Consider the following 110,211-nt stretch of genomic DNA (forward strand, 5'->3'; position numbering starts at 1 on the left):
GATGCGGTGCTCGCTGCCGTCGCGGCGGTCCTTGTAGAGCAGGGCGTTGACCTTGCCGCTTCCATCGGCCGCGGTGCCGGTGATCTCGGTGGTCTGCGCCATCACGTGGATGCTCACGTTGGGCAGGCTCCTGAGCTTGGCCGCCAGCACGGCGTCGGCGCGCAGCGTGTCGCCGAACTCCAGCAGCGTGACGTGGCCGACGAGGCCGGCCAGGTCAATGGCCGCCTCGACACCCGAGTTGCCGCCGCCGATGACGGCCACGCGCTTGCCCTTGAAGAGCGGGCCGTCGCAGTGCGGGCAATAGGCCACGCCCTTGTTGCGGTAGAGCTGCTCGCCGGGCACACCCAGCTCGCGCCAGCGGGCACCGGTGGCCAGGATGACGGTCTTGCCCGAGAGCTCGGCGCCGCTTTCCAGCTGCACCTTCACCAGGCCGCCGGGGTGCTCGGCCGGCACCAGCCGGGCCGCGCGCTGCATGCGCGTGATGTCCACGCCGTACTGGGCGGCGTGGGCTTCGAGAGCGGCGGCGAACTGGGGGCCCTGCGTCTCGAGCACGCTGATGTAGTTCTCGATGCCGAGGGTGTCGAGCGTCTGGCCGCCGAAACGCTCGGCCACCACGCCGGTGCGGATGCCCTTGCGCGCGGCGTACACGGCCGCGGCCGCGCCGGCGGGGCCGCCGCCCACGATGAGCACGTCATAGGGTTCCTTCTTCGACAGCCCGGCGGCCGCTCGCTGCGCCGCGCCGGTGTCGACCTTGGCCAGGATCTCGGCCAGCTCCAGGCGGCCCGACGAGAACACCTCGCCGTTGAGGAACACCAGCGGCACGGCCAGGATCTGCCGCTGCTCGACCTCCTGCTGGAACACACCGCCGTCGATGGCGGTGTGGCGGATGCGGGGGTTGAGCACCGCCATCAGGTTGAGGGCCTGCACGACGTCGGGGCAGTTGTGGCAGGTCAGGCTCATCCAGGTCTCGAAGACCAGGTCCTGACCGGGTTCGAGCGCCTTCACCTGGTCAAGCAGCGCCTGCTCGACCTTGGGCGGGTGGCCGCCGGCCTGCAGCAGGGCCAGCACGAGCGAGGTGAACTCGTGGCCCATCGGCAGGGCCGCGAACGAAATGCCCATGTCGGCGCCGCGGCGGGTGATCTGGAACGAGGGCTTGCGCGCGGCCTGGCCGTCGAAGCGCGCCGACACCATCGTCGGGTGCAGCGCGGCAACCTCGCTGATCAGCGCGCGCATGTCGGCGGCCGTCTCGCTGTCGTCGAGCGAGCCGATCAGGTCGATCGGCTGCTGCAGGCGCTGCAGGTAGGCGGCGAGCTGGGTCTTGATGGCGTCGTCGAGCATGGTCGTTCCCTGGAGAGGTGGTGATCCGTTGGGGCTGGGTCCGCGAAGAGGGCTTCGACAGGCTCAGCCCGAACGGCTCGGAAGCTGCCGTTCGCCCTGAGCTTGTCGAAGGGCCCTGTCGGGCTTCGGCAGGCTCAGCCCAAACGGCTCGGAAAGTGCCGTTCGCCCTAAGCCTGTCGAAGGGCCCTTTCGGGCGTCGGCAGGCTCAGGTGGGGTGTCGTCAGATCTTGCCGACGAGGTCGAGCGACGGCGTCAGCGTCTTGGCGCCTTCGTTCCACTTGGCCGGGCAAACCTGGCCGGGGTTCTTGGCGGTGTACTGGGCGGCCTTGAGCTTGCGCACGGTTTCCTTCACGTCACGGGCGATCTCGTTGCTGTGGATCTCGGCCGTCTTGATGACGCCGTCCGGGTTGACGATGAAGGTGCCGCGCAGCGCCAGGCCTTCTTCGGGGATGTGCACGCCGAAGGCGTTGGTCAGCGTGTGCGTGGGGTCGCCCACCAGCGGGAACTTGGCCTTGCCGACGGCCGCGCTGGTCTCGTGCCACACCTTGTGCGAGAAGTGCGTGTCGGTGGTGACGATGTAGACCTCGGCCTCGAGCTTCTGGAACTCGGCGTAGTGCTCGGCCGCGTCCTCGATCTCGGTCGGGCAGTTGAAGGTGAAGGCGGCCGGCATGAAGATCAGCACGGACCACTTGCCCTTCAGCGTGGCGTCGCTGACCTCGATGAACTCGCCCTTGACGCCGCGGTTGACAAAAGCGGTGGTCTTGAAGGCGGGGACGGTGCTGTTGATGAGGGACATGGAAACTCCTATGGAGAAGAACGGATTGATAGACGAGTTGAATGCTAGCGGAACCGAAGCAGCACGCGATAGGTTTCTCCGATGCCGCCCTTTGGTGCCGGCTATTGAGATGGGAGATGGCGCCGCCTCTGCCTGACGGGCACCGGCCCCGCGGGCCACGACTCATGGGCCTGACGATGTCTGGCCGAGGTCACCCGGTGCCGCGCTCTCGCGCAACTGCTCGCGCAGGCCCGCGAACAGCCATGAACGCTGCGCCAGCACGAGCGTGATGGCACGCCGCTCGTGCGTCGGCAGCTTCTGGTCGGCCAAGTGCTGCTGGGCGAAGTCATGCGCCAGGCGCTGCATCCGTTCCTCGAACAGCTGAACCTGGGCCGGCGCCAGCTGCCCGTGCACCAGCGCCAGCATCTCGCCCGGACCGCCGAAGCTGCCGGCGAAGTAGTCAGCCATGGCACGCTCGCGAAAGAAGCGCATCACCGGCCCGTCGGGCCGCCAGCGAAACGTCTTGTCGATCTTCAGCCGATAGCGCAGCGCCGTGCCCGGACCGCGGCGCAGCTCGATGATGCCCAGGCCGTGCAGCGCCAGCAGGCAGGCGGTGGCCTGCGCGCGGCTGAGCGTGTAGGTGGCCACCATCTGCTCCACGCTCCACTGGCTCAGCGCGCACAGGGCAGTGAGCAGCAGCTTGGGGTCGCGAACCACGGCTTCCTCTTGTGCCTCGGTGAGCTCGCGGCGCGGTGGCGTGGCCTGCGCCACCTGGCGGGCCAGCTCCGCGAAGTCCAGGCGCAGCACGGCCAGCACCTCGTCGATGCGCGCCAGCGTCATGTCGCCCCGGGCAAAGATGCGCTTGACGCTGCTCTCGGCCAGGCCCAGCTCACGCGCCAGTTCGGCATAGGTGATGCCGGCGCGGCGCAACTCGGCCTTCAGTGCGGTGACAAGGGCCTGGCTGCTGCGCATGGGGCAAGAGTGAAGAAAGTATCGATTAAGGATACTACAGGACTCAATCAACAGTTCGCTATTCAGGGCGATGGATACTTTTGTAGGAGGTAGGCAGGATGCGGACCGTGTTCAACCCTGGTGCCGTCACAACGGCCGCGTCCATGCGAACCGAGCCCGTCCATTTCGCCGTCCGCCACGACACCCGCGCCTGGAAGCTGCAGGTCTGGGTCAGCTTCGGCATCGCCATCGCCTTGGCCGGCATCGGCCTGGCCTGGCTGCCCGGCGAGGACCTCGACCGCGCCTTCATGTTCATGGGCTACCTGTTCACGCTGTCCAGCGCCTTCGTGCTGGCCAAGCACGTGCGCGACAACGAGCACCGTCGCGTCGATGCGCCGATGTGGAACCTGGTCGTCTGGAGCGGCTTCGCGCTGGCCATGGCGCTCACCGCCTGGGGCCTGTGGCGCATGGGCATCAACCCCACCTACAAGGCCTTCCTGGGCGTGTGCTGGCTGTTCCTCGTGAGCGCCGCCTTCACGCTGGCCAAGACGCTGCGCGATGCGCACGAGGCCGACCTCGCTGACGACGCTGCCCAGCACGAGCAGCACGAATGAGCACGATCCACCACCCCAGGAGCTCCGCCATGCTCAAGCGATTTCTCACGGCTGTGGTTTGTGCCGCGCTCTGCGCTGGCACGGTTGCCACCCCGGCCCGGGCCCATGGCGGCCCCTCGGACGCCAGCGCGCTGTCGATGCTGCCGCTGGCGGTGTCGCTGGCCGCGCCGGCCCTGGTGCTGTCGGCCGGCGTCGGGCTTACCGTTGTGGCGGTGGAGGCCAGCGGCAACGCCACTGTCTGGGTCCTGGAGCGCGCCTCCGACGGTGCCCGCGCCAGCGTCACCGTGAGTGGCGCGGTGGTGGGCGGCGCTTCGCTGCTGGTGGGCACCACGGTCACCGTGACGGCGCTGTCGGCCGGGTGGTTGCTCTCGGCCGCCGGCAAGGTGATCGCCTTCGTGCCCAACGAGATCGGCAAGGCCCTGCTGCACAACGAAAGGCTCACGCGATGAAGGCCCCGCTTGCTGCGTTGGCGCTGGCCGCGTGGACCACGCTGGTCCAGGCCGGCCGACCCTGTGAGCCCTTGCAGCCGAGCGTGCCCGACATCGTGCAGGGACTCGAACTCGCCCAGCGCACCGCTGCGGCGCTGGATGCCAGTGGTGCCCAGGTGGTGGTGATCGCCCGCGCGGGCCAGGACCTTTCGCGCTGGCGGTTGCGCTACAGCCATCTGGGTTGGGCGCACAAGACGCCACAGGGCTGGCGCATCGTGCACAAGCTCAACCACTGCGGCAGCGCGCGGGCCGACTTGTATCGGCAGGGCCTGGCCGAGTTCCTGACGGACGACCTGCACGACCCCGTTGCCGCCTTCGCCGTGCCCAGCCCCACTGCGCAGGCTGCGCTGGGCCCGCTGCTGGCCGACACCTGGCGCGTGCGGCGCCTGCATGAGCCCGCCTACAACATGGTCGCCTACCCCTGGGCGCACCGCTACCAGCAGAGCAACCAGTGGGCCATCGAAACGCTGGCCTGGGCGCTGGAGCCCACAGCCGACAGCCGCGAGCGTGCCCAAGCCTGGCTGCGCTTCAAGGGCTATGAGCCCACGGTGCTGCGCGTCCCCGCCTTTACGCGGCTGGGTGCGCGGGTGGGCAGCGCGAACATCGCTTTCGACGACCACCCGAACGCGCTGCGCTACGCCGACCACATCGAGACTGTCACGGTGGACTCGGTGTTCGCCTGGCTCGAACGCGCCCAGCTCGCAGGCCGCGTGCAGACGGTGCGGTGAAGGAACGATGAAGCGCCGCCATCTGCTGCTGGGCTGCTGCGCCGCGATGGGCGCCGGGCTGTTCACCGGGCTGGGCCTGCGCGCCGCGGGGCCGCTGACCAACCCCTGCCGCGGTGCGCCGCCGCCCGATCTGGCCGACCACGAACTCGTGCGCGCCGCGTTCGAGGGTCTGGACACCACACGCCTCGTCGACACCCACGCCCACCTGCTGGGCACGGGCGACAGCGGCAGCGGCTGCAGCGTGCACCCCAGCCTGCACGAGTGGTGGCAGCCGCGCGAGGTGCTGCGCCGCAAGGGCATCCTCAACGCCGCCTGCATCGCCGAGGACGCGGTGGAGGGCATCGACGTCGCCTACGTGGAGCGGCTGCACACCCTGGCAGCGGGCTTCCCCGCCGGCGCACGCTGGTGGCTGTTCGCCTTCGACCGCGCGCACGACGACGCTGGCCGCCCCGCCCCCGACTGGAGCACCTTCCACGTGCCCGACGCCTACACCGCCGAGGTGGCACGGGCCAGCGGTGGCCGCTTCGCCTGGGTGGCATCCATCCACCCCTACCGCGACGACGCTCTGCCCGCGCTGGAAGCCGCGCTGACGGCTGGCGCGGTGGCCGTGAAGTGGCTGCCGAGCTCCATGAACATCGACCTGCGCGACCCGCGCTGCCGCCCCTTCGGCGAGCGACTGGCGCGCGTCGGCGTACCGCTGGTGGTGCATTGCGGCGAGGAAAAGGCTGCGCCGGGTGCCCACCGCGACGATTTCAACAACCCGCTGCACCTGCGCGCGCTGCTGGCGCTGGGCGTGCCGGTGATCGTGGCGCACGGTGCGTCCTTGGGCCACGCCATCGACGAGGACAAGCGCTCCAGGCCCTCGGTGCCGGCCTTCGAGCTTTTCGCGCGGCTGATGGATGACAAGGCCCTCGAGGGCCGGCTGTTCGGCGACATCTCCGCCGTGTTCCAGCGCAACCGCACCGACGCCGTCTGGCACGCGATCCTGCGCCGCGCCGCCTGGCACGCCCGACTGCTTCACGGCTCCGACCACCCGCTGCCGGGCGTGATGCCGCTGGTGAGCCTGCGGCGCTTCGTGCGCGCCGGCCTGCTGGCCGAGGCGCACGCGGCGCCGCTGCAGCGCCTGCGCGAGCACAACCCGCTGCTGGCCGACCTCGTCATCAAGCGTACGCTGGCCAGCGGCGGCGCGCGGTTGCCGGCCGCGGTGTTCGAGGGCCGCGCACTGCACACGCTGGCTTCCTTCCGCAAAGAGGCTGCATGAACCACGCCAACCAGTTCTCCCTGCTCGGCCAGCGGCGCTTCGCCCCGTTCTTCTGGGTGCAGTTCCTGGGCGCCGGCAACGACAACGTCTTCAAGTTCGCGTTCACGGTGATGGTCACCTACCAGCTCCAGGTGAGCTGGCTTCCGCCGTCGCAGGCCGGCCTCGTCATCGGCGCGCTGTTCATCCTGCCCTTCCTCCTGTTCAGCGCCACCAGCGGGCAGCTCGCGGACAAGTTCCCCAAGGAGGCGCTGATCCGCTTCGTCAAGACGCTCGAGATCGCCATCATGGCCGTGGCGGCCTGGGGCTTCGTGCAGGAGAACGTGCCGCTGCTGCTGGCCTGCGTGTTCCTGATGGGCCTGCACAGCACGCTGTTCGGCCCGGTGAAGTTCGCCTACCTGCCGCAGCACCTGAACGAGCGCGAGCTCACCGGCGGCAACGGCATGGTGGAGATGGGCACCTTTGTGGCCATCCTGCTGGGCAACGTGGCCGGCGGCCTGCTCATTGCGCTGCCGCAGGTGGGGCCGCAGTACGTAGCCGCAGCCTGCTTGCTGCTGGCCGTGCTGGGCCGCGCCACGGCGCAGGCGATCCCCGCCTCGCCGGCCACCGACCCCGGCCTGGCCATCAACTGGAACCCCTTCACCGAGACCTGGCGCAACCTCAGGCTCGCGCACGGCAACGTGGTGGTGTTCCGGTCCCTTCTGGGCATCAGCTGGATGTGGTTCTTCGGCGCGGTGTTCCTGAGCCAGTTCCCGGTGTTCGCGCGAGAGGTCCTGCACGGCAACGAGCAGGTGGCTTCGCTGCTGCTGGTGGTGTTCTCGGTGGGCGTGGGCACGGGCGCGCTGCTGTGCGAGATGCTGAGCCGGCGCCACGTGGAGATCGGCCTCGTGCCGCTGGGCGCGATCGGCATGACGGTGTTCAGCGTGGACCTGTACTTCGCGTCGCGCGCGCTGCCGCCGGCCGAGGCGCTGGGCTTGAGCGCCTTCCTCGCGCAGCCGGCCCACTGGCGCGTGCTGGCTGACCTGTTCATGCTGAGCTTGTTCGCCGGCATCTATAGCGTGCCGATGTACGCGCTGATACAGCTGCGCAGCCAGCCCACGCACCGCGCGCGCATCATTGCCGCAAACAACATCCTCAACGCGCTTTTCATGATCGTCAGCTCGCTGATGGTGGGCGCGCTGCTGGCGGCCGGGCTCACGGTGCCCGAGGTGTTCCTGGTGGTGGGCCTGCTCAACGCGGTGGTGGCGGGCTACATCTTCCTGCTCGTGCCCGAGTACCTGCTGCGCTTCCTGGCCTGGCTGCTGACGCGCGGCGTCTACCGCTTCAAGGTGCGCGGCGAGGAGCACATTCCTACAGAAGGCGCGGCGGTGCTGGTGTGCAACCACGTGAGCTATGTCGACGCCGTGCTGCTGATGGCGGCCAGCCCGAGGCCCATCCGCTTCATCATGGACCACCGCATCTTCGCCACGCCGGTGCTCGGCGCGCTGTTCCGGCTGGGCAAGGCGATCCCGATCGCGCCGCAGAGGGACGATCCCGCGGCCTACGAACGTGCCTTCGAGGAGGCCCGTCATGTGCTCGACGAGGGCGACTTGCTGGCCATCTTCCCCGAGGGCGGGATCACGCGCGACGGACAGCTCGCCGAGTTCAAGGGCGGCCTCATGAAGGTTCTGCAGACGCACCCGGTCCCGGTGGTGCCGATGGCACTGGGCAATCTGTGGGGCAGCTTCTTCTCGCGCGTGGAAGGCGGCGCGGCCATGCGCCGGCCGTTCCGCCGCGGCCTCTTCAGCCCCGTGACGCTGGACGTGGGCGCACCGCTGCCGGCGGCCGAGGTGTCGCCGGCCGGGCTGCGCGGGCGCGTGGCGGCGATGCTGGGCTGACGCCTCCCGGTGGCGCCGCCGCGGCCGCCGCCTCAGGCGCCGGGCGCCTGCCAGTGCGCGCGGTGGTCCTCGGCGTAGCGCTCGAAGGTGATCGGGGCGCGGCCGGTGATCGCCGGCACCGCATCGGTGACCCGCTCGGCATAGCCGGCCTTGAAGGTGCCCAGGATGGTGACCAGGAACTCGGCATAGGGCCGCGGCAGCCCGGCGCCCAGCAGGCCGGCGAGCATGGCCTCGGGCGGGATGTCCTGGTAGCGGATGGTGTGGCCTGCGGCACGCGAGAGGATGGCGGCAGCCTCGTCGTGGTCGAGCGCACGCGCGCCGGTGAGGTCAAACGCCGCGCCGTCGTGGGCGTGGCCGCCCAGCAGCGCGGCGGCCACGGCGGCGATGTCGCGCGCGTCGATAAAGCTGCCCCGGGCCGTGCCGGTGGGCAGGAAGATCGTGCCGTGCTCGCGGATGCCGGCCAGCCAGAAGGTGTGGAAGTTCTGCATGAACCAGTTCGGCCGGATCACGTTGAACGGCCGGTCGCTGGCCTCGAGCTGCAGCTCGGCGCGGCGCAGCGGCGCCGTGGCGTCGGCGTCGGCGCCCATGGCCGTCATCAGCACCAGCTTGTCCAGGCGCTGCGTGCGCGCGTGCTCGATCAGCGGGCCCAGCAATTCGTGCTGGTTGGTGTGGCCGGGCGGGCTCAGCAGGAAGGCGCGGTCCACGCCCTCGAAGGCTTGCGCCAGGCCCTCGTGCGTGACGAGGTCCAGGCGCACCTGGTCGGGGGCGGTGGGGGTGCGGCTGGTGGCGCGGCGCACGGTGTGGCCGGCGGTGGCGAGCAGGCGGGCGAGTTCGCTGCCGACGGTGCCGCTGGCACCGACGATGAGGGTGGTGGTCATGGAGGAGATCCTCGGGTGGGTTGGAATGGGGGGAATGTTCGGTCTTCCGAATCGTACGGAAAATGGCTTCAGGTCCGAGTTTGCTGTCCAAGAGTACAAAATGTGCGGGGTCATGCCACAATCCCGGCATGGATCTGCTCAGCGATGTTCTCCAGCAGTCCGGCCTGCAGCGCCGGCTGCTCGATCTGCGCCACCTGCCCGCGGCCACGGCGCTGCGTTTCCCTTGCGAGCGCAGCATGGGCTTCCACGTCGTCACCGCCGGCCGCGCGTGGGTGCACGCGCCAGGGCTGGCCGAGCCGCTGGCGCTGGCTGCCGGCGACATCGCCTTCATGGCGCGCGGCTGCGTGCACGTGCTGGCCACCGAGCCGCGGCTGGCCGGGCTCGAGCCGCAGCCCATCGCCGGCACCTGGGGCGTGGCGGCGGCGCCCGCGGCCGGCGCCGGGCAGGCCTCGGTGATCAGCGGCGCCTACCAGCTGTGGCACACGCCGCTGCACCCGCTGTTTGCCGAGCTGCCGGCGTGGTTCGTGCTGCCGGCGACGCAGATGCCGCGGCTTGGGCCGCTGGGCCTGGCGATGGCGCTGCTGGTGCAGGAGTCCGAGGCCGCCGGCCGCGCCGCGGCCGAGCCCACCGCGGCGCTGGGCAGCGACGTGCTGGTGCACGGCCTGTTTGACGTGATGTTCGTGCAGCTGCTGCGCGAAATCGTCGCGCAGCGCGGCCTGGCCGGCAGCGGCTGGAGCCAGGCCGTGCGCGACGCCGCCGTGCACCGCGCGGTGGCGCTGATGCAGGCCGACCTCGCCCGGCCCTGGTCGCTGGAGCTGCTGGCGCAGGGGGCGGGCCTGTCGCGCACCACGCTGGCCGAGCGCTTCCGCACCGCGATGGGCGACACGCCGCTGTCGCACCTGCGCACGCTGCGGCTGCAGAAGGCGATGCAGCTGCTGGGCGAGCCGCGGCGCAAGCTCGACGACGTGGCCCAGGCCGTGGGCTACCAGGACGCGTTCAGCTTCTCCAAGGCCTTCAAGCGCGCGCTGGGTGTGTCGCCCGGCGAGTTCCGCCGGCGCGACGCTGCCGAGCGTGCCTCGCCCTGGCGCTGGGGCGCGGCCGACACCGGCACCTGATCACGCGGCCCCGGCTTGCGGGGAATACTGGATAAACATACAGTTGTCTGGTGAACCCACCGGACCTGCAAGCCGATCTCTTTGCCGAGCCGCCGCCCCGCCCCGGGGGCGCGGGCGGCGCGGCCGGCATGGGCGAACGCCCGGCGCTGCACCCCGCCGTCTGGCGCGCCCACGAGCTGGCGCGTCCGGTGGTCACCGACGGCCGCTGCGCCATCGCCAGCGGCCACCGCGCGCTCGATGCGCAACTGCCGGGCGGCGGCTGGCCGCTGGGCTCGCTCACCGAGCTGCTGCTGCCGCACGAGGGCCTGGGCGAGCTGCGCCTGCTGGCCCCGGCGCTGGCCGCGGTGCAGCGGCGCGCCACGGCCAGCCGCGGCCTGATGTGGTTCGACCCGCCGGCCGAGCCTTGCGCCTGGGTGCTGGCGGCGCTGGACATCGACCTGCGCCAGCTCGTCGTCGTGCGCGCCCGGCCGGTGTGGCCGGGGCGGCCCGATCGATCCGCCCACTCGCGCCGCCCGGCGCGCACACGGCTGCCGGCCGCTGACGTGCTCTGGGCGCTGGAGCAGGCGCTCAAGAGCGGCGAGGTCGGCGCCATCGTGGCCTGGCTGCCGGCGCGGCTGCCGGCCGACGCGCTGCGCCGGCTGCAGCTGGCCGCACAGGCGCACGAGGGCCCGGTGTTCCTGCTGCGCCCGGCGGCCGAGGCGCGCCAGCCCAGCGCCGCGCCGCTGCGCCTGTTGCTCGCCAGCGCCGGGCCCGACCGGCTGTGCCTGCAGCTGCTCAAGCGCCGCGGCCCGCCGTGCGCCGAGCCGGTGGTGCTGTGGCTGCCGCCGGTGCTGCCCGAGCTGCCGCTGCCCGAGCTGGTGCCGCCGCCCGGGCCGCTGGCGCTGCCGGGCGGGCGCGACCCCGGCCTGCAGGCGGCGTGAACGACGGCGGCCGCCGCTGCGTCGCTGCCCCGTGGCCTTTGGTGCCGCCGCCTTCGCCATCCCCGCTCCCGCCCGCGTGTCTCCATGCTCTGGATCGCCGTCCACCTGCCCCTGCTGCCGCTGGAGGCCTTCTGCGCCACCTTGCCGCAGGCCGAGGGCGACGCCCTGGCCAGCGCCGACGCGCGCCCGGTGGCCCTGGTGGCCGAGCACCGGGTGGTGCAGCTCAATGCCGCGGCGGCGGCCCGCGGCATTCGTGCCGGCTGCCAGCGTGCCACCGCGCAGGCGCTGGCGGCCGACGTGCTGCTGGCCGAATCCGACCCCGCCCGCGAGGCCGCCGCGCTGTGCGCGGTGGCGCACGCGGCGCTGGCTTTCACCCCCCACGTCGCCGAGCCCCATCCCGCCGAGCCCGCCACCGTGCTGCTGGAGGTGCAGGCCAGCCTGCGCCTCTTTGGCGGCCCGGTGGCGTTGCCGCGGCGGCTGGCGGCGGTGCTGGCGCCGCTGGGTCACCGCCTGCAACTCGCCGCGGCGCCCACGGCCGCTGGCGCGGCGCTGCTGGCGCGCTGGGCGCCGCGCGGCGTGGATGCGCTGCACGGCCCGCACGCCAGCGACCGCGCCGCGCTGGCCGCGCTGCTCGGGCGCGCCCCGGTGACCCTGCTGCCGGCGCCGCGCGCGGCCGTCGCCGCCGAGATGACGGCCCGCATGACGGCCATGGGCCTGCACCGCCTGGCCGATCTGCGCGCCCAGCCGCGCAGCGGCCTGGCGCGCCGCTTCGGCGAGGGCCTGCTGGACACGCTGGACCACGCCTACGGCGACGCCCCCGACACCCGCTGCTGGGCGACGCTGCCGCCGGTGTTCGAGGCCCGCCTGGAGCTGGCCGCGCGCGCCGAGCATGCCGAGCAGGTGCTGCACGGCGCCGGCGTGCTGCTGGCGCGGCTGGTGGCCTGGGCCCAGGGCCGCCAGGTGCGCGTCGCCCGCTTCGTGCTGCGCTGCCTGCACGAGCGTGCGCGCCAGGCCGCGGTGCCGCCCACCGAGCTGGCCGTGACGCTGGCCGAGCCGGCCGTCGACGCCGCCCACCTGCAGGCCCTGCTGAAAGAGCGCCTGGGCCGCCTCGAGCTGCCCGCGCCCACGCTCGACCTGCTGCTGCGCTGCCAGGACGTGGTGGCCGCGCCACCGCCCAACGGCGAGCTGTTCCCCACGCGCGCCAGCCGCGCCGAGGGCCTGCTGCGCCTGGTGGAGCGGCTGCGCGCCCGGCTGGGCGACGCGCAGGTGCAGCGCCTGGTGGCCGTCTCCGACCACCGCCCCGAGTGCGGCAGCCGCGCGCTGCCGCTGCAGGGCGAGGGCGCGCAGCCCGCGCTGCCGGCGCTGCCGCCGGGCCTGGCGCTGCTCGACCCGGCCCTGCCGCTGCACCGCCCGGCCTGGCTGCTGCCCGAGCCGCAGCCGCTGGCCGAGGCCGCCGACGGCACGCCGTGCGTGCGCGGCCGGCCGCTGCGCGTGCTGGCCGGCCCCGAGCGCATCGAGACCGGCTGGTGGGACGCACACCCCGTGCAGCGCGATTACTTCATCGCCGAGGCGCACGGCGGGGCTCTGGTGTGGGTGTTCCGCCACCGCCTGCCGCAGCCGCCGGGCGAGCCGGTCTGGTTCTTGCAAGGCCTGTTCGGCTGATCGGCCCGCACGCGCCAGTGCCCGCAGGCGGCGTGCGATAGTCCGCGCCCGATGAAGAAGACCGCCGCCGACGAACCCGTCGTCGATCCGAAGGTGCTGCGCGCCATCGACCGCAGCGTGCCCGACTTCCCGCGCCCGCCCTGGCGCCGAAGGCTGCTGAGAGCGCTGCTGGCCGTGGGCATGGGCTGGCTGGTGGTGGACACCCTGCTCGACCCGCCCGGCAACATCCAGCGCAACCCGCCGCCGCGTGTGGACGCACCCGCCTGCGGGCCCGGCCAGACACGCGGCTGCGTGGGCGGCACGGCCACGGTCATCCTCGCGCCGGCGCCGGCGGCGGCGGCGGCGTCGCGCTAGGAGCGTGGGGCACCCGCGCCGAAGCCCGGCCGGCCCTCAGGCGCCGGGCTGCAGGTCGATGCGGAAGCGCAGCCCCGGGCTGTGGCCGTAGACCGCGCCCTTGTCGAAGGCGCCCAGCGGCACGCCGCCGTTGGCCAGGATCACCTTCTGCGAAGGCTCGTTGTCGGGGTCGGTGGTCAGCTCGACGTGGCCCAGGCCCAGTTCGCGCGCCAGCGGCAGCAGCAGCGCCAGTGCGCGCGTGCCGTGGCCGCGGCGGCGCTGCCAGGGCACGAGGCTGTAGCCGACGTGGCCCAGCACGTGCGGCGGCAGCGGCGCGTGGCCGTGGTTCCAGCGCAGGTTGATCAGGCCGACGAAGCCGGCCGGGCCCGCGTCGGCGGCGTCCCAGATCCAGCGCTGCAAGCTGGGCAGCCGCGCCGCCTGCGAGCCGTCGGCCAGGGTCACCGGCGGCCCGCCGCCGGCGCGGTTGTCGGTGAGCGCGACAAAGCCTTCGGGGTCGTCGGCGATGCCGGCGAGCGACTCGCGGTTGGCCGCCAGCCCGCGCACGTTGTCGGGTGTCCAGCCGCGCTCGAGCGCGGCGGTGTAGGCCGGCAGCAGCGCCAGCGCGGGCACGCGCAGCGCCGTGGCCGGAGGCGGCGCGGTCGTCAGGGCGCGGCCTTGCCGGGGTGCAGGTTGAGCAGGGTGCCGCCGCCTTCGGCCAGCAGCTTCAGCGCGCCGCCTTCGATGCGCCAGCCGCGAACGCCGGCCAGCGCCGCGAGGAAGCGGTCTTCGGCGCCGTCGTCGTCCAGGCAGGCGCGGCGTGTGCCGACGATGTTCTCGAAGCGCAGCCGCGGGCCCTCGAGCACGATGCGTCCCATGATGCGGTTGCAGCCGCTATTGCCCGCAAAGTGCGGCTCGCGTTCGTCGAGCCGGATGATCGCGGCGCGCGGGCCGTCGGCGCCGAGTTGCCAGCTGGTGCCACGCAGGGAAAGGGCCTCTCCACCACCCCTGCTGGCGGGGGCGGCGCAGGCGGTCAGCGCGGCCAGGAGAGCGGGCAGGGCGAGCCAGCGGCCCGGTTGGAGCAGTCGGTGGTTCATGTCCGCGACCTTAACGCACCTGGCGCCATCGGCGCCGCTGCCGTCCGGCAGCGCACCGGCCGGCGTCGGCCGCAGCCAGGGTTTCAGGCCAGCACCTGCCGCAACCAGGCCTCGAGGTCGCGCACCTCTTCCAGGCACACGGAGTGTTCCATCGGGTACTCGTGCCACTGCACGGGCTGGCCCAGGGCCAACAGAGCGTCGCGGCTGGCGCGGCCGCGCGCCGGCATCACCACGCCGTCGCGGCTGCCGTGGGCACCGAACACCGGTGTCGCCGCATTGTCCGCCTGGCGCTCGGCCGCCGTGTGCCCGGCCAGCGGCAGGTAGCCCGACAGCCCGGCCAGCCCTGCGAGGCGCTGCCCGTAGCGCAGCCCCGCCCCCAGCGTGATGGCGCAGCCCTGCGAGAAACCCGCCAGCACGATGCGTTGTGCCGGAACACCACGCGCCACTTCGCGGTCGAGCAGCGCGTGCACACCGGCGAAGCTGTCGCGCAGGCCGGCCTCGTCTTCCTGGCGGCTGAAGGGGTCGGCCGGGCCGGTGCCGGGGTAGATGTCGTACCAGGCGCGCATCGCGTGGCCGCCGTTGATCGTCACTGCCCGCACCGGCGCGCGCGGGAACACCCAGCGCACAGGGCCGATGGCCTCCAGGCGCATTTCGTCGGCCAGCGAGAGGAAGTCGGTGCCGTCGGCGCCCAGGCCGTGCAACACCACGATGCTGGCGCGTGGCGCGGCGGCGGGGTGCAGTTCGATGGTTTGCAGGGGCGTGGTCATGGCGGAGCCCGGGTCAGTAGTTCAAGCCCATGGCCGAGCGCACGTCCTTCATGGTCTGGCGTGCCACGGTGCGCGCGCGCTCGGTGCCCATCTCGACGATCCAGTGCACCTGCTTGGGGTTGGCGAGATACGCCTCGGCGCGCTCGCGCCAGGGTTGCTGTTCCCTGAGGATGGCGTCGATCACGGGTTGCTTGCAATCCAGGCAGCCGATGCCCGCCGTGGTGCAGCCCTGCTGCACCCACTGGTGCGTGGCCTCGTCGGTGTAGACCTTGTGGAACTGCCACACCGGGCACCTGGCGGGGTCGCCGGGGTCGGTGCGGCGGGCGCGCGCGGGGTCGGTGGCCATGGCGCGCACCTTCTTTGTCACCTCGGCCGGCTCCTCGCGCATCAGGATGGCGTTGCCGTAGCTCTTGCTCATCTTGGTGCCGTCGGTCCCGGGCAGGCGCAGCACCTCGGTGTGCAGCGCCTGCGGCTCGGTGAGCACGCTCTTGCCGCTGCCCTTGAGGTGGCCCAGCAGCAGCTCGCCGTCGTCGGTAGTCCAGCCGCTGATGGCCACGGACTTCTTCACGATGCCCTCGCCGCGGCCCCAGGCCTCGGCGCTGCCGGTCTCGCCGAAGGCCTTGCGCTGCTTCTCGAAGTAGCGCTGGTCGTCCTTGGGCAGCTTGGCCAGCGCAGCCGCCACCTGCGCGTCGAAGTCCTTGCTGCGGCCGTAGAGGTTGTTGAAGCGGCGCGCCACCTCGCGCGTGAGCTCGACGTGGCTGCTCTGATCCTCGCCCACCGGCACGTGGTCGGCCTTGTAGATCAGGATGTCGGCCGCCTGCAGCAGCGGGTAGCCGAGGAAGCCGTAGGTGGCGAGGTCGCGGTCCTTGAGCTTCTCGATCTGGTCCTTGTAGGTCGGCACGCGCTCGAGCCAGCCCAGCGGCGTGCCCATGGCCAGCAGCGTGAACAGCTCAGCGTGCTCCGGCAGGCGGCTCTGGATGAAGATGGTGCAGCGGTCGGGATCCAGGCCGGCGGCGATCCAGTCGATCACCATCTCGTAGACGTAGCGCTCCATGACGTCGCGCTCTTCGTAGTGCGTCGTCAGCGCGTGCCAGTCGGCCACGAAGAAGAAGCATTCGTGCTCGCGCTGCAGGCGCACCCAGTTCTTGAGCGCGCCGTGGTAGTGGCCAAGGTGCATGGCGCCGGTGGGGCGCATGCCGGAGAGGACGCGGGATCGCATGGTCGCGGGGTGGGTAGCTGCTGAGGCGGCGAGGATTGTGTCAGGCGACGCGGCCGCGACAATGCCGCCCATGACGCAGCGCATCGCCATCCTGATCTCCGGCCGCGGCTCCAACATGGAGGCCATCGTGCGCGCCTGCGTCGCCGAGGGCTGGCCGGCGCAGGTGGTGGCGGTGCTGGCCAACCGGCCTGACGCCGCCGGCCTGGCCTTTGCCGCCGAGCAAGGCATCGCGACCGCGGTGGTGGACCACAAGGCCCACGCCCGCCGCGAGGCCTTCGACGCCGCGCTGGCCGACACCCTCGACGGCTTCGCGCCGGACCTGGTGGTGCTGGCCGGCTTCATGCGCATCCTGGGCGGAGCCTTCGTGCGGCGCTACGAGGGGCGGCTGCTGAACATCCACCCGTCGCTGCTGCCGGCCTTCCCGGGGCTGCACACGCACCGGCGAGCGCTGGAGGCGGGCTGCAAGCTGGCGGGCGCCACGGTGCACTTCGTGACGCCCGAGCTCGACCACGGGCCAATCGTGATGCAGAGCGCGGTGCCGGTGCTGCCGGGCGACGATGAGCACGCGCTGGCTGCGCGCGTGCTGGCCACCGAGCATGTGATTTACCCGAAGAGCGTGCGCTGGTTCGTAGAAGGGCGGTTGGTGTTCGACGGTGGCATGGTGCGACTGCGGGGTGGCGAGCCGCAGCTGTTGCTGGCTTAGGAGCGTGGGCGGCTGAGCTTCAGTCACCGATGCGCTCGAAGCGCGCCCGCGTGACGCCGTCGATCGTCACCGTCTCGAAAAACATCGCGTGCGGCCGGACCCAGTCGCCGCGGTCGCTGTACAGCGGCCGGTACAGCACCAGTGGCTCCAGCGTCTCGGAGTGGCGCACGACGCCGAGCAGGCGGTATTCGCCACCCTTGTGGTGGCGGTAGCGGCCCGGCGGGGCCGGGGGCAGTGCGGGCAGGTCGTCGTCGTGCATGGCCGGGAGTATCCGGGGGCGCCGGGATAATCCCCGAGGATGCATCCCAACGCCCTCCTGGACCTCGCCACCGAGCTGGTGCGCTCGGTGCTGAAGTTCGACGCACCGGCCGATGGCCTGGTGTCGATGTTCTTCCGCAAGCACGCCAAGCTCGGCGCGCGCGAGCGCCACACGCTGGCCGAGACCGTCTACACGCTGCTGCGCCAGCGCCTCCTGCTGCAGCACCTGGCGCAGAGTGGCCACGGCCCGCTCGAGCGCCGCCTGGCCATCCTGGCCTGGCAGGGCAACACCGGCTTCCTGCGCGGCGCGCTCACGCCGCCCGAGCAGGCCTGGCTGGAGCAGGTGAGCGCCATCGACCGCGCCACCCTGCCCGAGAAGCTGCGCCACAACCTGCCGGACTGGCTGGCCAACCCGCTGAAGGAGGCGCTCGGCAGCGAGTTCTGGCCGCTGGTCGACGAGCTTGCGCGTCCGGCGCCGCTGGACCTGCGCGTCAATGTGCTCAAGGCCCGGCGCGAGGACGTGCAGCGGGCCCTCGCCGAGGCCGGCATCGAGGCCGAGCCCACGCCGCACTCGCCATGGGGCCTGCGCACAGCCGGCAAGCCTGCGTTGAACAAGTTGCCGCTCTTCACCGACGGCCTCGTGGAGGTGCAGGACGAGGGCAGCCAGCTGCTGGCCCTGCTGCTCGACCCCAAGCGCGGCGAGATGGTGGTCGACTTCTGCGCCGGTGCCGGCGGCAAGACGCTGGCGCTGGGTGCATCCATGCGCAACACCGGGCGGCTGTATGCCTTCGACGTGTCCGGCCACCGGCTCGAGAACCTGAAGCCGCGGCTGGCGCGCAGCGGCCTGTCGAACGTGCACCCGGCCCAGCTCGCGCACGAGCGCGACGACCGCGTCAAGCGGCTGGCCGGCAAGATCGACCGCGTGCTGGTCGACGCGCCCTGCTCGGGCCTGGGCACCCTGCGCCGCAATCCCGACCTGAGATGGCGCCACAGCCCGCAGGCCCTGGTCGAACTCCAGGCCAAGCAGATGGCCATCTTGGCCGCGGCGGCGCGGCTGCTCAAGGAGGGCGGGCGCCTGGTCTACGCCACCTGCAGCCTGCTGCCGGCCGAGAACGAGGCTGTGGCCGAGGCTTTCTCGGCAACCGAGGGCGCCCGTTTCGAGCGGCTGCCCGTTCATGAGTTGCTGCAGGGCGCGCATGTGGCCCGCGCCGAGGCCCTGGTGTCGGGACCCTACCTTCGCCTGTGGCCGCACCGCCACCACACCGATGGCTTTTTCGCTGCAGCCTGGCGTCGGCGTTGAAGAGCGCGCTTCCGTCGCCATCTGCGCACAAGCTGCGCCCGTGACGCAAGTCAAGCGCAGGGCGGTCCCGGTCTGCGCAGGCCCTGGCGACGATTGCCCGACAGGGGGTGAGGCCTACAATCGCCCCGCCGGCATTTCGGCAAGACATTTCGGCAAGAGAAAGACGGTTCCATGGATTCCTTCTGGCTGGCCCACGACGCCCTGGTGCAATGGCTCTCCCACGGGCTCGCCGAGGCCAGCTGGTGGCAGGTGCTCGTTTTCGCCCTCGTCACCACGCACATCACCATCGTGTCGGTGACGCTGTTCCTGCACCGCTCGCAGGCCCACCGCGCGCTGGATCTGCACCCCGCGGTGCAGCACTTCTTCCGCTTCTGGCTCTGGATCGGCACCGGCATGGTCACCCGCGAGTGGGTGGCCATCCACCGCAAGCACCACGCCAAGTGCGAGACGGCCGATGACCCGCACAGCCCCGTCACCCACGGCATCGGCAAGGTGCTGCGCGAAGGCGCCGAGCTCTACCGCGCCGAGAGCAAGGTGCAGGCCACGATCGACAAGTACAGCCATGGTGTGCCCGATGACTGGGTCGAGCGCCACGTCTACAGCCGCTACACCTGGCAGGGCGTGGGGCTGCTGCTGATCCTCGACCTGCTGCTGTTCGGCGCGATCGGCGCCGCCGTGTGGGCAGTGCAGATGGCCTGGATCCCGGTCACCGCGGCCGGCATCATCAACGGCCTGGGCCACCACAGCGGCTATCGCAACTTCGAGGCACCCGACGCCAGCACCAACGTGCTCCCGATCGGCATCCTCATTGGTGGCGAAGAACTGCACAACAACCACCACACTTACCCGACCTCGGCCAAGTTCTCGGTCAAGCCCTTCGAGTTCGACATCGGCTGGGGCTACATCCGCGCGCTGGAGATGTTGGGCCTGGCCAAGGCCAAGAAGGTACCGCCCAGGCTCACGCTCGGCGTGCTGCCCACGGTGGCCGACAACCACACGCTGCAGGCCATCATTGCCAACCGCTACGAGGTCATGGCGCGCTACGCGGCCGAGCTCAAGCGCGCCGCCGGTTTTGAGGTCGAGCGCCTCAAGGCTCAGGGCCCGGCTGCCGCCGCGCGCCTTCGGCAGATGCGCGTCGCGCAGGCCTGGCTGCACCGCGACGACGACAAGATCCCCCAGGGCGTCAAGTCCACGCTCGTCGCCGCCATGGGCGAGAGTCCGCAGCTCGCCAAGCTCGTGGCCATGCGCGAGGAATTGCGGGCCCTGTGGACGCGCACCGGCGTCAGCGCCGAGCAGCTGGTGACCGAGCTGCAGGCCTGGTGCCGCAAGGCCGAGGAAAGCGGCATCGCGGCGTTGCAGGATTTCTCGCTGAAGCTGCGCGCCGCCCAGCCCGCCTGACCCTAAGGCGGGCACGCAGGATGACGCCCGCCTTGGCGGGCTTCATCGTCTTCAGCCGATGTCGGCCACGTGGATGCCGAATCGCCCCGCGCGGCGGTCTTCGAAGTACAGCTCCAGCGTGCGCCTCACGGTGCGGAAGGCCAGTTCGTCCCAGGGCACCTCGTCTTCGCGGAACAGGCGTGCCTCCAGCGTCTCGGGTCCGGGCGCGAGGTGCTCACTCAGCATGCGCGCGCGGTAGAACAGGTGCACCTGGCCCACGCGCACCACGTTCAGCAGAGTGAACAGGCCTTCGAGCTCCACCTGCGCGCCGGCCTCCTCGTCGGTTTCGCGCAGCGCGCCGTCGGCCACCGTCTCGCCCAGCTCCATGAAGCCGGCCGGCAGCGTCCAGAAGCCGTGGCGCGGCTCGATGGCACGGCGGCACAGCAGCACGCGTTCGCCCCATACCGGCACGGTGCCGACGACGTTCAGCGGGTTCTCGTAGTGGATCTCGCCGCAGACCGTGCAGACGGCACGCTCGCGGTTGTCGTCGGCCGGCACGCGGTACTCGGTGCGGCCGCCGCAGACCCGGCAATGCTGGATGCGGCGGGTCGGCAGGAGCATGCGATCGAGTGTAGCGGCGGCCGGTGGCATCATCACCTGCCGTCCCCAACCAGACCCCACCTGCCATGAGCTTCGTCGTCACGCCTCCCGCCCCTGTTGCCGTGCCCGTGGTGGGCGGTGGTGAGTTCCCGGTGCGCCGCGTCTACTGTGTCGGTCGCAACTACGCCGAGCACGCGCAGGAGATGGGCTACACCGGCCGAGAACCGCCGTTCTTCTTCCTGAAGCCTGCTGACACGATGGTGGTCGTGGCCGAAGGCGAGACGGGCGCCATCGACTACCCGACGCTGACGAGCAACCTCCACCACGAGATCGAGCTCGTTGTGGCCATCGGGACCGGTGGCCGCGGCATCAAGGCCGCGGACGCCCAGGCCCATGTCTACGGCTACGCCGTGGGCCTGGACATGACGCGGAGGGACTTGCAGAGCGAGATGAAGAAGCAGGGCCGCCCCTGGGAGATCGGCAAGGCCTTCGACCAGAGCGCGCCCATCGGCCCCATCGTGCCGGCCTCGAAGGCCGGTGCGTTGAACAGCGGTGCCATCACGCTGCACGTCAACGGCCAACTGCGCCAGGGCAGCGACGTCAAGGAGCTGATCTGGAACGTTGTCGAGATCATCGAGCACCTGAGTGCGGCCTGGGAACTGCAGCCCGGCGACCTCATCTACACCGGCACGCCGGCTGGCGTGGCCGCTGTGGTGAAGGGCGACGTGATGGAAGGCCGCGTCGCCGGCCTGCCGCTGCTGAGCGTGGCCGTGCGCTGAAGCCACGGAGGGCGCCGCGATGGATCTGTTCAACTACTACCGCTCGTCGGCCTCGTACCGCGTGCGCATCGCGCTGGCGCTGAAGGGCCTGGAGTACGACTACCGCCCCGTGCACCTGGCGAAGAACGAGCAGTTGACCGAGTCGTACGCCGCGGTGTCGGCGGCGCGTCTCGTGCCGCTGCTGCGCGACGGCGAGCATTCGTTGACGCAGTCGCTGGCGATCATCGAGTACCTCGACGAGACGCACCCCACGCCACCCCTGCTGCCCGGCACGCCGGCCGAACGGGCCCGCGTGCGCGCGCTGGCGATGGACATCGCCTGCGAGATCCACCCGCTGAACAACCTGCGCGTGCTGCGTTACCTGGTGCGCGACCTCAAGGTGGCCGAGGACGACAAGAATCGCTGGTACCGCCATTGGGTCGAAACCGGGCTGGAGGTGGTGGAACGCCAGCTTGTGGCGCGGCCGTCCGCCTACTGCCACGGTGACGCACCGACGCTGGCCGACTGCTGCCTGGTGCCGCAGATCTTCAACGCGCGGCGCTTCGACTGCCGGCTCGACCACGTGCCGAACGTGGTGCGCGTGTTCGAGGCCTGCATGGCCCTGCCGGCGTTCGAGGCCACGCGGCCCGAGAATTGCCCGGATGCCGAGTGACGCGGCCAACGCCGCCGTGCCGCTGATCGAGCCCGCCTGGCCAGGCGGCGCGCCGGCCGGCGTGGGTGCGGCGATGAGCACGCGGCACGGTGGCGTCAGCACCGCACCCTGGCACTCGCTGAACCTGGGCGTGGCCGTGGGCGACGAGGCCGCGGCGGTGGCCCGAAATCGCGCACGCTGGGTGGAGGCGCTGGGCGCACGGCCGGTGTGGCTGCGACAGGTGCACGGCGTGCAGGTGCTGCGGCTCGACGCCACCACGCCCGACCACCCGGCCGAGCCCGCCGACGCCGCCTGGACCACCGAGCCCGGCATCGCCTGCACGGTGCAGGTGGCCGACTGCCTGCCGGTGCTGCTGGCCACGCGCGATGGCTGCGCGGTGGGCGCCGCCCATGCCGGTTGGCGCGGTCTGGCAGCGGGCGTGCTCGAAGCCACCGTGGCGGCCCTGCAGGCCGGCGCGGCGGTGCCCGCTGCGGAACTTCGGGCCTGGCTGGGGCCGTGCATCGGGCCGCGGGTCTTCGAGGTGGGGCCGGAGGTGCTGCAAGGCTTCGGGCGCGCGCCGCTGACCGCGGATCAGCCGGGTTTTCGATGGTCGCCCCGGGCGGATGGCAGCCCCCGCTGGCACGCCGACCTGCCGGCGCTGGCGCGCGAGCGCCTGGCCGCGGTGGGTGTCACGGCCGTGGCCGTGCACGGCGGCTGCACGGTGGCTGGCGGCTCAGACTTCTTTTCGTTCCGACGCGACGGTGTCACCGGCCGCCTGGCCGCCGCCGTGTGGCGCCGCCGTGCGTGAAGCGTCGGCCGTGGCCTCCGCGGCCTCGGCCGCCAGCCGTGCGCGGCGCCGCGCTGGCGTGCCCATGATGTACATCACCACCAGCAGGGGCAGCACGCCGTAAAACACGAAGGTAATCACCGCCCCCAGCACACTGCCTTGGCTGGACAAGGCCTCGGCCACGGCCATCATCAGCACCACGTACAGCCAGCCGATCGCCACCAGGTACATGCCACGGCCCCAGCCCGTTGAAGTGGAAGAAATTCTGTCATGCCATCGTCAGCCCTTCCTCGTACAAACCCGAGGCGCCGCCGCCCGAGCACGGCCACCGGAGACCCCCCTGTGAACCGAAAGTCCCGCGCGGCCGCAGCCGCTGCCGAACCGGCCGCCGCCCCGGCGGCATCCTCACCACCGCCCGTGGCCGAGGCCTTCGGTTCCGCCGTCGGCGATGCGCTCAAGGCCTTCGGTGGCCTGGCCCTGCCGATGGAACGCCTGGCCCGCATCCAGGGCGACTACCTCAAGAACGCCACCGAGATGTGGAACCAGGCTCTGCACCGCCTGCAGGGCGACGCTCAAGGCCAGAATGCGGCCGCGCAGCCCTTGCCCGACCGCCGCTTCGCCGGCAGCGAGTGGGCGGCCAACCCGGTGGCGGCCACGATGGCACAGCTGTACCTGCTGAATGCCCGCACGCTCATGACGCTGGCCGACAGCGTGGAGGGCGACGCCAAGACGAAGGCGCGCATCCGCTTCGCCGTGCAGCAGTGGGTCGACGCCACGAGCCCCAGCAACTATCTGGCGCTCAACCCCGAGGCGCTGAACAAGGCGCTCCAGACGCAGGGTGAGAGCATCGGCAAGGGCCTGCAGCACCTGCTCGACGACGTGCGCAAGGGCCATGTTTCGCAGACCGACGAGAGCGTCTTCGAGGTTGGCCGCAACGTCGCCACCACCGCGGGCAGCGTGGTGTTCGAGAACGAGCTGTTCCAGCTCATCGAGTACCGCCCGCTCACGGCCAAAGTGCACGGGCGGCCGATGCTCTTTGTGCCGCCGTGCATCAACAAGTACTACATCCTCGATCTGCAGCCCGACAACTCCGTCATCCGCTACACCGTCGAACAAGGCCACCGCACCTTCGTCGTGAGCTGGCGCAACCCGGACGAGTCGCTCAAGGGCAAAACTTGGGACGACTACATCGAGCACGGCCCCATCGCGGCCATCCACACGGTGCAGGCCATCACAGGTGCCGAGACGATCAACACCCTGGGCTTCTGCGTCGGCGGCACCATCCTGGCCACGGCGCTGGCGGTGCTGGCGGCGCGTGGCGAGCAGCCGGCCGAGAGCGTGACGCTCCTGACCACGCTGCTGGATTTCGCCGACACCGGCATCCTCGACATCTTCGTCGACGAGGCCAGCGTGCAGCTGCGCGAGATGACCATCGGCGAGCAGGCGCCCGCCGGGCCCGGCCTGCTCAAGGGCCAGGAGCTGGCCACCACCTTCAGCTTCCTGCGGCCCAACGACCTGGTCTGGAACTACGTCGTCGGCAACTACCTCAAGGGCGAGACGCCGCCGCCCTTCGACCTGCTCTACTGGAACGGCGACAGCACCAACCTGCCGGGCCCCATGTACTGCTGGTACCTGCGCCACCTGTATCTGCAGAACGAGCTCAAGAAGCCCGGGGCACTCACCGTCTGCGGCGAGAAGGTCAACCTCGGTGCCATCGAGGCACCGTTCTTCGTCTACGGCAGCCGCGAGGACCACATCGTGCCCTGGCAGGCGGCCTACGCGTCGATCCCGCTGATCCGCGGCGACAAGACCTTCGTGCTGGGCGCCAGCGGCCACATCGCCGGGGTCATCAACCCGCCGGCCAAGGGCAAGCGCAGCCACTGGACAAGCACGCGCCTGCCAGCCAGGGCTGACGACTGGCTGAAGACGGCCACCGAGCAGCCGGGCAGCTGGTGGCCGGCCTGGGCCGGCTGGCTCAAGGGCCATGCCGGCAAGCTCGTCAACGCCCCCAAGACGCCGGGGTCGACACGTTTCAAGCCCATCGAACCGGCCCCGGGCCGCTACGTCAAGGCCAAGGCCTAGACTTCGAATTCAGGAGACATCAACCATGGCACAACAGGACATCGTCATCGTTGCCGCCGCCCGCACCGCGGTGGGCAAGTTCGGCGGCTCGCTCGCCAAGGTGGCCGCGCCCGAGCTTGGCGCCACCGTGCTGAAGGCGCTGCTGGCACGCTCTGGCCTGGCCAGTGAGCAGATCGGCGAGGTCATCCTCGGCCAGGTGCTCACCGCCGGCAGCGGGCAGAACGCGGCGCGCCAGGCCGTCATCAAGGCCGGCTTCAGCCCATCCGTGCCGGCCATGACGATCAACAAGGTCTGCGGCTCGGGGCTGAAAGCGGTGATGCTGGCGGCCCAGGCCATCCGCGACGGCGACAGCGAGATCGTCATCGCCGGGGGGCAGGAGACCATGAGCGCTGCGCCACACGTGCTGCTGGGCAGCCGCGACGGCCAGCGCATGGGCGACTGGAAGATGACCGACTCGATGATCGTCGACGGCCTGTGGGACGTCTACAACCAGTACCACATGGGCATCACGGCCGAGAACGTGGCCCGCAAGTACGGGATCACGCGCGAAGCCCAGGACGCGCTGGCGCTGGCCAGCCAGCAGAAAGCGGCCGCGGCGCAGGAGGCCGGGCGCTTCAAGGACGAGATCGTGCCGGTGCTGATCCCGCAGAAGAAGGGCGATCCGCTGGTGTTCGACGCCGATGAGTTCATCAACAAGAAGACCAGCGCCGAGGCCCTGGCCGGCCTGCGCCCGGCCTTCGACAAGGCCGGCTCGGTGACGGCCGGCAACGCCAGCGGCATCAATGACGGTGCCGCCGCGGTGATGGTCATGACGGCCGCCAAGGCCGCGGCGCTGGGCCTGAAGCCGCTGGCGCGCATCGCCAGTTACGCCTCAGCCGGCCTCGACCCCGCCATCATGGGCATGGGCCCGGTGCCGGCGGCGAAGAAAGCCCTGGAGCGCGCCGGCTGGACGGCCGCCGACCTGGACCTGCTCGAGATCAACGAGGCCTTCGCGGCCCAGGCCTGCGCCGTGCACCAGGAGATGGGCTGGGACACGGCCAAGGTCAACGTCAATGGCGGCGCCATCGCCATCGGCCACCCCATCGGTGCCAGCGGCTGCCGCATCCTGGTGACGCTGCTGCACGAGATGATCCGGCGCGACGCGAAGAAGGGCATCGCGTCCTTGTGCATCGGCGGCGGCATGGGCGTGGCCCTGACCGTCGAGCGCTGAACATCCACACCACCCACACCACCCGCATCGGGTCAAGGAGCGAGACATGTCTGATCAGAAGGTAGCCTACGTCACCGGCGGCATGGGCGGCATCGGCACCGCGATCTGCCAGCGCCTGCACAAGGAAGGCTTCAAGGTCATCGCCGGCTGTGGCCCCAGCCGCGACCACGTGAAGTGGATCGACGAGCAGAAGGCCCTGGGCTACACCTTCTACGCCAGCGTCGGCAACGTGGCCGACTGGGACAGCACCGTGGCCGCCTTCGGCAAGGCCGTGGCCGAGCACGGCCCGATCGAGGTGCTGGTCAACAACGCCGGCATCACCCGCGACCGCATGTTCCTGAAGATGACGCCTGAGGACTGGAAGGCGGTCATCGACACCAACCTGAACAGCATGTTCAACGTCACCAAGCAGGTGGTGCCGGGCATGGTGGAGAAGGGCTGGGGCCGCATCATCCAGATCAGCTCGGTCAACGGCGAGAAGGGCCAGGCCGGCCAGACCAACTACTCGGCCGCCAAGGCCGGCATGCACGGCTTCACGATGGCGCTGGCGCAGGAGCTGGCGGCCAAGGGCGTGACGGTGAACACCGTGAGCCCAGGCTACATCGGCACCGACATGGTCAAGGCCATCAAGCCCGAGATCCTGGAGAAGATCGTCGCCACGATCCCGGTCAAGCGACTGGGCACCCCCGAGGAGATCGGTTCTGTGGTGGCCTGGCTGGCAGGCCCGGACTCGGGCTTCACGACGGGCGCCGACTTCAGCTGCAACGGCGGCCTGCACATGGGATAAGCGCCTGCGGCGCTTGTCCCTGCGGGAGTCCATCCGGCTCCCCCGAGCCCCCTCCGGGAGGGGGCTCCAGCCAGGTGGTCGAAGGCCGGCCTTCGGGCCGGCTGCTTTCCGGTGGCCGGCGTGCGCGCGCTACTCCACGCCCATGATCCACTTGATCACAGCCTTGGCCGCGAAGCCGATGAGGCCCACGCCCAGCGTCAGGAAGAGCACGAAGGTGCCGAACTTGCCAGCCTTCGACTCGCGGGCCAGCTGGAAAATGATGAACACCATGTAGAGCATGAACGCGCCGACCCCGAAGGTCAGCCCGAACTGCGCGACCTGCTCCTCGGTGAAGCCGCCCATGTCCGCTCAGCGCCCCGGCCCGGCGGGCCGCCTGGGGCCCACCAGCTCGCGGTAAGCGTGCCAGCTGGCGTGGGCCAGCCAGGGCACCGCGACCACCAGGCCCAGCATGGCCGTGGCCATGCCCAGCAGCGTGAACAGCAGGATCAGGCTCGCCCACAAGGCCATGGGCAGCGGGTTGACCAGCGCCGCGCGCACGCTCACCAGCACGGCCGGGCGCACGGCGATGTCGCGGTCCATCAGCAGCGGGATGGCGACCACGCTGCTGGCGAAGATGGGTGCCACCAGCGCCGCGCCCAGGATGAGCCAGACCTCGAAGAGCCCGACAAGGCCCGCGTCCGATCCCAGCATCACCACGCGCACGAAGTCGACCGGCGTGTCGACCGGTGCGGCTGCAAAGCGCGTGATCAAGGCCGCCGAGGTCAGCACCCAGCCCGTGCCCGCCAGCGCCAGCAACAGGCCGAAGACGACGAGCCGGTGATCGCGCGGCCGCCAGGCCGCCAGGGCCGTGGCCAGCGTGGCGCGGCGACCGGCCTCCAGTTCGCGGCTCACGGCGTACAGACCCGTGGCCACCACCGGCGCCACGAGCAGGAAGCCGCTGAACGCGCCCGCCAGCAGCCAGAAGCGATCGCGCGCCAGCGCCACGAGCAGCGCGCCAAAGCCCGCCATGGCCAGGCCATGCAGCAGGCCGGGCAGGGGGCAGCTCATGAGATCGGCCCAGCCCAGCGCCAGCCAGCGCATCGGGCCGTTGGGGCCGACCTGCCTCACCGGGTGGGCGCGGATCTCGCGGCCCAGCTCGTAGGGCAGGCGCCAGGGGTCTTCGGGGGACTGGGGCATCGGGGCGGTGACGGAACGACGTGGCCGCGACTGTAGGCCGGTAGATCGTCACGCCGGTTGACATGGCGCAGCCCCCTGGCGCTGCCTATCAGCCCGTGCCCGTCGACTCGATCAGTCGCCGAGCCGTGGCCTCCAGCGTGGCCGGTGCGGCGTCGGCCAGCTCCAGCGTCGCGCCTTCTTCGAAGCCGGCGAAATGCTTGCGCATGGACTTCAGGTAGACCGGGTCGTAGTGCTGCTCGAGCAGCTCGCGCACCGGCGTGGCGGCATCCCGGGCCCGCGCCAGGCCCTGCCAGCGTTCGATGGTGGCGGCGCCGCGAAGTTCGCGCAGTGCCTCCAGCCGGGTGCAGAAAGCCTCGGTGTCGACCACGAAGTGCGCGTAGTCGTCGAGCAGGAAGTCGACCCGCGCATCCATCGCCATGTTGACCCGCCACACCCGGGCGGCGCGCAGCGCCAGAAGCAGCGCCTCGGGCACGCGCAGCCGCCCGATGGTGCGGCTCTCGCCCTCGGCGAACACGGGGCGCGTCGGGTCCAGCGTTGCCAGCACCTGCCAGAGCGCTGTCTCAAAAGCCTTCTGGGACGGCTGCCGCTGCCCGGGGACGAGGCCCAGCACGCTGCCTCGGTGGCAGGCCAGGGCCTCGAGGTCGAGCACCTGCGCGCCCTGGGCGGCCAGCGCCTGCAGCAAGCGGCTCTTGGCGCTGCCGGTGCGGCCGGCCAGCACCTGAAAGCCCAAGCGCTGCGGTCGCGTCTCAAGATCGGCCAGCACGGCCCGGCGAAATGCCCGGTAGCCGCCTTCGAGGACGGTGACTGCGAAGCCGATCTCCGACAGCACCAGGGCCAGCGAAGCGCTGCGCTGACCCCCACGCCAGCAGTACACCAACGGGCGCCAGCCCTTGGGCAGCGCTTGAACGTGCTGCTGCAAGTGGCGGGCGATGTTTGCCGCAGCCAGGGCCGCGCCGCGCTTTCTCGCGTCGAAGGCCGAGACTTGCTTGTACTCGGTGCCCACCGAAGCGCGCTCGACGTCATTGAGCACCGGCCAGTTCGCGGCACCGGGCAGGTGGTCTTCGGCGAATTCGCTCTCGCTGCGTGCATCGACGACGGCGTCGAAGGTGGCGTTGCCGTGAAGCAGTTCCTCGACAGCAACCCGCTTGAGCCCCATGAGCAGCCGACGCTCAGGCCGGCGACGCCATGGCGTCCAGCAGTTCGCTCTCGATGCGCAGTTGCGCCTTGGGCTTTTGCAGCTCGGGGCCGTCGACGAGGAAGGTGTCCTCCACGCGCTCGCCCAGCGTGGTGATCTTGGCCAGCTGCAGGTTGACGCCGTTCTTCGCCAGCACCCTGGCGATGGCGTACAGCAGGCCGGTGCGGTCGGAGGCGCTCACCGTGAGCAGCCAGCGCTGTGCGCGCTCGTCGGGTGTCAGCGACACGCGCGGCGTCACCGGGAAGCTCTTGACACGGCGCGACACGCGGCCGTTGCGGGGTTCGGGCAGCGCCGTCGTGGCGTCGAGTGCGGCTGCAAGCTGGGTCTCCACCAGGGAGATCAGGTCACGGTAGCCGCCGGGCGAGTCCGGCGTGAGGCCGTTGGTGCCGATCACCTGGAAGGTGTCCAGTGCGTAGCCCGCCCGTGTCGTGTGGATGCGCGCGTCCTGGATGCTGAAACTCGTGGCCTCGAAGTAGCCGCAGATGCGGGCGAAGAGGTCGGGCCGGTCCGGCGCGTACACCAGCACCTGCAGGCCGTCGCCCACCGACGAGGTGCGCGCCTTGACCACGGGCGAGGGCGCGGCCACGTGGCGCCACAGGCTGCGCGCGTGCCAGGCGATCTCGGCCGCATCGTGGCGCGCGAAGTAGCTCACGTCGAGCGTGCGCCACAGCGGCTCCTCGGTGCCGGGCAGGGCGCTGTGCAGGGCCAGGTCCTGGCGCGCCTCGGCCTTGCGCGCCTCGATCTCGGTGTCGAGCTGGGACTGCGCGCCGCCCAGAGAGCGCAGCGAAAGGCGGTAGAGGTCCTCCAGCAGCTTGCCTTTCCAGGCGTTCCAGACCTTGGGGCTGGTGCCGCGGATGTCGGCGACGGTCAGCAGGTATAGCGCCTGCAGCCGCCGTGGTGTGCCCACGCGCGCCGCGAAGGCGCGGATGACGGCGGCATCCGACAGGTCCTCCTTCTGCGCGATGCGGCTCATCGTCAGGTGATGATCGACGAGGAACTCGATCAGCGCGGTGTCGTCGGCGTGGATGCCGTGGTCGCGGCAGAAGCGGCGTGCCTCCACGCGGCCAAGGTCGGAGTGGTCGCCGCCGCGGCCCTTGGCGATGTCGTGGAACAGCGCCGCCACGTACAGCACCCAGGGCTTGTCGAACTGCGCCGCGAGCTGGCTGCAGAACGGGTACTCGTGCGCGTGCTCGGGGATGAAGAAGCGGCGCATGTTGCGCACCACCATCAGGATGTGCTGATCGACCGTGTAGACGTGGAACAGGTCGTGCTGCATGCGCCCCACGATGCGGCGGAACACCCACAGGTAGCGCCCGAGCACGCTGGTGGCGTTCATCAGGCGAAGCGCGTGCGTGATGCCTTGTGGCTGGCGCAGGATCTCCATGAACAGCTCGCGGTTGATGGGGTCGCGGCGGAAGCCGGCGTCCATCACGTTGCGGGCGTTGTACAGCGCGCGCAGGGTGCGGGCCGACAGGCCCTGCAGCCCCGGGGTCTGCGCGAACACGAGGAAGGTCTCGAGGATGGCGTGCGGGTTGTCGACATAGAGGTCGTCGCGCACCACATCGAGCATGCCCGCGCGCTCGGCAAAGCGCGCCGTCACGGGGCGGCTCGGCGCGTGCTCGTGGCCGGCCAAGCGCTCCTCGATGTTGAGCATGAGGATCTGGTTGAGCTGGGTCACCGCCTTGGCTGCCCAGTAGTAGCGGTGCATCAGCGCCTCGCTGCTGCGCTGGCCCTGGCTGGGCTTGATGCCGAAGCTGTCTGCCACGGCGGTCTGCAGGTCGAAGACCAGCCGGTCCTCGCGCCGGCCGGCGACCGCGTGCAACCGCGCACGGATGAGCTTGAGCGTGCCCTCGTGCTTGACGAGCTGGGTAGCCTCGAAGGGCGTGATCAGGCCCCTTGTGGCCAACTCGGTCCAGGTGCTGCCGAAGCCGGCCGCGCGGGCCGCCCAGATCACGACCTGCAGGTCGCGCAGGCCGCCCGGGCTCTCCTTGCAGTTGGGCTCCAGCGCATAGGGCGTTCCCTCGTACTTGACGTGGCGCTGCTGCATCTCCAGCGTCTTGCCGCGCAGGAAGGCGGCCGGATCCATGGCTGCGGCCAGCGTGCGCACGAGCTGGTTGAAGACACGCCGGCCGCCACAGACGTGGCGTGACTCCAGCATCGCCGTCTGCACCGTCAGGTCGCGCCCGGACTCGGCCACGCACTCGGCCACCGTGCGCACCGAGGAGCCGATCTCCAGGCCGATGTCCCAGCACAAGGTGACGAAGCGCTCCAGCGCCTCTCGGCGCGCAGCTTCGGCTTCGGGGGACACGGGCGCGTCGGGCAGCAGCACCAGCACGTCCACGTCGGAATGCGGGAACAGCTCGCCGCGCCCGTAGCCGCCGACGGCCACCAGCGCGGCCTGCGACGCGGCGCGGTCGAGGCCGGCCTCGATCCAGGCGGCGCCGAGCACGACGTCGACATGACGCGCCAGCGCCTTCAGCAGCCGCGTCGCCGACGGTGCCGTGGCGCGGCCCGCGGCGAATTGGCGCAGCAAATCGGCCTTGCCCTCGCGGCAGGCCATCCGCAGCGCGGCAAGGCCCTGCGGCGCGCGCGGCGATGCCGGCACGCTCATCGTCGGGCGGTCAGCCCAGGGCCAGGGCCGGTGTGGCCTGGCCGTAGCCCAGCGGTGCGAAGGCCGGCGGCGTCGGACTGCCGGCGCTGACCGTGAGCACCTCGTAGCCCGTCTCGGTGACGAGCACCGTATGCTCCCACTGGGCGCTCAAGGAGCGGTCGCGCGTGACGATCGTCCAGCCGTCGTAGGGGCGGTTGCCCTTGCGGTCTTCCTTGATGTCGCGCTTGCCGGCGTTGATCATGGGCTCGATCGTGAAGATCATGCCCGGCATCAGCTCCTCCAGCGTGCCCGGGCGGCCGTAGTGCAGCACCTGCGGCTCCTCGTGGAAACGGGCACCGACGCCGTGGCCGCAGAACTCGCGCACGACGCTGAAGCCGGCGTTTTCGGCAAAGGTCTGGATGGCATGACCGATGTCGCCCAGGCGCGCGCCAGGCCTGACTTTGACGATGCCTTTCCACATGGCATCGAACGTGACCTGGCAAAGGCGTTTAGCGGCGATGGTGCCATTGCCCACCACGAACATGCGCGAGTTGTCGCCGTGCCAACCGTCCTTGATGACGGTGACGTCGATGTTGACGATGTCGCCGTCCTTCAGCGGCCGGCGGTCGGGGATGCCGTGGCAGACGACGTCGTTCAGGCTGCTGCAAAGGCTGGCCGGGTAGGGCGGGTAGCCCGGCGGCGCGTAGCCCAGCGTGGCCGGGATGCCCTTCTGCACGTTCACGATGTGATCGTGCGCGATGCGGTCGAGCTCCAGCGTCGTGACGCCAGGCCGGACGTGCGGTGTGAGCAGGTCCAGCACCTCGCTGGCCAGGCGGCCGGCAACGCGCATGCCGTCGATGTCCGCGGCGGATTTGATGGTGATGGCCATGGCTCGATTATCCCACCCGACCGCTAAGATCCCGGGTTTCCCCGAGCGCCCCTGCGATGAGCACCCACGCCCTCCACCTGATGCACTTCGAGGGCGGCAGCGCCCTGTCGGCGTTCCGCGCCCAGGCTCTGCTGGCGCGGCTGCAGGCGGTGGTGCCGCGGATCCACGGCGTTTCCGCGCGCTTTGTGCATTGGGTGGCCTTCGATGCCGAGCCGTCGCGCGCACAAGCCGACACGCTGGCGGCGCTGCTCACCTACGGCGAGCCTGCCGAGCCGGCCGCCGCAAGCGAGTGTGTGGTGGTGATGCCACGGCTGGGTACCGTCTCCCCCTGGGCCAGCAAGGCCACCGACATCGCGCGGAACTGCGGCATCGGCACCCAAGGTGCTGCAGGCCGACCGCGCTTGCACCGTCTCGAGCGGGTGGTCGAGTACTCGCTGGTGCTCAAGTCCGGCCTGTTGAGCGCCGCCAGGCCGCTGAACGCCGATGAGCGCGCCGCCGTGGCCGGGCTGCTGCACGACCGCATGACGGAAAGCGTGGCCTTCGAGCGCGAAGCGGGCCGCCGACTGTTCGACGTCCGCGAGGCCGAGCCCCTGGCGCACGTCGATGTGCTGGGCGCCGGCCCGGATGGTGGCAGGTCGGCACTGGAGCGCGCCAACACCGATTTCGGCCTGGCCCTCTCGGCCGACGAGATCGACTACCTCGTCGACGCCTTCAAGGCGCTCGGTCGCAACCCCAGCGATGTCGAGCTGATGATGTTCGCGCAGGCCAACTCCGAGCACTGCAGGCACAAGATCTTCAACGCGCGCTTCACGGTGGATGGCATCGAGCAGCCGCACTCGCTGTTCCAGATGATCCGCCACACCGAGCAGCGCTCGCCGCAGCACACGGTGGTGGCCTACGACGACAACGCCGCGGTGATGGAAGGCCACGCCGTGCGGCGCTGGCTGCCGCAGGGCTTTGCCCACGCGCCGGTGTACGGCGTGCGCGACGACGTGGCCCATGTGCTGATGAAGGTGGAGACGCACAACCACCCCACCGCGATCAGCCCGTTCCCGGGCGCCAGCACCGGTGCCGGTGGCGAGATCCGCGATGAAGGTGCTACCGGCCGCGGCGCACGCCCCAAGGCCGGCGTCACTGGCTTCAGCGTGAGCCACCTGCACCTGCCCGGCCTGGCCGAGCCCTGGGAGGCCGGCAGCGTGGGCAAGCCCGGGCACATCGCCAGTGCGCGGCAGATCATGACCGAGGGCCCGCTGGGCGGCGCGGCCTTCAACAACGAGTTCGGCCGGCCCAACCTGGGCGGCTACTTCCGCGTCTTCGAGCAGACCGTGGCGGGTGTGCGCCGCGGGTACCACAAGCCCATCATGATCGCTGGCGGCCTGGGCGCCATCAGTGCGGGCCAGGTCAAGAAGCAGCGCTTCGGCGCCGGCACGCTGCTGGTGCAACTGGGCGGCCCGGGCATGCGCATCGGCATGGGCGGTGGTGCGGCCAGTTCCATGGCCGCCGGCAGCAACGCCGCGGCGCTGGACTTCGACAGCGTGCAGCGTGGCAACCCCGAAATCCAGCGACGCGCGCAGGAGGTCGTCAACCATTGCTGGGCGTTGGGGGAGGCGAACCCGATCCTGGCGATCCACGATGTCGGCGCCGGGGGCATCAGCAACGCCTTCCCCGAGCTGGTGGACGGCGCCGGCCTGGGCGCCACCTTCGACCTGCGCCGGGTGCCGCTGGAGGAGAGCGGCCTCGCGCCCAGGGAGATCTGGTGCAACGAGAGCCAGGAGCGCTACGTCCTGGCCGTGAACCCGGACCTGATGCCGCTCTTCGAGCAGATGTGCGCGCGCGAGCGCTGCCCCTATGCCGTGGTGGGCGTGGCGCGCGAGCAGCGCACGCTGGTGCTCGAAGACGGTCCCGGTGGCAAGCGCGTCATCGACATGCCGATGGATGTGCTGCTGGGCAAGCCGCCCAAGATGCACCGCGTGGTGGAACGTGTGGCGCGCGACGATGCGCCGCTGAACCTGACCGGCGTGAAGCTCGACGACGTGGCCCTGGCCGTGCTGCGCCACGCCACGGTGGCCAGCAAGCGCTTCCTCGTCACCATCGGCGACCGCACGGTGGGTGGCCTGAGCCACCGCGACCCGATGGTCGGCCCCTGGCAGGTGCCGGTGGCCGACTGCGCCGTCACCTTGGCCGACTTTTCGGGCTGCGCGGGCGAGGCCATGGCCATGGGCGAGCGCACGCCGCTGGCCAGCCTGCACGCCCCGGCCAGCGGCCGGATGGCCGTCACCGAGGCCATCCTCAACCTGCTGGCCGCGCCCATCGAGCTGAGCCGTGTGAAGCTCAGCGCCAACTGGATGGCAGCCTGCGGCGAACCCGGCGAGGACGCGGCCCTGTTCGACACCGTCAAGGCCGTGGGCCTGGAGCTGTGCCCGGCCCTGGGCGTGGGCATCCCGGTGGGCAAGGACTCGCTGTCGATGCGCACGAAGTGGAGCGACGCCTCGGGCGCCCACCAGGTGACCGCGCCGGTGTCGCTGATCGTCACCGCGTTTGCCTCGCTGCCCGATGTGCGCGGCACGCTGACGCCGCAGCTGCAGCCGGGTGACACGACGCTGATCCACGTCGACCTCGGCCAGGGCCGGAAGCGCCTGGCCGGCAGCATGCTCGCCCAGGTGCTCGGCCGCTTCGGCAGCCTGGCAGCCGACGGTGTGCCCGACCTCGACGACCCCGCGCTGCTGAGAAACGCCGTCGCAGCCGTCAACGCGCTGCGTGCGCAGGGCCGGCTGCTGGCCTACCACGACGTCAGCGACGGCGGCCTTTGGGCCACGGTGTGCGAGATGGCCTTCGCCGGCCGCCTGGGCGTGAGCCTCAACGTCGACATCCTCGTGACCGAAGGCGACGGCATCGCCGACAGCCGGGCCGAATACGGCGATTCCAAGAACTGGGCCACGCAGGTGAGCGAACGCCGCAACACGCTCACGCTGAAGGCGCTGTTCGCCGAGGAGCCCGGCTTCGTGATCCAGGTGCCCACGGCGGTGCGCAACGAGGTCATCGCCACGCTGCGCGAGCACGGCCTGAGCCGCCATGCGCATTTCATCGGCAAGCCCAACGAACACGGCGTGCTGGAGGTCTGGCGCGACGCCAAGTGCCAATGGAAGGTGGAACTGGCCACGCTGCTGGACCACTGGGACCAGGTCTCGTGGCGCATCGCGCGCGAGCGTGACAACCCCGCCAGCGCCGATGCCGAGCACGCTGCGGCGTCCGATGCGCTGGCTCCGGGCCTGCACCGCCACCTCACGTTCGACGAGGCCGAGGACGTGGCCGCTCCGTTCATCGCCACCGGCGCGCGCCCCAAGGTCGCCATCTTGCGCGAGCAGGGCGTCAACTCGCATGTCGAGATGGCCTGGTGCTTTGCCGAGGCCGGCTTCGACGCACACGACGTGCACATGTCTGATCTGCAGTCCGGCGGCGCGCGGCTGGAGCAGTTCCAGGGCCTGGTCGCCTGCGGCGGCTTCAGCTATGGCGACACGCTCGGTGCGGGCGAAGGCTGGGCGCGCAGCATCCTCTTCAACACCCAGCTCGCCGAGCAGTTCGAGGCCTTCTTCAACCGTGGCTCGAGCTTTGGCCTGGGCGTGTGCAACGGCTGCCAGATGTTCGCGGCGCTGGCGGCGCTGATCCCCGGCGCCGGGGCCTGGCCGCGCTTCACGCGCAACAAGAGCGAGCAGTTCGAGGCGCGCCTGTCGATGGTGGAGGTGCTGGACTCTCCCAGTCTGTTTTTCACCGGCATGGCCGGCAGCCGTGTGCCCATCGCGGTGGCGCACGGCGAGGGCTTTGCCGACTTCTCGCAGCGCGGCGACGCCCAGCGCGTGCTGGGCGCGATGCGTTTCGTCGACGGCAGCGGCGCACCCACCGAGACCTATCCCGCCAACCCCAACGGCAGCCCCGGCGGCCTCACGGCCGTCACCACGGCCGACGGTCGCTTCACGGCGCTGATGCCGCACCCTGAGCGTGTGTTCCGCAACCTGCAGATGAGCTTCGCGGCCGGCGGCGAAGTGTCGGCCGCCAGCCCGTGGCTGCGGATGTTCCGCAACGTGCGGCGCTGGGTGGCTTGAGCCCGAAAAGAAACTGCAGTTACCCGGGTGCCGAGAGCACCGGCGGTGGGGTTGGCAGGCCGATCTGACCGACGATGCGCTGGCAGATGTAGGCCAGCAGCGCCCGCCGGCGGTCGAGCCTTGGCAACTGCTCCGCAGCAGCCTTGACGTGCTGGATGGCTGCATGGACGTTGGCCATCATCGACTTGATCAAGCCGGCTTCAGCGTGCATCGGCGTGAGGTAGAGCGTCGTCTGGTTGCCGCTGCTGGCGGTGCGGCCCACGGCTGCCAGCAGCAGTGGCCGACTCGTCAACGCCTCGCGTCGGGCCTGCGGGTTGGCCGCGCGCACGTACCAGCTCCACCAGTTGTAGACCAGTGCCACGGCCCGCGCGGTGACACGGTGTACTCCCAGACCTGCGCGTGTCCTGCACCTCGTCGTGCGGCAACGCCAGCACGAGCTGCTCGCTGGCTTCGTGCTGGCCGCGCTTCTGGCTCGTCAGCGCGATGTCGTGCTTGATGCGTCGGCGCAGCACCACCACGCGACGCGCCTTGCTCCACCCACTCAGGCGCAACTCGTCTTCGATGGCCTGCCAGCCCTGGCTGGCCTCGGTGGCGTGGGTCCAGTCCTCGCGTCTGAACAGCCGCTCGATCAGCCGCTTGACGTTGGCCGTCTTGCGCAGGCGCAGCAGGTAGCGCAGGCCTCGCTGCTCGCACACGTCGATGATGTCCTCATTGCCGTAGCCGCAGTCACCGCGCACCAGCGCCGGTGCCTTGTCGCCCAGCTCATCGAGCAGCCTCGCCATCGCGGCCTTGGCGTGGCCCGACGTGTGCTGCTTGCCCGAACTGAGCACGGCGTCGAGCACCAGGCGCAGGTTGCCGACCCAGAAGGTGTGCAGTACATGGCTGGGGCGCCCCGGCTTGTGCGGGTTGTAGCCAATCTCCGCCCCTTCCTGGCGGCCGTACAGCGGCTTGATCGTGGCGTCCACGTCCAGCACCCACGGCCGCTCCAAGGCCTCGCGCACGCTGGCCGCACGCTGGCCATCAGCACGCTGCGCATCCACGGTTCGCTGGCCGCTGGCACCATCGCCGCCAAGGCCCGGCGCACCGAGTCTTCGCTCACCATGCCGCGCAGGCCCAGGGCCTTGGCCGCCACCGCATCGCCGCGGACCCCGGCGATGTGCGCGTAGCGCTTGCTGCCGGCCAGGATCCCCAGCATCAGCGTGCCCAGCACGTCGCGTGGTCGCGACGTGTTGGGGCTGCTGTAGCGCAACGGGCACTCCTGCACCCAGCGCTCGAATACGCCGGCAGTGGCCAGGAACTCGGCGAAGAACACGATCTGTCCGTGCGGCGTGGCTCGGGCCGTCTCGTCCCAGCGCACGTGCACACGGCCGCCCATCGTGTCGACGACCATCGCGTCCTCGCTGGCCTGCGCCAGCATCGTCCTCTTCGGTTCGTTGGCTTCACCCATCGGGTGAGTGTGCCAAACAGCCCCAACCCCGCGCCAGCGTTGAAGAAAACCGCCGTGGCCCACGCTCCTAGCTCGACCGGCGTGCGGACGCTGGGCACGCGCGCCACCATGACCATGCGATCAATGTCGTCCCACACCGTCTCGACCAGGCGCTATGCTCCGCTGGTCCACCTGGGACGCGCTGCGCAACGGCACGCCCCCAACCCCAAGCTCGCCCCGACCATCATGGAGCGTGCCTGGTCGTCCGCCATATGGGTCGAACCCGCAGCCTGAGCTTTGGAGATGATGGTGGCCAAGAAACTTCGTGAACTGGCGCGGTATGGAATCCCAGCGGTGGCCGTGGGCGCGCTTGTCGCCGGCACGGCGCTCAGCGCGCAGTCCGGCGGCGGGAAGAAGGCCGAAGCGGCAGCGACAACGCCGGCGTCATCAGCTCGGACGGCGGCTCCGTCGGCGTCGGGCCGGCTCCCGGGACATGATCCGGATCGCAACGCCTATTTCGGCGATCTGCACGTGCACACGCACCTGTCGTTCGACGCCTATATCTTCAACGTCCGCAAGACGCCGGACGACGCCTATCGGTTCGCCAAGGGCGAGGCGATCGGCCATGCCGGCGGGTTTGACATAAGGCTGGCGGGCGGTCCGCTCGACTTCACCGCGGTGACCGACCACGCTGAGTTCATGGGGGCCATCCGCGAGGCCAACGACACCAAGAGCCCGCTGTCGAAGCTGCCGGTCACCGAGGGCCTGTTTTCGAGCGATCCGGCGGCGATCGGTCGCGCCTTCCGCCGCATCGTCATCGGCTTCCGGGACGGCACCTTGCCGCCGGAGTTCAGCGACCGGGAGATCGTCTCCCGGGCCTGGCGCGAGGTCCAGGAGGCGGCCGCCCGTCACAATGAGCCGGGGCGCTTCACCACCTTTGTCGGCTATGAGTACACCTCGGGGCCCGATGGACGGAACCTGCACCGCAATGTGATCTATCGGGACGGCCGGGTCTCGGAGCTGCCGTTCGACGCCAACATGTCGCGCGATCCGGAAGACCTCTGGAAGGCCATGGACGGATGGCGGGCCAAGGGCGTCGAAGCGATGGCCATTCCGCACAACTCCAACGGCTCTGACGGGCTGATGTTCGACAGCGTCAGGCTCAACGGGCAGTCCATAGACAAGGCCTATGCCGAAGCTCGGATGCGCAACGAGCCGATTGTCGAGACGACCCAGATCAAGGGCACGTCGGACACCCATCCCTCGCTTTCGCCCAATGACGAATGGGCTAACTTCGAGATCATGGAGAGCTATATCGGCCAGCCCAAGGCCATCACCAAGTTCGGGGGCGGCTATGTGCGCCGCGCGCTTCAGGACGGGATCATCATCCGTGAGAAGGTCGGCGCGAACCCGTTCAAGTTCGGACTCATCGGCGGCTCGGACACGCATAATGCGGCGCCGGGCAGTGTTGAGGAGCCGAACTACTTCTCAAAGACCGGACGCCCTGATTCACGCCCCGAACTGCGCGGCTCGACCCCGCCCCTGGGCGCCCTGGACTGGCACGGGACCGACCCGGCCGCGGCCGGCGGCCGCTATCAGGCCTGGGGCGCCTCGGGCCTTGCGGGCGTCTGGGCGGAGGAAAACAGCCGCGAGGCGATCTATGCGGCGATGCGCCGGAAGGAGACGTTCGCGACGTCGGGTCCGCGCATCAAGGTGCGGTTCTTCGCCAGCCACGACTTTCCGGCGGATCTGCTGAGCCGCGCCGATACGGTGCGTCAGGCCTATGCCCGGGGCGTGCCCATGGGTGGGGATCTGCTGGCGACGCGGGGCAAGGCGCCCAAGTTCCTGGTCTGGGCGGTGCGCGATCCGCGGGCCGGCTACCTGCAGCGCGCTCAGGTGGTGAAGGGCTGGATCGAGAACGGCGAGGCTAAGGAGAAGGTGTTCGATGTCGCCTGCTCGGACGGGCTGAAGGTGGATCCGGCGACCAACCGCTGCCCCGGCAACGGGGCCGCCGTTGACCTCTCCACCTGCACGCCGGACCGCTTCAAGGGCGACGTCGAGTTGCGCACGGTCTGGTCGGACCCGGGCTATAACCCCAAGCAGCGGGCCTTCTACTACGTCCGGGTGCTGGAGAACCCCTCCTGCCGCTGGTCCACCTGGGACGCGCTGCGCAACGGCACGCCCCCCAACCCCAAGCTCGCCCCGACCATCATGGAGCGCGCCTGGTCCTCGCCCATCTGGGTCGAACCCACGGCGTGAGCCAGGAGACAATGCCCGAGAGTCGGCCGCCGGCGGTCCGGAAGGTGATGCGCGACCTGTTGCGCGAGCCCTTCGTCCATTTTCTGGTGCTGGGCGCTTTGTTGTTCGGCGCCATCGCCTTCGCCGGCGGTCTGCAGCGGCCGGTCGTGCGGATCGAAGCGGCGGAGATCGAGCAGATCGCCGCCTATTGGGAACTGCAATCCCAGCGTCCGCCGACCCGCGACGAGCTGGCCGCCCTGATCCAGGAGCGGGTCGACGAGGAACTGCTGTCGCGCGAGGCGATCCGGCTTGGTCTCGACCAGAACGACATGATCGTGCGTCGCCGGCTGGCCCAGAAGATGGCCTTCGCCAGCGAGGACGTGGCCGAAATCCCCGAGCCCGACGACACGACGTTGCAGGCCTATCATGACCGCCACAAGGCCCGTTACGCCACGCCGGGACGGGTCGCGATGCGGCATCTGTTCTTCAACCAGGACCGGACCGGCGAAACGCCGGACGCGGCGGCGCGTGAGGCGTTGAGCCAACTGTCCGCCGGCGGCTCGCCAATGAGCGACCCATCCCTCCTGCCGCTGACCTATGCCGACATCACCGACGCGGATCTCGCCCGCGACTATGGCCCGGAGTTCGCCGCGGCCGTGCGCAAGGCGCCGGTCGGGGCCTGGACGGGGCCGGTCGTCTCAGCATTCGGCGTCCATCTGGTGCGGGTGGAGGCGCGACGCCCGCAAGAGCAGCCGCCGTGGTCCGAGGTTCGCGACGTCGTCCTCGGGGCCTGGATGGCGGAACGGCGCCAGGAGGCCAATCGGGCGTTCCGCGCCAGCCTGCGCAAGCGCTACAAGGTGGAGATCGCGGGCTTGCCGCAATGAGGCGGTGGTTCGGACTTGCCTGCGCGGTGCTGTTCGCCTGGATCGCCGCGGCCGGCGCAGTCTGGGCGCACGAGGTGCGCCCGGCGCTGGTGCGGATCAAGGAGACTGGGCCGGCGGCCTACGAGATCACCTGGAAGCGCCCCGTAGTCGGCGAGATGGCGCTCCGGCTCGTGCCACACCTCTCCGGAGGGGCGCTCAAGGCTGAGCCCGTCAGCGAACAGTTTGCGCCGACCTATGTGACCCAGACCTGGCGGATTTCCGGCGGCCCGCCGCTGGACGGCCAGACGCTGGAGATCGAGGGGCTGGCCCAGAGCGTCACCGATGTGCTGGTGCGGATTACGCTGAAGGACGGCACGGGCCTCGGCTACGTGATCCGTCCGTCCGAACCGCGTCTGGTGCTCGATCTGACTCCGGCCCAGGGCATCGCGGTTCCGGGTTACCTGCGGCTCGGCGTCGAGCACATACTGGCCGGGATCGACCACCTGCTGTTCGTGTCGGCACTGCTGTTGCTGATCGGTCCGAACGGGCGGCTGGTGAAGGCGGTGACGGCGTTCACTGCGGCCCACAGCATCACGCTGGCCTTGGCGGCGCTGGGCTACATCACCTTCCCTTCGGCGGCGATCGAGGCGCTGGTGGCGCTCAGCATCCTGTTCGTGGCGCTGGAGCTGATGCCGAAGGCGCGCACACGACCGACCCTGGCCCAGCGGCGGCCGTGGGTGATCGCATTCCTGTTCGGCCTGTTGCACGGCATGGCCTTCGCAGGCGTGCTCGCTGACATCGGCCTGCCGCCTGGCGAGGCGCCGCAGGCGCTGCTGTTGTTCAACGTCGGTGTGGAGATCGGCCAGTTGATCTTCATCGGCGGGGTGCTGGCGCTGATGTGGGCCTGGCATCTCGCGGCGACGCGCTTCACCTGGCGCCCCCCCGCCTGGAGCGCCCTCGCGCCCGCCTACGTGATCGGAACCCTGTCGGCTTACTGGTTGATCGAGCGCACGTTCGCCGCGATCTGAGTCTGCTCCGGACCACCGCCGTAGAGCAGCGACCGGGGCTCGACCGGCAGGCCCTGGATGTAACCCGAGACCAGGGCCTTGAGTTCGCCCGGCGTCGCGCGGTCGGTGCGGTTCAGCGATCCCCAAGTGGGCTGAGGCATGGTGGCGGCCCAGGCCAGCCAGTCGGCCCTGATCTGGGTCAGCCGCGCGGGCTCGGCGGCGGCCAGATCGCGCCCTGGGGCCCGCCGCGCCAAAAGAGGCGGCGCGCGGGGGCGGGGCGGGTCTGACCGGAGAGGATCGGCGGCCGGTCCAGCGCAGCAGGGTCGGAACGCGGATGCCGCCCTCCAGCATCAGCGCCTTCACCCCGTTCAACGGGCCGTTGGATGACGTGGTCTGCCAGGTGGGACCGCCGTTGTCGCTGGTGAAGACGATCAAGGTGTCGCGGGCCAGACCGGCGCTGTCGACCGCGCCCATGATGCGGCCGACCGCATCGTCCAGTGCGGCCAGCATGGCCAGGTAGGTGCGCCGCTGGGGATCCTTCACAGGGGCGAACCCGGCGAGGTAGGGACCGGTGGTCTGAAGCGGCGCGTGAACGGCGGTGTGGGCCGCGCAGAGGAAGAGCGGCCGATCCCGGTTGTCCTGAATGAAATCGACCGCTTCGTCCGTGAACGCCTCGGTGGTGTGGGCCGGCATGGGGGCCGGCTCGGTTCCGCGCAGGATGTCCTTGCGGCCCGAGCGGGCGTCGGCAGGTGAAGGCCATGGCCCCGTCAAGGAAGCCGTAGAAGCGGTCGAAACCGCGCGCCGTCGGCAGGTTTTCGGGCATGAAGCCGATGTGCCACTTGCCGCCCACGCTCCTAGCGCCCGAAGGCGTTCCGGCAGGATTCCGACATCGCGCGGGAGTCCCACCGTCGGCGAGGACTGCTGAGCCGGGCCCGGATTGTTCTCGAAACCGAAGCGATGCTGATGGCGCCCGGTCATCAGGGCGGCCCGACTCGGCGCGCAGCTGGCATGGTTGGCATAGGCGTCCGTCATGCGGACGCCCTGGGCCGCCAGCCGATCCAGGTTGGGGGTTTTCGCGTCGCGGCCGCCCTGGACGCCCAGGTCGCCATAACCCAGGTCGTCGGCGACGATCAGAATGATGTTGCGCCTGCGCGGCGTCTGGGCGTCGGCCGAGCCCGCTGCGACCAACATCAGGGCGGCAAGTTTTTCACCGGCATGGCCGGCAGCCGTGTGCCCATCGCGGTGACGCACAGCGAGGGCTTTGCCGACTTCTCGCAGCGCGGCGACGCCCAGCGCGTGCTGGGCGCGATGCGTTTCGTCGACGGCAGCGGCGCACCCACCGAGACCTATCCCGCCAACCCCAACGGCAGCCCCGGCGGCCACACGGCCGTCACCACGGCCGACGGTCGCTTCACGGCGCTGATGCCGCACCCTGAGCGTGTGTTCCGCAACCTGCAGATGAGCTTCGCGGCCGGCGGCGAAGAGTCGGCCGCCAGCCCGTGGCTTCGGATGTTCCGCAACCTGCGGCGCTGGGTGGCTTGAGTCGCGGCCGTTGCTGACTCTGTGCTCTGCGCTGCGGCTGCCGAACCGCCGAGCGTTCACAATCACAGGCCGAACCAACCGAAGCGGATCCGCCCTTGGACCTGAAAGTCCCCATCGCCATCGCCTTCGAGACCACCGAAGATGTGATCGACGCGCGTGCCATGCTGAACCTCGCCAGCGGCGAGATAGAAGGTCTGGCCTTTGTCGACTACGACGCCGAGGCCGAAGGCCAGCCCTGGCGCCGCAAGGACTACGAGTTCGCGGCCGGCACACTCACCAGCCATGACCGCGACGTCGAGTTCAAGGTCGACGTCAACGGTGCCGGGCAGCTGTCGATCAGTGCCAGTGAACTGCTGGAGCTGAAGACACGCGCCGCGGCTCTGTTCGCGGGCAAGCCGGCGGGGCGGTGAGCGCAGGCCCCGTCGGGCCTGCGCGTCCTGTCTCAGTGCCGATGTCCGTGGTGGCCGTGACCCTCACGGGTTGCGGCGGTGCCCGACAAGGTGCGCACCACGGCCTGCAGCTCCACGGTCTCGCGCTGGCCGCCTGCGGTCTCGATCACCAGCGACACCGGCACGTTCTCGCCGGCCTTCAGGGGGCGCTTCAGGTCCATCAGCATCACGTGATGGCCGCCGGGCTTGAGCTCGACGGGTCGGCCTGCGGGCAGGTCCAGCCCGGGGATGGCGCGCATCTTCATCGTCGTGCCTTCCATCTTCATCTCGTGGATCTCGACGACGCCGGCCACCGGCGATGAGCCGGCGACGAGCTTGCCGCCCTGGGGCGCGGTGATCTGGGCAAACAGGCCGGTGGCGCTTTGCTGCGCCACCGTGCCGCGGACCCACGGGTCCTTGACGGTGACCTGGGCTTGCGCCGTCGCGGCCAGCGCCAGCGTGGCCGCCAGGGCGGCGAAAGAACGGTTGAACAGGATCGTGGTCGACATGGAGAAATCGTCCGGTAAGGGTTGAGCCAGGCCCGGTGGCCCAGCGAAAACAAAAGGATCAGCCGTGGTCCCAGGCGCCGTGCAACGAGACGGTGGGCTTGCCCCCCTCGGCCAGGGGCACCACCCGCGTGCACTGAGCTGTGCAGATCTCGGCCCAGGTGGTGACGCCGTTGCCCGCCACGGCGCGCGCCAGCGCCGGCAGCAGCAGGGCCCCGCCAGCATCGCCAGCTGCGTCATCCGGGCCGCGGCACGCAGGAACATGGGCAGATCAACTCGGCGAGTACGCCAGCCGCACGTAAATCGGCGCGAAGGCCTCGGCCTGCGTCACCTCGAGCAGGTGTTCGCGACTGAGCTCCAGCATCGCGATGAAGGTCACCACCAGCACCGGCATGCCTCGCGAGGTGTCGAACAGCTCGTGGAACTCGAGGAAGCGCCGCCCCTGCAGCCGCCGCAGCACCAGGCTCATGTGCTCGCGCACCGAGAGCTGCTCGCGCGTGATCGTGTGGTGCGCCGTGAGCCTGGCGCGTGCCAGGATCTCGCGCCAGGCCTCGCGCAGGTCGTCGGGGCTCACATCGGGCCAGCGTGGCTGCAGGCTCTGCTCGATGTGCACCTGGGCGCGCAGGAAGTCGCGGCCCGCCAACGGCAGCTGGCCCAGGCGCACCGCAGCGAGCTTGATCTGCTCGTACTCCACCAGCCGCCGCACGAGCTCGGCGCGCGGGTCCTCGGCCTCGGCGCCGTCGGCCGTCTTCCGGGGCGGCAGCAGCATCCGGCTCTTGATCTCGATGAGCATGGCCGCCATCAGCAGGTACTCGCTGGCCAGTTCGAGGTTGTGGGTCCGGATCTGCTCCACGTACTCCAGGTACTGTCGCGTGACGCTGGCCAGCGGGATGTCGAGGATGTTGAAGTTCTGCTTGCGGATCAGGTAGAGCAGTAGGTCCAGCGGCCCTTCGAAGGCCTCCAGAAAGACCTCCAGCGCGTCGGGCGGGATGTACAGGTCCTGCGGCATGCGGAACAGCGGCTCGCCGTACAGGCGCGCCACCGCCACCTGGTCGACCACATCGGGTGACAAGGCCGCGGCGACGACGTCGCCTGCGGCGTCACCGGCCGGCACCCCGGGCAACAGGCTCGTCGCCTCAGCGCTCACGTGCCGCTGCCGGCAGCCGGCGCAATGTCGGTCTGGTAGACGTAGGGCTTCTGAGCCACGCGCGCGGCTTGCCATTCGGCCTGCGCCTGGCGGTCGGGCGCCCGGTCCCACAGCAGCGCCCGGCCGGCGCGCTGCTCGGCCTCGAGCGTGGGTTTCTTGGCCTTGAGCTCGTCGATGAACGAGGTGACGTCCGACTTGTAAGGCTTCCAGAACAGTGGCATGGCGGGGCTTGGGGGGTATCCTCTTGCAAGCCCTGATTTTAGGCCGCGGCGCCGCGGTGAGCGGGAATGAACGAGATCGAGCTGAAGTTCCAGGTGCCACCCACCCAGGCGGCGGCACTGGCGCGCGCTGTGGCCACGGCCTCGGCGCAGGTCATCCGGCTGCAGGCCGCCTACGCTGACACCGCCGACCGGCGCCTGGCTGCCGCCGGGCTGGCGCTGCGCCTGCGCCGCGAAGGCCGCCGCTGGGTGCAGACGCTCAAGGGCCGCGGCGACGGTCTGATGGCCCGCCCCGAGCACGAGGTGCCGGTGGCCGGCGGTGCTGCGCTTCCGGCCTTCGACGCCAAGCGCCACGCTGGCTTGCCGGTGGGCGAGCGGCTGATCGCCCTGCTGGCCGACGGCGCACCGCTGCAGGTGCTCTACCGCACCGACATCCGTCGGACGCTTCGCCGCCTGCGCAGCGCGGGCGCCATGGTGGAACTCGCGCACGACCGCGGCCACATCGAGGCTGCCGGCCAGCGGCTTGCCGTCAACGAGCTGGAGTTTGAGCTGCTGGCCGGGCCCTCGGCCGCGCTGGTGGCGTTGGCCGGCCGTTGGGTGGTGCGCCACGGGCTGTGGTGGGACGTGCGCACCAAGTCCGAGCGCGGCTTCCGCCTGGCCGAGGGCCTGCATGAGGTGCCGGCCGTGCACGCCGCTCCCAGCGCCGTGGCCGAGGGCCAGACACCGGGGCAGGCGCTGGCGGCGATGCTGCACGGGGCGCTGTCGCAGGTGCTGCCCAATGCGGCCGAGATCGCGGCCGGCACCGCCGCGCCCGAGCATCTGCACCAGCTGCGCGTGGGTCTGAGGCGGCTGCGCAGCGTGCTGCGCGAGGCCGCGCCGTTGGCCGGTGTCGCGGCCGCCGAGGCTCTGGCGCTGGATCGCGACTGGGCCCGGCCCTTTGGCGCATTGGGTGCGGCACGCGATGCCGACGTGCTGGCCGGCGACCTGGCCCCCGAGCTCGATGCCGCATTGGCCGCTGCCGGGCTGCCGCCCTTGGTCTGGCCCGTGGAGGCGGTGGGTTCCAAGCCCGAACCCGCGGCAGTGCTGCGCGGAGCCGAGGTGCAGACCCTGCTGCTGCGCAGCCTGGCCTTGGCCCTGACGTCCGCTCAGCCCGACTTGGCTTCAAGCCCCGCCGATGGGCCAGGACCGGGCGGCAAGCTTCAGGCCGCCGAAGAGGCCGCGGTGCAGACCGCGGCTCAGCCCTTCGGCCGCGCCGATGCCGCGGCCCTGCTGCAGCCGCTGTGGAAGCGCGTGAAGCGCGGTGCGCGCGGCATCTCGGCTGCCTCGCCCGAGGCCTTGCACACCCTGCGCAAGCGCGCCAAGCGCCTGCGCTACCTGATGGAGGCGCTGGCGCCGCTCTTGCCGCCGAAGCGGCTGCGGCGCGCCATAGCGGCACTCAAACCGGCGCTCAACTGCCTGGGCGAGCTCAACGACCTGCACACCGCCGACGCCCGGCTCGCCGCCCATTCTGAGCCGACGGCATCAGCCTGGTTTGTGCGCGGGCTGCTGGCCGAGCGCCGCCGCCAGGGTCTGCCCGCGGCCCAGCGTGCGCTGGCCACCGTGTTCGAGGCGCCGCCGCCCTGGCGCTGATCAGGGCCTGCGCGCCCGCAGCGCGACCTCGAGTCCGCTGACGATGTTTTCGGCGCCGATCCGCGCCTCGAAGCCGCCGCGGCGGATCAGCGACAGCGGCTGCGCGTTCACGTTGGCCAGCACCAGCACCACCGGGCGGCGCTGCAGCGTGCGCCAGAGCTGCTCCAGCGCGTCCAGGCCCGTGGTGTCCATCGACACCAGACGCTGCATGTCAAGCACCAGCGTGCAGGTCCCGGTGGGCAACTGTTCGGGCAGCGATTCGATCTTGCCCACCGCGCCGAAGAACAGCGAGCCGTAGAGCTCGAACACCGCCATGCCCTCGGGCAGCGGCGCGTCGGCGTCGGCCGCGCGCGGCTGCACGCTGAACAGCTGGCCCATGCGCCAGATGAAGAACAGGCAAGCCAGCACCAGCCCCACCTCGACCGCCACCGTCAGGTCGAACACGATGGTGAGCACGAAGGTGGTGATCATCAGTGTGCGGTAGGTGGCCGCAAACTGCCTCAGGCGCAGGAACTGGTGGCCCTCGAACATGTTCCAGGCCACGAAAAGCAGGATGCCGGCCAGCGCCGCCAGCGGCACATGCCCGGCCAGCGGGGCCGCCACCAGCAGCACCAGCAGCAGCACCGCGGCGTGCACGATACCCGCCACCGGGCTGGTGGCGCCGGCGCGCACGTTGGTGACGGTGCGCGCGATGGTGCCGGTGGCCGGGATGCCGCCGAAGAACGGCGTCACCATGTTGGCCACCCCCTGCGCCATCAGCTCCTGGTTGGGGTCGTGGCGCTTGAACTCGGTCATTCCGTCGGCCACGCGTGCGCACAGCAGCGACTCGATGGCACCGAGCAGCGCGATGGTGATGATCGGGATGGTGAGCTGCTGCAGCCGCTCCCAAGCCAGCGGCGGCAGCTCGATGGCCGGCAGGCCGCGCGGGATCTCGCCGAAGCGGCTGCCGATGGTTTCCACCGGCAACTGCAGCACGCTCACCAGTGCGGTGGCCAGCACCAGCACGACGATGGGCCCGGGCACACGCTGCAAAGCCCGCCAGCGCCCCGCACCCCGCGGCCACAGCAGCAGCAGCGCCACGCTGCCGGCGGTGAGCGCGAGCGCGTGCAGGTTGGTGTGCGAAAGGTGCCGCGCAAGCAGGGCCGCCTGGGCGAAGAACTCGGCCGGCATTTTGTCGATGGGCAGGCCGAGTGCGTCGCGCAGCTGCGACAGCGCGATCAGCACCGCGATGCCGTTGGTGAAGCCGATGACGATGCTGATCGGGATGTACCGGATCAGCGCGCCCAGGCGAAGCAGCCCCATGGCCAGCATCAGCAGCCCGGCGGCAAAGGTGCTGATCAGCAGCCCGGTGATGCCGTGCTTCTCGACGATGCCGTAGACGATGACGATGAAGGCCCCTGCCGGCCCGCCGATCTGCACCGGACTGCCGCCCAGGGCGCTGATCAGGAAGCCGGCCACGATCGCCGTGATCAATCCTTGCTCAGGCTTGACGCCGCTGGCAATGCCGAAGGCCAGCGCCAGCGGCAGCGCGACGATGCCCACCGTGAGGCCGGCGCCGAGGTCGCGCGCGAAGCGGCCGCGGTCGTAGCCCTGCAGCGCGTCGAGCATCCGCGGGCGGAAGGGGTGCAGCGAGACCGGCGGCATCTGCCGTCGATTCTGCGCCGCCCGGCCCTGCGCGGGCCTGACGCGGCGCAAGCCGCGCTCGAATCAGCGCACGCGCATGCCGGGCTGCGCGAGGGCCCAGGGTTCGAGCAGGTAGATGCCCGGTGCGGCCTTCTCGTCCGCGTGGCTCGCGGCCAGCACCATGCCCTCGCTGACGCCGAACTTCATCTTGCGCGGCGCGAGGTTGGCCACCACCACCGTGAGCTTGCCGGCCAGATGTTCTGGCGGGTAGTTGGCGGCGATGCCCGAGAACACGTTGCGCGTGCGACCCTCGCCGACGTCCAGCGTCAGGCGCAGAAGCTTGGAGCTACCTTCCACCGGCTCGGCGACCACGATGCGGGCGATGCGCAGATCGATCTTGGTGAAGTCGCCGATGGCGATCTCGGGCGCGATGGCCTCGCCCCCGGGCAGGTGGGCGGCGGTGGGCGCGGAGGCGGCGGGCGCCTCGAACAGCGCCTCCACCTTGGCCAGGTCCACGCGCTGCATCAGGTGCTGCCAGCTGCCAACGCCGTGTGCGCCCATCGAGCGCTGCGCGTCGGCCCACTGCAGCGGGGCCACCTGCAGGAAGGCCTCGACCTTGGCCGCCAGCGCCGGCAGCACCGGCTTGAGGTACACCGTCAGTACGCGGAAGGCCTCCAGGCACACGGTGCACACGTCGTGCAGGGCCGCGTCCATGCCGGGCTGCTTGGCGAGCTCCCAGGGCTTGCGCTGGTCGACGTACTCGTTGACGCGGTCGGCCAGCAGCATGACCTCGCGCAGCGCCTTGCCGAACTCGCGGCTGTCGTACAGGTTGACCACCGTGTCGGCGTGCACCCGCAGGCCATCGAGCAGCGCGCGGCCTTCCACGCCGACATCGGCACTGAGCCGGCCGCCGAAGCGCTTGGCCATGAAGCCCGCCGCGCGGCTGGCGATGTTGACGTATTTGCCCACGAGATCGCTGTTGACGCGGGCGACGAAGTCCTCGGGGTTGAAGTCGAGGTCCTCGACCCGCGCGTTGAGCTTGGCGGCGATGTAGTAGCGCAGCCACTCGGCATCGAGCCCGAGTTCGAGCCAACGAGCCGGGCTGATGCCGGTGCCGCGGCTCTTGCTCATCTTCTCGCCGCTCACAGTGAGGTGACCGTGCACGTAGACGCGGTCTGGCACCTTGCGGCCGCTGAACTTGAGCATCGCCGGCCAGAAGAGGGTGTGGAAGGTGACGATGTCCTTGCCGATGAAGTGCACCTGCTCAATCGCCGGGTCGGCCAGGTAGGCGTCGAGCTCAAGCCCTGCCTGAGCCAGGTGCGCCTGCAGCGAGGCCAGGTAACCCACGGGCGCGTCGAGCCAGACGTAGAAGTACTTGCCCGGCGCGTCGGGGATCTCGATGCCGAAGTAGGGCGCGTCGCGGCTGATGTCCCAGTCGCCCAGGCTCACACGGCCTTCCTCGTCGCGCTTGAACCACTCGCGCACCTTGTTGGCCACCTCGGGCTGCAGGCGGCCGTCCTGCGTCCAGGCTTCGAGGAAGGCCACGCAGCGTGGGTCCGACAGCTTGAAGAAAAAGTGCTCGCTGGTGCGCAGCACAGGCGTGGCGCCACTGAGCGCCGAGTACGGGTTCTTCAGCTCGAGGGGCTGGTACACGGCGCCGCAGACCTCGCAGTTGTCGCCGTACTGGTCCTTCGCGCCGCAGTTCGGGCACTCGCCCTTGACGAAGCGGTCAGCCAGGAACATGCCTTTGTCGGGGTCGAAGAACTGCTCGATGGCGCGCGATTCGATCAGCCCGGCCTCGCGCAGCGCCAGGTAGATGCTCTTGGCCAGGGCATGGTTCTCGGGTGCGTCGGTGCTGTGCCAGTGGTCGAAGGCGATGTGGAAGCCGTCGAGCATGGGCTTGCGCGTGGCTGCCACGCCGGCCACGAACTGCTGCGGCGTCAGGCCCGCCTTCTCGGCGGCGATCATGATCGGCGCGCCGTGGGTGTCGTCGGCGCAGACGAAGTGCACCTCGTGCCCGCGCATGCGCTGCAGCCGCACCCAGGTGTCGGCCTGGATGTACTCCATGATGTGGCCGATGTGGAACGGGCCGTTGGCGTAAGGCAGGGCGGTGGTGACAAAGAGTCGGCGAGTCATGGTGGAATTCTAGGAGCGGGGGTCGGCTCCGTCCTTTCTTGCCCATGACATCCTTCGCCCATGCGCCAGCCCCTCATTGCTCCGCTGCTCCTTGCTCTGGCATCGTCTGCTGCCCTTGCCGACCCCGACGCTGTGCGCCGTTGTCGCGCGCTCCCTGTCGACAAGGCGCGACTGGCCTGCTACGACGCGATCGTGCTGCCGGCCGCCGCCGTCGGCGGGGAGGCTGCCTGGACAGCGGCCAGCGGCGTGGCCGCTTCGCGTTTTGGGTTTTCGGAGATACCCGATGCCGCCGAACGCGTCGAGAGCCGGATCGTCGGCCGCTTCGAGGGCTGGAACCCACGCGATCACATCCGGCTCGCCAACGGCCAGGTGTGGCAGGTCGCCGACGACAGCCGTGGCGTGTATTGGCTCGACAGCCCACGAGCCGTCGTGCGCCGTGGCGCCCTGGGCAGCTTTGTGCTCGAGATTGAGGGCGCGCGTTCGTTCGTCCGGGTGCGTCGGGTCGAGTGAGTGCCGCTGAGCGCCCCCAGGGCCGCGCTGCACCCAGCCCGCCCGCGTCGCCAGCAGGGGCGGGCGGCGCCGATAGACTGCGCTCCCTCCGCCGTCCAACCGCCTCACCCGCATGACCGCCCCCACCCAAGCCGACCTGCAGGCCGCCCTGGCCACCGTGATCGACCCGGCCACCGGCCAGCCGCTGGTGCAGCCCAGGGCGCTGAAGAACCTGCGCATCGTCGGCGGCGAGGTGGCCTTCGAGCTTGAGATCGGCTACCCGGCGCGCAGCCGCCACGCCGAGATGCGCGAGTCGCTGGCCGCGGCCGCGCGCACGGTGCCGGGCGTCACGATGGTGCGAGCCGAGATCGTCACGCGCATCGCCGCTCATGCCGTGCAGCGCGGCGTGCAGCTGCTGCCAGGCGTGAAGAACGTGATCGCCGTGGCTTCGGGCAAGGGGGGCGTCGGCAAGAGCACCACCACCGTCAACCTGGCGCTGGCGCTGGCCGCCGAGGGCGCGCGGGTGGGCATCCTCGATGCCGACATCTACGGCCCCAGCCAGCCCACCATGCTGGGCCTGGCCGGGCCCGAGCACCGGCCCGAGAGCGAGGACGGCAAGACCATGAAGCCGCTCGAGGCGCACGGGGTGCAGGTCATGAGCATCGGTTTCATGATCGAGCCCGACCAGGCCATGATCTGGCGCGGCCCGATGGCCACCCAGGCGCTCGATCAGCTGCTGCGCCAGACGAATTGGGCCGACCTGGACTACCTGCTCGTTGACATGCCGCCCGGCACTGGTGACATCGCGCTCACGCTGAGCCAGCGTGTGCCGCTCACGGGCGCGGTGATCGTGACGACGCCGCAGGACATCGCGCTGATCGACGCGAAGAAGGGCCTGAAGATGTTCGAGAAGGTGGGCGTGCCCATCCTCGGCATCGTCGAGAACATGGCCGTGTACTGCTGCCCCAACTGCGGCCACTCCGAGCACGTCTTCGGGGCCGATGGTGGCAAGCGCATGGCCGAGCAGTACGGCGTCGAGCACCTGGGCTCGCTGCCACTGGCGCTGAGCATCCGCGAGCAGGCCGACAGCGGCCGGCCCACGGTGGCGGCCGAGCCGGCCGGCGAGATCTCGGCGCTGTACACGGCCGTGGCGCGCCGCTTGGCCCTGCGCATCGCCCAGAAGGCGCGTGACTTCACCGCCAAGTTCCCCACCATCACGGTGTCAAAAGGCACCTGAAGCTCGCCGAAACGCCGGACCTGCGGGTTCTGGACATCAGTTTTTACCCTTAGAGGTGGCGCCCGGGCAACCCGGAGCCGGGGTACACCTGAGATGATGGGTTTCTGTCCAAGACAAATACAGACACACCATGCTCCAGGCCCTGAAACCGCTGCTCGCCGCCGGTTCCGAAGAGGCTCCCGCGCTTGGCGCGCCCGGGCGACGGGCGCTGAGCTTCGGCGAACTGCGCGCGCTGATCGTGCGGACCTTGGCAGCGCTCAATGGTGCCGGCGTCGGCCGCAACGACGCCGTGGCGATCGTGCTGCCCAATGGCCCGGAGATGGCGGCCTGTTACATGGCCTGCGCCAGCGGCGTGACGAGTGCGCCGCTGAACCCGGCCTACCGGGCCGACGAGTTCGAGTTCTACCTCTCTGACCTGCAGGCCAGGGCGCTGATCGTGGAACGCGGCAGCGTCTCGCCGGCCATGGAGGTGGCGCAGAAACTGGGTGTGCGCCTGATCGAGCTGGTGCCGCGCCCCGACGGCGGTGCAGGCGATTTCGACCTCGACCTTGCGCAGGGCGAGCCCGTTGCGCGTGGCGGCGACGCACAAGCCACCGACGTCTCGATGGTGCTGCACACCTCGGGCACCACGTCACGGCCGAAGATCGTGCCGCTGACCCAGGCCAACCTGGCCGCTTCGGCACAGAACATCGCGGCCACGCTCGGGTTCACGGCTGCCGACCGTGGGCTCAACATCATGCCGCTGTTCCACATCCACGGCCTCATTGCCGGGGTGCTGGCGCCGCTGTCGGCGGGCTCCTTCGTGTTCTGCACGCCGGGCTTCAACGCCCTCAAGTTCTTCGGCTGGATGGACGAGGCGGCGCCGACTTGGTTCACTGCCGTGCCCACCATGCACCAGGCCATCCTCTCGCGTGCCTCCAAGAGCCAGGACGTGATCGCGCGGCACCCGTTGCGCTTCATGCGTTCGTCGAGCTCGAGCATGCCGCCACAGGTCATCAAGGAGGCCGAGGCGGTGTTCGGTGCACCGCTGGTGGAGTCCTACGGCATGACCGAGGCCACGCACCAGATGGCCAGCAACCCGCTGCCGCCGCGCGCGCGCAAGCCCGGCACCGTGGGTGTGGCCGCCGGCCCCGAGGTGGCCGTCATGGGCGAAGACGGCAGCATCCTGCCGCGCGGCGCGGTGGGCGAGATCGTCATCCGCGGCGCCAACGTCACACCTGGCTACCTGAACAACGACAAGGCCAACGCCGAGGCCTTCGTCAACGGCTGGTTCCGCACCGGCGACCAGGGCCAGATGGACGCCGAGGGCTACCTCAGCATCACCGGGCGCCTGAAGGAGATCATCAACCGCGGCGGCGAGAAGGTCAGCCCGCGCGAGGTCGACGAGATCCTGATGGACCACGCCGCGGTGGCCCAGGTGGTGTGCTTCGGCATGCCGCACCCCAAGCTCGGCGAGGAGGTGGCCGCCGTGGTGGTGCTGCGCGGGGATGCGCAGGCCACCGAGCGCGAGTTGCAGGCGTTTGTTGCCACTCGCGCGGCCGACTTCAAGGTGCCGAAGAAGATCCTCTTCATGGACGAGATCCCCAAGGGCGCGACCGGCAAGCTGCAGCGCATCGGCCTGGCCGCCAAGCTGGGACTCGGCTGAGTCTGCCCCGGCCCCGCAAACCCCACCAGACAGGAGACCCGCCCCACGCCTGATCCGCCGTTCCGTCATCGTCGCCCCACCGCCTGCCCAGGTGGTGCCCCGCAGTTTTTCCATGTGACTTCCCTCTGAATCCAGGAGACGACATGAGCTGTATCGCACCTCGCAAGACCGGCGCCGCACACATCCCCACGACCTTCGTGTCGCACGTGATGCGGTTGACCGCCCCCCTGTTCGCCGCCGCCGTGCTGTGGGCCGCGACCCCGGCCGCCAAGGCCTGGGAGCCGACGAAACCGATCGAGTTCGTGGTGCCGGCCGGCACCGGCGGAGGCGCCGACCAGATGGCGCGCTTCATCCAGGGCGTGGTGGCCAAACACTCGCTGAGCAAGCAGCCCATCGTCGTCGTCAACCGCTCCGGGGGTGCGGGTGCGGAGGGCTTCCTCGACGTCAAGAACGACAAAGGCAACCCGCACAAGATCATCATCACCCTGTCGAACCTGTTCACCACGCCGCTGGCCACGGGTGTGCCGTTCAACTGGCGCGACCTCACGCCGGTGCAGATGCTGGCGCTGGACCAGTTCGTGCTCTGGGTCAACGCCGAGTCGCCGCACCAGACGGCCAAGGCCTACGTCGATGCCGTCAGGGCCGGCGCTGACCGTGCGATGAAGATGGGTGGGACAGGCAGCAAGCAGGAAGACCAGATCATCACCGTGCTGATCGAGAAGGCGGCCGGCAAGAAGATCACCTACATCCCGTTCAAGGGCGGTGGTGACGTGGCCGTCCAACTGGTGGGCCGGCACATCGACAGCACGGTGAACAACCCCATCGAGGCCGAGAGCCACTGGCGGGCGGGCAAGCTGCGGCCGCTGTGCGTGTTCGACGGCAAGCCCATGCCGTACGGCACCAAGCTGACGGCAACGATGGCCTGGAAAGACATCCCGCCCTGCGCCAGCGCAGGGCTGCCGGCCGAGTACCTGATGCTGCGCGGCATCTTCACCACGCCCGGCGCCACGCCCGCGCAGGTGCAGTTCTACCTCGACCTCTTCGCCAAGGTCCGGGCGCTGCCCGAGTGGAAGGAGTTCATGGAGAAGGGCGCGTTCAACCAGACCGCGCTGACAGGCCAGGCCTTCTTCGACTGGCTGGGCCGCAACGAGCAGCAGCACCGCGTCCTGATGCGCGAAGCCGGCTTCCTGGCCCAGTGAGCGGGCCGATGGACAACGCCAAGGAGATCGACACCCACTGGCCTGAAGTGGCGGTGGCCGTCCTGCTGCTGTGCGTCGGCAGTGTGGTCGTGGCCGACAGTCTTCGCGTCGGCATCGGCTGGGCTGACGAAGGGCCGCAGTCTGGCTACTTTCCCTTCTACGTCGGCCTCATCCTCATCGTCAGCAGCGGCTGGGTCCTGATGAGCCAGTTGCTGCGCTGGCGAGCCCGCCGCGGTGAGGCTTTCTGCACGCGCGAGCAGGCGGCCCTCGTCTGGGCCATGTTGTGGCCCATCGTCGTGTACGTGGCGCTGATCCAGGTGCTGGGCATCTACCTCGCCTCGGCGCTGCTGATCGGCTACTTCATGGCGCGGCACGGTCGCTACCGTTGGGTGCTCACCGTGCCCGTGGCCGTGGGCGTGCCGCTGGTGTTCTTCATCGTGTTCGAGCGCTGGTTTCTGGTGCCGCTGGCCAAGGGGCCGCTTGAGCGGCTCCTGGGCCTCTGATCGTTTCCGTCCCAACCTTCCAGAAAGCGCCCGATGCAAGAACTCGCGAACCTCGCGAACGGCTTCGCCGTGGCCGCCACGCTGCCCAACCTGGGCTTCATGCTGATCGGCATCACCCTCGGGGTGCTGATCGGCGTGCTGCCCGGGCTGGGCGGCGCCAACGGCATCGCCATCCTGCTGCCGCTGACCTTCGGCATGAACCCCACCTCGGCAATCATCATGCTGAGCTGCATCTACTGGGGAGCCTTGTTCGGCGGCGCCATCACGTCCATCCTGTTCAACATCCCAGGCGAGCCCTGGAGCGTGGCCACCACCTTCGACGGCCACCCGATGGCGCAGCAGGGCAGGGCGGCGCAGGCACTGACCGCGGCCTTCACCAGCAGCTTCGTCGGCGCGCTGCTGGCGGTGGTGCTGATCACGCTGCTGGCACCGCTGCTGGCGCAGTTCGCGCTGAAGTTCGGGCCGGCGGAGTTCTTCGCGGTGCAGCTGCTCACGTTCTGCAGCTTCGTCGGCATGAGCAAGGAGCCCGCGGCCAAGGTGCTGGCGGCCATGATGCTGGGCTTCGCGCTGGCCGCCGTGGGTATGGACGCCGTGACGGGTCAGCTGCGCATGACCTTCGGCCAGACCGAGCTGCTCAAGGGCTTCGACTTCCTGATCGCGGTGATCGGCCTGTTCGGCATCGGCGAGATCCTGCTCACGATGGAAGAGGGCCTGGCCTTCAAGGGCAAAAGCGCCAAGATCCGCTTCGGCGAGGTGCTCGAGACCTGGAAGGGCATGCTGCGCTACTGGAAGACCTTCCTGCGCAGCACGGCGGTGGGCTGCTGGATGGGCATCACGCCGGGTGGTGCGACGCCGGCCTCGTTCATGAGCTACGGCATGGCGCGCCGCTTCAGCAAGAACCCGCAGGGCTTCGGCAAGGGCGACATCGAGGGCGTGATCGCGCCCGAGACCGCGGCGCACGCCGCCGGCACCAGTGCGTTGCTGCCCATGCTCACCTTGGGCATCCCCGGCTCGCCCACCGCGGCGGTGCTTCTGGGCGGGCTGCTGATCTGGGGTCTGCAGCCCGGGCCCATGCTTTTCGTTGAGCAGAAGGATTTCGTCTGGGGCCTGATTGCCAGCATGTACCTGGGCAACATCGTAGGCCTGATCGTCGTGCTGACCACCGTGCCCTGGTGGGCGGCCATCCTGCGCATCCCGTTCGCGGTGATCGCGCCGGTGATCATCGTCATCTGCGCCATCGGCGCCTACACCGTCAACAGCTCGATGTTCGATGTCTGGAGCATGCTGGTCTTTGGCGTGCTGGGCTACTTCTTCAAGAAGCTCAAGTACCCGCTGGCGCCGCTGGTGCTGGCCCTGGTGCTGGGCGACATGGCCGAGGCCAGCTTCCGGCAGGCCATGCTGCTGTCACAGGGCTCGCTGTCGATCTTCTGGAGCAACGGCCTGGTGGGCAGCATCTTCGCGCTGGCCATGGTGCTGCTGCTGTGGCCGCTGTGGGGCAAGGCGAAGTCGATGCTTCGCGCGCGCGAGCTGGCGGCCGGTGGTTGAACACGGCCAAGGAGATCCCAGGAACATGAAGATCACGGTCGTGGGCGCCGGTGCCATCGGCGGCTATCTGGGCACGAGGCTGGCGCTGGCCGGCGAGGACGTCACCTTCATCGCGCGGCGGCGCAACCTGGCGGCGATCAATGCCGACGGCTTCCGCCTCGTGCTCGAAGACGGCACGCAGGAACACGCCAGGACCGTGCGAGCCCTTGAGCGCATGACCGAGGCCGGGCCGCAGGACGTGGTGTTTCTGACGCTGAAGGCCCACCAGCTGCGCGAGGTGGTCGACGAGCTTCCGGCCCTGTACGGCCCCGACACGGTGGTCGTGAGCATGGTCAACGGCGTCCCCTGGTGGTACTTCCATGCGCTGGGCGGCCCCCACGAGGGCCGCGCGGTCACGCGGGTGGACCCCGATGGCGCCATTGCCCGTGCCATCCCGGCCGAGCGCGTGATCGGCAGCGTGGTCTACCCCGCGGCCGAGCTGGTGGCGCCCGGGCTCGTGAAGCTCGTCGAGGGCAACCGCTTCACCGTGGGCGAGCCCAGCAACGAGCGCACGCCGCGCGTGGAGGCGCTGAGCCAGGCGCTGATGAAGGCCGGCTTCAAGGCGCCGGTGTCGCGCGACATCCGCAGCGAGCTCTGGATCAAGCTCTGGGGCAACCTGAGCTTCAACCCGATCAGCGCGCTCACCCACGCCACGCTGGAGGACATCTGCCGCTTCGCGCCCACGCGCGAGCTGGCGCGCCGCATGATGGCCGAGGGCCAGGCCGTGGCCGAGATGCTGGGTGTTCGCTTCAAGATCACGCTGGAGCAGCGGCTGGCCGGTGCCGAGGCCGTGGGCGCGCACAAGACGAGCATGCTGCAGGACGTCGAGGCCGGCCGCGAGCTGGAGCTTGAGGCGCTGGTGGGCGCGGTCGTCGAGCTCGGCCAGATCGCCGGCGTGGCCACGCCCACGATCGACGCCGTTTACGCGGCCACGAAGCTGCTCGAGCAGAGTTTGCTCGGAGCGCGCGGCCGGCTCGCCGTCCAGCGCGGCTGATCAGCCCGCGGCCGGCTGCAGGCGGGCCAGGTCGTCGGGCGTGTCGGCGTCGGCGAAGGCCGGCGCGTCATCGAACACCACCACGGCCGCACCCTGGGCGTGGGCGAAGCGCGCCACGCCGCGTTCGCCCAGTGCCAGCGCGGCGGCCAGCGGCGCAGCCAGGCGGCGGTGGAGCAGCGCGAACACCGGTTGCGGGCCGTCGGCGGTGGCGGCGATGGCCAGCGGTGCCCTGCCCACCGTGGCGGCCAGTCGGGCGGCCAGATCGGCGGGAAACCGGGGGGTGTCGCAGGGCACGCTCAGCAGCCACTCGGTGGGTGCGCGCTGCAGGCCGGCCAGCCAGCCGGCCAGCGGGCCGAGCTGGGCCGTCGTCTCGTCGCGCCATATCGGTCGGCCGAACGCGGCGTAGCGATCGAAGGCGCGATTGGCGTTCAGGGCGACGGCGGCCACCTGGGGCTCCAGCCGCGCCAGCACGGCGTGGAGCAGCGTGCCGCCCATCCAGGGCAGCAAGGCCTTCTCGACACCGCCCATGCGGCGTCCCAGACCACCGCAGAGCACGAGACCGGTGATCGCCTCGCGCGGCGGCGCCGTCATCGATGGCGGAATCAGCGCGTGGCCGGGTGCGCCAGGTCGCGCAGCAGTGTCGGGCCGGCGATGCGCTCGACCTCGGCCATCAGGCCCTTGAAGAAGCCGGCCGGCGCGAGCAGTTCCAGCAGCACGAACATCGGCGCCACGAACAGGCCCACCAGATCGTCGACGAAGGCCGGCTTGCGGCCCTCGTAGTAGTGACCCACAAACTGGATCACCCAGCCCAAGGCGAAGAAGCCCAGGCCCCAGGCCCACCAGACGCCCTCGAGGGCGTGAGCCGCCGCGGCCAGCGCCACCCAAACGGCGCTCGTGAGCAGGCCCAGGGCCAGCTCGCCGCGGCTCAGCGTCCAGGCGATCACCACCGCCAGCAGCAGCCAGGCCGGCGACAGCGCCAGGCCTGCGAGTTCGAAGCCAGGGCGCGACAGCAGCACCAGGGCGCCGAACATGATCATCGGCACGCCGACGAGATGCGTAGCGATGTTGCGGCGGTCGCGGTGGTAGTCGGCGTACTGGGCGAGCAGCGTCAGGGCGGGGCGGAAGGGGCTGGCCATGGTGGGGGCACTCCTCGCGGCTTTGGCCGCGTCATGGGCGGACTCTAGCGCGCGGGGCCCGCTCCTAGAATCCGCGGCAACATCCTGGGGGAGCGTCTTGAGCATCAAGAGCGACAAGTGGATCCGCCGCATGGCGGAGCAGCACGGCATGATCGACCCCTTCGAGCCAGGCCAGGTGCGCTTTGCCGCCGACGGCCACAAGATCGTGAGCTACGGCACCAGCAGCTACGGCTACGACATCCGCTGCGCGCCCGAGTTCAAGGTCTTCACCAACATCCACAGCACGGTGGTGGACCCGAAGAACTTCGACGAGAAGAGCTTCGTCGACATCGAGGCGCCGGTGTGCATCATCCCGCCCAACAGCTTTGCGCTGGCGCGCACGGTGGAGTACTTCCGCATCCCGCGCAACGTGCTGACCATCTGCCTGGGCAAGAGCACCTACGCGCGCTGCGGGATCATCGTCAACGTCACCCCTTTTGAACCCGAGTGGGAGGGCTACGTGACGCTGGAGTTCAGCAACACCACGCCGCTGCCGGCCAAGATCTACGCGGGCGAAGGTTGTGCGCAGGTGCTCTTCTTCGAGAGCGACGAGGTCTGCGAGACCAGCTACAAGGACCGTGGCGGCAAGTACCAGGGGCAACGCGGGGTGACGCTGCCCAAGACCTGAGGCCGGGTGCCTGCACGCCGGAGAACGGGCCGGTTTGCCCCTTGCTTTCGGGTTTCGGGCCGACTCCGGTGCACGGAGACTGTGCTTCCAAGGCCGGCGGTCCCGCCGGCAGCCGAGGAGCCCGATGCAAGCCCACGCCTCTCCCGATTGTTCGATGGTCGCCGCCCCGCTGGTGCCGCTGTGGGCCCCGGTGCGGCTGGAACTGCTGCGTGAGCTGAGCACCTGGATGGCGCTGGACGGCCGACGGGTGAGCCTGCCCCGGCTGTGCGTGGACCGCGTCTACGCGCTCGACGTGCTGGCACAGGCGCACGCCAGCGACCTGGACCCACTGCGGGAGCTGGCGGTGACGCTTTTCGCCGCCCTTGAGCGGCCGGCCACGGTTCCCACGCACTGAGGGGGCGTCGGCCTCCTGGGCGGCGGCTTTGTGGCCTAATCGTGGGCTTTGTCCGCCACTCACTGGAGCCAGACCGCCATGGGCAACAAGATCGTCACCGAAGCCGACCGCAAGGCCACGCCGCGCCCCGTGGCGCCCAAGGGCGTCACCGTCACCACCATCCGCGGTCAGCGCGTGAGCCTGGAGCGCGGCTCGCACACGCGCAGCAAGAAGAACACCGGCAAGCGCGCCAAGTCGGGGGGGTAAACGAGCCCCCAAGCTCGCTCTCGCTCGCTACCCCCCGAGGGGGCCGCCCCGCAGCGGCCCGGCGGAGCCGGATCCGTGCGGGGGAGCTTGGCCAACACCCGCGGAGGGCCGCCATGCTGCGCATCACCGAACTCCGCCTGCCGCTCGACCACCCCGAGCCCGCGCTGCGTGAGGCGGTGCGGGCGCGGCTGAAGCTGCCCGACGCGTCGATCGGCGACATCCACGTCTTCCGCCGCGGCTACGACGCGCGGCGCAAGTCCGACATCCAGCTCGTCTACACGCTCGACGTTGCGCTCGCCCCCGGCGTCGACGAACCGGCGATGCTGGCGCGCGCCGCGGGCGACCCGCACCTGCGCCCCGCACCCGACACCCGCTACCGTGTTGTCGGCCAGGCCGCACCGGGCTCGCGCGCGGGCCGCCTGCGGCCCGTGGTGGTGGGCTTCGGCCCCTGCGGCCTGTTCGCGGCGCTGATCCTGGCCCAGATGGGCCTGGCGCCGCTGGTGCTGGAGCGCGGCAAGGACGTGCGCCGCCGCACGCAGGACACCTGGGGTCTGTGGCGCCGCAGCGTGCTCGACCCCACAAGCAACGTGCAGTTTGGCGAGGGCGGCGCCGGCACTTTCAGCGACGGCAAGCTCTGGAGTCAGATCTCCGACCCGCGCCACCTCACGCGCAAGGTGCTCACCGAGTTCGTCAAGGCCGGCGCGCCGGAGGAGATCCTCGTCGTCAGCAAGCCGCACGTCGGCACCTTCCGGCTGGTGAGCATGATCGAGAAGATGCGCACCGAGATCGAGCGCCTCGGCGGCAGCATCCGCTTCGAGCAGCAGGTCACCGACCTGCACATCGAGGCCGGCGCGCTGCGCGGCCTCACGCTGGCCAGCGGCGAGCAGATCGACTGCGAGCACCTCGTGCTGGCGCTGGGCCACAGTGCACGCGACACCTTCGAGATGTTGCAGCAGCGCGGCGTGTTCCTGGAGGCGAAGCCGTTCTCGGTGGGCTTCCGAGTCGAGCACCCGCAGGGCCTGATTGACCGCGCGCGCTTCGGCCCCCGAGCCGGCCACCCGCTCCTGGGCGCGGCCGACTACAAGCTCGTGCACCACGCGAAGAACGGCCGCAGCGTCTACAGCTTCTGCATGTGCCCGGGCGGCACCGTGGTGGCCGCGACCTCCGAGCCAGGCCGCGTGGTCACCAACGGCATGAGCCAGTACAGCCGTGCCGAACGCAACGCCAACGCCGGCATCGTGGTGGGCATCAACCCCGAAGACTACCGCCAGGCGCCCGGCCGCGGCCCCGTGAACCCGCTGGATGGCGTCGCATTCCAGCGCATTTGGGAGAGCCGCGCCTTCGAGTTGGGTGAGGGCGGCTACAAGGCCCCGGGGCAACTCTTGGGCGACTTCATCAAGCGCCAGCGCTCGCGCGTCCTGGGTGAGGTCGAGCCTTCGTACAGGCCGGGCGTCACGCTCACCGACCTAGGGGCGCAGGGCCTGCCCAGCCTGCCGGGCTACGTGCTCGATGCCATCCGCGAGGCGCTTCCGGCCTTCGAGCGCCAGATCGCCGGGTTCTCGCGGCCTGATGCTGTGCTGACGGGCGTGGAGACGCGCACCTCGTCGCCGCTGCGCATCCGGCGTGGGCCGGACTACCAGAGCGTCAACGTGCGCGGCCTGTATCCGGCCGGCGAGGGTGCCGGCTACGCGGGCGGCATCATGTCGGCCGGCGTGGATGGCATCGAAGTGGCCGAGGCGATGGGCCGCGCACTGCTGGGCGCCGAGGTACAGCCACCCGCAGGGGCTTGACGGGGGTCAAGGCCGATGCGCCGCGCCTGCCGCCCCGCCCCCCGACGACGTCGAACCTGTCCATGACAGCCAGCGCCTTGGGCCCGGCACCTTCACAATGCGGCGCTTTCGCCCGCGCACTGCATGCCATCGGCCTGGCCCTTCATCACCGACCCGTTCTTCTATGCGCTGGCCGTGCCGGCGGTCCTGATCACGGGGCTGTCCAAGAGCGGCTTCGCCAGCGGCTTCGGCTCGCTGGCCACGCCGATGCTGGCGCTGGCCGTGCCGGCGCCACAGGCCGCCGCGGTGATGCTGCCGCTGCTCATCGCGATGGATGCCACCGGCCTGCAGCAGCTGTGGCGCCACCGCGACCGTGCGCTGGTGCGTCGGCTCGTGCCCTGGGGCGTGGTCGGCATCGGCGTCGGCACGCTGATCTTTGGCGTGCTGAGCGACCGCGCCGTGGCCGGGCTGCTGGGCGCGATGACCTTGCTGTTCCTGGCGCAGCGGCTGCTGTGGCCGATCCAACGTCGGGGCGCGCAGGCACCGGCCTGGGCGGCGCCGCTGTGCAGTGCCACCTCGGGCTTCACCAGCTTCGTGGCGCATGCGGGTGGGCCGCCCCTGATGGCCTACGTGCTGCCGCTGAAGCTGGCGCCGGTGGTGGCGAGCGCAACGATGGCGGTGTACTTCGCGGTCATCAACCTGGCGAAGCTCGTGCCCTACGCGGCACTGGGCCTGATGGATCTGCGCAACCTGGCGACGTCGCTGCTGCTGTTGCCGCTGGCGCCGTTGGGGGTGTGGATGGGCGTGTGGCTCGTCAAGCGCACCGACCCGACCTGGTTCTACCGCCTGGCCTATGTGGGCATGGCCGTGGCGGGCCTGAAGCTGCTGTGGGACGGCATCGGCGGCTGAAGCCCGCCGCTAGGAGCGTGGGCGGCAGAAATCCAGCCCCGCGTTGGGCCGACTTCGGGGCCCAGGCCAGGCGCCGCGCGCAGCCCGGGCTGTGCGCCCGGGCCAGCGTGGCAACGCCGCATGGGCCCCGAAATCGGCCCAACCCGAGGGGCCGGGGCGGCCAAAGCCGCTGGCGGGTGTTGCGCCGCTGGCGCGGGCGTCAAGCCCGCGCTGCGCGACGCGCCTACGCCAGTGGCTTTGGCCGCCCCGGCGCGGGGCTGGATTTCTGCCGCCCACACTCCTAGCATCGCCGGCATGGACACCGCCGCCGACACCTTCACCCAGGTCATTCTCGAAACCGGGCCCGACGGGCGCGCGCGCTTTGTCGAACGCCGGGTGCCGCTCACCGAGGGCACGTCGATGTCGCGCCTGAGCGCCGTCATGCCCAGCGGCGGCCTGCAGCTGCGGCGAAGCCCTGCCGGGTTTGCCAGCAGCATGCACTGCACCACACGCCCGCAGTGGCTCTTCGTGCTGGAGGGCCGCATGGAAATCGGCCTGCCCGACGGCAGCATGCGTGTGTTCGGCCCCGGCCAGCACTTCTACTCGGCCGACACGCTGCCACCGGGCGCGGTGTTCGACCCCGCCGTGCACGGCCACTGCAGCCGCGCGCTCGACGATGCGCCGCTGGTGACGGCCTTCGTGCGCAGCTAGTCAGTACAGCGTGCGGGCCTGCCGTGCCGGCAGCTCGGCGTCGTAGGCGGCGCCGTCGATGCGCTGGCCGCTCAGCGCTTGGAGGATGGCACCGGGCGAGGGCAGGGCACCCGGTGCCACGTGCCGGGAGGCGTCCCAGAGCGCCGAGCGCTGGATGGCCCTCGCGCACTGGAAGAACACCGAGCTCACGCGCACCACCAGCACGCTGTGCGCCGGCTTGTCGCCTTCGGCCAGCGCTGCGCACAGGGCCGGCGATGCGCTGATGCGCGCGGTGCCGTTCACGCGCAGCGCCTCGCCGCGCCCGGGCACCAGGAACAGCAGCGCCACGCGCGGATCGCGCGCGATGTTGCGCAGGCTGTCGATGCGCTGGTTGCCGCGGCGATCGGGCAGCAGCAGCGTGTGCGCGTCGGCCACGCGCACGAAGCCGGGGCCGTCGCCGCGTGGCGAGGTGTCCAGGCCCGCCTCACCCACGGTGGCCAGCACCGCAAACGGGGAGGCCTCGATGTAGGGCCGGTACAGCGGGTGAACGTGATCGGCCACCTTGGCCAGCGAGGTGTCGCCGGGGCCGGTGGCGTAGACGCGCCGAAGCGCCGCCTCGTCGGCCAGGTCGTGCGCGGTGTCGGCGGCCAGGCTCAGCAGCCCGGTGGCGTCCATCGCCGCGCTGGGGGCCACCGACGACCGATCCATCAGCCGATCCGGCCGAGCAGCAGATACTCCATCAGCGCCTTCTGCACGTGCATGCGGTTCTCGGCCTCGTCCCAGACCACGCTCTGCGGGCCGTCGATCACCTCGGCGGTGACTTCCTCGCCGCGGTGCGCCGGCAGGCAGTGCATGAAGAGCGCGTCGGGCTGCGCCACGGCCATCATCTCCTCGTCGACGCACCAGTCGACGAAGGCCTTGCGGCGCTCTTCGTTCTCGGCCTCGTAGCCCATGCTCGTCCACACGTCGGTGGTGACGAGGTGCGCGCCCTCGCAGGCCTGCATCGGGTGGTTGAAGACCTTGAAGCAGCCGGTGTCGCGGATGCCGGCCACGGCGGGGTCGACCTCGTAGCCGCTGGGCGTGCTCACGTGCACCGTGAAGCCCAGGGTCTCGGCCGCCTGCAGCCAGGTGTTGGCCATGTTGTTGCCGTCGCCCACCCAGGCCACCACCTTGCCTTCGATCGAGCCGCGGTGCTCGATGTAGGTGAAGATGTCGGCCAGGATCTGGCACGGGTGGTACTCGTTGGTGAGCCCGTTGATCACCGGCACGCGGGAGTGCGCCGCGAAGCGCTCGATCTTGCTCTGTTCGTAGGTGCGGATCATCACCAGGTCGACCATGCGGCTGATCACGCGCGCGCTGTCTTCCACCGGCTCGGCGCGGCCGAGCTGGCTGTCGCCCGTCGTCAGGTGCACGACCGAGCCACCCATCTGGTACATGCCGGCCTCGAAGCTGACGCGCGTGCGCGTGCTGGCCTTCTCGAAGATCATGGCCAGCGTGCGGTCGACCAGCGGCACGTAGCGCTCGTAGTTCTTGAAGCGCGTCTTGATGATGCGGGCGCGCTCCAGCAGGTAGGCGTACTCCTCGGTGCGGAGATCCTTGAACTGCAGGTAGTGGCGGATCAGCGAGGCGCCGGGCTTCATCGGCGCCTTCATCCGTGGGCGAGGAAGTCGCGCACCAGCGGCACCAGGATGGCGGCGACCTGACGTGCCTCGTCGGCGGTCATGATGAGCGGCGGCACGAGGCGGATGACGCTGTCGGCGGTGACGCTGATCATCAGCCCGGCCTCGGCGGCGCGGCCGAGCAGCACGCCACAGGGGCGGTCGAGCTCCAGGCCGATCATCAGACCGGCGCCGCGCAGGTCCTTCACGGTGCCGGAGGCGATCTCGGCGGCCAGGCCCTGGCGAAGCGCGCCCGTGAGCACCTCGCCCACGGCGGCGGCGTTGGCCAGGATGCCGTCCTCCTCCATGATGCGCAGCGTCTCCACGCCGGCGCGCATGGCCAGCGGGTTGCCGCCGAAGGTGGTGCCGTGGTTGCCCGGCCCGAGCACGTTCAGCGCCTTGGGGCCCACGACGATGGCGCCCACCGGCACGCCCGAACCCAGGCCCTTGGCCAGCGGCATCACGTCGGGCTGGATGCCGGCCCACTGGTGGGCGAACCACTTGCCGGTGCGGCCGATGCCGCATTGCACCTCGTCGAGCATCAGCAGCCAGCCGCGCTCGTCGCAGATGCGGCGCAGGCCCTGCAGATGCTCCCAGCGCGCGGGGTTGATCCCACCCTCGCCCTGGATGGTCTCGAGGAACACGGCCACCACGTTGGGGTTCGTCGCGGCCGCCTGCTCGACGGCCGCGAGGTCGTTCAGCGGCACACGCACGAAGCCCTCGACCAGGGGCTCGAAACCCTTCTGGATCTTCGGGTTGCCGGTGGCCGACAGCGTGGCGATGCTGCGCCCGTGGAAAGCCCGCTCATAGACGATGACCTCGGGTCGCGCGATGCCCCGGTCGTGCCCGTACTTGCGTGCGATCTTCAGCGCGCCCTCGTTGGCCTCGAGGCCCGAGTTGCAGAAGAAGGCCGCGCTCAAGCCCGACAGCTCGCACAGCTTGGCGGCGAGCTGCTCCTGCAGCGGGATCTGGTAGTAATTGCAGCAGTGGATCAGGCGCGCGACCTGGTCCTGCAGAGCCGGCACCAGCTTGGGGTGGGCGTGACCCAGCGTGTTGACGGCGATGCCGCCCAGGGCGTCGAGGTAGCGCTTGCCCTCGGTGTCCCAGACCCAGCAGCCTCGGCCGTGCGACAACGCCATCGGCAGGCGGCCGTAGGTGTTCATCACATGCGGCATGGGCCGGGTGACCGCGGGCTCGGGGGCGTTCATCGCGTGGCGCTCCTGGGTGAGTGAGCGCCCGATTCTAGGCGGCGGCCCCGCGGTACCGCGGCGCGCAACCATGCCGATGTTGCATCGCAGCAGGCAAGGCACAATGCGGGCCTGCAGCCGGCGGCCCCGACGGCCTGCGCGGTTCGCGATGACTTTCCAGAAGCCCCGTCAGTTCCACATCCACGGCATCACGCTTGAGGGGCGCACCTTCCGCCCCAGCGACTGGGCCGAGCGCCTGGCCGGCGCAATGAGCAGCTTCCGCCCCGGCGGTGGCGGGGGCGGCATCGGTGCCTACATCGGCTACTCGCCCTATTGCGTGCCGCAGGTGGTGAGCGGCGTGAAATGCGTGCTGGTGAACGAGGCGCTGCGCGACATCGAGCCCATGGCCTGGGAGTTCGTCATGAACTTCGCCCGCGACAACCAGCTGCGGGTCAGCGAGCTCGAGCCGACCTGAGCGGCGTGAGGGCAACAAAAAAGGGCCCGCGCAGGGCCCTTTCGGAGGAGAGGCGACGGCCTCAGGCGGCCAACGCGAGCGCCTTGACCTTGGCGGCCAGACGGCTCTTCAGGCGCGCGGCCTTGTTCTTGTGGAAAACGCCCTTGTCGGCCACCGAATCGATCACGCTCTGCGCAAGCTTGAAGCTGTCACCGGCCTTGGCCTTGTCACCACCCAGCACGGCCTTCTGCACGTTCTTGACCACCGTGCGGAAATGTGAACGCAGCGAGGTGTTGGCGGCGTTGATCTTGACATCCTGCCGCACGCGCTTGCGGCCCGAGGCGATGCGGACGGTCTTCTTCTTGGCTTTGGACGAGGTGGCCATGAACACTGTTTGAAATGACGGGGTTGGCGGGATGCAAAGACCGTCGAGTGTAGCACGGCCCCGGGGAGGCGTCCAGGACGGTGGGCAGGCGTGTCTATACTGCGGCGTTTGACTTCTTGACCCTGGTGAACCTCCTCCGGGCCGCCTCCACCGTCTCGCTGCTGACCCTGCTGTCGCGGGTGTCGGGGCTCGTGCGGGAGCAGTTGATGGCCGCCACCTTCGGCGCCGGCGCCGTGACGGACGCGTTCAACGTCGCGTTTCGCATTCCCAACCTGTTCCGGCGCCTGTTTGCCGAGGGCGCCTTTTCGCAGGCCTTCGTGCCCATCCTGGCCGCCACGCGCGAGCGCGATGGCGACGCCGCCACTCGCACGCTGCTCGACGCCGTGGCCACGGTGTTGGCCTGGGCGCTTCTGGCCACGTGCGCGCTGGGCGTGATCGGCGCGCCCTTGCTGGTGTGGCTGATGGGTTCCGGCCTTGAACGTTTCGACACGGCCGTGGTGCTGACGCGCTGGATGTTCCCTTACATCGGCTTCATGTCGCTGGTGGCGCTGGCAGCCGGCGTGCTGAACACCTGGAAGCGCTTCGCCGTGCCTGCGGCCACGCCGGTGCTGCTGAACCTCAGCGTGATCGGCGCCGCCTGGTGGGGCGCGCCCTGGTTCGAGCGTCAGGGCATCGAGCCCGTCTACGCCCTGGCCGGAGGCGTCATGCTCGGCGGCGTGCTGCAGCTCGGCGCCATGCTCTGGGCGCTCACGCGCCTGGGCATGCTGCCGCGCCTGGCGGGTAGGCCCTCGGGCATCGCGGCGGCTTGGCGTCACCCTGGCGTGCGCCAGGTGCTGCGGCAGATGGCACCGGCACTTCTGGGGGTGTCCGTGGCGCAGATCTCGCTGCTCATCAACACGCAGATCGCGACGCATGTGGCCGTGGGCGCCGTCTCCTGGCTGACCTACGCCGATCGGCTGATGGAGTTCCCGACGGGGCTTCTCGGTGTGGCACTGGGTGTCGTGCTGTTGCCGCAGCTGACCGCGGCGCAGGCCCGCGACGACCGCCTCGCCTTTTCGGCCATGCTCGATTGGGGACTGCGCCTCGTGCTGCTGTTGACGGTGCCCTGCGCACTGGCGCTTCTGCTGTTTCCGCAGGCCTTGGTGGCGGTGCTGTACCACTACGGCCGCTTCGACGCCGAAGACGTTCACATGACCGTACAGGCCCTGCAGGGTTACGGCGCAGGCCTGCTGGGCATCGTCGCGATCAAGGTGCTGGCGCCTGCCTTCTACGCGCGGCAGGACATCCGCACCCCCGTCAAGATCGCCATCGGCGTGCTGATCGCCACGCAGCTGTTGAACTTGGTGCTGGTGCCCTGGCTGGGCCATGCCGGGCTGGCACTGTCCATCGGCCTGGGTGCCTGGATCAACGCGGCGCTGTTGCTGGCTGGACTGCTGCGCCGAGGCGCCTTCCAGCCGCAGCCGGGCTGGCGCCGTTTCGCGCTCCAGGTGCTGGTGGCCAACGTGGTGCTGGGTGCCGCCCTGGCCTGGGCCGCGGGTGCGGTGGACTGGATCGGGTTGCAGGCGCAGTGGGCTCAGCGTGCCGGTGCCGTGGCGGCGGTGCTGGGTGGCGTGACGATGTTGTACGGCGCGACGCTGCTGCTGCTGGGACTGCGCCCGCGGGACTTCCTGCGCCGGGCCTGACCTACACTGGCCCGACCCCCGTTCGCCCCATGCAGCTGCCCCTCGCCCACGACGTCACGCCGCTGGCGTACTTCGCCTCATTGGTGGCCAGCGACGAGGACTTTCCGCTGCTGGAGGCGGCCGTCTCGCTGGCCCAGGATGACGACCCGGGCCTCGACGTCCAGGGTGTGTTGGCCGAGGTCGACGGCTTGGCGCAGCGCGTGAAGGCCCGCCTGCCCGCCGACGCGGCGCCACTGCAGCGCCTGCGGCTGCTCAACCGCTGCTTCTTCGACGAGCTGGGCTTCGGCGGCAACGTCAACGACTATCACGATCGCCGCAACAGCCTGATTCCCGCCGTGCTGGCCACTCGCCGCGGCATTCCCATCTCGCTGGCCGTGCTGTACCAGGAGATCGGCGCGCAGGCGGGGCTCAAGGTGCGCGGCATCTCTTTCCCCGGACACTTCCTCGTCAAGGTTTCGCTGCCGCCCGGCGAGGTGATCGTCGATCCCTTCAGCGGCCATTCGCTCTCACGCGACGAACTTGAACAACGTCTGGCGCCGTTCCGCCGCCGACTGGGCGATCACGAGATGCCCCTGGGACTGTTTCTCGTGGCTGCGGCGCCGCGCGACATCGTCGCGCGCATGCTTCGCAACCTGAAAGAAATCCACCACGCCCACGCCGACTGGCGGCGGCTGGAGCGCGTGCTGGCTCGCCTGGTGATCCTCCTTCCTCAGGATTGGGCCGAGCGCCGCGATCACGCGCTGGCGCTGGCCGAGCTCGGTGCCCGCCGCGAGGCCGCGGCGGCACTGTCCATCTATCTCCACCAATGCCCCGACGCCGACGACGCGGCCGCGCTGGCGCGCCACCTGGCGGCTTGGCAGGCGGCGTCCTGATGTCCTCATGAAGCAGATTCCCCTGGCCATCGGGCCTTCGTCGCGGCCCTCATTCGACAACTTCGTGCCTGGCGTCAATGCCGCGGCTGTGCAGCACCTGGCCTCGCTGTCGTGGCCCGCGGCCCCGGTCTACCTCTGGGGCCCCGCGGCCAGCGGCAAGACGCACCTGATGCAGGCCCTTGCGGCCCGCTGCCTGGCCACGGGGCAGACAGCGGCTTGGTTCGACGCTGCCGACCCCGAGCCCTGGACGCTGCAGCCGCACTGGGCGCTGGTGGTGGTGGACCGTTGCGAGCAACTGGAGCCGGCTGCGCAGCACGCCGCGTTCGCGCTGTTCGAGGCCGCTTCGGCCCAGGGCGTGCAATGGCTGGCCGCCGGTCGCCTGCCCCCGGTCGACCTGGCGCTGCGCGACGATTTGCGCACGCGTTTGGGCTGGGGCCACGTGTTCTCGTTGGAGCCGCTGGACGACGCCGCGACCCGCTCGGCACTCCGGCGCGAGGCCGACCACCGAGGCATCTTCCTGCCTGACGACGTGATGGACTATCTGCTGGCGCGACTGCCGCGCGACCTTGGCCACCTGATGGGGGCGCTGGACCGGCTGGACGGGTTCGGCCTTGCCATGGGCCGGCGTGTCACCTTGCCGCTGGTTCGGCAGATGCTGGCGGAAGAAGGCGTGCCGGAGGCTGGGGGATGACGACACCCGCGCTCGCGCTGTTCGATCTCGACGGCACGCTGCTGCCGCGCGACAGCGACCACGCCTTCGGCGAGTACCTCGTGCAGCGCGGATGGGTATCGGACGACACCTTCCGCCGCGCCAATGACCGCTTCTACGCCGACTACCTCGAGGGCCGGCTCGACATGGCGGCTTATGTCGACTTCGCCACCTCGGCATGGCGCGCGCGGCCCATGGCTGAACAGCAGCGTGTGCTCGACGAGTTCGTCTGCGACGTGGTCAAGCCGATGCTGCATCCAGCAGCGCTTGAGTTGGTGAACCGCCACCGCGACGCCGGCGAACGCCTGGCGCTGGTGACGGCCACCAACGAATTTGTCACGCGGCCGATCGCTGCCCTTTTCGGCTTCGACACACTGATCGCCACCGAACTGGAACGTGACTCTGACGGCCGCGTGACCGGCCGCGTCGCGGGCACGCCCGCGTTCCGAGAGGGCAAGATCGTGCGCGTGCAGGCTTGGCTTGCCGGCCTGGGCACCACGCTCGCCGCCGCGCCACGCTGCACCTTCTACAGCGATTCCACGAACGACCTGCCGCTGCTGGAGGCTGCCAGCCACCCGGTGGCCACCAACCCGGGCGCCAGCCTGGCGCGCATCGCAGCCGAGCGCGGCTGGCCCGTCATCCACCTTTTCACATGATCAAGAAGTTCATCCAGCGACTCTTTGGCCAGGGCGACGCGCCCGCGGCGGCGCCGGCAGCGACCCCGGCCGCGCCGGTCATCCCACTGGGCGCGCGTGTCGAGATTGCCGCCGCCGAGCACCGCATCGACCCCAAGCTGCTCGACGCCAACGCCGTGCGCGTGGTGCGCACGCTGAAGGACGCCGGCTACGAGGCCTACATCGTGGGCGGCGCGGTGCGCGACCTGCTGGTGGGCCTGCGCCCCAAGGACTTCGACGTCGCCACCGACGCCACGCCCGAGCAGGTAAAGGCGCTGTTCCGCCGCGCCTTCATCATCGGCCGGCGCTTCCGCCTCGTGCACGTGGTCTTCGGCCGCGGCCGCGAGCACGAGACCATCGAGGTGAGCACCTTCCGCGCCTACCTCGACGCCACGGCGGCCGAGCAGGTGGCGGGCAACGAGAAGACCGCCAAGACGCAGATCGCCGACAAGCAGCACGTTGTCGACGCCGAGGGCCGCGTGTTGCGCGACAACGTCTGGGGCCCGCAGATCGAAGACGCCGCGCGGCGCGACTTCACGATCAACGCCATGTACTTCGACGCGGTGACGCAGACCGTTGTCGACTACCACGGCGGCCTGGCCGACGCGCGCGGCCGCGTGCTGCGCATGATCGGCGACCCGGCCACGCGTTACCGCGAAGATCCAGTGCGCATCCTGCGCGTGGTGCGCTTCGCGGCCAAGCTGGGTTTCGGCCTCGACAAGGCCACCGAGTCGCCGGTGCGCGGCATGGTGCCGCTGTTGGCCAACGTGCCGATCTCGCGCCTGTTCGACGAGATGATCAAGCTGCTGCAGACTGGCCACGCGTTGGCGAGCCTGGAGCAGATGAAGCGTTTCGGACTGGTGGGCGGCGGCACGCCGATCTTCCCGGTGCTGGAGGCGGCGTTGTCGGGCAGCAGCGCGGCGCGCGAGACCTTCGTGCGGCTGGCGCTTGAAGACACCGACCGCCGCGTGGCCGAGGGGAGGGCGGTGGCGCCGAGCTTCCTTCTGGCCTGCCTGCTGTGGCATGACGTGAAGGATCGCTGGACGGCGCTCATGGCCCAGGGCGAGACCCCCTTCCCGGCGCTGCAGCAGGCCGTGGACGCGGTGTTCGATGCCCGCATCGGCGACATCTCCGGCCGCGGCAAGCTGGCGGCCGACATGCGCGAGATCTGGCTGATGCAGCCACGCTTCGATCGCCGCACGCCCAGCGGCGCGGCGGGTCTGGTCGCGCAGCCGCGCTTCCGCGCCGGCTACGACTTCCTGCGCCTGCGTGCCGACGCGCGGGAGGCCAGCAGCGAACTCGCCGACTGGTGGGAGGACTTCCACCTTGGCAACGAAGACGAGCGCGAGGCGCTGCTGGCCGACGCGAAGCCCGCCGGCGGCCCGCCGCGTGGGCGCCGTGTCGCGGCGGCGCCGGTGTCCTCCTCCGGGGGCGCGAGCAGTGACGACGAGGCCGAGGACGACGCCCCCGAGCACGGCGCCGGCGCGGGTGCCGAGGGTGAGGCCGAGGCGCCCCGCAAGCGCCGCCGCCGGCGCCGCCGCGGCCCGCGGCCGGATGGCGGCGGGGGTGCCGGGGGCCCGCCAGCTGCGGGATGAACCTGGAACGGGTGTTCGTCGGCCTGGGCGCCAACCTCGGCGACGCGGCAGCCACGGTGCGGCTGGCTTTCGACGAGCTGGCCGCACTGCCGGGTACGCAGGTGATCGCGCGTTCGTCGCTGTACCGCAGCGCGCCGATCGACGCCGGGGGCCCGGACTTCGTCAACGCCGTGGCCGAGCTGCGCACCATGCTCGAGCCCGCGGCGCTGCTGCAGGAGCTGCAAGCCATCGAGGCGCTCCATGACCGCCAGCGCCCCTACCGCCATGCGCCGCGCACGCTCGATCTTGACCTGCTGCTTGTCGGCGACCGGGTCATCGACACCCCCAGCCTGAGCGTGCCGCACCCGCGCCTGCACCTGCGCGCCTTCGTGCTCGAGCCCTTGCTCGAGCTGGCTCCAGCGCTGTCGCACCCGGCGCTGGGCGGGCTGTCCGGCTGGCGCGCCGCAACGGCGGGGCAGGCCATCGAGCCGCTGACCCGCAGCCCACCCGGGGCTCAGCCGTAGCTTGTGAAGGCGGGCGCGCCGACGCGCAGTTGCGACTCGAAGAAGCGCTGGCCGCTGTAGGCGATGGTGCCCATGAGGATGCCGCCGCCCAACAGCATCGCAAGGATCGCCCCGATCACCGGTCCCCAGCCGGTGCCGGTGCCCGCGCGGCCCGGGTTGTGGCGCTCGTCCCAGCGCTCGTCGGGCGTCAGTGCCCACACGATGGCCGTGAGCATGGCGGCCGAGATGCTCAGCCCCAAAAGCGGCAGCAGCAGCCACGACAGGCGGTCGTCCTGGCCCAAGGTGAGGTGCCTGTGCAGGCCGATGATGCCCAGCGCCGTGGGCAGCGGCTGCAACCAGCCCCAGACATCGCCGAAGCCGCGCACATATAGGCGATGCAGGCCCAGCGTGCCGAAGAGCACCGCCAGCCAGACCGCGAGCGTCTTGCTGCGATACGGGGCCGTGGCGGAAGAGGCGGCCTGGAGCGGAGTCATGGCGGAGGACGTTGGGAAACGGGCAAGTCGAAAGAGTCGGCACGCAGTCTATAATGCGCGGTTTCCGACGCTGGCCCCGGCACCCCATTTCCGCCGGGCGTATCTACGGTGTCGGCCACCGCTGATGGCCTGCCCGGCCGTGTCCACGGGCCCCGGTCATCGCTCTGCAGCAGATTCGAGGTTTCCGATGGTCGTGATCCGACTGGCCCGTGGCGGCGCCAAGAAGCGCCCGTTCTACAACATCGTCGTCGCTGATTCGCGCGAGCGCCGCGACGGCCGCTTCATCGAGCGCGTCGGGTTCTACAACCCGATGGCCGCCGGCAGCGAGCAGCCGCTGCGGGTGGCGTTGGACCGCGTGACGCACTGGACGGGCGTGGGCGCGCAGATGTCGCCCACCGTGGCCCGCCTGGTCGGCCAGGCCGCCAAGGCCCACGCCTGACGGGCGTTCCCTCCGCGGCCGTGCACGCTGCCCTGGGCCCAGCCGAGGCGCTGCCGGCCGACGCGGTCGAGGTCGGCCGCGTGCTCGGGGCTTGGGGGCTGAAGGGCGGCATCAAGGTGCTGCCTTTCGCTGCCGACGCCGAGGCCCTCTTCTCCACCAAGCGCTGGTACCTCGCGCCGGTCGAGCCTCCGCGGCCCGGCGGCTTGGCCCACCCGGTGCTGCTGCGCATAGTCCAGGCGCGCGAGCAGGGCGACGGCATCGTCGCCACGGTGCAGGACCTCGAGGACCGCGACCGCGCCGACAGTCTGAAAGGGGCGCGCGTCTTCGTGCCGCGCAGCAGCTTCCCGACGCCGGACGAGGGCGAGTTCTACTGGGTCGACCTCATCGGCTTGTCGGTGCTCAACCGCGGGCACCTGGCCTTGGGCACCGTGGTCGGCCTGATCGAGACCGGCCCGCACTGCGTGCTGCGCGTCCAGCCGGCGGCGGCCGACGCCGACGAGATCCTCATCCCCTTCGTCGACGCCTATGTCGACGCGGTCGAGCGGGCCGAGCACCGCATCCGCGTCGATTGGCAGACTGACTACTGACGCCCCGCCGGCCGACGCCGCCATGCGTTTCGATCTCGTCACCCTGTTCCCCGAGCTCATCGCCGCCCACCTGGCGCATGGCATCACACGCCGGGCCTACGAGGGCCCGGTCCAGGTGAAGACCTGGTCGCCGCGCGACTTCACCGACGACGCCTACCGCCGCGTCGACGATCGCCCCTACGGCGGCGGCGCCGGTATGGTGATGCTGGCGCAGCCGCTGCTGCGCACGCTGGACGCCATCACGGTCGACCGCGGCCCTGGCCCGCAAGCGGTGGTTCACTTCACGCCCACCGGACGCTGCATCGATCAGGCGCTGGTGCACGAGCTGGCCAAGGGCCCTGGCGCAGTCCTGCTGTGCGGCCGTTACGAGGGCATCGATCAGCGCCTGCTCGACGCCCGCGCGACGCTGGAGCTGAGCCTGGGCGACTTCGTTCTGTCAGGCGGCGAGCTGCCGGCGCTGGTCTTGCTCGACGCGATTGCGCGGCTGCAGCCGGGCGTGCTGGCCGAACCCTCGCACCAGAGCGACAGCTTTTCAGACGGGTTGCTCGAAGGCCCACACTACAGCCGCCCGGAGCGGCTGGTGCTGGACGGCACCGAGCACGCCGTGCCCGAGGTGCTGCTGTCGGGCCACCACGGCGAGATTGCGCGCTGGCGGCGCGAGCAGTCGCTGGCACTGACAGCGCGGCGCCGGCCCGGGCTGATCGAGGCTGCGCGCGCCGCCGGGCGGCTGAGCCCGGCTGACGAGCGTTTCCTGGCTCGTCTGCCGAGCCCATAGCCTGACCGGGCTATACTCGAAGGCTTTTCGATCCTCTGCCGGGCCCACTTTTCCTCCCACCCAGCCCAGAGCAAGATCGTCTCGGAGAACCCCGTGGACCTGATTGCCACCCTAGAGCAAGAAGAGATCGCGCGCCTGAACCGCACGATCCCGGCCTTCGCCCCCGGCGATACCGTCATCGTCAACGTCAACGTGGTCGAAGGCACGCGCAAGCGCGTGCAGGCCTACGAAGGCGTCGTCATCGCCAAGCGCAACCGCGGCCTGAACAGCAGCTTTATCGTGCGCAAGGTCTCCAACGGGGAAGGTGTGGAGCGTACGTTCCAGACCTACAGCCCGCTGATCGCCGGCATCGAGGTCAAGCGCCGAGGCGACGTGCGCCGCGCCAAGCTCTACTACCTTCGCAAGCGCAGCGGCAAGTCGGCCCGCATCAAGGAAAAGCTCGCCTGAGCGAAGCTCAGGCCCGCGGCGAAGCCGGCCGCGCCAAGAGCGGTCCGCCGGTTGCCGATGACCCCACCCCCGCGCATCCTCGACCCCCGCTGCGTGCCCGTGGAGGGGGTCGATTCACATCTGCCGCAGGTTCCCGAGGGCCGGCTGGCCCCGCAGTGGATGCGCGATCGCTTCGCGGCCGGCGAGCCCTTCGAGCCCGAGCACCCGGGCGACGGCCGGCCCTTCGAGGGCCGCAGCCCCGCGGCAGCGGCCGTGCTGGTGCCGCTGGTCCAGCGCCCCGAGGGCCTCACGGTGCTGCTGACCCGCCGCACCGAACACCTGCGCGACCATGCGGGCCAGATCAGCTTTCCTGGCGGCCGCAGCGAGCCCGGCGACGACGGCCCCACCGGCACCGCACTGCGCGAGGCGCACGAGGAGGTGGGCCTGACGCCCGCGCACGTGGACGTGATCGGAGCGCTTCCGGTATACACCACGGTCACACACTTCATGGTCACGCCCGTGGTGGCCCTGGTGCAACCCCGGTTCGAACTCGCTCTCGACTCCTTCGAGGTGGCCGAGGCCTTCGAGGTGCCGCTGGCCTGGCTCATGAACCCGACCCACCACCGCCGCCACCGCTTCGAGTACGAGGGTGGTCAGCGGCAGTTCCTGTCCATGCCTTGGCAGAGCACGGACGTCGACGGCCTGCCGAGCGAGTACTTCATCTGGGGCGCTACGGCGGCGATGCTGCGCAACCTCTATCGCTTTTTGGCGCGCTGACCCGCTTGCCTGCTACGGCGGTCGGAAGCGCGGGCGACAGCCTCTGACCGTGCAGCGGCGCATGCGCCTCGTCGATAGGTTGGGCGGCCGCATCGGCTTGACCAGCATCCCCGGCCAAGGTGTGGCGGTGCCGGTGCACCGGGGGGCCTCGGTGCTGCCCTGCAGGCGGCGGCTTCTATCATCGCGGCCCAAATGAGCTTCTTCGCTGTCCTGTTCGCACTGCTGATCGAGCAGCTCAAGCCGCTGCCGCGTGACAACGCCGTGCACGGTGCCATCGAGCAGTGGGTGCGCTGGACCGGCCGCAACTTCGACGCCGGGGAGCGCCACCACTCGGCGGTGGTGTGGGGCGTTTCGGTGGGCGTGCCCGGTGTCTTGGTCACGACGCTGTACCTCTTCATCGCCCACCACAGCCTGCTGCTGGCGCTGGCCTTCGACCTCCTGGTGCTCTACCTCACCTTGGGATTCCGGCAGTTCAGCCACTTCTTCACCGACATCCGAGACGCACTCGACCGCGGCGACGAAGCCACTGCGCGAGCCCTGCTGGCGGAGTGGCGCCACCTCGACGCCAGTGAGCTGCCGCGCACCGAGCTGCTGCGCCACGTGATCGAGCACGCGCTGCTGGCGGCGCACCGGCATGTGTTCGGCGTTTTCTTCTGGTTCGTCTTGCTGTCGGCGCTGGGCCTGGGCCCGCTGGGTGCGGTTCTCTACCGCATGGCCGAGTTCTCGTCGCGTTACTGGAACTACCGAAGCCGCAACCTGGAAGCGCCGTCCAATGAGCGCTTGGCCGCGCTGTCGCAGCGGCTGTTCACGCTGGTCGACCACGTGCCGGCGCGCCTGACGGCGGCCGGCTTCGCTATCGTGGGCAACTTCGAGGAGTCCGTGGCCGCCTGGCGACGCCACGCCCGCCTCTGGCAACACGCCAATGAGGGCGCGATCCTGGCCGCGGCGGCCGGTGCGGTGGGCCTGCAGCTGGGGGGGCCGGCCGCCCCCGGCGTGACGCCGGACCGCAGCAAGACCTTCAGCGCCGGCGGCGAGGCCGGCATTGCCGACTCCCAGGGGTCGACCGACGGTCAGCCGGTGCAGATGGCGCATCTGCAGAGCGTGGTGGGCCTGGTCTGGCGCTCGGTGCTGCTGTGGATGGTGCTGGTGCTGCTGCTGACCTTCGCCAATCTCGTGGGCTAGGAGCGCTGCGCTGGATGGCCACCGCCCACACTTCTAGTAGCGAGGCGGCGCCGAGAGTTCCTCGTGCAGCGCCTCATACAGGCGCATGCGGTTGTCACCGATCGCGCCGCGTGCGGCCGCCGCGCGCACACCACATCCCGGCTCATGGCGGTGGCTGCAGTTGGCAAAGCGGCAATGCCCAAGGTGGGCCGCCAGGTCGGGCATCAAGCCGGCCAACTCGGATGGGGTCACCTGGCGCAGTCCGAACTCCTGAAAGCCGGGCGAATCGATGACCGCGCCCCGGCGCCGTGCGTCAAGCCAGTACCAGGTTGTCGTCGTCGTCGTGTGACGCCCGGCCCGCAAGGCTCGCGAGATCTCGCCAACCTGGGCTGCCGCCTCGGGTACGAAGCGGTTGATCAGGGTGCTCTTGCCCATGCCGCTGGGGCCCATCACGAGGGTCGTGCGGCCTGCCAGCCACGGTGCCAGCACGGCGCGCGCGCCCTCGGCGTCGGTCTTGAGCGCGAACTCAAGCAGCGGCGTGCCCATCGCGCGGTAGGGTGCCAGCCGCTCGCGCGCCGCCGCCGCGCCCGGCAGGTCGGTCTTGTTCAAGCCGATGGTGGCCGGGATGCCGGCTGCAGCGGCGGCGATCAGAGAGCGTGCCAGCTGCATCTCGCCGAAGGGCGGCTCCACCGCCACCAGCACCAGCAGCTGGTCGATGTTGGCCGCGAAGCTCTTGCTGCGCCAGTCGTCCTGGCGGAAAAGCAGGTTGCGGCGCGTCTCCGTGTGCTCGACGACGCCGCCGTCACCGCTGGGCATCCAGCGCACGCGGTCGCCAACCACCAGCTCGCTCTTCTTGCCGCGCGGAACGCAGTGCACACGAGCCCCATCGGGGGTTTCGACGACGACGTGGCGGCCGTGGGCGGCCACCACCAGGCCGAAGTCCAGCGCCGTGGCAGAACCCACTCAGCCCAGCAGCGCGTCGAGCTTCGCCGCGCAGATGAAGTCGTTCACCGAGAGGCCGCCCACCGAGTGCGTGTTGAAGCGCACCGTGCAGCGGTTGTACGACACCAGCAAGTCGGGGTGGTGATCCTCGGCGTGGGCGATCCAGGCCACCGCGTTCACGAAGGCCATCGTGTGGTGGTAGTCGGCGAAGTCGTAGCGCTTCTGGATGGCGCCGTCCAGAAGGGCCCAGCCGGGCGCCAGCGCCAGGTGGGCGGTGATGTCGGCCGGGGTCATGGCCGGGTGGCCTTCGAGCGGCTCGCAGCGGCGGTTGGCGAGGGATTCCATGCCGTGTTCCTTCACGCCGGTGCGGCGGGCGTCGGCAGCGCGGCCAGCCGTTGGCTGGCAGGCGGATGCGAATAGAAGAAGCGGACGTACAGCGGGTCGGGAGTCAGCGTGCCGGCGTTGTCGGCATGCAGCTTGAGCAGTGCACTGGCAAGGTCGCGGCCTTCCGCCTGCCGGCAGGCGTAGGCGTCGGCCTGGAACTCGTGGCGGCGGGAGAAATGCGCCATCAGCGGCGAGATGAAGAAGCCGAAGCTGGGCAGCACCAGCACGAACAGAAGCAGCGCCAGCGCGTCGTTTGGCGCCGAGAGGTTGGGAGACACCCCGAGCCCGGTGTAGAAGCCGCTCTGCCCTGCCAGCCAGCCCAGCAAGACCAGCGCGGCCAGGCTGCTGGCGAACAGCCCCGCCAACCTTTGGGGTACATGGCGCAACTTGAAGTGGCCGAGCTCGTGGGCGAGCACCGCCTCCACTTCGCCGGGGGAGAGCTTGTCCAGCAGCGTGTCGTAGAACACCACGCGCTTGGCCGCACCCAGGCCGGTGAAGTAGGCGTTGCCATGCGCCGACCGTCGGCTGCCGTCCATCACGAACAGGCCCTTGGCTGCGAAGCCGCAGCGCCGCATCAGCGACTGCACCCGATCGGCGAGTGCGGCGTCGGCCAGAGGCTTGAAGCTGTTGAACATCGGAGCGATGACGGTGGGGTAGATCACCAGCATCAGCAGGTTGAAGCCCATCAGCGCCAGCCAGGCCCACAGCCACCACAGCCCGTCGCTGGCTGCCATGATCCACAGCACCAGCGCCGCCAGCGGCAGGCCGATCGCCGCCCCCAGCAGCGCGCCCTTGGCCTGGTCGGCCCACCAGAGCCGAGGCGTCGTCCGGTTGAACCCGAAGCGCTGCTCGACTCGGAATGTGGAGATCCACTGTGCGGGAAGGTCGATCAGCCCGCCGATCAGCGACACCGCTGCCAACAGCGCCAGCTGGTAGACCAAGGCGCCGTACGCGGGCAGCAGTGCGTCCCGCAGCCAGCCGTTGAGCGCATCGAGACCCCCGAGCAGCGTCCAGCCCACCACGGTGGCGGCTCCGATGGCCGTGGTGGCCAGCTCCAGGCGGCCGTTCGCCAGCGTGTAGTCGGCGGCACGCCGGTGGTCTTCGAGCGACACGCTGGCAGCGAATGCCGCCGGCACGGTGTCGCGGTGGGCAGCCACATGCCGCAACTGGCGGGTGGCCAGCCAGAGCTTGACAGCCAGAGCGACCAACAGCGAGACCACGAAGGCCACGGTCATGAACTTGGGTTCCATGGGGAACAGACAGTGTAGGCTGCGCTGACAATCCACCGCATCGTCCGAGATCCTTTGCCCGCAACATCTCAGAGTCCGCACACCATGACCGAACCCTCCCTCCTGCTGACGCCCAGCGAGCAGAACCTGATCTGGGTCGACCTCGAGATGACCGGCCTCGCGCCCGAGACCGACCGCATCATCGAGATCGCCGTCGTCGTGACCGATCCGCTGCTGGCCGTCCGTGTCGAGGGCCCGGTGTTCGCGTTGCACCAGAGCGACGCCACGCTGGACGGCATGGATGCCTGGAACAAGGGCACCCACGGCCGCAGCGGCCTGATCGACCGCGTCAAGGCCAGCAACTTGGACGAGGCCACCGCCGAGGCTGCGGTGATCGAATTCCTTAAGGCCTACGTGCCCCGGGGCAAGAGCCCGATGTGCGGCAACAGCATCTGCCAGGACCGCCGTTTCCTGGCGCGCACGATGCCCACGCTGGAGGCCTATTTCCACTACCGCAACCTCGACGTGAGCACGCTGAAGGAACTGGCCCGGCGCTGGAAGCCGGCGGCGCTGGACGGCTTCAAGAAGGCGCAGGCGCATACGGCCCTGGCCGACATCCACGAGTCTATCGACGAGCTCATCCACTACCGGACCCACCTGCTCGCGCTGTAGATCCATACCGACGATGCCCGGCGTGTCACGGGACTGTCGTGCTGCCTTCATAAACTGCAGGACATGAGCGAAACCACGCCGCGCGCCCCGCCGCCGTCAGCCGGCCGTGCGTCGTCGCGCCTGCCCCTCGGTGACGACCGCACGCGCGCCTTGCGCGAGAAGACCCAGCAGACCGCCAAGCTCAATCTGCTCGACCGCGAGCGCTCGCTGATCCAGTTCAATCGCCGCGTGCTGGCGCAGGCGCGGCGGCCCGAGGTGCCGCTGCTGGAGCGGCTGCGCTACGTGACCATCGTCTCCAGCAACCTCGACGAGTTCTTTGAAGTGCGCGTGGCCGACTACATCGAGGCCGTGCGTCAGCCCGGCAGCGGCATCACGCAGGCCGACCTCGATGCGGTGGCGCGCGCCGCGCATGAGCTGATCGACGAGCAGTACCAAGTCTTCAACGACGAGGTCATGCCGGCGCTGGCCCTCGAAGGCATCGTCGTCCTCAACCACGCCCAGCGCAATCCTGCGCAGCGCGCCTGGGTGGAGAAGTTCTTCGAAGCGCAGGTGCAGCCGCTGCTCGTGCCCCTGAGCCTGGACCCGAGCCACCCGTTCCCATTGGTGGCCAACAAGAGCCTGAACTTCATCGCCCGACTCGACGGGCGCGACGCCTTCGGGCGCGACAACTCCATCGCCATCGTGAAGGTGCCGCGGGTGCTGCCGCGCGTCATCCGGCTGCCCGACGAGCTGTGCGGCAGACGTCAGGGCTTCGTTCTGCTCACCAGCGTGATCCGCGCCCATCTCGAAGCGCTGTTCCCCGGGCGGCGCGTCCTGGCGTTCTCTCAGTTCCGCGTCACCCGCGACTCCGACCTTGAAGTCGACGAGGACGACGTCACCAATCTGCGCCAAGCCCTCCGTTCGGGCCTGACGCTGCGCCACTTCGGCCAGGCCATCCGCCTGGAGGTGGTGAGCACCTGTCCTGAGGACCTCCAGCGCTTCCTGCTTGAGCAGTTCAGCCTGACCGAGGTGGCGCTGTACAAGGTCAACGGTCCGGTCAACCTCGTCAGGCTGAACCAGATCATCGACCAGGCCGAGGCCGACCACCTGCGCTTCCCGCCCTTCGAGCCACGTTGGCCCGAGGGCCGGCTCCCGCGCGGGCAAAGCATCTTCACGCGGCTGCGCGAGGGCGGTGACGTGCTCCTGCACCATCCGTTCGAGAGCTTCGAGCCGGTGGTGCAGTTTCTTCGCGAAGCCGTCCAAGATCCCGATGTCCTCGCCATCAAGCAGACCATCTACCGCACCGGCGCGCAGAGCGTGCTGATGGACCTGCTCATCGAGGCCGCCCGCCGCGGCAAGGAGGTGCTGGCGGTGGTGGAGCTGAAGGCGCGCTTCGATGAAGAAGCGAACATCAACTGGGCCGAGCGGCTGGAGGCCGTCGGCGCGCAGGTGGTGTACGGCGTGGTGGGCCTGAAGACGCACGCGAAGCTGTTGCTGGTGACGCGGCGCGAGGGCACACAGGGCAAGGGAGCCGCTTCGCAGGTCCGGCTGCGGCGCTACGCCCATCTTTCTACCGGCAACTACAACCCGCGGACGGCACGCCTGTACACCGATCTTGGCTACCTGACCGCCGATCCCGGCTTGACGGCCGACGCCGACGCGGTGTTCCTGCAGCTGGCCAGCCAGACCGCAGCCAAGCCGCCGCGCCACCTGGTGACGGCACCGTTCCAGATGCACAAGCGCATGCTGCGCCACATGCGCCAGGTGACCGAGGCGGCGCAGGCCGGGCGACCGGCGCGCATCGTCGCCAAGCTCAACGCGCTCACTGACCCGGGGCTGATTCACACCCTCATCGAGGCGGGCCATGCCGGCGTGCCCATCGATCTCGTGGTGCGCGGCGCCTGCATGCTGCCGCCGGGCGTGCCGGGATTCACCGAGAACATCCGCGTGCGCTCCATCGTCGGGCGCTTTCTCGAGCACTCGCGCATCCTGTACTTCCGCTGGGGCGAGGGCGATGCTGACGAGGTGCTCTACCTCAGCAGCGCCGACTGGATGAGCCGCAACATGTTCCGCCGCGTCGAGATCGCCTGGCCGGTGCGCGACCCAGCGTTGCGCCAGCGTGTCATCGACGAGGCGCTCGTGCCCTACCTGCACGATGGCAGTGACGCCTGGGCGCTCGAGGGCAGTGGCCGCTACCAGCGCTTGGGCGATGGCGGCGCCAGCGCGCAACAGGCGCTCATGCGGCGCTTCTCGTAGGTCGTTCCGGCGCGATGGACCTCATCCTGTGGCGCCACGCCGAGGCGCTGGAAGTGCGCGAGCCGCAGGACGACCTTGAGCGCCCGCTCACCCCCAAGGGCGAACGCCAGGCACTGCGCATGGCCGAGTGGCTCAATCGCCATCTGCCGTCGAGCACACGCGTGTTGGTGAGCCCGGCGCGTCGCGCGCAGCAGACGGCCGTGACACTGGATCGCCGCTTCAAGACCGTGGCAGCCCTGGCCCCCGACGGCAGCGTCGACGGCCTGCTGCATGCCGTGCGCTGGCCCGAGTCGCGGGAACCCGTGCTGGTGGTGGGCCACCAGCCGATGCTGGGCCTGGCCGCGGCCTACCTGCTCGCCGGACAGCCGCAGGCCTGGGCGGTGCGCAAGAGCGCTGTTTGGTGGATGCGCGCCCGCCAGCGCGAGGGGTCTTGTCAGGTGGTGCTGCACGCTGTGATGGCGCCAGACCTGGCGTAGCGAGTCCGTGCTCCCGCTGGCTGCTGCCGCGGCCGAGCTGGGTTGGGTCAAGGCAGGAGCAGGGCGAACGGCCCTTGGCGGGTCCAGGTAGCGGCCTCCTCCTGCAACAGGAACAGCGTGCGCGGGTGCGTCTCGGCCCAGTCGGGTGTGAACCCCAGCGCGGCGTTGTCGCCGCGCATCGACAACTGCAGCGCGGCCGGGTTCACTGGCCCGCGCGCGTGGCACTTGATCACGGCCAACCGCAGGCACATCACCTGCCAGGCGAACAGCGGCTGCGCCAGTTGCAGCTCCAGCTTGCGCAGGCCACCACGCTGGCCCAGTACCAGATCGCCCAGCCGGCGTTGCTGGCTTTGCGAAAAGCCGGCCGCATCGGCGTAGCTCAGCAGGTAGGCGCTGTGGCGATGGTGGTCGTGGTGCGACACCATCTGACCCATCTCGTGCAAAGCGCAGGCCCAGGCCAGCTCTCGCCGGCTGTCGTCGTCGGCGCGCTCCCCCAGGGACTCGCGCACGCCGTCGAACAGCGCCAGCGCCACCGAGCCGACGCGCTCGGCCTGGCCGGTGTCGACGCCGTAGCGCTGCTGCAGCACGGCCACGGTCTCGTCGCGCATGTCGCCCGGGCGGCGGCGCAGCAGTGCCTGGCGCCGCTCGTGCAGGTCGACGATCACGCCCTGGCGGAGCGCGCCCTTCGCCGCCATGAGCGTGCTGATGTCGAAATGCGTGGCCAGTGTGTAGAGGATGGCCAGCCCGCCCGGAAGCACGGCACGGCGCTCGGGCTTCAGACCCGGCAGCGCGATGCGGTCGATGTGGCCGGCCTCCAGGCAGCGCTCGATGCACCATCGCAGGCCGGCCGGCGTGATGCGACCGTCGGTCACGCCGTTGGCGGCCAGGAGCTGCGACACCGCACCGGCCGTGCCCGACGAACCCAGAGCCTCGGACCAGTGCTCGCGTGCGAACGGAGCCAACGCCTCCTCAAGCTCCGCGCCGGCGGCCACCTGGGCGCTGCGGAAGCCCTCGCGCGGGATGCGGCCCTCCGGGAAGAAGCGCATCGACAGGCTGACGCAGCCGACTGCGAAGCTCTCGGCCACGCGCGGCGTGCGGCCCTGGCCGAGGATCAGCTCGGTCGAGCGGCCGCCGATGTCGATGACGAGCCGACCAGCTGCGGCGTCCGCGGGCGGCTGGAGGTGGTGCACGCCGGCATAAATGAGGCGCGCCTCTTCGCGGCCGCTGATGACCTCGATCGGGAAGCCCAGGGCGTCTTGTGCGCGCACCAGGAAGGCATTGCGGTTGCGGGCCTCGCGCAAAGTCTGTGTGGCCACCGCGCGCACCTGACCCGGCTCGAAGCCCGCGAGCCGCTGCGAGAAACGCCGCAGGCAAGCCAGACCGCGTTGCGCCGCGTCTTCAGTCAGCTGACCGGCGCTGTCTAGGCCCGCGCCCAGGCGCACGGTCTCCTTCAAATAGTCGACTCGGCGGTAGCGGTCGTGAGGCAGCGCGCCGATCTCGAGCCGGAAGCTGTTCGAGCCCATGTCGATGGCCGCCAGCAGGGCTTGGTGCGGCGTCGTCGGCGCCTCTTTTTTCTCCATGCGCCGATCGTACCTGTGGAGCTGTGCAGGTCTTCCTAGAATGCGGCAGCCTTGTCGACACCCACCCACATCGCGCGGAGACCCACGATGCTCAAGGAAGACTTCGATGCGCTGGTGCCGGCCACCGGCCTGCTCGAAGGGGCCGACACGCGCCGAGCCTTCATGCGCCGGGCTGTCGGCACTGGCTTTGCCGCAGCGGCGCTGCCGGTGACGGCGCAGACGGTGGTCAAGACCGACAGCATCGGCCTGGTGGCCGGAGAAGTGATGATCCCCGTTGGTGACTTCCGCATGCCGGCCTACCGCGCCGCGCCACTGGGCAGGGCCGGCGCGCCGGTGGTGCTGGTGGTGTCCGAGATCTTCGGCGTGCACGAGTACATCGCCGACGTCGCGCGGCGCTTCGCCAAGGCTGGCTACTTCGCGATCGCGCCCGAGCTGTTCGTGCGCCAGGGCGACCCCGCCGAGTACGGCGAGCTGGCCAGGCTGATCGCCGAAGTCGTCAGCAAGGTCCCCGACGCGCAGGTCATGGGCGACCTCGACGCCACGCTGGCCTGGGCGCGCGGCCAGGGTGCCGACACGGCCAAGGCCGGGGTGACGGGCTTTTGCTGGGGCGGCCGCATCACCTGGCTCTACAGCGCGCACAACCCGGGCATCAAGGCCGGTGTCGCCTGGTATGGGCGACTGGTGGGCGAGTCCCGTCCGTTGCAGCCGCAGCACCCGGTGGACGTGGCCGGCCGCCTGCACGGCCCCGTGCTGGGCCTGTACGGCGAGAAGGACACCGGCATCCCACTGGACACCGTCGGCCGCATGAAGCTCGCACTGGCCGCCGGCAGCGCGGCGGCGAACAAGAGCGAGTTCGTGATCTACCCCGACGCGCCGCACGCCTTCCATGCCGACTACCGGCCGAGTTACCGCAAGGAGGCGGCCGACGACGGCTGGAAGCGTTGTCTGGCGTGGTTCAAGGCGCACGGCGTGGCCTGACGGCCCCTTCCTGCGGCCCAGCAACTCGGCGCCCCTCGCCAAGCTCAGGTCTGCTTCGCCATCGAGGTCCGCGCAAGCGGATCTGGCGCTGCGGCTCAGCGCACGACCAGCACCGGCAGGGTGCTGTGCGTCAGCACCTTCTGCGTCTCGCTGCCCAGCAGCAGCGCGCTGACGCCGCGGCGGCCGTGAGAGGCCATGACGACGAGGTCGGCGGCCTGCGCCTTGCCGTGGTCGAGGATGGCCTCCCAGGGGTGGAGGGCTTCGACCGTGTAGCCCTGGCAGCGCACGCCGGCCGCGGCGGCGGCGTCGGCCACGGCCTGGATGCGGCCGTTGGCCACGCGCTGCTGCGCATCGAAGAACTCCTGCGGCGGCACCGGCTGCATCTCGGAGATGGCGCTGTACGGGAACGGCTCCATGACGGCCAGTGCGTGCAGCTCGGCGCCGCACAGCTTGGCCAACGACAGCGCTGTCCGCAGCGCCTTCATCGTGATGTCGGAACCGTCGGTGGGGAAGAGGATGCGCTGGTACATGGTGGAGGTCTCCGGTGTCGTGTCGCCGCGGTCGGGCGCCGATGCTGCCATGTTCGACCCTCGGCGGGTGTTGGGGCTTGACCGCGGTCAAGCGCCGCGGGCCACCGGGCGCGCGGGGTCGCTGCACCACTCGCTCCACGAGCCGGGATACAGCGCCCCGGCGTCCAGGCCAGCGGCCGCCATCGCCAGCAGGTTGTGGCAGGCCGTCACGCCCGAGCCGCACTGGTGCACGGCCTCGCGGCCGCCGAGCAGGGCCTCGAACTCGGCGCGCAAGGTGGCTGGCGGCTTGAAGCGCCCGTCCTCGCACAGGTTGAGCTTGAAGAAGCGGTTCAGCGCGCCCGGGATGTGCCCAGCCACCGGGTCGAACGGTTCGACATCGCCGCGGAAGCGCTCGGGCGCGCGCGCGTCCAGCAGGGCCACGCCGGCCAGCCCATGCAGCAGCGTGGGCGTGTCAACGGCGGGCATCGCGGGCCGGGACGGCAACGGGTAGGGCGGGACGGCGGCCCGGCGCGGCGAGTCGCCCTGCACCAGTGCACCTCCGACGGCCTGCCAGGCGGCGCGGCCGCCGTCCAGCACCGCCACCTTGGCGTGCCCGGCCCAGCGCAGCATCCACCAGGCCCGCGACGCATAGACGCCGCCGTGGTCGTCGTAGGCGACCACGGCCACCCCCGGCGCAACACCCCAGCGGCCGAGCGTTGAGGCGAAGGCCTCGCGCGTGGGGAGCGGGTGACGGCCGTTGCTGCCGGTCCTGGCGCCTGCAAGATCGCGGTCGAGGTGGGCGTAGGCTGCACCCGGCAGGTGCCCGTCGGCAAAGGCCCGCTCGCCGGCGGCCGGGTCGGTCAGGTCGAAGCCGCAGTCCAGCAGCACCAGCGGTGCCGTTCCGGCCAGGTGGGCGTGCAGCGTCGCGGCATCGATCAGCGGGGTCGGGATCATCGGGGTCTCCTGCAGGAAGTTCATGCGTCGCCGGGCGCCGGGGTGGCGGCCCTGGGCCGGCCGCGCAAGCCGGTGGCGGCCACGCCGGCCACGATGATGAGGCCCATGCCCAGCACGGCCGCGGTCGACAGCCCCTCGCGGAACAGCAGCAGCCCGAGCAGCGCCGAGAAGACGATGCCCAGGTACTGCAACGCGGCGATGCCCAGCGTGGCGCCGCGGGCGAAGGCCTGCGTCAGCATCCACTGCGCCGCGGTGGCCAGTGCGCCGATGGTGGCCAGCAACAGCACGCCGCGCGGCGTGTGCGGGCTGAAGCCACCATCGAAAACGGCATAGGCGGCGCCAAACAGCACGCCGGTCGCCGAGAAGTAGAACACCACGCGCTCGCCAGGTTCGCCTGCGCGGCCCAGGGCCGACACCTGCAGGTAGGCCACTGCGGCCAGCACACCCGACGCGAGGCCGACCAGGCCATGCAGCCACTGGTCCTGCGCGACGGTGGGCTGCAGCACCAACACCACGCCAGCGAAGCCGGCGAGCACCGCCGCCACCCGGCGGGTGTCGACGCCCCCATGGTCGGTGGCGGCCGTGCCCTGGCGCCGGTGCAGCCACAGGGCGCCGACCACGAACACGGCCACCCAGACCGAACTCATGGTGTTGAGCGTCATTGCGGTGGCCAGTGGCAGGGCGCCGATGGCGGTGAACCACAGGCACAGCGCCACCACGCCGGTGACGCTGCGCGCGATGTGCAGCCGTGGCACCGGGCTGGCGAAGGCGATGCCGCGCCACTGCATGAGCAGTGCCATCGCCAGCACACCGATGGCCGAGCGCGCGAGCACGATCTCTCCCGGTGTGTACAACTCCGACGCAGCCTTCACGGCGGCCCCCATCAGCGAGAAGAGCGCCGTGGCGCCGACCATCAGGGCCGGCGCTGCCAGCGGCGCGGCCTTCAGCGCCAGGGCCCGCTCGCAGGCAAGCCCATCTCGCGTCGGTACCACTCGTGGAAGTGCTGCATGCCGTCTTCCATCGGGCTTTGGTACGGGCCGGCGTCGTCTTCGCCACGTTCCAGCAGCGCGCAGCGGCCGGCGTCCATGCGCAGCGCGATCTCGTCGTCCTCGGCGCAGGTCTCCATGTAGGCGGCCTGCTGGGCCTCGATGAAATCGGGCTCGAAGGCGAGGATCTCCTCCGGGTAGTAGAACTCGACCAGGTTGAGGGTCTTCTGCGGCCCCTGCGGGAACAGCGTGCTCACCACCAGCACATCGGGGTACCACTCCACCATCACCGTGGGGTAGTAGGTGAGCCAGATTGCTCCCTGGGCCGGCTGGCGGCCCTCGCGCACCTTCAGCACCTGGTCGTGCCAGCGCTGGTAAACCGGTGACCCCGGGCGCGCCAGATCGGCGTTGACGCCCACCTTCTGCACCGAGTGGTGACGGCCGAATTCCCAGGCCAGGTCGCCGCAGGTCACGAACTGGCCCAGGCCGGGGTGGAACGGGCCGACGTGGTAGTCCTCCAGGTAGACCTCGATGAAGGTCTTCCAGTTGTAGTCGCACTCGTGCAGCTTCGACAGGCCGAACTGGTAGCCCGAGAAGTCCAGCTGGACCGCCACACCCAGGCCCTGCAGGTCGGTGGTGACATCGCGGCCCTGGCGCTCGAACACAAGGCCGTTCCAGCGCTGGACCGGGTGATTGCGCAGGTTTAGGCAGGGGTCGCGCTCGAAGTGCGGTGCGCCGACGAGGCGGCCGTGCAGATCGTAGGTCCAGCGGTGCAGGGGGCAGACCACGTGGCCGCCGGTGGTCTGGCCGCGGCCCTTGAGCATGATGGCCTGGCGGTGGCGGCAGACGTTGCCGATGAGCTCCACGCCGCCCGGTGTGCGCACCAGCGCCCGGCCTTCGCCTTCCTGGGCAAGGGCGAGGTGGTCGCCGACCTCGGGCACGGCGAGTTCGTGCCCCAGGTAGCGCGGGGCAGACTGAAAGATCAGCTCCTGCTCGCGCCGGTACAGCGCCTCGTCGAAATAACTGCTCACCGGCAACTGCGTGCGGGCGCGCTCCAGGGACTCGACGGCAATGCTCAGGTCCGACATGATCCGACCGGATCCTCCTTGCAGGGAAAAGGACTGCGACCAAACCGGGCCGAAGGCGCCATGCACCCGAAGGCTACATGGCAGAATCCCCGGCGAAAACGCCTCTCTGAACCCTGGGGGGTTCCAGGCGGGGGCGAATTCTAGCCGGGGGCGTCCCTGAGGCCGGGGGAGCTCTCCGGTGTGTTGCGCGACGATCGCCGGGGCAGTCGCAAGCCACGCGGCCGGGCAGGGAGGCTTGTCTAGAATCGGCGCCACATTTCACAGCCCGGAATCGACGCCACCGCCCATGGCACGAAGCGCCAGCAAACCCAGCCCCCCCGAGCCCGCCAGCTACGAGCAGGCCCTGGCCGAGCTCGACCGCCTGGTGGCGCAGATGGAGGAGGGGCAGCTGCCTCTGGACCAGTTGCTCGACGCCTACTGCCGGGCTTCGGAGTTGCTGCAGTTTTGCCGCGGCCGACTCCAGCTTGTCGAAGACCAGGTGAAGGTCCTCGACGAGGGCGTGCTCAAGCCCTGGGCGGCGCCGGCATGACGGGCGCGGACATCGCGGGCTTCGAAGACTGGGCCCACGCCGAACTGGCGGCGGTGGAGTCCGCGTTGCGGGCGTGGGTCCCGGCCGACGCCCCGGCCGGCCTCGGGCTGGCCATGCGATACGGCGTGCTCGACGGCGGCAAGCGGCTGCGCCCGCTTTTGGTGCTGGCCGCCTGTCGCGCCGTCGGCGGCCGCCGCGAGGCCGCGCTGCGCGCCGCCGTGGCGGTGGAGCTGATCCACGCCTACAGCCTGGTGCACGACGACATGCCCTGCATGGACAACGACGTGCTGCGACGTGGCAAGCCCACGGTGCACGTGCAGTACGGGCAGGCCCAGGCCATGCTGGCCGGCGATGCCATGCAGGCGCTGGCCTTCGAGGTCCTGACGCCCGGCGACGGCAGCGTCGAGCCTGTCTTGCAGGCTCGGCTGGTGGCGCTGCTGGCGAGAGCCGCGGGGCACTCGGGCATGGCCGGCGGCCAGGCCATCGATCTGGCCAGCATCGGCAGCACCCTCGGCGAGGACGCGCTGCGCGACATGCACCGCCGCAAGACGGGCGCTTTGCTGCAGGCCAGCGTCATGATGGGCGCCGCTTGCGGCCGCAGCACGACGACCACCGAAGCCGCCCTTTCCGATTTCGGCTGGGCACTGGGCCTGGCGTTCCAGGTGGTGGACGACATCCTCGACGTCACGCAGTCGGCCGCCACGCTGGGCAAGACTGCGGGCAAGGACCAGAACGACAACAAACCCACCTACGTATCGGTTCTTGGGCTGGAGGCGGCGCGCCGCCATGCGCAGGCGCTGCGCTCGCAGGCGCATGAGGCGCTCGTTGTCAGCGGCCTGGGCCGGTCGGCATCCTGGCTGGCGGTGCTGGCCGACAAGGTGGTTGAGCGGGAGAATTGAGCATGAACGGATTGCTGCACAAGATCGAAGGTCCAGCCGACCTGCGCCGCCTGTCGCGCGAGCAGTTGCCGGCGCTGGCCAAGGAACTGCGCGAGTTCGTGCTGCAGACCGTCAGCCAGACCGGCGGCCATCTCGGCAGCAACCTCGGCACGGTGGAGCTCACCATCGCGCTGCACTATGTCTTCGACACGCCGCACGACCGCCTGGTCTGGGACGTCGGCCATCAGACCTATCCGCACAAGGTGCTCACCGGCCGCCGAGACCGCATGCACACGCTGCGGCAGCTCGGTGGCATCGGCGGCTTTCCCAAGCGTGACGAGAGCGAGTACGACACCTTCGGCACTGCGCACAGCTCCACCAGCATCAGCGCTGCCCTGGGCATGGCGATGGCGGCCCAGCTCAAGGGCGAAGCCCGCAAGGCCGTGGCCGTGATCGGCGACGGCGCCATGAGCGCGGGCATGGCCTTCGAGGCGCTCAACAACGCCGGCGTACCCCACGAGGGCTCAGTGCCCGATCTTCTGGTGGTTCTCAACGACAACGACATGTCCATCAGCCCGCCGGTGGGCGCGCTGAACAAGTACCTGGCGCGCCTGATGAGCGGCAACTTCTACGCTGCCGCGCGCGAGGGCGCCAAGGCGGTCCTGAAGAATGCGCCGCCGCTGTTCGAGCTGGCGCGGCGTTTCGAGGAGCACGCCAAGGGCATGGTCGTGCCCGGCACCATCTTCGAGGAGTTCGGCTTCAACTACGTGGGTCCCATCGATGGCCACGACCTCGACGCGCTGATCCCCACCCTCGAGAACCTGCGCGGCAAGAAGGGCGCGCAATTCCTGCACGTCGTCACCAAGAAGGGTTACGGCTACAAGTTGGCCGAGGCCGACCCGGTGAAATACCACGCCGCTTCTGCCAAGTTCAATCCGGTGGAGGGCTTTCCGCCGAGCAAGCCCGGCAAGCCCACCTTCACCCAGGTGTTCGGTCAGTGGCTGTGCGACATGGCCGCGGCTGACGACAAGCTCGTGGCCATCACACCGGCCATGCGCGAGGGCTCGGGCATGGTGGAGTTCCACAAGCGCTTTCCCAGGCGCTACCACGACGTCGGCATCGCCGAGCAGCACGCCGTCACCTTTGCCGCAGGCCTGGCCTGCGAGGGGCTCAAGCCCGTGGTGGCCATCTACAGCACCTTCCTGCAGCGCGGCTACGACCAGCTCATCCACGATGTGGCGTTGCAGAAGCTGCCGGTGGTGTTTGCACTCGACCGCGGTGGCTTGGTCGGCGCCGACGGCCCGACGCACGCAGGCGCCTATGACATCGCCTACGTGCGGTGCATCCCCAACTGCTCGATGCTCACGCCGTCCGATGAAAACGAGTGCCGCATGGCGCTGACGACGGCCTTCCGGGCCGACCATGCCGTGGCCGTGCGCTACCCGCGCGGTGCCGGCGTGGGTGCGGCCATTGGGGCCGAGTTGAAGAGCTGGCCATGGGGCAGGGGCGTGCTTCGGCGCCAGGGTGGCCGCATCGCCGTGCTGGCCTTCGGCACGCTGCTGCACCCGGCGCTGGCTGCGGCCGAGAAGCTCGGCGCCACCGTGGCCGACATGCGCTTCGTCAAGCCGCTCGATGAAGAACTCGTGCTGCAACTGGCGCGCAGCCATGAGGCCATCGTCACGGTGGAAGAGGGCTGTGTCATGGGGGGGGCCGGCAGTGCCGTGCTCGAGTGCCTGGCCGAACACAGCCTGACGGTGCCAGTGCTCACGCTGGGCTTGCCCGACCGCTTCATCGAGCACGGCGACCCGGCCAGGCTGCTGTCGCTGTGCGGCCTTGACGCTGCGGGCATCGAGGCCAGCATCGTGCAGCGCTTCGGTGCGCGGCCGTCGCTGGCGGCCGTCAACGCCTGATGGGCTGTGCCGGCGCTGGCCGGCGAACGCGTCGTCAAGCGACTTCAACGCTGGAGTTCACCCCCGTGACATCCCGGCCTCGCCGGTGATGGCATGCTCGCGGCCTGCCGCTGACCGCCCTTGCATGAACAAGCCTACCGACGTCCTGCACATCCCCGACACACAAAACGCGCCGGATGCCCGCCATCTGGCGATCCAGCGCGTGGGCGTGAAGGATGTGCGCTATCCGCTGGCGCTTCGAATGGCCGGCGCGGTGCAGACCACTGCCGCGCTGTGGACGCTGGACGTGGCGCTGCCGGCCGAGAAGAAGGGCACGCACATGTCTCGCTTCGTGGCCTGGCTGGACGAACTCGCCACCTCGGGCTTGGCCCTGGACGCCGCCGAGCTGCGCGCGCGCCACGCCGAGATGTTGCAGCGCCTGGGGGCGAGCGAGGGCCGCATCGAGGCGGCTTTCAGCTTCTTCGTGCGCAAGCGCGCGCCGGTGTCCGGCCTGCAGAGCCTGCTCGACTACCAGGGCCGCTGGATCAGCGAGACGCGCGCCGGCACCACCCGCGTGTGGGCCGAGGTGGCGGTGCCGGTGAAGAGCCTCTGTCCGTGCAGCAAGGAGATCAGCGACTACGGCGCGCACAACCAGCGCTCGCTGGTGACGATACGCGTCGAGCTGCGCGAAGGTGTGGAGGACGGCCTGCCCTGGGAGCAGCTGGTGCGCTTCGCCGAGGACGCTGCGCCCAGCGAGATCTGGCCCATGCTCAAGCGCCCCGACGAGAAGTGGGTCACCGAACGTGCCTACGAGAACCCGAAGTTCGTCGAAGATCTGGTGCGCGACGTCGCGCTGGCGCTGAACGCCGATGTGCGCATCGGCGCCTATGCGGTGGACGTCGAGAACTTCGAGTCCATACACAACCACAGCGCTTACGCGCGCATCGAGCGCGCGTGAGCCTTCGCAGCGCCAGCGCGCCGATCATTCAGCCGAAGGCGGCCTTGCGGTAGTCGCTCGGCGCCACGCCGCCGTGGGCGCGGAACACGCGACTGAAGTGAGCCATGTTCTGGAAGCCCAGGCCGAGCGCGATGTCGGTCAGGCTGCGGTGTGCGTGCGCTCGGTCAGCCAGCAGACGTCGGCAGGCGGCCAGGCGCTGCGCCAGGATGTACCCGGCCACGCCGTCGGGCTCTTCGGCAAAGGCGTTGTACAGCTGCCGCCGGCTGCAGTTGAGTGCGCGCGCGATGCCATCGACGCTGAGGCCGGGGTCGGCCAGGTGCTGCCCCACGTGCTGCTTGATGCGTTCGCGCAGCGCCTCGCGCTGCGTCTGCGCCGTGGCCTGGCCGGCCAGGTCGAGCAGGCTCAGTTGCACGAGATGTGCGATGGCATCGCCCACGCCGCGCGCCGCAGCCTCGGGCATGCTGGGCAGCTCGGCGAAGGCGTTGCGCATGGTCTGCAGTGCCAGCGTGGAGATGCCACCGCTGCCGCCCAGGCGCCGCGCCATCAGGGCGTCGAGCTGCGCCGGCGCCAAGCCACGCTCCGCGAGCGGCGTCTTGGGCAGCATCACGATCAGGTGCTCCACGCGCTCGGGGTTGGCCACGGCATAACTGTCGGTGGTGTCGTAGATGCTCCACTGGCCCGGCGTCACCCAGGTCTCGCGGCCCTTTTGCTCGACACCGGCGCAGCCGCTCCACGGCGCCACGATCTTGAGGTAGGGCACCTCCGTGGCTCGTCCCGCCGCCGGGCTGCGCGTGACGCGGTGACGCGTGGCCTCCAGCCGCGTGAGAACGACGTCGCCGGCGCGCAGCGTCCGCGCTCGGCCGTCGAAGTCGGTGTCGCCGTATTGATCCGATTTCAGGCCCTGGAACAGCCGGCCCAGCCAGTCGGTCCAAAGCCCCACGCGTTCCTGCGCGGGCACAGCACTCGTGTCCATCAGTTCGGGCTGGGTTGCCATGGGCCTTGTCTCCGGGAAGCCTCGTCGAACGCGGCCGCGAGCGTAGCGCCGGCAGCCTGTCTGACCACGGCCTGGGGGCATCGCCCCGGGAAAGTCCGTAGCGCCCGTGCACGCGCCGGCAAGCGCCGTGCACGCGCGGGCAAGACGGCCTCGGGGGTGCCGCCAAGAATTGCGACGACACAAATCCAACCCCGGAGACAAGTCATGACGCTGAACCGCCGTACCGTCGTCCAGGCGCTGGGCGCCACCGCCGCCGCCACCTCGTTCCCGGCCCTCGCACAGGGAAGCGGGCCTGTCCGCATCGGCTACGCGATGGCCCGCACCGGCCCGTGGAGTGTGGGCGCGCAGACCAGCCAGGAGCCCAACTACCTGCTGTGGGCCGAGCAGGTGAACGCCACCGGCGGGCTCGATGTGAAGGGCTCCAAGCGCCCGATCGAGCTGATCAGCTCTGACGACCAGAGCAACATCGAGACCTGCGTGCGCACCTACGAGAAGCTCATGGGCAGCGACAAGGTCGACCTCGTGCTGCCGCCCTGGGGCAGCAACGCCAACTTTGCCGTGGCGCCGCTGGCCAATCGCTTCCAGTACCCCTTTCTCGCGCCCACGGCGCTGAGCCGCCGGCTGGTGGAGATGAAGCTGCCGTACTTCTTCCTCCTGCTGCAACAGCCCAAGCCCATGATGGACGCGCTGGTGGACATGCTCAAGGCCAACGGCGCCAAGTCTGTGGCCGTGATCTACGTGGACGACCTCTTCGGCCTGGAGAACTACGCGGCGCTGAAGGTGGCACTCGCGGGCAGCGGCATCAACATCGTCGAGGACAAAAGCTACCCGCTCGGCGTGAAGGACCTGAGCCCGGTGCTGCGCGGCATGAAGGACAAGAACCCCGACGCCTTCATCGGCCTGACCTACCCGCCTGACACCATCCTGGCCAGCCGCCAGAGCAAAGAGATTGGCTTCAACCCGAAGTTCTTCTACGCCAGCGTGGGCACGGCCTTCCAGCTGTACCGGAACGTGATGCAGGCGGGTGCGGAAGGCGTGCTGGGCATGGGGAGCTGGAACGGCAAGACGAGCCCGGCGGCCAAGGCCTACTTCGATGCGCACGTCAAGAAGTTCGGCGCCGCCAAGGAGCCCGACCGCTGGGCCAGCGGCGCCACCTGGGCGGGGCTGGAAATCCTCACGGCCGCAGTGGCCAAGGTGGGCCTGGATCGCAAGGCCATACGTGACTTCGTGGCCGGCGGCACGCACAAGACGATCCTCGGCGACATCCGCTTCAACGGCAGCGAAAACGTCGGCGTGCCCGGCACCGTGAGCCAGTGGCAGAAGGGCGAGTTCGAGGTCGTGTGGCCGCGCAACCGCGCCACGGCGCCGCTGAATCCGGCCAAGCCGGCGTGGGTATGAGCTGATGAGCCCGAGCCCCTGCACCGTTCGCGCTGAGCTTGTCGAAGCGCGTGGGATGGGCGCCACTCCCGTTCGCGCTGAGCGTGTCGGAGCGCTGGTGGCGCGCCTGGGGCTTCGACAGGCTCAGCCCGGCCCTTCGACAAGCTCAGGGCGAACGGGTGGGGTCCGGCGGTGTCCGCCCCAATCCAGTGGTCCAACCCCCGTTCGCGCTGAGCTTGTCGAAGCGCTCGTGGTGCACACTGGGCTTCGACAGGCGCAGCCCGACAGGTCGGGCCCATGAGCCTCGGCGCCTGGTTCGAGTTGATCGCCTCCGGCCTGATCACCGGCGCGGTGTACGCGCTGGTGGGCCTCGGCTTGAACCTTCAGTACGGGCTCATGCGCATCCTGAACATCGCGCACGGCGAGTTCCTGATGGTGGGCGCCTTCCTCACGTGGATGGCGCACAGCGCGCTGGGCCTGAGCCCGCTGCTGATGGTGCCTGTCTGCTTTGCGCTGCTGATGGTGGTGGGCGTGGTGGTGCACCGGCTCACCTTCCGGCGGCTGGCGCGCACCAGCCCCAACGTCGACATCTTCGAGGCACGTGGCCTCATGGTGGCCTTCGGCTTGATGTTCCTGGTGCAGAACTTCGCCCAGAGCGTATGGGGCGCGGACCTTCGCGGCTACGACTACCTGACCGACCCCGTGCGCTACGGCGGCGAAGGCGGCGCGCAGTTCGCCGGCAACAAGCTGCTGCTGCTGGGCCTGAGCCTGCTGTTCAGCGTGGGCCTGATCGTGCTGCTGAAGCAGACGCTCCTCGGCAAGGGCGTGCGCGCGCTGATGCAGAGCCCCACCGGCGCGCAGCTCGTGGGCATCGACACGCAGCGCCTGCACCCGCTGATGTTCGGCGTGGGCCTGGGCTTGAGTGGCGTGGCCGGCTGCCTGCTGAGCATGGCCTACACCATCACGCCGGCCATGGGCGAGCCCTACACGGTGACGGCGCTGATCGTCATCACCCTCGGCGGTTTCGGCAGCATGGGCGGCGCGCTGGCCGGCGGCCTGGCCCTGGGCGTGATCGAGGCCGTAGGCATGCACTTCACCAACCCCTCGCTGAAGAGCCTGCTGAGCTACGCCGTGTTCATCGGTGTCCTCTTGTGGAAGCCCAACGGCCTGTTCAACAAGAGAACATGAGCACCCTCGACAAGACCTGGAACGAGCGCCTCACAGGCTGGCTGCTCGACAAGAAGCTGCTGGGCCGCGACGTGCTGGTGCTGTTCGCACTCACTGGCTGGGCGCTGGCCGTGCCGCACTGGGGCAGCGAATTTGCGGTGTCGATGGCGCTGACCTGCCTGATGTACGTGGCCCTGGCCACCAGCTGGACGCTGTTCTGCGGCACCACCCGCTACCTGTCGCTCGCCACGGCGGCCTTCTTCGGCATCGGTGCCTACTTCAGCGCCATCTACGTTGAACAGCTGGGCTGGGCCATGGTTATCTTGGCTGGCGCCGGCGTGGCGGCGCTGGTGGCCCTGGTGATGGGCGCGGCGGTGCTGCACCTGCGCGGCACCTACTTCGCGGTGCTCACTTTCGGCATGACGGAGCTCATCCGCCACGCCATCACCTACTGGGAAAAGCAGGTCACCGGCACGGTGGGCCGCGTGCTGGTGGTGGCGCCCGAACGCGACACCATCTACCTCACGGTGCTGCTGCTGGCCGTGCTGGCCGTGGCCACGAGCATCGTGGTTCGTCGCACGCGCTTCGGCCTGGCGCTGGCCGGCATTGGGGCCGACGAGCAGCGCGCGCAGACGCTCGGCGTGAACACGCGGCTCGTCAAGATCGGCGGCTTCATGCTCACCGCGGCCTTCGCGGGGGCGGTGGGCGCGGCCATGAGCGTGCGCTGGACCTACATCGACCCGAGTACGGTCTTCAACCCCTTCATCGGCTTCCAAACGGTGCTCATCGCCCTGATCGGCGGTGTGGCCACCCTGTGGGGACCGCTGATCGCTGCCATCGTCTTCAGTCTGCTGGCCGAGACGCTGCGCCTGCAGGCGCCGCAGCTCTACCTGATGACGCTGGGCCTCCTGCTCATCCTGAGCGTGCTGTACCTGCCCGGCGGCCTGGCCTCGCTGCGCTGGGAGACCTTCCGACAGTGGCGGGACGACACGCGCAGCTGGTGGAAGCAGCTGCGCCGCAGCCGAGCCGAGCGCGACAAGGAGGCCTTGTCATGAACGGCCACCCCCTGCTGGAGGCCCGCAGCGTGACGGTGCGCTTCGGCGGCCTGGTGGCCGTCGACAGCGTGAGCGCGGCCTTCGCCACGGGCGAGATGGTGGGCATCATCGGCCCCAACGGCGCCGGCAAGACCACCTTCTTCAACGCCCTCTCGGGCGTGCAGTTGCCCACTGAGGGCGAGCTGTTCGCAGACGGCCAGCGACTCACGGGCGCCAAGCCGCACCGTTTTGCGGCGCGCGGCGTGGCACGCACCTTCCAGACACCGCGTGTGTTCGGTGGGCTCAGCGTCGCCGCCAACATCGACTTTGGCTTGCAGTTTGCAGGCCGACACCGCCAGTCCAGCTGGTTGTTGAAGGACGAGTCCAGCATCCTCAAGCTCATCGGCTTGGCGCCGCAGGCCGAGCTGCCCGCCGCGGCCATCACGCCCAGCCAGCAGCGGCTGCTCGAGATCGGCATGGCGCTGGCCACGCGCCCGCGCATCTTGCTCCTGGACGAGGTGGCTGCAGGCTTGACGGAGGCCGAGGTGGACTCGATGGGCCAGCTGATCCGACGCCTGCGCGACGAACTGGATCTCACCGTCATTTGGATCGAGCACGCCGTGACCACGCTGCTGCGCTACGTGGAGCGCGTGATCGTGCTGCACCAGGGCAAGAAGATTGCCGATGGAACGCCCGCCGAGGTGGTGCGAAACGCCGAGGTCATCGAGGCCTACCTGGGCGACGAATTGGCCGAGTCGCCACCACCTGCCGTTCGCCCTGAGCCTGTCGAAGGGCTGGTCCACGCATGAAAAACGACATCGAAACGGCGCTCGACCAGAAGCTCGCGCACCTCAAGCTCGAGAAGCTGTCGGCCGGTTACGGCCCCTTTCTCGTGCTGCGTGAACTCACGCTTGAGGTCCGCCCCGGCCTCACCGTGATCCTGGGCCCCAACGGCGCGGGCAAGACGACGCTGCTGAAGGCCGTCAACGGCCTCATCCCGCGGGGCGGGCGGCTGTTGCTCGACGGTGAGGCCATCCCGCGCGACGCCAAGACCAGCGAGCTCGTGCAGCGCGGCCTGGTGCTGGTGCCCGAGGGCCGGCAGCTGTTCCCGCAGATGACGGTGCGCGAGAACCTGGAGCTCGGTGGGTGGCTGGTGAACAAAGCCGAGCGCGAGCAGCGAATGGCGCTGGCCTTCAAGGACTTCCCCAAGCTCGCGCAGCGCGAGCAGCAGCTGGCCGGCACCATGAGCGGCGGCGAGCAGCAGATGGTGGCCGTGGCGCGCGCGATGATGAGCGCGCCGCGCCTCTTGATGCTCGACGAGCCTTCGCTGGGCCTGGCGCCCAGGATGGTGGACGAGTTGCTGGCCATGGTGCGCCGCATCGCCGACCAGGGCGTGACGGTGCTGATGGTGGAGCAGAACGTGAAGAAGGCGCTGGCCGTGGCCGACCGCGGCTACGTGCTGGAGCGAGGCCGCCTCGTGGCCCACGGCCCGGCCAGCCTTCTGGCGCGCAGCAGCGTGGTGCGCGAGGCTTATCTTGGCAAGAGCGTCGCCAAGGCCGCCGAGAAGACCACCGCCAGCGCATCCAAGGATCCCAAGGAGAAGACCGTGTCCGAACTCAGCATGCTCATCAACGGCCTGGCCGTCAGCGCCGAAAAGGGCGCCACCTTCGAGCGCCGCAATCCGCTGGACGGCAGCGTCGCCACACGCGCACCCGCGGCCAGCACGGGCGATGCCGTGGCTGCGGTGGACGCGGCGGCCGAGGCCTTCAAGACCTGGAAGCTCACCGGCCCCAGCGAGCGCCGCGCGCTGCTGCTGAAGGCCGCTGATGCGCTGGAGGTGCTGACGCCGAAGTTCGTCGAAGCCGTGCCCGCCGAGACCGGCGCCACCGGCCTATGGGCCGGTTTCAACGTGATGCTGGCCGCCGGCATGATCCGCGAGGCCGCGGCGCTCACCACCCAGATCGGCGGCGAGCTGATTCCCTCCGACGTGCCCGGCAGCCTGGCCATGGGCGTGCGCCAGCCGGCGGGCGTGGTGCTGGGCATCGCGCCGTGGAACGCGCCCATCATCCTGGGCGTGCGCGCCATCGCCACGCCGCTGGCCTGCGGCAACACCGTCATCCTGAAGGGCAGCGAGAACTGCCCGCGCACGCACCAGCTCATCGTGCAGGCCTTCCAGGACGCGGGCTTCCCGGCCGGCGTGGTGAACTACATCACCAACGCCCCGGCCGATGCCGGCGCGGTGGTGGAGGCGATGGTCGCGCACCCGGCGGTGCGACGCGTCAACTTCACCGGCAGCACGCGCGTGGGCAAGCTGCTGGCGCTGACGTGTGCCAAGTACCTGAAGCCCAGCGTGCTGGAGCTCGGCGGCAAGGCGCCGATGGTGGTGCTGGACGATGCCGACCTGGAGGCTGCCGTCAACGGCGCGGCCTTCGGCGCCTTTGCCAACAGCGGGCAGATCTGCATGAGCACCGAGCGCTTCATCGTCGACCGCAAGATCGCCGACGACTTTGTGGCCATGTTCGCCAAGAAGGCCAAGGGCCTGCCGCTGGGCGACCCGCGCAAGCCCGAGCCGGTGGTGCTGGGCAGCGTCATCGGCATGGGCACGGTGGAGCACTGCAACGCGCTGATCGACGACGCGCTGGCCAAGGGTGCCAAGCTGGTGTGCGGCGGCAAGGCCGATAGCACGCTGATGCCGGCCACGCTGCTGGACCACGTGACGCCGAAGATGCGCATCTACTCGGAAGAGACCTTTGGACCGGTGAAGTGCATCGTGCGCGTGGACGGCGTCGAGGCCGCCATCGACTGCGCCAACGACAACGAGTACGGCCTGTCGGCCAGCGTCTTCGGCCGCGACACGGCGCGCGCGCTCACGGTGGCGCAGCGCATCGAGAGCGGCATCTGCCACGTCAACGGGCCCACGGTGCACGACGAGGCGCAAATGCCGTTTGGGGGCGTGAAGGGCAGCGGCTGGGGCCGCTTCGGCGGCCGGGCCGGGATTGCCGAGTTCACCGAGCTGCGCTGGATCACCGTGCAGACCGGCGAGCGCCACTATCCGTTCTGATCAGCCCTTCTGAGCCTGCTGCGCGGCCCGCTGCCGCGCCAGCACGTAGGCCCCTTGCGGCACGTGCAGCAGATCGGCCACGCGCCACAGCACGTGGCGCTCGTCGTCGGCCAGGTGGCCGTCGGCGTAGGCGACGGCCCACATCAGTTCCACCATGCGCAGTTTCTGCGCGTCTGAGAAGCGCTCGTTCAGGCGCGTCGTGAAGCTGAACAGGTCGGTGGCTTCCTTGGCCGTGGAGGTGGCCAGCTCCACCAGGCGCTCGGCCTCGTCGGCGTCGAGTTCGAACTTCTCCACCAGGGCCTGCAGAATCGTGGCCTGCTCGGCCGCACCGAAGCGGCCGTCGGCCCGCATCACCTCCACCAGCAGCACGGCCGTGGCCAGACGCAGGCGGTGTTCATCGTCGGCAGCGACGACGGCGCCGGGTGGGGGCAGCAGGGTGTCGAAAAGCTCGCGCAGCGTCTTCAGCATGACGCCATCTTGTCACGCTACCGCCACCTCCAGCAGCACCGGGCCTTCTGCTGCCAAGGCTCGGCGCAGGGCGTCGGCCAGCTCGGCCCCGTCGCTCACGCGCGAGGCGGGCAGCCCGTGCCCGGCAGCCAGCGCCACGAAGTCCAGCGCCGGCAGATCGGTGCCCACCAGCGGCGCGCCGGGCGCAAAACCGAAGTGCGGCGCAAAGCCCTGCAGTGCGCCGTAGCGGCGGTTGTTGAGGATGAGCACCGTCACCGGCAGCCGCAGCTGCGCGGCGTTCCACAGCGCCTGGATCGAATACATCGCCGAGCCATCACCGATCATGGCGATCACGCGCTGGCGTCCACCCCGCTGCTGCTGGGCCAGCGCCACCCCCATGGCTGCCGCCAGGCCGTGGCCGAGGCCGCCGCTGTCCATCGTCCAGTAGGTGCCGGGCTCGAAGATGGGCAGGTGGCGCTGCATCGCACCGCGCGCGCTGGGTGCCTCTTCGAACACGATGCTGTCGCGGGGCCGCAGCTCCGTCAGCGTCTGCATGAAGAAGGGCACTGGAATGCGTTCGCCAGGAGCCGGCAGCGGCTGCCGCGGCGCGGGTTCGCGCGCCGGCGGCATGGCTCGCTCGGTGGCCGGTGCCGGGCGCGCCAGCAGGTCGGCCAGCGCCAGCGACAGGCTGGCGATGACGCTGGTGCCCAGCGGTGCCCAGGCGGCGGCCTGCGGGTCGTCGGTGATCTGCGCCACCGCGGCGCCGGCCGGCGCGTGCGGGCCTTCACCTTGCACGTGGTACGTGAAGGCATTGGCACCGAGCGCGACAACCAGGTCGTGGCCGGCAAGAGCCTCGACGATCTTCTCGCGCATCGCCGGCAGCCAGCCGGCGAATAGCGGGTGGTCTTCCGGGAAGCCCGCGCGGCCGCTCATCGGCGCGCCGAACACGCGCGCGAGGTGGCGCTCGGCGAGTTCGCGGGCCAGCGGCCAGGCGCCGTCGCGGTCGACCGCGGGGCCGATGACGAAGGCCGGGCGCGCAGCAGCATCGAGCGCGTCGCCGATGGCGGCGAGCGTGGCCGGATCGGGCCGCAGCGCCTGGCCCACGCGGCGCGGCGGCAGCGGCTCGCACAGGCGCGCCCAGTCGTCGGCCGGCACGCTCACCAGCACCGGCCCGCGCGGCGGCGTCATCGCCAGGTGGTAGGCGCGCTCGATGGCCAAGGGCACGTCTTCGCCGCGCGCCGGCTCCACGGCCCACTTCACGTAGGGCTTGGGCAGCGTCGTGGCCTCAGCGCTGTGCAGAAAAGGGTCGAAAGGCAGCATGGAGCGCGCCTGCTGCCCGGCGGTGATGACCATCGGCGTGCGGTTCTTGAAGGCCGTGAAGATGGCGCCCATCGCATGGCCCACACCCACAGCGGAGTGAAGGTTGACGAAAGCCGCGTTGCCGCTGGCCTGCGCGTAGCCGTCGGCCATGCCGACGACGACACTTTCCTGCAGGCCCAGCACGTAGCCGAAGTCGGCCGGCCAGCCCAGAAAGAAGCCGAGCTCGGTGGAGCCCGGGTTGCCGAACACGGTGGTCATGCCGTGGGCGCGCATCAGCGCCCAGGTGGCTTCGCGGACGGGGGTGGTGGGCAACATGCGGAGGCCGAATGGAGGAAAGGTCGAAGAGTATGGCCAGGAACCCAGCCCGCCGGCCGTGCGCGCGGCGCGGCCGGATGCCACTGGGCTGCCGCTCTGGGCGATCCCTCGGGTTCATGCGGCCTGTCACGGGGCTTGGGGGTACGGCCCGGTTGGGGGTCCTCAAGTTCGCTGGCCGTGTTCCGAAAACGTGAAGTGTCCCGTCGATGACGAGAGCCCTCAACCGCCCAAACAAGGAGCCCCAAGTGATCCGTCGCAACCTCTTTCCGATGCTGGCCTCGCTGCTGGTGCTCACGGCCTCGCTGCCGGCCGCAGCCAACGAGTTCACTGAACTGCGCGGCCAGCTCAGCGCCGCCCGCGAATCGCTCGTGACCATGCTCACGAACAAGGACAAGCGCGGCCCCGACCAGCAGAAGCTGGTGAAGGACACCGCCGATGCCGTCAGCGCCCGCCTGGCCAAGATGAAGGCGCCTGCGGGCAAGGACGCCCAGTTCAAGGAGCTCATCGCAACCTGGGACGCCTTCAAGAAGTCCCGCGAGACCGAGTTGGTGCCCGCCATCCTGGCTGGCCGCGATGAAGAAGCGCGCAAGCTGGCCGGCGGCATTCAGCGCGAGCGCATGACCCGTGCCCAGCAACTGGTCGGCGAACTGGGCGGCTGAGCCTGAGACCTGACCCCTGATCTCCCCCAGCAGGAAGGACATCCGAATGGCAGCCTTGAACAGACTTTCCATTGCAGCTCGGATCTGGCTCACAGCTGGGCTGGTCGTGCTGGCCCTGCTGGCGTCACTGGGCGCCACGGGCCTTGCCTTGACAGGGGTTTCGCGCGCCGCGGCATCCAAAGCGGCTGACCAGGGCGTGCTCGCCATCGCCACTGAGGTGCAGCACATGGCCAACGAGAGTGCGGTAGACAGTCTCCAGGCGCTGGTGTCGCCCAGCGCCGAGCAGCAGAAGAAGCTCGCGCAGGGCATCGATGCGCGCAACTTGCGCATCGTGGAGCAGTTGTCCACGCTGCAGCGCGAGCTCTCGCGCGGCGACGCCGAGACAGCCGCATTGGCCGATGAGGTGCTGAAGCGCCAGAAGACCTACGCTGCCGGCGTCCAGCGCATCGGCCTGCTGCTGCTGCAAGGCAAGCAGGCCGAAGCCTCCTTCGCCGCCGACGAAGAGATGACGCCGATGATGGCGCCGTTCTTCAGCGCGCTGGACAAGCTGACTGCTTCGCTCAGTGCCCGTGTGACGGCGAGCGAGGCGCGGCAGAACCAGCTTCTGGTGCGCGTGGGCTGGGTGATGGCCGGTGCGGCGGCGCTGGCGCTGCTGATCAGCTGCGCGGCTGCCGTTTGGCTGGTGAGCAGCGTGCGGCGCCCGCTGCGCCAGGCCGAGCACCTGGTGCGCTGCATCGGCGAAGGCGATCTCAGTACCCGCGCCCGAGCCGAGGGCGGTGACGAATTGTCCGCGCTGCTGCACACTCTGAACAGCACCTGCGCCACGCTCGGCCAGGTGATCGGCGACGTGCGCCTGAGTGCCGAGCAGGTGGCCGGGGCCAGTGCCGAGATCGCCAGCGGCAACCAAGACCTCTCTGTGCGCACGGAACGCCAGGCATCGGCGCTGCAGCAAGCCGCCTCGTCGATGGAGCAGTTGGGCTCGACCGTGCGCCAGACCTCCGACCATGCCCTGCAGGCCGACGAGTTGGCGCAAGGCGCGAGCAAGGCTGCGATGGGTGGCCATCAGGTGGTGAGCGAGGTCGTGCAGACCATGCGCGGCATCCAGGAGTCGTCGCGGCGCATCGCCGACATCATCGGCACCATCGACGGCATTGCGTTCCAGACCAACATCCTGGCCCTCAATGCCGCCGTCGAAGCGGCGCGGGCCGGTGAGCAGGGCCGCGGCTTCGCGGTGGTGGCCAGCGAAGTGCGCAGTCTTGCGCAGCGCAGCGCCGAGGCCGCACGCGAGATCAAGCAGCTGATTCAGGCCAGCGTTGAGCGGGTGGAGTCCGGCACCGCCAAGGCCGACCGCGCTGGTGAGGCGATGCAACAGATCGTCGAGGCCATCCGTCGCGTGACGGACATCGTGCGCGAGATCAGTGTCGCCAGCCGCGAGCAGAGTGGCGGCGTCAGCCAGATGGGGCAGGCGGTGACCCAGATGGACCAAGGTACCCAGCAGAACGCGGCCCTTGTCGAAGAAAGCGCTGCCGCCGCCGAGCGTCTGAAGCAACAGGCCCAGCAGCTGGCGGACTCCGTGGCGCGTTTTCGCGTCGAGGCCGCCGCTTGAGGCGGCGGTCAGTGCCTCACGGCCGAGCAGGGGGCTTCGGCGAGCTCAGCCCCACACCTCGTTCGCCACCTCCACCACCAGCTGCAGCTTGCGCTTCTGGTCTTCCACCGCGATGTTGTTGCCGTGCACGGTGCTGCTGAAGCCGCACTGCGGGCTCAGCGCCAGCTGCTCCAGCGGCGCAAACCCGGCGGCTTCCAGGATGCGACGCTTGAGCGTCTCCTTCGTCTCGAGCTGGCCGAACTTGGTGGTCACCAGGCCCAGCACGACGATGCGGCCGGGCTTGAGAAAGCGCAGCGGCCGGAAGTCGCCTGAGCGGTCATCGTCGTACTCCATGAAGATGGCGTCGAGGTTCATCTCCGACAGCAGCGCCTCGGCCACCGGCTCGTAGTTGCCGGCCGCGGCAAACGTGCTCTTGAAGTTGCCCTTGCACAGGTGCATGGCCAGCGTCATGCCGGCCGGCTTCTTCGCCACCACCTTGTTGATGAAGGCGGCATAGCGGTGCGGCAGCTCGTTGGGGTCGTCGCCGCGCTGGCGCGCCGCCTCGCGCATCTTCTCGTCGCAGAGGTAGGCCATGTTGGTGTCGTCCATCTGCACGTAGCGGCAGCCGGCGTCGAACAGGCTCTGCAGCTCCTCGGCGTAGGCCTGCGCGACATCGTCGTAGAACACCGGGTCCAGCTCGGGGTAGGCCGTGCGGCTGATGCCGGCGCGGCCACCGCGGAAGTGCAGCATGGTCGGGCTCGGGATCGTCACCTTGGGCGTGGCGCCCGGTGCGTGCTGCTCGATCTGCGCCTTGAGGTACTCGAAGTCGGCGCGCTGGATGTCCTTCACGTGGCGAACCTTGTCGATCACCTTGATGACCGGCGGCGCCAGCTCCTCGGTGCCGTCCGCGCGCTTCACCGTCACGGGGATGTCGGTGTGCACGCCGCCCAGCTGTTCGAGGAAGTCGATGTGGAAGTAGGTGCGGCGGAACTCACCGTCGGTGATGCTGGTGAGGCCGCAGTCGCGCTGGAACTGCACGATCTCGGTGATGGCGCGGTCTTCCACCGCGCGCAGCTGTTCTGGGCTGATCTCGCCGCGGGACTTCTGCGCGCGGGCCTCCAGCAGGTAGGCCGGGCGCAGGAAGCTGCCGACGTGGTCGGCGCGGAAGGGGGGCAGGGTGCGCTGGGTCATGGTGTCGTGTCCTTGCTCTCGGGGTTCAGGCGCCGGCCGGCACGATGACGTCGGGCGGTGGCGGGTCGGCGTAGAGGCGCTCCACCAGCGCCGCGCGGGCAGCGAGCACCGCGCGCTGGTTGATGGAGTTCTTGTCGGTGAGCTCGCCGCGGTCGATGCTGGGCGGCTCGGCCAGCAGCAGCCAGCGCGCGGGGCGGGTGGCGCTGCCGGTGCCCTCGCGCCATTGCTGGTCGGCCAGGGCCTGGAAAGTGGCGCGCACGCGCGGCTCGGCCAGCACCTCGGGGGCGGGCAGGGTGGCGGGCAGGGCGAAGTGGCGGCGCAGGTCATCCAGCCGCGGGAAGATCAGCAGGCCGATGGCGTCGCGGTCCAGGCCCGCCACCACCACGTCCTGCACGAAGGGGTCGCCGGCCATCGTCACCCGGGCGCGCAGCGGCCCCACGCTCACGAAGGTGCCGCTGGAGAGTTTGAAGTCCTCGGCGATGCGGCCGTCGAAAGCCAGGCCGTGCTCGGGCACGGCCTCGTCGATGAGCCGCGCCGCGTCGCCCGTGCGGTAGTAGCCCTCGTCGTCGAAGGCCGCGGCCGTGGCCTCGGGGTTGCGCCAGTAGCCGGGCATCACGTTGGGGCCGCGGAAACGGATCTCGTGCTTGCCGCTGGCGGGGTCCGGCACCAGCTTGACCTCCACGCCCGGGCAGGGCAGCCCGATGTGGCCCGAGCGCACGTCCGCACCGACGGCGAAGGTGCACGACGGCGAGGTTTCGGTCATGCCCAGCCCGGTGGTCATGACGATGCGCTGGCCGCCGGTGGCGGCCTCGGCGTGGCGGTCGAGGTGGTTCCAGACGCCCTGGCTCAGGCCGGCGCCGGCATACATGAAGGCCTGCACGCGGCTGAACAGCGAACGCCTGAGTTCAGCGTCGTGGTCCATCACGCGGCACAGCTCCTCGAAGCCCTTGGGCACGTTGAAATACATCGTCGGCGCGATCTCGCGCAGATTCTTCACCGTCTCGGCAATGCCACTCGGCGTGGGCTTGCCGCCGTCCAGGTGCAGCGTGCCGCCGTTGTAAAGCGCAATGCCGATGTTGTGGTTGCCGCCGAAGGTGTGGTTCCAGGGCAGCCAGTCCACCAGCACCGGCGGCTCGTCGGCCAGGAACGGGAAGCACTGGCGGATCATCTGCAGGTTGCTGCACCACATGCGGTGCGTGTTCACCACCGCCTTGGGCAGCTTGGTGGAGCCCGAGGTGAACAGGAACTTGGCGATGGTGTCCGGGCCCACAGCGGCGTGCGCGGCGTCGACCTCGGGCCCGGGCGCGGCGGCGCGCAATTCGGCCAGCGACAGCGTCTCGCGTCCCGGAACCGGCGTGCCGGCGCTCACCACGGCCACGTCGCCGCCCGTGCAGGCGGCCAGGGCCCGGGCATAGGCCATGCCATCGGCCACGTACACCAGGCCCGGCGTCAGTGTCGAGGCGATGTGCTTCAGCTTGGCGTGGTCGGTGGCCACCAGCGCGTAGGCCGGCGACACGGGGGCAAAGGGCACACCGATCCACAGCGCGCCGAAGCTGATGCGCAGGTGGTCCAGGCTGTTGTCCGACACGATCATCAGCGGCCGCTCGGCCGACAACCCCAAGCGCGTGAGCGCCTGGCCGATGCGGCGCGCCTCGTCGCGCAGCTGTGCGTAGGTGAGGGCCTGCCAGGCGCCATCAGGCCCGCGTTCGGCCGCGAAGACGCGGTCGGGCGC

At 70.2% G+C, this 110,211-nt stretch carries 110 protein-coding genes and 1 pseudogene (2 of these 111 running past the window's edge); 66 read left to right on the forward strand and 45 right to left on the reverse strand.

The genetic code is table 11. The annotated features are described in order from the left end of the window. The 3 genes from ahpF to KA711_15595 all read right to left on the reverse strand — a co-directional run. On the reverse strand, positions 1–1,338 hold the 5' portion of the coding sequence (ahpF, locus tag KA711_15585) for an alkyl hydroperoxide reductase subunit F (GenBank protein ID MCM0610390.1). The gene continues 285 nt to the left of window position 1, outside the view; 1,338 of the gene's 1,623 nt are visible here — the first part of the coding sequence; its start codon is at positions 1,336–1,338; its stop codon lies off the left edge, out of view. A 220-nt stretch (positions 1,339–1,558) separates the two neighbouring features. Beyond that, the gene (ahpC, locus tag KA711_15590) at positions 1,559–2,134 is read right to left on the reverse strand and encodes a peroxiredoxin (protein MCM0610391.1); all 576 of its coding nucleotides are present in this window, start codon (positions 2,132–2,134) and stop codon (positions 1,559–1,561) included. 162 nt (positions 2,135–2,296) lie between these two features. Continuing rightward, positions 2,297–3,085, reverse strand: a complete 789-nt coding sequence (locus KA711_15595; GenBank protein ID MCM0610392.1) for a helix-turn-helix transcriptional regulator — start codon at positions 3,083–3,085, stop codon at positions 2,297–2,299. A gap of 143 nt (positions 3,086–3,228) precedes the next feature. On the opposite strand from KA711_15595, the gene KA711_15600 reads away from it, so the two are divergent. The 5 genes from KA711_15600 to KA711_15620 are packed head-to-tail and all read left to right on the forward strand — an operon-like array spanning position 3,229 to position 8,029. Then, positions 3,229–3,678 carry a hypothetical protein gene (locus KA711_15600; GenBank protein MCM0610393.1) on the forward strand — a complete coding sequence of 150 codons (450 nt, stop codon included), beginning with the start codon at positions 3,229–3,231 and terminating at the stop codon, positions 3,676–3,678. Continuing rightward, entirely contained in the window at positions 3,675–4,127 is a 453-nt protein-coding gene (locus KA711_15605; GenBank protein ID MCM0610394.1) for a hypothetical protein, read from the forward strand. The genes KA711_15600 and KA711_15605 overlap by 4 nt, the downstream gene beginning before the upstream one ends. Further along, a complete protein-coding gene (locus tag KA711_15610; protein ID MCM0610395.1) occupies positions 4,124–4,894 on the forward strand; it encodes a DUF2145 domain-containing protein in 771 nt (256 codons plus the stop codon). The genes KA711_15605 and KA711_15610 overlap by 4 nt, the downstream gene beginning before the upstream one ends. A 7-nt stretch (positions 4,895–4,901) precedes the next feature. Beyond that, complete coding sequence (locus tag KA711_15615; GenBank protein ID MCM0610396.1) at positions 4,902–6,155, forward strand: amidohydrolase family protein; 1,254 nt, start codon at positions 4,902–4,904, stop codon at positions 6,153–6,155. Next, on the forward strand, positions 6,152–8,029 hold the full coding sequence (locus KA711_15620) for an MFS transporter (protein ID MCM0610397.1): 1,878 nt from the start codon (positions 6,152–6,154) through the stop codon (positions 8,027–8,029). The genes KA711_15615 and KA711_15620 overlap by 4 nt, the downstream gene beginning before the upstream one ends. A gap of 32 nt (positions 8,030–8,061) precedes the next feature. On the opposite strand, the gene KA711_15625 is transcribed toward KA711_15620, so the two are convergent. Beyond that, the gene (locus KA711_15625) at positions 8,062–8,907 is read right to left on the reverse strand and encodes an NAD(P)H-binding protein (GenBank protein MCM0610398.1); all 846 of its coding nucleotides are present in this window, start codon (positions 8,905–8,907) and stop codon (positions 8,062–8,064) included. Between the two features lie 128 nt (positions 8,908–9,035). Between KA711_15625 and KA711_15630 the strand changes: the two genes are divergently transcribed. From KA711_15630 to KA711_15645, 4 genes are all read left to right on the forward strand, one after another. Continuing rightward, on the forward strand, positions 9,036–10,022 hold the full coding sequence (locus tag KA711_15630; protein MCM0610399.1) for an AraC family transcriptional regulator: 987 nt from the start codon (positions 9,036–9,038) through the stop codon (positions 10,020–10,022). A gap of 128 nt (positions 10,023–10,150) precedes the next feature. Then, a complete protein-coding gene (imuA, locus tag KA711_15635; protein ID MCM0610400.1) occupies positions 10,151–10,942 on the forward strand; it encodes a translesion DNA synthesis-associated protein ImuA in 792 nt (263 codons plus the stop codon). Between the two features lie 84 nt (positions 10,943–11,026). Then, positions 11,027–12,604, forward strand: a complete 1,578-nt coding sequence (locus KA711_15640) for a DNA polymerase Y family protein (protein ID MCM0610401.1) — start codon at positions 11,027–11,029, stop codon at positions 12,602–12,604. 51 nt (positions 12,605–12,655) lie between these two features. Next, complete coding sequence (locus KA711_15645; protein ID MCM0610402.1) at positions 12,656–12,958, forward strand: hypothetical protein; 303 nt, start codon at positions 12,656–12,658, stop codon at positions 12,956–12,958. Positions 12,959–12,994: 36 nt separating this feature from the next. On the opposite strand, the gene KA711_15650 is transcribed toward KA711_15645, so the two are convergent. The 4 genes from KA711_15650 to KA711_15665 all read right to left on the reverse strand — a co-directional run bounded on the left by KA711_15650 (position 12,995) and on the right by KA711_15665 (position 16,017). Then, on the reverse strand, positions 12,995–13,573 hold the full coding sequence (locus KA711_15650; GenBank protein MCM0610403.1) for a GNAT family N-acetyltransferase: 579 nt from the start codon (positions 13,571–13,573) through the stop codon (positions 12,995–12,997). A gap of 26 nt (positions 13,574–13,599) precedes the next feature. Then, the gene (locus KA711_15655; protein ID MCM0610404.1) at positions 13,600–14,031 is read right to left on the reverse strand and encodes an META domain-containing protein; all 432 of its coding nucleotides are present in this window, start codon (positions 14,029–14,031) and stop codon (positions 13,600–13,602) included. Between the two features lie 83 nt (positions 14,032–14,114). Beyond that, entirely contained in the window at positions 14,115–14,798 is a 684-nt protein-coding gene (locus tag KA711_15660) for a carboxylesterase (protein MCM0610405.1), read from the reverse strand. 13 nt (positions 14,799–14,811) lie between these two features. Then, positions 14,812–16,017: a tryptophan--tRNA ligase gene (locus tag KA711_15665; protein MCM0610406.1), complete on the reverse strand. Its 1,206-nt coding sequence runs from the start codon at positions 16,015–16,017 to the stop codon at positions 14,812–14,814. A gap of 70 nt (positions 16,018–16,087) precedes the next feature. Here KA711_15665 and KA711_15670 point away from each other — a divergent pair, with 70 nt between their 5' ends. Next, positions 16,088–16,720, forward strand: a complete 633-nt coding sequence (locus KA711_15670) for a phosphoribosylglycinamide formyltransferase (protein ID MCM0610407.1) — start codon at positions 16,088–16,090, stop codon at positions 16,718–16,720. 19 nt (positions 16,721–16,739) lie between these two features. Here KA711_15670 and KA711_15675 read toward each other — a convergent pair whose 3' ends face one another. Then, positions 16,740–16,979, reverse strand: a complete 240-nt coding sequence (locus tag KA711_15675) for a DUF1653 domain-containing protein (GenBank protein MCM0610408.1) — start codon at positions 16,977–16,979, stop codon at positions 16,740–16,742. Between the two features lie 39 nt (positions 16,980–17,018). Here KA711_15675 and KA711_15680 point away from each other — a divergent pair, with 39 nt between their 5' ends. Together KA711_15680 and KA711_15685 are read left to right on the forward strand one after the other, a co-directional pair. Further along, the gene (locus KA711_15680) at positions 17,019–18,278 is read left to right on the forward strand and encodes an RsmB/NOP family class I SAM-dependent RNA methyltransferase (GenBank protein ID MCM0610409.1); all 1,260 of its coding nucleotides are present in this window, start codon (positions 17,019–17,021) and stop codon (positions 18,276–18,278) included. Positions 18,279–18,449: 171 nt separating this feature from the next. After that, positions 18,450–19,676: a fatty acid desaturase gene (locus KA711_15685; protein MCM0610410.1), complete on the forward strand. Its 1,227-nt coding sequence runs from the start codon at positions 18,450–18,452 to the stop codon at positions 19,674–19,676. A 51-nt stretch (positions 19,677–19,727) separates the two neighbouring features. Here the strand turns inward: KA711_15685 and KA711_15690 are convergent, their stop codons facing one another. Further along, positions 19,728–20,276, reverse strand: coding sequence for an NUDIX hydrolase (locus KA711_15690; protein MCM0610411.1), 549 nt, complete (start codon positions 20,274–20,276; stop codon positions 19,728–19,730). Between the two features lie 65 nt (positions 20,277–20,341). Between KA711_15690 and KA711_15695 the strand changes: the two genes are divergently transcribed. The 3 genes from KA711_15695 to pgeF all read left to right on the forward strand — a co-directional run bounded on the left by KA711_15695 (position 20,342) and on the right by pgeF (position 22,473). After that, positions 20,342–21,034: a fumarylacetoacetate hydrolase family protein gene (locus tag KA711_15695; protein ID MCM0610412.1), complete on the forward strand. Its 693-nt coding sequence runs from the start codon at positions 20,342–20,344 to the stop codon at positions 21,032–21,034. 19 nt (positions 21,035–21,053) lie between these two features. Then, complete coding sequence (gene maiA, locus KA711_15700; protein MCM0610413.1) at positions 21,054–21,686, forward strand: maleylacetoacetate isomerase; 633 nt, start codon at positions 21,054–21,056, stop codon at positions 21,684–21,686. Positions 21,687–21,759: 73 nt separating this feature from the next. Next, positions 21,760–22,473, forward strand: a complete 714-nt coding sequence (gene pgeF / locus KA711_15705) for a peptidoglycan editing factor PgeF (protein MCM0610414.1) — start codon at positions 21,760–21,762, stop codon at positions 22,471–22,473. Here the strand turns inward: pgeF and KA711_15710 are convergent. Continuing rightward, the gene (locus tag KA711_15710) at positions 22,399–22,683 is read right to left on the reverse strand and encodes a hypothetical protein (GenBank protein MCM0610415.1); all 285 of its coding nucleotides are present in this window, start codon (positions 22,681–22,683) and stop codon (positions 22,399–22,401) included. The genes pgeF and KA711_15710 overlap by 75 nt on opposite strands. 39 nt (positions 22,684–22,722) lie before the next feature. Between KA711_15710 and phaC the strand changes: the two genes are divergently transcribed. The 3 genes from phaC to phbB are packed head-to-tail and all read left to right on the forward strand — an operon-like array spanning position 22,723 to position 26,531. Next, positions 22,723–24,534, forward strand: coding sequence for a class I poly(R)-hydroxyalkanoic acid synthase (phaC, locus tag KA711_15715; GenBank protein MCM0610416.1), 1,812 nt, complete (start codon positions 22,723–22,725; stop codon positions 24,532–24,534). A 25-nt stretch (positions 24,535–24,559) separates the two neighbouring features. Then, positions 24,560–25,744, forward strand: a complete 1,185-nt coding sequence (locus KA711_15720) for an acetyl-CoA C-acetyltransferase (protein ID MCM0610417.1) — start codon at positions 24,560–24,562, stop codon at positions 25,742–25,744. Between the two features lie 46 nt (positions 25,745–25,790). Beyond that, entirely contained in the window at positions 25,791–26,531 is a 741-nt protein-coding gene (phbB, locus tag KA711_15725; GenBank protein ID MCM0610418.1) for an acetoacetyl-CoA reductase, read from the forward strand. Positions 26,532–26,660: 129 nt separating this feature from the next. On the opposite strand, the gene KA711_15730 is transcribed toward phbB, so the two are convergent. The 5 genes from KA711_15730 to map form a co-directional block, all read right to left on the reverse strand. Beyond that, the gene (locus KA711_15730; GenBank protein MCM0610419.1) at positions 26,661–26,873 is read right to left on the reverse strand and encodes a DUF2788 domain-containing protein; all 213 of its coding nucleotides are present in this window, start codon (positions 26,871–26,873) and stop codon (positions 26,661–26,663) included. A 6-nt stretch (positions 26,874–26,879) separates the two neighbouring features. Further along, entirely contained in the window at positions 26,880–27,707 is an 828-nt protein-coding gene (locus tag KA711_15735; GenBank protein MCM0610420.1) for a DUF2189 domain-containing protein, read from the reverse strand. Between the two features lie 88 nt (positions 27,708–27,795). Further along, positions 27,796–28,863: a tRNA 2-selenouridine(34) synthase MnmH gene (mnmH, locus tag KA711_15740; GenBank protein MCM0610421.1), complete on the reverse strand. Its 1,068-nt coding sequence runs from the start codon at positions 28,861–28,863 to the stop codon at positions 27,796–27,798. A gap of 13 nt (positions 28,864–28,876) precedes the next feature. Further along, positions 28,877–31,513, reverse strand: a complete 2,637-nt coding sequence (locus tag KA711_15745) for a [protein-PII] uridylyltransferase (protein ID MCM0610422.1) — start codon at positions 31,511–31,513, stop codon at positions 28,877–28,879. A 10-nt stretch (positions 31,514–31,523) separates the two neighbouring features. Beyond that, the gene (map, locus tag KA711_15750; protein MCM0610423.1) at positions 31,524–32,381 is read right to left on the reverse strand and encodes a type I methionyl aminopeptidase; all 858 of its coding nucleotides are present in this window, start codon (positions 32,379–32,381) and stop codon (positions 31,524–31,526) included. Positions 32,382–32,437: 56 nt separating this feature from the next. On the opposite strand from map, the gene purL reads away from it, so the two are divergent. Beyond that, positions 32,438–36,481, forward strand: a complete 4,044-nt coding sequence (gene purL, locus KA711_15755) for a phosphoribosylformylglycinamidine synthase (protein MCM0610424.1) — start codon at positions 32,438–32,440, stop codon at positions 36,479–36,481. A gap of 19 nt (positions 36,482–36,500) precedes the next feature. On the opposite strand, the gene KA711_15760 is transcribed toward purL, so the two are convergent. Together KA711_15760 and KA711_15765 are read right to left on the reverse strand one after the other, a co-directional pair. Next, positions 36,501–36,692, reverse strand: coding sequence for a hypothetical protein (locus KA711_15760; GenBank protein MCM0610425.1), 192 nt, complete (start codon positions 36,690–36,692; stop codon positions 36,501–36,503). Next, on the reverse strand, positions 36,682–37,521 hold the full coding sequence (locus tag KA711_15765) for a transposase (GenBank protein ID MCM0610426.1): 840 nt from the start codon (positions 37,519–37,521) through the stop codon (positions 36,682–36,684). Before KA711_15765 ends, KA711_15760 begins: the two co-directional genes overlap by 11 nt. 689 nt (positions 37,522–38,210) lie before the next feature. On the opposite strand from KA711_15765, the gene KA711_15770 reads away from it, so the two are divergent. From KA711_15770 to KA711_15780, 3 genes are read left to right on the forward strand one after another with little or no spacing between them, the layout of a single operon-like run. Continuing rightward, positions 38,211–40,166, forward strand: a complete 1,956-nt coding sequence (locus tag KA711_15770; protein ID MCM0610427.1) for a DUF3604 domain-containing protein — start codon at positions 38,211–38,213, stop codon at positions 40,164–40,166. A gap of 47 nt (positions 40,167–40,213) precedes the next feature. Next, complete coding sequence (locus tag KA711_15775; protein ID MCM0610428.1) at positions 40,214–41,029, forward strand: peptidyl-prolyl cis-trans isomerase; 816 nt, start codon at positions 40,214–40,216, stop codon at positions 41,027–41,029. A 26-nt stretch (positions 41,030–41,055) separates the two neighbouring features. Then, complete coding sequence (locus KA711_15780) at positions 41,056–42,036, forward strand: HupE/UreJ family protein (protein MCM0610429.1); 981 nt, start codon at positions 41,056–41,058, stop codon at positions 42,034–42,036. Here KA711_15780 and KA711_15785 read toward each other — a convergent pair. Together KA711_15785 and KA711_15790 are read right to left on the reverse strand one after the other, a co-directional pair. Next, positions 42,000–42,176 (reverse strand): hypothetical protein, encoded by a 177-nt coding sequence (locus KA711_15785; protein ID MCM0610430.1) that lies wholly within the window; start codon positions 42,174–42,176, stop codon positions 42,000–42,002. The two genes, KA711_15780 and KA711_15785, sit on opposite strands and share 37 nt — an antisense overlap. Before the next feature lie 130 nt (positions 42,177–42,306). Further along, a pseudogene (locus KA711_15790) lies at positions 42,307–43,206 on the reverse strand (sulfatase-like hydrolase/transferase). A 24-nt stretch (positions 43,207–43,230) separates the two neighbouring features. On the opposite strand from KA711_15790, the gene KA711_15795 reads away from it, so the two are divergent. Both KA711_15795 and KA711_15800 read left to right on the forward strand, forming a co-directional pair. Then, complete coding sequence (locus KA711_15795) at positions 43,231–43,557, forward strand: phosphoribosylformylglycinamidine synthase subunit PurQ (GenBank protein ID MCM0610431.1); 327 nt, start codon at positions 43,231–43,233, stop codon at positions 43,555–43,557. A 95-nt stretch (positions 43,558–43,652) separates the two neighbouring features. Then, positions 43,653–43,967, forward strand: a complete 315-nt coding sequence (locus KA711_15800) for a hypothetical protein (GenBank protein ID MCM0610432.1) — start codon at positions 43,653–43,655, stop codon at positions 43,965–43,967. A 32-nt stretch (positions 43,968–43,999) separates the two neighbouring features. On the opposite strand, the gene KA711_15805 is transcribed toward KA711_15800, so the two are convergent. From KA711_15805 to KA711_15815, 3 genes are all read right to left on the reverse strand, one after another. Next, a complete protein-coding gene (locus tag KA711_15805) occupies positions 44,000–44,494 on the reverse strand; it encodes a copper chaperone PCu(A)C (protein MCM0610433.1) in 495 nt (164 codons plus the stop codon). 268 nt (positions 44,495–44,762) lie between these two features. Continuing rightward, the gene (locus KA711_15810; protein ID MCM0610434.1) at positions 44,763–45,713 is read right to left on the reverse strand and encodes a segregation/condensation protein A; all 951 of its coding nucleotides are present in this window, start codon (positions 45,711–45,713) and stop codon (positions 44,763–44,765) included. Then, positions 45,635–45,859: a DUF3460 family protein gene (locus KA711_15815; GenBank protein MCM0610435.1), complete on the reverse strand. Its 225-nt coding sequence runs from the start codon at positions 45,857–45,859 to the stop codon at positions 45,635–45,637. Before KA711_15815 ends, KA711_15810 begins: the two co-directional genes overlap by 79 nt. Positions 45,860–45,925: 66 nt before the next feature. Here KA711_15815 and KA711_15820 point away from each other — a divergent pair, with 66 nt between their 5' ends. Next, complete coding sequence (locus KA711_15820; GenBank protein MCM0610436.1) at positions 45,926–47,485, forward strand: CYTH and CHAD domain-containing protein; 1,560 nt, start codon at positions 45,926–45,928, stop codon at positions 47,483–47,485. Here the strand turns inward: KA711_15820 and KA711_15825 are convergent, their stop codons facing one another. Together KA711_15825 and metG are read right to left on the reverse strand one after the other, a co-directional pair. After that, complete coding sequence (locus KA711_15825; protein ID MCM0610437.1) at positions 47,486–49,129, reverse strand: STAS domain-containing protein; 1,644 nt, start codon at positions 49,127–49,129, stop codon at positions 47,486–47,488. It lies immediately after the preceding gene. A gap of 63 nt (positions 49,130–49,192) precedes the next feature. Then, positions 49,193–51,244: a methionine--tRNA ligase gene (metG, locus tag KA711_15830; GenBank protein ID MCM0610438.1), complete on the reverse strand. Its 2,052-nt coding sequence runs from the start codon at positions 51,242–51,244 to the stop codon at positions 49,193–49,195. 60 nt (positions 51,245–51,304) lie between these two features. Here metG and KA711_15835 point away from each other — a divergent pair, with 60 nt between their 5' ends. The 7 genes from KA711_15835 (at position 51,305) to KA711_15865 (ending at position 58,895) form a co-directional block, all read left to right on the forward strand. Further along, a complete protein-coding gene (locus tag KA711_15835; GenBank protein MCM0610439.1) occupies positions 51,305–51,754 on the forward strand; it encodes a hypothetical protein in 450 nt (149 codons plus the stop codon). A gap of 112 nt (positions 51,755–51,866) precedes the next feature. Continuing rightward, on the forward strand, positions 51,867–52,970 hold the full coding sequence (apbC, locus tag KA711_15840; protein MCM0610440.1) for an iron-sulfur cluster carrier protein ApbC: 1,104 nt from the start codon (positions 51,867–51,869) through the stop codon (positions 52,968–52,970). A 130-nt stretch (positions 52,971–53,100) separates the two neighbouring features. Continuing rightward, the gene (locus KA711_15845) at positions 53,101–54,615 is read left to right on the forward strand and encodes an AMP-binding protein (GenBank protein MCM0610441.1); all 1,515 of its coding nucleotides are present in this window, start codon (positions 53,101–53,103) and stop codon (positions 54,613–54,615) included. A 209-nt stretch (positions 54,616–54,824) separates the two neighbouring features. Beyond that, positions 54,825–55,814: a tripartite tricarboxylate transporter substrate binding protein gene (locus KA711_15850; protein ID MCM0610442.1), complete on the forward strand. Its 990-nt coding sequence runs from the start codon at positions 54,825–54,827 to the stop codon at positions 55,812–55,814. A gap of 8 nt (positions 55,815–55,822) precedes the next feature. Further along, positions 55,823–56,317, forward strand: a complete 495-nt coding sequence (locus KA711_15855; GenBank protein ID MCM0610443.1) for a tripartite tricarboxylate transporter TctB family protein — start codon at positions 55,823–55,825, stop codon at positions 56,315–56,317. A gap of 33 nt (positions 56,318–56,350) precedes the next feature. Further along, entirely contained in the window at positions 56,351–57,862 is a 1,512-nt protein-coding gene (locus KA711_15860; protein MCM0610444.1) for a tripartite tricarboxylate transporter permease, read from the forward strand. A 25-nt stretch (positions 57,863–57,887) separates the two neighbouring features. Further along, positions 57,888–58,895 carry a 2-dehydropantoate 2-reductase gene (locus tag KA711_15865; protein MCM0610445.1) on the forward strand — a complete coding sequence of 336 codons (1,008 nt, stop codon included), beginning with the start codon at positions 57,888–57,890 and terminating at the stop codon, positions 58,893–58,895. On the opposite strand, the gene mobA is transcribed toward KA711_15865, so the two are convergent. Both mobA and KA711_15875 read right to left on the reverse strand, forming a co-directional pair. Beyond that, the gene (mobA, locus tag KA711_15870) at positions 58,896–59,486 is read right to left on the reverse strand and encodes a molybdenum cofactor guanylyltransferase (protein ID MCM0610446.1); all 591 of its coding nucleotides are present in this window, start codon (positions 59,484–59,486) and stop codon (positions 58,896–58,898) included. Between the two features lie 11 nt (positions 59,487–59,497). Continuing rightward, positions 59,498–60,031 carry a DUF962 domain-containing protein gene (locus tag KA711_15875; GenBank protein MCM0610447.1) on the reverse strand — a complete coding sequence of 178 codons (534 nt, stop codon included), beginning with the start codon at positions 60,029–60,031 and terminating at the stop codon, positions 59,498–59,500. 97 nt (positions 60,032–60,128) lie between these two features. Here KA711_15875 and KA711_15880 point away from each other — a divergent pair, with 97 nt between their 5' ends. The 6 genes from KA711_15880 to KA711_15905 all read left to right on the forward strand — a co-directional run bounded on the left by KA711_15880 (position 60,129) and on the right by KA711_15905 (position 64,706). Then, a complete protein-coding gene (locus KA711_15880) occupies positions 60,129–60,698 on the forward strand; it encodes a dCTP deaminase (GenBank protein MCM0610448.1) in 570 nt (189 codons plus the stop codon). A gap of 154 nt (positions 60,699–60,852) precedes the next feature. Then, positions 60,853–61,092, forward strand: a complete 240-nt coding sequence (locus KA711_15885; protein ID MCM0610449.1) for a hypothetical protein — start codon at positions 60,853–60,855, stop codon at positions 61,090–61,092. Between the two features lie 78 nt (positions 61,093–61,170). Further along, on the forward strand, positions 61,171–61,338 hold the full coding sequence (locus KA711_15890) for a hypothetical protein (protein ID MCM0610450.1): 168 nt from the start codon (positions 61,171–61,173) through the stop codon (positions 61,336–61,338). Between the two features lie 113 nt (positions 61,339–61,451). Then, on the forward strand, positions 61,452–63,128 hold the full coding sequence (locus tag KA711_15895) for a hypothetical protein (GenBank protein MCM0610451.1): 1,677 nt from the start codon (positions 61,452–61,454) through the stop codon (positions 63,126–63,128). A gap of 123 nt (positions 63,129–63,251) precedes the next feature. Then, entirely contained in the window at positions 63,252–64,016 is a 765-nt protein-coding gene (locus KA711_15900; GenBank protein ID MCM0610452.1) for a sulfite exporter TauE/SafE family protein, read from the forward strand. Between the two features lie 294 nt (positions 64,017–64,310). Continuing rightward, a complete protein-coding gene (locus KA711_15905) occupies positions 64,311–64,706 on the forward strand; it encodes a hypothetical protein (protein ID MCM0610453.1) in 396 nt (131 codons plus the stop codon). Here KA711_15905 and KA711_15910 read toward each other — a convergent pair whose 3' ends face one another. The 3 genes from KA711_15910 to KA711_15920 are packed head-to-tail and all read right to left on the reverse strand — an operon-like array spanning position 64,707 to position 67,551. Continuing rightward, positions 64,707–65,360, reverse strand: a complete 654-nt coding sequence (locus KA711_15910; protein ID MCM0610454.1) for a pyridoxamine 5'-phosphate oxidase family protein — start codon at positions 65,358–65,360, stop codon at positions 64,707–64,709. It lies immediately after the preceding gene. A 32-nt stretch (positions 65,361–65,392) separates the two neighbouring features. Continuing rightward, positions 65,393–66,325: an ornithine carbamoyltransferase gene (argF, locus tag KA711_15915; protein ID MCM0610455.1), complete on the reverse strand. Its 933-nt coding sequence runs from the start codon at positions 66,323–66,325 to the stop codon at positions 65,393–65,395. Positions 66,326–66,333: 8 nt separating this feature from the next. Next, positions 66,334–67,551 (reverse strand): aspartate aminotransferase family protein, encoded by a 1,218-nt coding sequence (locus tag KA711_15920; GenBank protein MCM0610456.1) that lies wholly within the window; start codon positions 67,549–67,551, stop codon positions 66,334–66,336. Positions 67,552–67,699: 148 nt separating this feature from the next. Here KA711_15920 and KA711_15925 point away from each other — a divergent pair, with 148 nt between their 5' ends. Beyond that, positions 67,700–68,005 (forward strand): DUF3579 domain-containing protein, encoded by a 306-nt coding sequence (locus KA711_15925; protein ID MCM0610457.1) that lies wholly within the window; start codon positions 67,700–67,702, stop codon positions 68,003–68,005. A 61-nt stretch (positions 68,006–68,066) separates the two neighbouring features. Here the strand turns inward: KA711_15925 and rpsT are convergent, their stop codons facing one another. After that, positions 68,067–68,369, reverse strand: a complete 303-nt coding sequence (gene rpsT / locus KA711_15930; GenBank protein MCM0610458.1) for a 30S ribosomal protein S20 — start codon at positions 68,367–68,369, stop codon at positions 68,067–68,069. 125 nt (positions 68,370–68,494) lie between these two features. On the opposite strand from rpsT, the gene murJ reads away from it, so the two are divergent. Genes murJ through folK form a run of 6 tightly spaced genes read left to right on the forward strand, consistent with a single transcriptional unit; the run spans position 68,495 to position 74,404 of the window. Continuing rightward, the gene (gene murJ / locus KA711_15935; protein ID MCM0610459.1) at positions 68,495–70,051 is read left to right on the forward strand and encodes a murein biosynthesis integral membrane protein MurJ; all 1,557 of its coding nucleotides are present in this window, start codon (positions 68,495–68,497) and stop codon (positions 70,049–70,051) included. Positions 70,052–70,080: 29 nt separating this feature from the next. Further along, entirely contained in the window at positions 70,081–70,923 is an 843-nt protein-coding gene (locus tag KA711_15940; GenBank protein MCM0610460.1) for a tetratricopeptide repeat protein, read from the forward strand. 7 nt (positions 70,924–70,930) lie between these two features. Next, complete coding sequence (gene hda, locus KA711_15945) at positions 70,931–71,614, forward strand: DnaA regulatory inactivator Hda (GenBank protein MCM0610461.1); 684 nt, start codon at positions 70,931–70,933, stop codon at positions 71,612–71,614. Continuing rightward, positions 71,611–72,288 (forward strand): HAD family hydrolase, encoded by a 678-nt coding sequence (locus tag KA711_15950; GenBank protein ID MCM0610462.1) that lies wholly within the window; start codon positions 71,611–71,613, stop codon positions 72,286–72,288. The genes hda and KA711_15950 overlap by 4 nt, the downstream gene beginning before the upstream one ends. Beyond that, positions 72,285–73,901, forward strand: coding sequence for a polynucleotide adenylyltransferase PcnB (gene pcnB / locus KA711_15955; protein MCM0610463.1), 1,617 nt, complete (start codon positions 72,285–72,287; stop codon positions 73,899–73,901). Before KA711_15950 ends, pcnB begins: the two co-directional genes overlap by 4 nt. Continuing rightward, positions 73,898–74,404: a 2-amino-4-hydroxy-6-hydroxymethyldihydropteridine diphosphokinase gene (gene folK / locus KA711_15960; protein ID MCM0610464.1), complete on the forward strand. Its 507-nt coding sequence runs from the start codon at positions 73,898–73,900 to the stop codon at positions 74,402–74,404. Before pcnB ends, folK begins: the two co-directional genes overlap by 4 nt. Here the strand turns inward: folK and KA711_15965 are convergent. Then, complete coding sequence (locus tag KA711_15965) at positions 74,395–74,877, reverse strand: hypothetical protein (protein ID MCM0610465.1); 483 nt, start codon at positions 74,875–74,877, stop codon at positions 74,395–74,397. The genes folK and KA711_15965 overlap by 10 nt on opposite strands. A gap of 187 nt (positions 74,878–75,064) precedes the next feature. Between KA711_15965 and rpsP the strand changes: the two genes are divergently transcribed. The 6 genes from rpsP (at position 75,065) to KA711_15995 (ending at position 79,063) form a co-directional block, all read left to right on the forward strand. Beyond that, positions 75,065–75,316 carry a 30S ribosomal protein S16 gene (gene rpsP, locus KA711_15970; GenBank protein ID MCM0610466.1) on the forward strand — a complete coding sequence of 84 codons (252 nt, stop codon included), beginning with the start codon at positions 75,065–75,067 and terminating at the stop codon, positions 75,314–75,316. 32 nt (positions 75,317–75,348) lie between these two features. Then, positions 75,349–75,903, forward strand: a complete 555-nt coding sequence (rimM, locus tag KA711_15975; protein ID MCM0610467.1) for a ribosome maturation factor RimM — start codon at positions 75,349–75,351, stop codon at positions 75,901–75,903. 22 nt (positions 75,904–75,925) lie between these two features. Continuing rightward, positions 75,926–76,678: a tRNA (guanosine(37)-N1)-methyltransferase TrmD gene (trmD, locus tag KA711_15980; protein MCM0610468.1), complete on the forward strand. Its 753-nt coding sequence runs from the start codon at positions 75,926–75,928 to the stop codon at positions 76,676–76,678. Positions 76,679–76,771: 93 nt separating this feature from the next. Next, a complete protein-coding gene (rplS, locus tag KA711_15985) occupies positions 76,772–77,125 on the forward strand; it encodes a 50S ribosomal protein L19 (GenBank protein ID MCM0610469.1) in 354 nt (117 codons plus the stop codon). Between the two features lie 57 nt (positions 77,126–77,182). Further along, on the forward strand, positions 77,183–77,881 hold the full coding sequence (locus KA711_15990) for a CoA pyrophosphatase (protein ID MCM0610470.1): 699 nt from the start codon (positions 77,183–77,185) through the stop codon (positions 77,879–77,881). 192 nt (positions 77,882–78,073) lie between these two features. Then, the gene (locus tag KA711_15995; GenBank protein ID MCM0610471.1) at positions 78,074–79,063 is read left to right on the forward strand and encodes a CobD/CbiB family protein; all 990 of its coding nucleotides are present in this window, start codon (positions 78,074–78,076) and stop codon (positions 79,061–79,063) included. A 33-nt stretch (positions 79,064–79,096) separates the two neighbouring features. Here KA711_15995 and rsgA read toward each other — a convergent pair whose 3' ends face one another. Genes rsgA through KA711_16010 form a run of 3 tightly spaced genes read right to left on the reverse strand, consistent with a single transcriptional unit; the run spans position 79,097 to position 81,618 of the window. Continuing rightward, a complete protein-coding gene (gene rsgA / locus KA711_16000) occupies positions 79,097–79,972 on the reverse strand; it encodes a ribosome small subunit-dependent GTPase A (GenBank protein ID MCM0610472.1) in 876 nt (291 codons plus the stop codon). Positions 79,973–80,005: 33 nt separating this feature from the next. After that, complete coding sequence (locus KA711_16005; GenBank protein MCM0610473.1) at positions 80,006–80,329, reverse strand: 4a-hydroxytetrahydrobiopterin dehydratase; 324 nt, start codon at positions 80,327–80,329, stop codon at positions 80,006–80,008. Between the two features lie 11 nt (positions 80,330–80,340). Next, a complete protein-coding gene (locus KA711_16010) occupies positions 80,341–81,618 on the reverse strand; it encodes a M48 family metallopeptidase (GenBank protein MCM0610474.1) in 1,278 nt (425 codons plus the stop codon). A gap of 84 nt (positions 81,619–81,702) precedes the next feature. On the opposite strand from KA711_16010, the gene orn reads away from it, so the two are divergent. From orn to sixA, 3 genes are all read left to right on the forward strand, one after another. Next, positions 81,703–82,269, forward strand: a complete 567-nt coding sequence (gene orn, locus KA711_16015; GenBank protein MCM0610475.1) for an oligoribonuclease — start codon at positions 81,703–81,705, stop codon at positions 82,267–82,269. Between the two features lie 63 nt (positions 82,270–82,332). Further along, positions 82,333–84,504, forward strand: a complete 2,172-nt coding sequence (gene ppk1, locus KA711_16020; protein MCM0610476.1) for a polyphosphate kinase 1 — start codon at positions 82,333–82,335, stop codon at positions 84,502–84,504. A 14-nt stretch (positions 84,505–84,518) separates the two neighbouring features. Continuing rightward, positions 84,519–84,980 (forward strand): phosphohistidine phosphatase SixA, encoded by a 462-nt coding sequence (gene sixA, locus KA711_16025; GenBank protein ID MCM0610477.1) that lies wholly within the window; start codon positions 84,519–84,521, stop codon positions 84,978–84,980. A gap of 47 nt (positions 84,981–85,027) precedes the next feature. Here sixA and ppx read toward each other — a convergent pair whose 3' ends face one another. After that, positions 85,028–86,560 (reverse strand): exopolyphosphatase, encoded by a 1,533-nt coding sequence (gene ppx, locus KA711_16030; protein ID MCM0610478.1) that lies wholly within the window; start codon positions 86,558–86,560, stop codon positions 85,028–85,030. Positions 86,561–86,647: 87 nt separating this feature from the next. Between ppx and KA711_16035 the strand changes: the two genes are divergently transcribed. Then, complete coding sequence (locus KA711_16035; protein ID MCM0610479.1) at positions 86,648–87,538, forward strand: dienelactone hydrolase family protein; 891 nt, start codon at positions 86,648–86,650, stop codon at positions 87,536–87,538. Between the two features lie 95 nt (positions 87,539–87,633). Here the strand turns inward: KA711_16035 and KA711_16040 are convergent, their stop codons facing one another. The 4 genes from KA711_16040 to KA711_16055 form a co-directional block, all read right to left on the reverse strand. Next, on the reverse strand, positions 87,634–88,068 hold the full coding sequence (locus tag KA711_16040) for a universal stress protein (GenBank protein ID MCM0610480.1): 435 nt from the start codon (positions 88,066–88,068) through the stop codon (positions 87,634–87,636). 87 nt (positions 88,069–88,155) lie between these two features. After that, on the reverse strand, positions 88,156–89,025 hold the full coding sequence (locus tag KA711_16045; protein ID MCM0610481.1) for a sulfurtransferase: 870 nt from the start codon (positions 89,023–89,025) through the stop codon (positions 88,156–88,158). After that, positions 89,022–89,915 carry a DMT family transporter gene (locus KA711_16050; GenBank protein MCM0610482.1) on the reverse strand — a complete coding sequence of 298 codons (894 nt, stop codon included), beginning with the start codon at positions 89,913–89,915 and terminating at the stop codon, positions 89,022–89,024. Before KA711_16050 ends, KA711_16045 begins: the two co-directional genes overlap by 4 nt. Positions 89,916–89,944: 29 nt before the next feature. Further along, on the reverse strand, positions 89,945–91,075 hold the full coding sequence (locus KA711_16055) for an aromatic ring-hydroxylating dioxygenase subunit alpha (protein ID MCM0610483.1): 1,131 nt from the start codon (positions 91,073–91,075) through the stop codon (positions 89,945–89,947). 286 nt (positions 91,076–91,361) lie between these two features. Between KA711_16055 and xseB the strand changes: the two genes are divergently transcribed. The 4 genes from xseB to KA711_16075 all read left to right on the forward strand — a co-directional run bounded on the left by xseB (position 91,362) and on the right by KA711_16075 (position 95,329). Continuing rightward, a complete protein-coding gene (gene xseB, locus KA711_16060; GenBank protein ID MCM0610484.1) occupies positions 91,362–91,604 on the forward strand; it encodes an exodeoxyribonuclease VII small subunit in 243 nt (80 codons plus the stop codon). After that, entirely contained in the window at positions 91,601–92,503 is a 903-nt protein-coding gene (locus tag KA711_16065) for a polyprenyl synthetase family protein (GenBank protein ID MCM0610485.1), read from the forward strand. Before xseB ends, KA711_16065 begins: the two co-directional genes overlap by 4 nt. Positions 92,504–92,505: 2 nt before the next feature. Next, on the forward strand, positions 92,506–94,392 hold the full coding sequence (gene dxs, locus KA711_16070; GenBank protein ID MCM0610486.1) for a 1-deoxy-D-xylulose-5-phosphate synthase: 1,887 nt from the start codon (positions 92,506–92,508) through the stop codon (positions 94,390–94,392). Positions 94,393–94,516: 124 nt separating this feature from the next. Then, positions 94,517–95,329 carry a GTP cyclohydrolase I FolE2 gene (locus KA711_16075; protein MCM0610487.1) on the forward strand — a complete coding sequence of 271 codons (813 nt, stop codon included), beginning with the start codon at positions 94,517–94,519 and terminating at the stop codon, positions 95,327–95,329. Between the two features lie 28 nt (positions 95,330–95,357). Here the strand turns inward: KA711_16075 and KA711_16080 are convergent, their stop codons facing one another. Continuing rightward, entirely contained in the window at positions 95,358–96,302 is a 945-nt protein-coding gene (locus KA711_16080) for a helix-turn-helix domain-containing protein (protein ID MCM0610488.1), read from the reverse strand. A gap of 225 nt (positions 96,303–96,527) precedes the next feature. Between KA711_16080 and KA711_16085 the strand changes: the two genes are divergently transcribed. From KA711_16085 to KA711_16105, 5 genes are all read left to right on the forward strand, one after another. Then, positions 96,528–97,721: an amino acid ABC transporter substrate-binding protein gene (locus tag KA711_16085; protein MCM0610489.1), complete on the forward strand. Its 1,194-nt coding sequence runs from the start codon at positions 96,528–96,530 to the stop codon at positions 97,719–97,721. 276 nt (positions 97,722–97,997) lie between these two features. Continuing rightward, positions 97,998–98,888, forward strand: a complete 891-nt coding sequence (locus tag KA711_16090) for a branched-chain amino acid ABC transporter permease (protein ID MCM0610490.1) — start codon at positions 97,998–98,000, stop codon at positions 98,886–98,888. Then, entirely contained in the window at positions 98,885–99,922 is a 1,038-nt protein-coding gene (locus tag KA711_16095) for a branched-chain amino acid ABC transporter permease (GenBank protein ID MCM0610491.1), read from the forward strand. The genes KA711_16090 and KA711_16095 overlap by 4 nt, the downstream gene beginning before the upstream one ends. Beyond that, on the forward strand, positions 99,919–100,710 hold the full coding sequence (locus KA711_16100; GenBank protein ID MCM0610492.1) for an ABC transporter ATP-binding protein: 792 nt from the start codon (positions 99,919–99,921) through the stop codon (positions 100,708–100,710). Before KA711_16095 ends, KA711_16100 begins: the two co-directional genes overlap by 4 nt. Then, positions 100,707–102,962 carry an aldehyde dehydrogenase family protein gene (locus tag KA711_16105; GenBank protein MCM0610493.1) on the forward strand — a complete coding sequence of 752 codons (2,256 nt, stop codon included), beginning with the start codon at positions 100,707–100,709 and terminating at the stop codon, positions 102,960–102,962. Before KA711_16100 ends, KA711_16105 begins: the two co-directional genes overlap by 4 nt. On the opposite strand, the gene KA711_16110 is transcribed toward KA711_16105, so the two are convergent. Then, positions 102,963–103,430, reverse strand: coding sequence for a TerB family tellurite resistance protein (locus KA711_16110; protein ID MCM0610494.1), 468 nt, complete (start codon positions 103,428–103,430; stop codon positions 102,963–102,965). A gap of 12 nt (positions 103,431–103,442) precedes the next feature. Next, entirely contained in the window at positions 103,443–105,044 is a 1,602-nt protein-coding gene (mdlC, locus tag KA711_16115; GenBank protein MCM0610495.1) for a benzoylformate decarboxylase, read from the reverse strand. A 245-nt stretch (positions 105,045–105,289) separates the two neighbouring features. Here mdlC and KA711_16120 point away from each other — a divergent pair, with 245 nt between their 5' ends. Both KA711_16120 and KA711_16125 read left to right on the forward strand, forming a co-directional pair. After that, positions 105,290–105,703, forward strand: a complete 414-nt coding sequence (locus KA711_16120) for a hypothetical protein (protein MCM0610496.1) — start codon at positions 105,290–105,292, stop codon at positions 105,701–105,703. A 55-nt stretch (positions 105,704–105,758) separates the two neighbouring features. Then, positions 105,759–107,309: a HAMP domain-containing protein gene (locus tag KA711_16125; protein ID MCM0610497.1), complete on the forward strand. Its 1,551-nt coding sequence runs from the start codon at positions 105,759–105,761 to the stop codon at positions 107,307–107,309. Positions 107,310–107,354: 45 nt separating this feature from the next. On the opposite strand, the gene KA711_16130 is transcribed toward KA711_16125, so the two are convergent. Together KA711_16130 and KA711_16135 are read right to left on the reverse strand one after the other, a co-directional pair. Then, a complete protein-coding gene (locus KA711_16130) occupies positions 107,355–108,479 on the reverse strand; it encodes a 5-methyltetrahydropteroyltriglutamate--homocysteine S-methyltransferase (GenBank protein ID MCM0610498.1) in 1,125 nt (374 codons plus the stop codon). A gap of 25 nt (positions 108,480–108,504) precedes the next feature. Then, positions 108,505–110,211, reverse strand: the 3' portion of a protein-coding gene (locus KA711_16135) for a feruloyl-CoA synthase (GenBank protein ID MCM0610499.1). The gene runs 177 nt beyond the window's last position; the window shows 1,707 of its 1,884 coding nt (coding positions 178–1,884); its start codon lies beyond the right edge, outside the window; its stop codon occupies positions 108,505–108,507.

It is taken from the genome of Ideonella sp. WA131b, assembly GCA_023657425.1.
Classification (GTDB): Bacteria; Pseudomonadota; Gammaproteobacteria; order Burkholderiales; family Burkholderiaceae_C; genus Rubrivivax.

Bases quoted from the DNA above. Each gene is read 5' to 3' on its own strand.
- KA711_15875 (MCM0610447.1), bottom strand. From the start codon at position 60,031: ATGGCCAGCCCCTTCCGCCCCGCCCTGACGCTGCTCGCCCAGTACGCC.
- xseB (MCM0610484.1), top strand. From the start codon at position 91,362: ATGGCACGAAGCGCCAGCAAACCCAGCCCCCCCGAGCCCGCCAGCTAC.
- KA711_15745 (MCM0610422.1), bottom strand. From the start codon at position 31,513: ATGAGCGTGCCGGCATCGCCGCGCGCGCCGCAGGGCCTTGCCGCGCTG.
- KA711_16080 (MCM0610488.1), bottom strand. From the start codon at position 96,302: ATGGACACGAGTGCTGTGCCCGCGCAGGAACGCGTGGGGCTTTGGACC.
- KA711_15695 (MCM0610412.1), top strand. From the start codon at position 20,342: ATGAGCTTCGTCGTCACGCCTCCCGCCCCTGTTGCCGTGCCCGTGGTG.
- KA711_16055 (MCM0610483.1), bottom strand. From the start codon at position 91,075: ATGTCGGACCTGAGCATTGCCGTCGAGTCCCTGGAGCGCGCCCGCACG.
- imuA (MCM0610400.1), top strand. From the start codon at position 10,151: ATGGGCGAACGCCCGGCGCTGCACCCCGCCGTCTGGCGCGCCCACGAG.
- KA711_15895 (MCM0610451.1), top strand. From the start codon at position 61,452: ATGCTGCGCATCACCGAACTCCGCCTGCCGCTCGACCACCCCGAGCCC.
- phaC (MCM0610416.1), top strand. From the start codon at position 22,723: ATGCCATCGTCAGCCCTTCCTCGTACAAACCCGAGGCGCCGCCGCCCG.
- KA711_16090 (MCM0610490.1), top strand. From the start codon at position 97,998: ATGAGCCTCGGCGCCTGGTTCGAGTTGATCGCCTCCGGCCTGATCACC.
- dxs (MCM0610486.1), top strand. From the start codon at position 92,506: ATGAACGGATTGCTGCACAAGATCGAAGGTCCAGCCGACCTGCGCCGC.
- KA711_15835 (MCM0610439.1), top strand. From the start codon at position 51,305: ATGCGCCAGCCCCTCATTGCTCCGCTGCTCCTTGCTCTGGCATCGTCT.
- KA711_15855 (MCM0610443.1), top strand. From the start codon at position 55,823: ATGGACAACGCCAAGGAGATCGACACCCACTGGCCTGAAGTGGCGGTG.
- KA711_15785 (MCM0610430.1), bottom strand. From the start codon at position 42,176: ATGCCTCAGCCCACTTGGGGATCGCTGAACCGCACCGACCGCGCGACG.
- pcnB (MCM0610463.1), top strand. From the start codon at position 72,285: ATGATCAAGAAGTTCATCCAGCGACTCTTTGGCCAGGGCGACGCGCCC.
- map (MCM0610423.1), bottom strand. From the start codon at position 32,381: ATGGCCATCACCATCAAATCCGCCGCGGACATCGACGGCATGCGCGTT.
- KA711_15630 (MCM0610399.1), top strand. From the start codon at position 9,036: ATGGATCTGCTCAGCGATGTTCTCCAGCAGTCCGGCCTGCAGCGCCGG.
- folK (MCM0610464.1), top strand. From the start codon at position 73,898: ATGAACCTGGAACGGGTGTTCGTCGGCCTGGGCGCCAACCTCGGCGAC.
- KA711_15820 (MCM0610436.1), top strand. From the start codon at position 45,926: ATGAACGAGATCGAGCTGAAGTTCCAGGTGCCACCCACCCAGGCGGCG.
- phbB (MCM0610418.1), top strand. From the start codon at position 25,791: ATGTCTGATCAGAAGGTAGCCTACGTCACCGGCGGCATGGGCGGCATC.
- pgeF (MCM0610414.1), top strand. From the start codon at position 21,760: ATGAGCACGCGGCACGGTGGCGTCAGCACCGCACCCTGGCACTCGCTG.
- KA711_15775 (MCM0610428.1), top strand. From the start codon at position 40,214: ATGCGCGACCTGTTGCGCGAGCCCTTCGTCCATTTTCTGGTGCTGGGC.
- KA711_15815 (MCM0610435.1), bottom strand. From the start codon at position 45,859: ATGCCACTGTTCTGGAAGCCTTACAAGTCGGACGTCACCTCGTTCATC.
- KA711_15600 (MCM0610393.1), top strand. From the start codon at position 3,229: ATGCGAACCGAGCCCGTCCATTTCGCCGTCCGCCACGACACCCGCGCC.
- KA711_15860 (MCM0610444.1), top strand. From the start codon at position 56,351: ATGCAAGAACTCGCGAACCTCGCGAACGGCTTCGCCGTGGCCGCCACG.
- KA711_15675 (MCM0610408.1), bottom strand. From the start codon at position 16,979: ATGCACGACGACGACCTGCCCGCACTGCCCCCGGCCCCGCCGGGCCGC.
- KA711_16010 (MCM0610474.1), bottom strand. From the start codon at position 81,618: ATGGAACCCAAGTTCATGACCGTGGCCTTCGTGGTCTCGCTGTTGGTC.
- KA711_15730 (MCM0610419.1), bottom strand. From the start codon at position 26,873: ATGGGCGGCTTCACCGAGGAGCAGGTCGCGCAGTTCGGGCTGACCTTC.
- KA711_16005 (MCM0610473.1), bottom strand. From the start codon at position 80,329: ATGGAATCCCTCGCCAACCGCCGCTGCGAGCCGCTCGAAGGCCACCCG.
- metG (MCM0610438.1), bottom strand. From the start codon at position 51,244: ATGACTCGCCGACTCTTTGTCACCACCGCCCTGCCTTACGCCAACGGC.
- KA711_15825 (MCM0610437.1), bottom strand. From the start codon at position 49,129: ATGCCGCCGGTCTCGCTGCACCCCTTCCGCCCGCGGATGCTCGACGCG.
- KA711_15905 (MCM0610453.1), top strand. From the start codon at position 64,311: ATGGACACCGCCGCCGACACCTTCACCCAGGTCATTCTCGAAACCGGG.
- KA711_15670 (MCM0610407.1), top strand. From the start codon at position 16,088: ATGACGCAGCGCATCGCCATCCTGATCTCCGGCCGCGGCTCCAACATG.
- KA711_15940 (MCM0610460.1), top strand. From the start codon at position 70,081: ATGCAGCTGCCCCTCGCCCACGACGTCACGCCGCTGGCGTACTTCGCC.
- KA711_16130 (MCM0610498.1), bottom strand. From the start codon at position 108,479: ATGACCCAGCGCACCCTGCCCCCCTTCCGCGCCGACCACGTCGGCAGC.
- argF (MCM0610455.1), bottom strand. From the start codon at position 66,325: ATGAAGCCCGGCGCCTCGCTGATCCGCCACTACCTGCAGTTCAAGGAT.
- KA711_15890 (MCM0610450.1), top strand. From the start codon at position 61,171: ATGGGCAACAAGATCGTCACCGAAGCCGACCGCAAGGCCACGCCGCGC.
- KA711_15710 (MCM0610415.1), bottom strand. From the start codon at position 22,683: ATGTACCTGGTGGCGATCGGCTGGCTGTACGTGGTGCTGATGATGGCC.
- KA711_15885 (MCM0610449.1), top strand. From the start codon at position 60,853: ATGGTCGCCGCCCCGCTGGTGCCGCTGTGGGCCCCGGTGCGGCTGGAA.
- KA711_16085 (MCM0610489.1), top strand. From the start codon at position 96,528: ATGACGCTGAACCGCCGTACCGTCGTCCAGGCGCTGGGCGCCACCGCC.
- KA711_15690 (MCM0610411.1), bottom strand. From the start codon at position 20,276: ATGCTCCTGCCGACCCGCCGCATCCAGCATTGCCGGGTCTGCGGCGGC.
- KA711_16105 (MCM0610493.1), top strand. From the start codon at position 100,707: ATGAAAAACGACATCGAAACGGCGCTCGACCAGAAGCTCGCGCACCTC.
- KA711_15965 (MCM0610465.1), bottom strand. From the start codon at position 74,877: ATGACTCCGCTCCAGGCCGCCTCTTCCGCCACGGCCCCGTATCGCAGC.
- rpsP (MCM0610466.1), top strand. From the start codon at position 75,065: ATGGTCGTGATCCGACTGGCCCGTGGCGGCGCCAAGAAGCGCCCGTTC.
- sixA (MCM0610477.1), top strand. From the start codon at position 84,519: ATGGACCTCATCCTGTGGCGCCACGCCGAGGCGCTGGAAGTGCGCGAG.
- ppx (MCM0610478.1), bottom strand. From the start codon at position 86,560: ATGGAGAAAAAAGAGGCGCCGACGACGCCGCACCAAGCCCTGCTGGCG.
- KA711_16045 (MCM0610481.1), bottom strand. From the start codon at position 89,025: ATGAACTTCCTGCAGGAGACCCCGATGATCCCGACCCCGCTGATCGAT.
- KA711_15605 (MCM0610394.1), top strand. From the start codon at position 3,675: ATGAGCACGATCCACCACCCCAGGAGCTCCGCCATGCTCAAGCGATTT.
- ahpC (MCM0610391.1), bottom strand. From the start codon at position 2,134: ATGTCCCTCATCAACAGCACCGTCCCCGCCTTCAAGACCACCGCTTTT.
- KA711_15680 (MCM0610409.1), top strand. From the start codon at position 17,019: ATGCATCCCAACGCCCTCCTGGACCTCGCCACCGAGCTGGTGCGCTCG.
- KA711_15845 (MCM0610441.1), top strand. From the start codon at position 53,101: ATGCTCCAGGCCCTGAAACCGCTGCTCGCCGCCGGTTCCGAAGAGGCT.
- KA711_16110 (MCM0610494.1), bottom strand. From the start codon at position 103,430: ATGCTGAAGACGCTGCGCGAGCTTTTCGACACCCTGCTGCCCCCACCC.
- KA711_15665 (MCM0610406.1), bottom strand. From the start codon at position 16,017: ATGCGATCCCGCGTCCTCTCCGGCATGCGCCCCACCGGCGCCATGCAC.
- KA711_16100 (MCM0610492.1), top strand. From the start codon at position 99,919: ATGAACGGCCACCCCCTGCTGGAGGCCCGCAGCGTGACGGTGCGCTTC.
- KA711_16035 (MCM0610479.1), top strand. From the start codon at position 86,648: ATGCTCAAGGAAGACTTCGATGCGCTGGTGCCGGCCACCGGCCTGCTC.
- KA711_15850 (MCM0610442.1), top strand. From the start codon at position 54,825: ATGCGGTTGACCGCCCCCCTGTTCGCCGCCGCCGTGCTGTGGGCCGCG.
- KA711_16040 (MCM0610480.1), bottom strand. From the start codon at position 88,068: ATGTACCAGCGCATCCTCTTCCCCACCGACGGTTCCGACATCACGATG.
- KA711_15865 (MCM0610445.1), top strand. From the start codon at position 57,888: ATGAAGATCACGGTCGTGGGCGCCGGTGCCATCGGCGGCTATCTGGGC.
- KA711_15795 (MCM0610431.1), top strand. From the start codon at position 43,231: ATGGCCGGCAGCCGTGTGCCCATCGCGGTGACGCACAGCGAGGGCTTT.
- mobA (MCM0610446.1), bottom strand. From the start codon at position 59,486: ATGACGGCGCCGCCGCGCGAGGCGATCACCGGTCTCGTGCTCTGCGGT.
- mnmH (MCM0610421.1), bottom strand. From the start codon at position 28,863: ATGGGGCTCAAGCGGGTTGCTGTCGAGGAACTGCTTCACGGCAACGCC.
- KA711_15660 (MCM0610405.1), bottom strand. From the start codon at position 14,798: ATGACCACGCCCCTGCAAACCATCGAACTGCACCCCGCCGCCGCGCCA.
- KA711_15770 (MCM0610427.1), top strand. From the start codon at position 38,211: ATGATGGTGGCCAAGAAACTTCGTGAACTGGCGCGGTATGGAATCCCA.
- KA711_15810 (MCM0610434.1), bottom strand. From the start codon at position 45,713: ATGGCAAGCCGCGCGCGTGGCTCAGAAGCCCTACGTCTACCAGACCGA.
- KA711_15720 (MCM0610417.1), top strand. From the start codon at position 24,560: ATGGCACAACAGGACATCGTCATCGTTGCCGCCGCCCGCACCGCGGTG.
- KA711_15910 (MCM0610454.1), bottom strand. From the start codon at position 65,360: ATGGACGCCACCGGGCTGCTGAGCCTGGCCGCCGACACCGCGCACGAC.
- KA711_15655 (MCM0610404.1), bottom strand. From the start codon at position 14,031: ATGAACCACCGACTGCTCCAACCGGGCCGCTGGCTCGCCCTGCCCGCT.
- KA711_15615 (MCM0610396.1), top strand. From the start codon at position 4,902: ATGAAGCGCCGCCATCTGCTGCTGGGCTGCTGCGCCGCGATGGGCGCC.
- KA711_15620 (MCM0610397.1), top strand. From the start codon at position 6,152: ATGAACCACGCCAACCAGTTCTCCCTGCTCGGCCAGCGGCGCTTCGCC.
- KA711_16050 (MCM0610482.1), bottom strand. From the start codon at position 89,915: ATGGTCGGCGCCACGGCGCTCTTCTCGCTGATGGGGGCCGCCGTGAAG.
- KA711_15990 (MCM0610470.1), top strand. From the start codon at position 77,183: ATGACCCCACCCCCGCGCATCCTCGACCCCCGCTGCGTGCCCGTGGAG.
- KA711_15640 (MCM0610401.1), top strand. From the start codon at position 11,027: ATGCTCTGGATCGCCGTCCACCTGCCCCTGCTGCCGCTGGAGGCCTTC.
- KA711_15805 (MCM0610433.1), bottom strand. From the start codon at position 44,494: ATGTCGACCACGATCCTGTTCAACCGTTCTTTCGCCGCCCTGGCGGCC.
- KA711_15625 (MCM0610398.1), bottom strand. From the start codon at position 8,907: ATGACCACCACCCTCATCGTCGGTGCCAGCGGCACCGTCGGCAGCGAA.
- KA711_15925 (MCM0610457.1), top strand. From the start codon at position 67,700: ATGACTTTCCAGAAGCCCCGTCAGTTCCACATCCACGGCATCACGCTT.
- KA711_16095 (MCM0610491.1), top strand. From the start codon at position 98,885: ATGAGCACCCTCGACAAGACCTGGAACGAGCGCCTCACAGGCTGGCTG.
- KA711_15595 (MCM0610392.1), bottom strand. From the start codon at position 3,085: ATGCGCAGCAGCCAGGCCCTTGTCACCGCACTGAAGGCCGAGTTGCGC.
- KA711_15950 (MCM0610462.1), top strand. From the start codon at position 71,611: ATGACGACACCCGCGCTCGCGCTGTTCGATCTCGACGGCACGCTGCTG.
- KA711_15685 (MCM0610410.1), top strand. From the start codon at position 18,450: ATGGATTCCTTCTGGCTGGCCCACGACGCCCTGGTGCAATGGCTCTCC.
- trmD (MCM0610468.1), top strand. From the start codon at position 75,926: ATGCGTTTCGATCTCGTCACCCTGTTCCCCGAGCTCATCGCCGCCCAC.
- KA711_15995 (MCM0610471.1), top strand. From the start codon at position 78,074: ATGAGCTTCTTCGCTGTCCTGTTCGCACTGCTGATCGAGCAGCTCAAG.
- apbC (MCM0610440.1), top strand. From the start codon at position 51,867: ATGACCGCCCCCACCCAAGCCGACCTGCAGGCCGCCCTGGCCACCGTG.
- ppk1 (MCM0610476.1), top strand. From the start codon at position 82,333: ATGAGCGAAACCACGCCGCGCGCCCCGCCGCCGTCAGCCGGCCGTGCG.
- hda (MCM0610461.1), top strand. From the start codon at position 70,931: ATGAAGCAGATTCCCCTGGCCATCGGGCCTTCGTCGCGGCCCTCATTC.
- KA711_15920 (MCM0610456.1), bottom strand. From the start codon at position 67,551: ATGAACGCCCCCGAGCCCGCGGTCACCCGGCCCATGCCGCATGTGATG.
- maiA (MCM0610413.1), top strand. From the start codon at position 21,054: ATGGATCTGTTCAACTACTACCGCTCGTCGGCCTCGTACCGCGTGCGC.
- orn (MCM0610475.1), top strand. From the start codon at position 81,703: ATGACCGAACCCTCCCTCCTGCTGACGCCCAGCGAGCAGAACCTGATC.
- purL (MCM0610424.1), top strand. From the start codon at position 32,438: ATGAGCACCCACGCCCTCCACCTGATGCACTTCGAGGGCGGCAGCGCC.
- KA711_15735 (MCM0610420.1), bottom strand. From the start codon at position 27,707: ATGCCCCAGTCCCCCGAAGACCCCTGGCGCCTGCCCTACGAGCTGGGC.
- KA711_15760 (MCM0610425.1), bottom strand. From the start codon at position 36,692: ATGCACGCTGAAGCCGGCTTGATCAAGTCGATGATGGCCAACGTCCAT.
- KA711_15645 (MCM0610402.1), top strand. From the start codon at position 12,656: ATGAAGAAGACCGCCGCCGACGAACCCGTCGTCGATCCGAAGGTGCTG.
- KA711_16065 (MCM0610485.1), top strand. From the start codon at position 91,601: ATGACGGGCGCGGACATCGCGGGCTTCGAAGACTGGGCCCACGCCGAA.
- KA711_15900 (MCM0610452.1), top strand. From the start codon at position 63,252: ATGCCATCGGCCTGGCCCTTCATCACCGACCCGTTCTTCTATGCGCTG.
- rpsT (MCM0610458.1), bottom strand. From the start codon at position 68,369: ATGGCCACCTCGTCCAAAGCCAAGAAGAAGACCGTCCGCATCGCCTCG.
- KA711_16075 (MCM0610487.1), top strand. From the start codon at position 94,517: ATGAACAAGCCTACCGACGTCCTGCACATCCCCGACACACAAAACGCG.
- mdlC (MCM0610495.1), bottom strand. From the start codon at position 105,044: ATGTTGCCCACCACCCCCGTCCGCGAAGCCACCTGGGCGCTGATGCGC.
- KA711_15610 (MCM0610395.1), top strand. From the start codon at position 4,124: ATGAAGGCCCCGCTTGCTGCGTTGGCGCTGGCCGCGTGGACCACGCTG.